Annotated in this window: 101 protein-coding genes, 1 tRNA gene, 2 rRNA genes and 1 pseudogene (2 of these 105 cut by a window edge); 49 read left to right on the plus strand and 56 right to left on the minus strand. The window is 63.0% G+C overall.

The genetic code is table 11. The features are described 5' to 3' along the window. The 3 genes from SPHPH_RS0117750 to SPHPH_RS0117760 form a co-directional block, all read left to right on the plus strand. Positions 1-1,348, plus strand: a 23S ribosomal RNA gene (locus tag SPHPH_RS0117750); it begins 1,431 nt to the left of the window's first position. A gap of 128 nt (positions 1,349-1,476) precedes the next feature. After that, positions 1,477-1,591, plus strand: a 5S ribosomal RNA gene (rrf, locus tag SPHPH_RS0117755). A gap of 49 nt (positions 1,592-1,640) precedes the next feature. Then, a tRNA-Met gene (locus tag SPHPH_RS0117760) sits at positions 1,641-1,717 on the plus strand. Here the strand turns inward: SPHPH_RS0117760 and SPHPH_RS21805 are convergent. The 3 genes and pseudogenes from SPHPH_RS21805 to SPHPH_RS0117780 all read right to left on the minus strand — a co-directional run bounded on the left by SPHPH_RS21805 (position 1,674) and on the right by SPHPH_RS0117780 (position 4,728). Continuing rightward, positions 1,674-3,407, minus strand: coding sequence for a recombinase family protein (locus SPHPH_RS21805; RefSeq protein WP_420329302.1), 1,734 nt, complete (start codon positions 3,405-3,407; stop codon positions 1,674-1,676). The two genes, SPHPH_RS0117760 and SPHPH_RS21805, sit on opposite strands and share 44 nt — an antisense overlap. Positions 3,408-3,859: 452 nt before the next feature. After that, positions 3,860-4,204: pseudogene (locus SPHPH_RS20210) on the minus strand (transposase family protein); the annotation flags it as partial. Between the two features lie 308 nt (positions 4,205-4,512). Then, positions 4,513-4,728 carry a hypothetical protein gene (locus SPHPH_RS0117780; protein WP_156026087.1) on the minus strand — a complete coding sequence of 72 codons (216 nt, stop codon included), beginning with the start codon at positions 4,726-4,728 and terminating at the stop codon, positions 4,513-4,515. A gap of 159 nt (positions 4,729-4,887) precedes the next feature. On the opposite strand from SPHPH_RS0117780, the gene SPHPH_RS0117785 reads away from it, so the two are divergent. The 7 genes from SPHPH_RS0117785 to SPHPH_RS0117805 all read left to right on the plus strand — a co-directional run bounded on the left by SPHPH_RS0117785 (position 4,888) and on the right by SPHPH_RS0117805 (position 12,543). Beyond that, on the plus strand, positions 4,888-7,101 hold the full coding sequence (locus tag SPHPH_RS0117785) for an McrB family protein (protein ID WP_028967900.1): 2,214 nt from the start codon (positions 4,888-4,890) through the stop codon (positions 7,099-7,101). 3 nt (positions 7,102-7,104) lie between these two features. Then, complete coding sequence (gene mcrC, locus SPHPH_RS0117790) at positions 7,105-8,223, plus strand: 5-methylcytosine-specific restriction endonuclease system specificity protein McrC (RefSeq protein ID WP_202900678.1); 1,119 nt, start codon at positions 7,105-7,107, stop codon at positions 8,221-8,223. 46 nt (positions 8,224-8,269) lie between these two features. Continuing rightward, positions 8,270-8,401 carry a hypothetical protein gene (locus SPHPH_RS21720; protein ID WP_272944254.1) on the plus strand — a complete coding sequence of 44 codons (132 nt, stop codon included), beginning with the start codon at positions 8,270-8,272 and terminating at the stop codon, positions 8,399-8,401. A 418-nt stretch (positions 8,402-8,819) separates the two neighbouring features. Beyond that, positions 8,820-9,206, plus strand: coding sequence for a hypothetical protein (locus SPHPH_RS21270; protein WP_238303204.1), 387 nt, complete (start codon positions 8,820-8,822; stop codon positions 9,204-9,206). Beyond that, positions 9,203-9,757 (plus strand): hypothetical protein, encoded by a 555-nt coding sequence (locus SPHPH_RS21275; RefSeq protein WP_156026091.1) that lies wholly within the window; start codon positions 9,203-9,205, stop codon positions 9,755-9,757. The genes SPHPH_RS21270 and SPHPH_RS21275 overlap by 4 nt, the downstream gene beginning before the upstream one ends. 292 nt (positions 9,758-10,049) lie before the next feature. Continuing rightward, positions 10,050-11,093, plus strand: a complete 1,044-nt coding sequence (locus SPHPH_RS0117800) for a nucleoid-associated protein (protein ID WP_028967902.1) — start codon at positions 10,050-10,052, stop codon at positions 11,091-11,093. Continuing rightward, on the plus strand, positions 11,053-12,543 hold the full coding sequence (locus SPHPH_RS0117805) for a hypothetical protein (RefSeq protein ID WP_028967903.1): 1,491 nt from the start codon (positions 11,053-11,055) through the stop codon (positions 12,541-12,543). The genes SPHPH_RS0117800 and SPHPH_RS0117805 overlap by 41 nt, the downstream gene beginning before the upstream one ends. A 515-nt stretch (positions 12,544-13,058) precedes the next feature. Here the strand turns inward: SPHPH_RS0117805 and SPHPH_RS0117810 are convergent. From SPHPH_RS0117810 to SPHPH_RS0117830, 5 genes are all read right to left on the minus strand, one after another. Beyond that, positions 13,059-19,223, minus strand: coding sequence for an ATP-binding protein (locus tag SPHPH_RS0117810; protein ID WP_028967904.1), 6,165 nt, complete (start codon positions 19,221-19,223; stop codon positions 13,059-13,061). A gap of 616 nt (positions 19,224-19,839) precedes the next feature. Continuing rightward, positions 19,840-20,391 carry a hypothetical protein gene (locus SPHPH_RS0117815; protein WP_028967905.1) on the minus strand — a complete coding sequence of 184 codons (552 nt, stop codon included), beginning with the start codon at positions 20,389-20,391 and terminating at the stop codon, positions 19,840-19,842. A 223-nt stretch (positions 20,392-20,614) separates the two neighbouring features. Beyond that, entirely contained in the window at positions 20,615-21,103 is a 489-nt protein-coding gene (locus tag SPHPH_RS20215) for a hypothetical protein (protein WP_156026093.1), read from the minus strand. 58 nt (positions 21,104-21,161) lie between these two features. Continuing rightward, on the minus strand, positions 21,162-21,680 hold the full coding sequence (locus tag SPHPH_RS0117825) for a hypothetical protein (RefSeq protein ID WP_028967906.1): 519 nt from the start codon (positions 21,678-21,680) through the stop codon (positions 21,162-21,164). Positions 21,681-21,769: 89 nt separating this feature from the next. Beyond that, positions 21,770-22,051: a hypothetical protein gene (locus SPHPH_RS0117830; RefSeq protein WP_028967907.1), complete on the minus strand. Its 282-nt coding sequence runs from the start codon at positions 22,049-22,051 to the stop codon at positions 21,770-21,772. Positions 22,052-22,505: 454 nt separating this feature from the next. Here SPHPH_RS0117830 and SPHPH_RS20220 point away from each other — a divergent pair, with 454 nt between their 5' ends. Both SPHPH_RS20220 and SPHPH_RS0117840 read left to right on the plus strand, forming a co-directional pair. Continuing rightward, the gene (locus SPHPH_RS20220) at positions 22,506-24,698 is read left to right on the plus strand and encodes a S8 family serine peptidase (RefSeq protein ID WP_081668778.1); all 2,193 of its coding nucleotides are present in this window, start codon (positions 22,506-22,508) and stop codon (positions 24,696-24,698) included. 140 nt (positions 24,699-24,838) lie between these two features. Beyond that, positions 24,839-25,504, plus strand: a complete 666-nt coding sequence (locus SPHPH_RS0117840) for a hypothetical protein (RefSeq protein ID WP_028967908.1) — start codon at positions 24,839-24,841, stop codon at positions 25,502-25,504. A 188-nt stretch (positions 25,505-25,692) separates the two neighbouring features. Here SPHPH_RS0117840 and SPHPH_RS0117845 read toward each other — a convergent pair whose 3' ends face one another. The 4 genes from SPHPH_RS0117845 to SPHPH_RS0117860 form a co-directional block, all read right to left on the minus strand. Beyond that, complete coding sequence (locus SPHPH_RS0117845; RefSeq protein WP_028967909.1) at positions 25,693-26,211, minus strand: hypothetical protein; 519 nt, start codon at positions 26,209-26,211, stop codon at positions 25,693-25,695. A 105-nt stretch (positions 26,212-26,316) separates the two neighbouring features. After that, on the minus strand, positions 26,317-26,982 hold the full coding sequence (locus SPHPH_RS0117850; protein ID WP_028967910.1) for a hypothetical protein: 666 nt from the start codon (positions 26,980-26,982) through the stop codon (positions 26,317-26,319). 3 nt (positions 26,983-26,985) lie between these two features. Continuing rightward, positions 26,986-27,501, minus strand: a complete 516-nt coding sequence (locus SPHPH_RS0117855) for a hypothetical protein (RefSeq protein ID WP_028967911.1) — start codon at positions 27,499-27,501, stop codon at positions 26,986-26,988. Between the two features lie 105 nt (positions 27,502-27,606). Next, positions 27,607-29,787, minus strand: coding sequence for a hypothetical protein (locus SPHPH_RS0117860; RefSeq protein ID WP_028967912.1), 2,181 nt, complete (start codon positions 29,785-29,787; stop codon positions 27,607-27,609). 203 nt (positions 29,788-29,990) lie between these two features. Here SPHPH_RS0117860 and SPHPH_RS0117865 point away from each other — a divergent pair, with 203 nt between their 5' ends. The 3 genes from SPHPH_RS0117865 to SPHPH_RS0117880 all read left to right on the plus strand — a co-directional run bounded on the left by SPHPH_RS0117865 (position 29,991) and on the right by SPHPH_RS0117880 (position 32,355). Next, positions 29,991-30,632: a hypothetical protein gene (locus SPHPH_RS0117865; protein ID WP_028967913.1), complete on the plus strand. Its 642-nt coding sequence runs from the start codon at positions 29,991-29,993 to the stop codon at positions 30,630-30,632. Continuing rightward, positions 30,632-30,841 (plus strand): hypothetical protein, encoded by a 210-nt coding sequence (locus SPHPH_RS0117870; protein ID WP_156026095.1) that lies wholly within the window; start codon positions 30,632-30,634, stop codon positions 30,839-30,841. Before SPHPH_RS0117865 ends, SPHPH_RS0117870 begins: the two co-directional genes overlap by 1 nt. A gap of 77 nt (positions 30,842-30,918) precedes the next feature. After that, a complete protein-coding gene (locus SPHPH_RS0117880; protein ID WP_156026097.1) occupies positions 30,919-32,355 on the plus strand; it encodes a hypothetical protein in 1,437 nt (478 codons plus the stop codon). Positions 32,356-32,885: 530 nt separating this feature from the next. Here SPHPH_RS0117880 and SPHPH_RS0117885 read toward each other — a convergent pair. Both SPHPH_RS0117885 and SPHPH_RS0117890 read right to left on the minus strand, forming a co-directional pair. Further along, a complete protein-coding gene (locus tag SPHPH_RS0117885; RefSeq protein ID WP_156026099.1) occupies positions 32,886-34,037 on the minus strand; it encodes a DUF3800 domain-containing protein in 1,152 nt (383 codons plus the stop codon). Between the two features lie 79 nt (positions 34,038-34,116). Beyond that, positions 34,117-34,800 (minus strand): hypothetical protein, encoded by a 684-nt coding sequence (locus SPHPH_RS0117890; RefSeq protein WP_028967918.1) that lies wholly within the window; start codon positions 34,798-34,800, stop codon positions 34,117-34,119. A gap of 159 nt (positions 34,801-34,959) precedes the next feature. On the opposite strand from SPHPH_RS0117890, the gene SPHPH_RS0117895 reads away from it, so the two are divergent. Beyond that, complete coding sequence (locus tag SPHPH_RS0117895; protein WP_202900679.1) at positions 34,960-35,610, plus strand: DUF433 domain-containing protein; 651 nt, start codon at positions 34,960-34,962, stop codon at positions 35,608-35,610. Continuing rightward, positions 35,607-36,035 (plus strand): DUF5615 family PIN-like protein, encoded by a 429-nt coding sequence (locus tag SPHPH_RS0117900; protein ID WP_028967920.1) that lies wholly within the window; start codon positions 35,607-35,609, stop codon positions 36,033-36,035. The genes SPHPH_RS0117895 and SPHPH_RS0117900 overlap by 4 nt, the downstream gene beginning before the upstream one ends. Positions 36,036-36,069: 34 nt before the next feature. Here the strand turns inward: SPHPH_RS0117900 and SPHPH_RS20225 are convergent, their stop codons facing one another. Next, on the minus strand, positions 36,070-37,512 hold the full coding sequence (locus tag SPHPH_RS20225) for a hypothetical protein (RefSeq protein WP_156026101.1): 1,443 nt from the start codon (positions 37,510-37,512) through the stop codon (positions 36,070-36,072). Positions 37,513-37,706: 194 nt separating this feature from the next. Between SPHPH_RS20225 and SPHPH_RS0117915 the strand changes: the two genes are divergently transcribed. Continuing rightward, entirely contained in the window at positions 37,707-38,036 is a 330-nt protein-coding gene (locus SPHPH_RS0117915; RefSeq protein ID WP_028967921.1) for a hypothetical protein, read from the plus strand. A gap of 97 nt (positions 38,037-38,133) precedes the next feature. Here SPHPH_RS0117915 and SPHPH_RS0117920 read toward each other — a convergent pair whose 3' ends face one another. From SPHPH_RS0117920 to SPHPH_RS0117930, 3 genes are read right to left on the minus strand one after another with little or no spacing between them, the layout of a single operon-like run. Next, complete coding sequence (locus SPHPH_RS0117920; RefSeq protein ID WP_028967922.1) at positions 38,134-40,059, minus strand: AAA family ATPase; 1,926 nt, start codon at positions 40,057-40,059, stop codon at positions 38,134-38,136. Continuing rightward, complete coding sequence (locus tag SPHPH_RS0117925; protein ID WP_037488824.1) at positions 40,056-40,571, minus strand: ABC-three component system middle component 5; 516 nt, start codon at positions 40,569-40,571, stop codon at positions 40,056-40,058. The genes SPHPH_RS0117920 and SPHPH_RS0117925 overlap by 4 nt, the downstream gene beginning before the upstream one ends. Beyond that, entirely contained in the window at positions 40,568-41,890 is a 1,323-nt protein-coding gene (locus SPHPH_RS0117930; RefSeq protein ID WP_037488826.1) for an ABC-three component system protein, read from the minus strand. The genes SPHPH_RS0117925 and SPHPH_RS0117930 overlap by 4 nt, the downstream gene beginning before the upstream one ends. A 423-nt stretch (positions 41,891-42,313) precedes the next feature. On the opposite strand from SPHPH_RS0117930, the gene SPHPH_RS0117935 reads away from it, so the two are divergent. From SPHPH_RS0117935 to SPHPH_RS0117960, 6 genes are all read left to right on the plus strand, one after another. Next, entirely contained in the window at positions 42,314-43,303 is a 990-nt protein-coding gene (locus SPHPH_RS0117935; protein ID WP_028967925.1) for an aldo/keto reductase, read from the plus strand. An 11-nt stretch (positions 43,304-43,314) separates the two neighbouring features. Further along, entirely contained in the window at positions 43,315-44,187 is an 873-nt protein-coding gene (locus SPHPH_RS0117940) for an FAD:protein FMN transferase (RefSeq protein ID WP_028967926.1), read from the plus strand. An 11-nt stretch (positions 44,188-44,198) separates the two neighbouring features. After that, positions 44,199-44,612, plus strand: coding sequence for a hypothetical protein (locus tag SPHPH_RS21480; protein ID WP_037488829.1), 414 nt, complete (start codon positions 44,199-44,201; stop codon positions 44,610-44,612). Between the two features lie 90 nt (positions 44,613-44,702). Further along, on the plus strand, positions 44,703-46,235 hold the full coding sequence (locus tag SPHPH_RS0117950) for a cation:proton antiporter (RefSeq protein ID WP_028967928.1): 1,533 nt from the start codon (positions 44,703-44,705) through the stop codon (positions 46,233-46,235). 144 nt (positions 46,236-46,379) lie between these two features. Further along, the gene (locus tag SPHPH_RS0117955) at positions 46,380-47,651 is read left to right on the plus strand and encodes a multidrug effflux MFS transporter (protein WP_051273141.1); all 1,272 of its coding nucleotides are present in this window, start codon (positions 46,380-46,382) and stop codon (positions 47,649-47,651) included. A 46-nt stretch (positions 47,652-47,697) separates the two neighbouring features. After that, on the plus strand, positions 47,698-48,474 hold the full coding sequence (locus tag SPHPH_RS0117960) for an SDR family oxidoreductase (protein ID WP_028967930.1): 777 nt from the start codon (positions 47,698-47,700) through the stop codon (positions 48,472-48,474). 50 nt (positions 48,475-48,524) lie between these two features. On the opposite strand, the gene SPHPH_RS20230 is transcribed toward SPHPH_RS0117960, so the two are convergent. Then, positions 48,525-48,887, minus strand: coding sequence for a nuclear transport factor 2 family protein (locus SPHPH_RS20230; protein ID WP_037488832.1), 363 nt, complete (start codon positions 48,885-48,887; stop codon positions 48,525-48,527). A 295-nt stretch (positions 48,888-49,182) separates the two neighbouring features. Between SPHPH_RS20230 and SPHPH_RS0117970 the strand changes: the two genes are divergently transcribed. The 3 genes from SPHPH_RS0117970 (at position 49,183) to SPHPH_RS0117980 (ending at position 51,407) form a co-directional block, all read left to right on the plus strand. Continuing rightward, positions 49,183-49,944, plus strand: a complete 762-nt coding sequence (locus SPHPH_RS0117970; protein ID WP_028967931.1) for an SDR family NAD(P)-dependent oxidoreductase — start codon at positions 49,183-49,185, stop codon at positions 49,942-49,944. A gap of 20 nt (positions 49,945-49,964) precedes the next feature. Then, entirely contained in the window at positions 49,965-50,792 is an 828-nt protein-coding gene (locus SPHPH_RS0117975) for an SDR family oxidoreductase (RefSeq protein WP_028967932.1), read from the plus strand. A 99-nt stretch (positions 50,793-50,891) separates the two neighbouring features. After that, complete coding sequence (locus SPHPH_RS0117980; protein ID WP_028967933.1) at positions 50,892-51,407, plus strand: GNAT family N-acetyltransferase; 516 nt, start codon at positions 50,892-50,894, stop codon at positions 51,405-51,407. Positions 51,408-51,624: 217 nt separating this feature from the next. Here the strand turns inward: SPHPH_RS0117980 and SPHPH_RS0117985 are convergent, their stop codons facing one another. The 3 genes from SPHPH_RS0117985 to SPHPH_RS0117995 form a co-directional block, all read right to left on the minus strand. Beyond that, the gene (locus SPHPH_RS0117985) at positions 51,625-52,356 is read right to left on the minus strand and encodes an SDR family NAD(P)-dependent oxidoreductase (protein WP_028967934.1); all 732 of its coding nucleotides are present in this window, start codon (positions 52,354-52,356) and stop codon (positions 51,625-51,627) included. A gap of 78 nt (positions 52,357-52,434) precedes the next feature. After that, positions 52,435-53,250 carry an SMP-30/gluconolactonase/LRE family protein gene (locus SPHPH_RS20235; RefSeq protein WP_051273143.1) on the minus strand — a complete coding sequence of 272 codons (816 nt, stop codon included), beginning with the start codon at positions 53,248-53,250 and terminating at the stop codon, positions 52,435-52,437. A gap of 246 nt (positions 53,251-53,496) precedes the next feature. Next, positions 53,497-54,558, minus strand: a complete 1,062-nt coding sequence (locus tag SPHPH_RS0117995) for an NAD(P)-dependent alcohol dehydrogenase (RefSeq protein WP_028967935.1) — start codon at positions 54,556-54,558, stop codon at positions 53,497-53,499. A 125-nt stretch (positions 54,559-54,683) separates the two neighbouring features. On the opposite strand from SPHPH_RS0117995, the gene SPHPH_RS0118000 reads away from it, so the two are divergent. The 3 genes from SPHPH_RS0118000 to SPHPH_RS20240 all read left to right on the plus strand — a co-directional run bounded on the left by SPHPH_RS0118000 (position 54,684) and on the right by SPHPH_RS20240 (position 57,118). Beyond that, complete coding sequence (locus SPHPH_RS0118000) at positions 54,684-55,592, plus strand: LysR family transcriptional regulator (RefSeq protein ID WP_028967936.1); 909 nt, start codon at positions 54,684-54,686, stop codon at positions 55,590-55,592. 128 nt (positions 55,593-55,720) lie between these two features. Continuing rightward, the gene (locus tag SPHPH_RS0118005) at positions 55,721-56,488 is read left to right on the plus strand and encodes an SDR family NAD(P)-dependent oxidoreductase (protein WP_028967937.1); all 768 of its coding nucleotides are present in this window, start codon (positions 55,721-55,723) and stop codon (positions 56,486-56,488) included. A gap of 57 nt (positions 56,489-56,545) precedes the next feature. After that, on the plus strand, positions 56,546-57,118 hold the full coding sequence (locus SPHPH_RS20240) for a TetR/AcrR family transcriptional regulator (protein WP_051273145.1): 573 nt from the start codon (positions 56,546-56,548) through the stop codon (positions 57,116-57,118). 76 nt (positions 57,119-57,194) lie between these two features. Here SPHPH_RS20240 and SPHPH_RS0118015 read toward each other — a convergent pair whose 3' ends face one another. After that, on the minus strand, positions 57,195-58,094 hold the full coding sequence (locus tag SPHPH_RS0118015) for a LysR family transcriptional regulator (protein ID WP_028967938.1): 900 nt from the start codon (positions 58,092-58,094) through the stop codon (positions 57,195-57,197). 114 nt (positions 58,095-58,208) lie between these two features. Between SPHPH_RS0118015 and SPHPH_RS0118020 the strand changes: the two genes are divergently transcribed. The 7 genes from SPHPH_RS0118020 to SPHPH_RS20245 all read left to right on the plus strand — a co-directional run bounded on the left by SPHPH_RS0118020 (position 58,209) and on the right by SPHPH_RS20245 (position 63,834). Further along, positions 58,209-59,042, plus strand: a complete 834-nt coding sequence (locus SPHPH_RS0118020) for an SDR family oxidoreductase (protein ID WP_028967939.1) — start codon at positions 58,209-58,211, stop codon at positions 59,040-59,042. Positions 59,043-59,078: 36 nt separating this feature from the next. Next, positions 59,079-60,065 (plus strand): aldo/keto reductase, encoded by a 987-nt coding sequence (locus SPHPH_RS0118025; protein WP_028967940.1) that lies wholly within the window; start codon positions 59,079-59,081, stop codon positions 60,063-60,065. 23 nt (positions 60,066-60,088) lie between these two features. Then, on the plus strand, positions 60,089-61,075 hold the full coding sequence (locus tag SPHPH_RS0118030; protein WP_028967941.1) for an aldo/keto reductase: 987 nt from the start codon (positions 60,089-60,091) through the stop codon (positions 61,073-61,075). Between the two features lie 54 nt (positions 61,076-61,129). Further along, complete coding sequence (locus SPHPH_RS0118035) at positions 61,130-61,717, plus strand: NAD(P)H-binding protein (protein ID WP_037488836.1); 588 nt, start codon at positions 61,130-61,132, stop codon at positions 61,715-61,717. A 21-nt stretch (positions 61,718-61,738) separates the two neighbouring features. Continuing rightward, positions 61,739-62,317, plus strand: coding sequence for a TetR/AcrR family transcriptional regulator (locus tag SPHPH_RS0118040; RefSeq protein ID WP_028967943.1), 579 nt, complete (start codon positions 61,739-61,741; stop codon positions 62,315-62,317). Between the two features lie 89 nt (positions 62,318-62,406). Continuing rightward, positions 62,407-62,754, plus strand: a complete 348-nt coding sequence (locus tag SPHPH_RS0118045) for a YciI family protein (RefSeq protein ID WP_051273147.1) — start codon at positions 62,407-62,409, stop codon at positions 62,752-62,754. Positions 62,755-62,769: 15 nt separating this feature from the next. After that, entirely contained in the window at positions 62,770-63,834 is a 1,065-nt protein-coding gene (locus SPHPH_RS20245) for an aldo/keto reductase (protein ID WP_051273149.1), read from the plus strand. Positions 63,835-63,973: 139 nt separating this feature from the next. On the opposite strand, the gene SPHPH_RS0118055 is transcribed toward SPHPH_RS20245, so the two are convergent. From SPHPH_RS0118055 to SPHPH_RS0118120, 14 genes are all read right to left on the minus strand, one after another. Next, entirely contained in the window at positions 63,974-66,226 is a 2,253-nt protein-coding gene (locus tag SPHPH_RS0118055) for a xanthine dehydrogenase family protein molybdopterin-binding subunit (protein ID WP_028967945.1), read from the minus strand. Between the two features lie 22 nt (positions 66,227-66,248). Next, a complete protein-coding gene (paoC, locus tag SPHPH_RS0118060; protein ID WP_028967946.1) occupies positions 66,249-68,471 on the minus strand; it encodes an aldehyde oxidoreductase molybdenum-binding subunit PaoC in 2,223 nt (740 codons plus the stop codon). Beyond that, positions 68,468-69,421 carry an FAD binding domain-containing protein gene (locus tag SPHPH_RS0118065; protein ID WP_028967947.1) on the minus strand — a complete coding sequence of 318 codons (954 nt, stop codon included), beginning with the start codon at positions 69,419-69,421 and terminating at the stop codon, positions 68,468-68,470. Before SPHPH_RS0118065 ends, paoC (SPHPH_RS0118060) begins: the two co-directional genes overlap by 4 nt. Continuing rightward, the gene (gene paoA, locus SPHPH_RS0118070; RefSeq protein WP_028967948.1) at positions 69,418-70,053 is read right to left on the minus strand and encodes an aldehyde dehydrogenase iron-sulfur subunit PaoA; all 636 of its coding nucleotides are present in this window, start codon (positions 70,051-70,053) and stop codon (positions 69,418-69,420) included. Before paoA (SPHPH_RS0118070) ends, SPHPH_RS0118065 begins: the two co-directional genes overlap by 4 nt. 163 nt (positions 70,054-70,216) lie before the next feature. Further along, positions 70,217-70,999, minus strand: a complete 783-nt coding sequence (locus SPHPH_RS20910; RefSeq protein ID WP_081668693.1) for a YkgJ family cysteine cluster protein — start codon at positions 70,997-70,999, stop codon at positions 70,217-70,219. Further along, positions 70,996-71,997 (minus strand): XdhC family protein, encoded by a 1,002-nt coding sequence (locus SPHPH_RS20250; protein WP_051273151.1) that lies wholly within the window; start codon positions 71,995-71,997, stop codon positions 70,996-70,998. The genes SPHPH_RS20910 and SPHPH_RS20250 overlap by 4 nt, the downstream gene beginning before the upstream one ends. Further along, positions 71,994-73,370, minus strand: coding sequence for an efflux transporter outer membrane subunit (locus SPHPH_RS0118085; RefSeq protein WP_238303207.1), 1,377 nt, complete (start codon positions 73,368-73,370; stop codon positions 71,994-71,996). The genes SPHPH_RS20250 and SPHPH_RS0118085 overlap by 4 nt, the downstream gene beginning before the upstream one ends. A 10-nt stretch (positions 73,371-73,380) precedes the next feature. Further along, entirely contained in the window at positions 73,381-74,541 is a 1,161-nt protein-coding gene (locus SPHPH_RS0118090; RefSeq protein ID WP_028967951.1) for an efflux RND transporter periplasmic adaptor subunit, read from the minus strand. Beyond that, positions 74,534-77,731, minus strand: coding sequence for an efflux RND transporter permease subunit (locus tag SPHPH_RS0118095; protein ID WP_028967952.1), 3,198 nt, complete (start codon positions 77,729-77,731; stop codon positions 74,534-74,536). Before SPHPH_RS0118095 ends, SPHPH_RS0118090 begins: the two co-directional genes overlap by 8 nt. A gap of 99 nt (positions 77,732-77,830) precedes the next feature. Beyond that, positions 77,831-79,027, minus strand: a complete 1,197-nt coding sequence (locus SPHPH_RS20255) for a (R)-mandelonitrile lyase (protein ID WP_238303217.1) — start codon at positions 79,025-79,027, stop codon at positions 77,831-77,833. A gap of 23 nt (positions 79,028-79,050) precedes the next feature. Continuing rightward, positions 79,051-80,151: an NAD(P)-dependent alcohol dehydrogenase gene (locus SPHPH_RS0118105; protein WP_028967954.1), complete on the minus strand. Its 1,101-nt coding sequence runs from the start codon at positions 80,149-80,151 to the stop codon at positions 79,051-79,053. Between the two features lie 226 nt (positions 80,152-80,377). Next, positions 80,378-81,436, minus strand: a complete 1,059-nt coding sequence (locus tag SPHPH_RS0118110) for an NAD(P)-dependent alcohol dehydrogenase (protein WP_028967955.1) — start codon at positions 81,434-81,436, stop codon at positions 80,378-80,380. A 28-nt stretch (positions 81,437-81,464) separates the two neighbouring features. Beyond that, a complete protein-coding gene (locus tag SPHPH_RS0118115; RefSeq protein ID WP_028967956.1) occupies positions 81,465-81,791 on the minus strand; it encodes a carboxymuconolactone decarboxylase family protein in 327 nt (108 codons plus the stop codon). After that, on the minus strand, positions 81,791-82,189 hold the full coding sequence (locus SPHPH_RS0118120) for a (R)-mandelonitrile lyase (RefSeq protein ID WP_028967957.1): 399 nt from the start codon (positions 82,187-82,189) through the stop codon (positions 81,791-81,793). Before SPHPH_RS0118120 ends, SPHPH_RS0118115 begins: the two co-directional genes overlap by 1 nt. Before the next feature lie 91 nt (positions 82,190-82,280). Between SPHPH_RS0118120 and SPHPH_RS0118125 the strand changes: the two genes are divergently transcribed. Then, positions 82,281-83,174 (plus strand): LysR family transcriptional regulator, encoded by an 894-nt coding sequence (locus SPHPH_RS0118125; RefSeq protein WP_028967958.1) that lies wholly within the window; start codon positions 82,281-82,283, stop codon positions 83,172-83,174. 542 nt (positions 83,175-83,716) lie between these two features. Here the strand turns inward: SPHPH_RS0118125 and SPHPH_RS0118130 are convergent. Continuing rightward, on the minus strand, positions 83,717-84,805 hold the full coding sequence (locus tag SPHPH_RS0118130) for an aldo/keto reductase (protein ID WP_028967959.1): 1,089 nt from the start codon (positions 84,803-84,805) through the stop codon (positions 83,717-83,719). Positions 84,806-84,923: 118 nt separating this feature from the next. Next, complete coding sequence (locus tag SPHPH_RS0118135; RefSeq protein ID WP_202900680.1) at positions 84,924-85,919, minus strand: alpha/beta hydrolase; 996 nt, start codon at positions 85,917-85,919, stop codon at positions 84,924-84,926. Between the two features lie 99 nt (positions 85,920-86,018). Here SPHPH_RS0118135 and SPHPH_RS20260 point away from each other — a divergent pair, with 99 nt between their 5' ends. Next, positions 86,019-86,930 carry a LysR family transcriptional regulator gene (locus SPHPH_RS20260; RefSeq protein WP_037488846.1) on the plus strand — a complete coding sequence of 304 codons (912 nt, stop codon included), beginning with the start codon at positions 86,019-86,021 and terminating at the stop codon, positions 86,928-86,930. 38 nt (positions 86,931-86,968) lie between these two features. On the opposite strand, the gene SPHPH_RS0118145 is transcribed toward SPHPH_RS20260, so the two are convergent. Beyond that, on the minus strand, positions 86,969-87,367 hold the full coding sequence (locus tag SPHPH_RS0118145) for a VOC family protein (protein WP_028967961.1): 399 nt from the start codon (positions 87,365-87,367) through the stop codon (positions 86,969-86,971). Positions 87,368-87,453: 86 nt separating this feature from the next. Here SPHPH_RS0118145 and SPHPH_RS0118150 point away from each other — a divergent pair, with 86 nt between their 5' ends. Beyond that, positions 87,454-88,182: a helix-turn-helix transcriptional regulator gene (locus SPHPH_RS0118150; RefSeq protein ID WP_028967962.1), complete on the plus strand. Its 729-nt coding sequence runs from the start codon at positions 87,454-87,456 to the stop codon at positions 88,180-88,182. Between the two features lie 493 nt (positions 88,183-88,675). Here SPHPH_RS0118150 and SPHPH_RS0118155 read toward each other — a convergent pair whose 3' ends face one another. The 6 genes from SPHPH_RS0118155 to SPHPH_RS0118180 all read right to left on the minus strand — a co-directional run bounded on the left by SPHPH_RS0118155 (position 88,676) and on the right by SPHPH_RS0118180 (position 97,094). Then, entirely contained in the window at positions 88,676-89,683 is a 1,008-nt protein-coding gene (locus SPHPH_RS0118155; RefSeq protein ID WP_028967963.1) for an alpha/beta fold hydrolase, read from the minus strand. Positions 89,684-89,917: 234 nt separating this feature from the next. Continuing rightward, positions 89,918-91,117, minus strand: coding sequence for an MFS transporter (locus SPHPH_RS0118160; RefSeq protein ID WP_051273153.1), 1,200 nt, complete (start codon positions 91,115-91,117; stop codon positions 89,918-89,920). 158 nt (positions 91,118-91,275) lie between these two features. Continuing rightward, positions 91,276-92,256 carry an aldo/keto reductase gene (locus SPHPH_RS0118165; protein WP_028967965.1) on the minus strand — a complete coding sequence of 327 codons (981 nt, stop codon included), beginning with the start codon at positions 92,254-92,256 and terminating at the stop codon, positions 91,276-91,278. A gap of 56 nt (positions 92,257-92,312) precedes the next feature. After that, entirely contained in the window at positions 92,313-93,068 is a 756-nt protein-coding gene (locus SPHPH_RS0118170) for a glucose 1-dehydrogenase (protein WP_238303233.1), read from the minus strand. A gap of 124 nt (positions 93,069-93,192) precedes the next feature. Then, positions 93,193-94,101 carry a LysR family transcriptional regulator gene (locus SPHPH_RS0118175; RefSeq protein ID WP_028967967.1) on the minus strand — a complete coding sequence of 303 codons (909 nt, stop codon included), beginning with the start codon at positions 94,099-94,101 and terminating at the stop codon, positions 93,193-93,195. A 509-nt stretch (positions 94,102-94,610) separates the two neighbouring features. Beyond that, positions 94,611-97,094 (minus strand): helicase C-terminal domain-containing protein, encoded by a 2,484-nt coding sequence (locus tag SPHPH_RS0118180; RefSeq protein ID WP_028967968.1) that lies wholly within the window; start codon positions 97,092-97,094, stop codon positions 94,611-94,613. 108 nt (positions 97,095-97,202) lie between these two features. Here SPHPH_RS0118180 and SPHPH_RS0118185 point away from each other — a divergent pair, with 108 nt between their 5' ends. From SPHPH_RS0118185 to SPHPH_RS0118200, 4 genes are all read left to right on the plus strand, one after another. After that, positions 97,203-97,574: a hypothetical protein gene (locus SPHPH_RS0118185; RefSeq protein ID WP_028967969.1), complete on the plus strand. Its 372-nt coding sequence runs from the start codon at positions 97,203-97,205 to the stop codon at positions 97,572-97,574. A gap of 66 nt (positions 97,575-97,640) precedes the next feature. Then, entirely contained in the window at positions 97,641-97,994 is a 354-nt protein-coding gene (locus SPHPH_RS0118190; RefSeq protein ID WP_156026111.1) for a hypothetical protein, read from the plus strand. Continuing rightward, complete coding sequence (locus SPHPH_RS0118195; protein WP_028967971.1) at positions 97,991-98,611, plus strand: Shedu anti-phage system protein SduA domain-containing protein; 621 nt, start codon at positions 97,991-97,993, stop codon at positions 98,609-98,611. Before SPHPH_RS0118190 ends, SPHPH_RS0118195 begins: the two co-directional genes overlap by 4 nt. Before the next feature lie 104 nt (positions 98,612-98,715). Further along, the gene (locus SPHPH_RS0118200) at positions 98,716-99,765 is read left to right on the plus strand and encodes a phospholipase D family protein (protein WP_028967972.1); all 1,050 of its coding nucleotides are present in this window, start codon (positions 98,716-98,718) and stop codon (positions 99,763-99,765) included. A gap of 19 nt (positions 99,766-99,784) precedes the next feature. Here the strand turns inward: SPHPH_RS0118200 and SPHPH_RS0118205 are convergent, their stop codons facing one another. The 7 genes from SPHPH_RS0118205 to SPHPH_RS0118230 form a co-directional block, all read right to left on the minus strand. Beyond that, positions 99,785-100,954 (minus strand): hypothetical protein, encoded by a 1,170-nt coding sequence (locus SPHPH_RS0118205; RefSeq protein ID WP_156026113.1) that lies wholly within the window; start codon positions 100,952-100,954, stop codon positions 99,785-99,787. A 609-nt stretch (positions 100,955-101,563) separates the two neighbouring features. After that, positions 101,564-101,869, minus strand: coding sequence for a putative quinol monooxygenase (locus SPHPH_RS0118210; RefSeq protein WP_028967974.1), 306 nt, complete (start codon positions 101,867-101,869; stop codon positions 101,564-101,566). 148 nt (positions 101,870-102,017) lie between these two features. Further along, entirely contained in the window at positions 102,018-104,228 is a 2,211-nt protein-coding gene (paoC, locus tag SPHPH_RS0118215) for an aldehyde oxidoreductase molybdenum-binding subunit PaoC (protein WP_028967975.1), read from the minus strand. Further along, positions 104,225-105,178, minus strand: coding sequence for an FAD binding domain-containing protein (locus SPHPH_RS0118220; protein WP_028967976.1), 954 nt, complete (start codon positions 105,176-105,178; stop codon positions 104,225-104,227). The genes paoC (SPHPH_RS0118215) and SPHPH_RS0118220 overlap by 4 nt, the downstream gene beginning before the upstream one ends. Continuing rightward, positions 105,175-105,813: an aldehyde dehydrogenase iron-sulfur subunit PaoA gene (gene paoA, locus SPHPH_RS0118225; protein WP_028967977.1), complete on the minus strand. Its 639-nt coding sequence runs from the start codon at positions 105,811-105,813 to the stop codon at positions 105,175-105,177. The genes SPHPH_RS0118220 and paoA (SPHPH_RS0118225) overlap by 4 nt, the downstream gene beginning before the upstream one ends. Before the next feature lie 186 nt (positions 105,814-105,999). Beyond that, a complete protein-coding gene (locus SPHPH_RS20915; protein ID WP_081668695.1) occupies positions 106,000-106,644 on the minus strand; it encodes an NAD(P)-dependent oxidoreductase in 645 nt (214 codons plus the stop codon). Beyond that, positions 106,641-107,294: a DsbA family oxidoreductase gene (locus SPHPH_RS0118230; RefSeq protein ID WP_028967978.1), complete on the minus strand. Its 654-nt coding sequence runs from the start codon at positions 107,292-107,294 to the stop codon at positions 106,641-106,643. The genes SPHPH_RS20915 and SPHPH_RS0118230 overlap by 4 nt, the downstream gene beginning before the upstream one ends. A gap of 76 nt (positions 107,295-107,370) precedes the next feature. On the opposite strand from SPHPH_RS0118230, the gene SPHPH_RS0118235 reads away from it, so the two are divergent. After that, positions 107,371-107,781, plus strand: coding sequence for a winged helix-turn-helix transcriptional regulator (locus SPHPH_RS0118235; protein WP_028967979.1), 411 nt, complete (start codon positions 107,371-107,373; stop codon positions 107,779-107,781). Positions 107,782-107,838: 57 nt separating this feature from the next. On the opposite strand, the gene SPHPH_RS0118240 is transcribed toward SPHPH_RS0118235, so the two are convergent. Continuing rightward, positions 107,839-108,609, minus strand: coding sequence for an SDR family NAD(P)-dependent oxidoreductase (locus tag SPHPH_RS0118240; protein WP_028967980.1), 771 nt, complete (start codon positions 108,607-108,609; stop codon positions 107,839-107,841). 59 nt (positions 108,610-108,668) lie between these two features. Beyond that, a complete protein-coding gene (locus SPHPH_RS0118245) occupies positions 108,669-109,460 on the minus strand; it encodes an SDR family NAD(P)-dependent oxidoreductase (protein ID WP_037488850.1) in 792 nt (263 codons plus the stop codon). A gap of 398 nt (positions 109,461-109,858) precedes the next feature. On the opposite strand from SPHPH_RS0118245, the gene SPHPH_RS0118250 reads away from it, so the two are divergent. The 4 genes from SPHPH_RS0118250 (at position 109,859) to SPHPH_RS0118265 (ending at position 114,039) form a co-directional block, all read left to right on the plus strand. Further along, positions 109,859-110,830: an NAD-dependent epimerase/dehydratase family protein gene (locus tag SPHPH_RS0118250; RefSeq protein WP_028967982.1), complete on the plus strand. Its 972-nt coding sequence runs from the start codon at positions 109,859-109,861 to the stop codon at positions 110,828-110,830. A gap of 155 nt (positions 110,831-110,985) precedes the next feature. After that, the gene (locus SPHPH_RS20265) at positions 110,986-112,215 is read left to right on the plus strand and encodes an MFS transporter (RefSeq protein ID WP_081668696.1); all 1,230 of its coding nucleotides are present in this window, start codon (positions 110,986-110,988) and stop codon (positions 112,213-112,215) included. Between the two features lie 168 nt (positions 112,216-112,383). Further along, positions 112,384-113,292 carry a LysR family transcriptional regulator gene (locus SPHPH_RS0118260; protein WP_028967983.1) on the plus strand — a complete coding sequence of 303 codons (909 nt, stop codon included), beginning with the start codon at positions 112,384-112,386 and terminating at the stop codon, positions 113,290-113,292. Positions 113,293-113,502: 210 nt separating this feature from the next. After that, positions 113,503-114,039, plus strand: coding sequence for an STN domain-containing protein (locus SPHPH_RS0118265; protein WP_028967984.1), 537 nt, complete (start codon positions 113,503-113,505; stop codon positions 114,037-114,039). A gap of 44 nt (positions 114,040-114,083) precedes the next feature. Here the strand turns inward: SPHPH_RS0118265 and SPHPH_RS0118270 are convergent. After that, positions 114,084-114,570, minus strand: a protein-coding gene (locus tag SPHPH_RS0118270; protein WP_156026115.1) for an IS3 family transposase; it runs 685 nt beyond the window's last position. Within the gene, positions 114,084-114,570 belong to an annotated coding region that runs on past the window's edge; the region does not span the whole gene.

Genomic DNA, 114,570 nt, shown 5'->3' on the forward strand with positions numbered 1-114,570 from the left:
GTGTGACGGATGGTGTGTGTTGTCAGCTCTTAACGGATTGAGCTGGCTTCGAAACTGTCCCGGGAAATAGCCCCACCGTATAGACCGTACCCGAAACCGACACAGGTGGTCTGGTAGAGTATACCAAGGCGCTTGAGAGAAGTGTCCTGAAGGAACTCGGCAAATTGCCTCCGTACCTTCGGAAGAAGGAGGCCCCATGTAAGCGCAAGCTCTCATGGGGGGCACAGGCCAGGGGGTAGCGACTGTTTAGCAAAAACACAGGGCTCTGCTAAGTCGGCTTCAAGACGACGTATAGGGCCTGACGCCTGCCCGGTGCCTGAAGGTTAAGTGGAGGGGTGCAAGCTCTGAAATGAAGCCCAGGTAAACGGCGGCCGTAACTATAACGGTCCTAAGGTAGCGAAATTCCTTGTCGGGTAAGTTCCGACCTGCACGAATGGCGTAACGACTTCCCCACTGTCTCCAGGACATGCTCAGCGAAATTGAATTCTCCGTGAAGATGCGGAGTACCCGCGGTTAGACGGAAAGACCCCGTGCACCTTTACTGCAGCTTCAGAGTGGCAGTGGACAAGAACTGTGTAGCATAGGTGGGAGGCTTTGAAGCATTGGCGCCAGCCGGTGTGGAGCCACAGGTGAAATACCACCCTGTTGTTGTCTATTGTCTAACCTCGTACCGTGAAACCGGTACAGGGACCCTCTGTGGCGGGTAGTTTGACTGGGGCGGTCGCCTCCTAAAGAGTAACGGAGGCGCGCGAAGGTGGGCTCAGGCCGGTTGGAAACCGGCTGTTAGAGTGCAATGGCATAAGCCCGCCTGACTGCGAGACTGACAAGTCGAGCAGAGACGAAAGTCGGTCATAGTGATCCGGTGGTCCCTCGTGGAAGGGCCATCGCTCAACGGATAAAAGGTACGCCGGGGATAACAGGCTGATAACCCCCAAGAGCTCATATCGACGGGGTTGTTTGGCACCTCGATGTCGGCTCATCACATCCTGGGGCTGGAGCAGGTCCCAAGGGTTTGGCTGTTCGCCAATTAAAGTGGTACGTGAGCTGGGTTCAGAACGTCGCGAGACAGTTTGGTCCCTATCTGCCGTGGGCGTCGAAATTTGAGAGGAGTTGACCCTAGTACGAGAGGACCGGGTTGAACGTACCTCTGGTGTACCTGTCGTCGTGCCAACGGCGCAGCAGGGTAGCTATGTACGGACGGGATAACCGCTGAAAGCATCTAAGCGGGAAGCCTCCCTCGAGATAAGATTTCACAGGACGGTCGGAGACCACGACCTTGATAGATCGGATGTGGAAGCGCGGTAACGCGTGAAGCTAACCGATACTAATCGTCCTATTCGCGCTTGAGAGCACACACCCCCAACAACAGCGTTGGATGCAGGGTGATCACTCACAGCCAGTAAAACAGTGCATCGATTTGAACCCGTCTCCCCAGCCTTCACAGGCCGGGGATGACACTTTGTGCAGGCTCCATTGCCTGGTGGCCATAGCGTCGGTGAACCACCCGATCCCATCCCGAACTCGGACGTGAAACCCCTCTGCGCCAATGGTACTATCGCTCAAGCGATGGAAGAGTAGGTCGCCGCCAGGCATTGCAGCTCGCACAAACACAAGAACCCATCCACAAACACTCACCTCGGCGCGGGGTGGAGCAGCCCGGTAGCTCGTCAGGCTCATAACCTGAAGGTCACAGGTTCAAATCCTGTCCCCGCAACCATCTTGATTTGCAACGCCTCGGAAGCCACCGCTTCCGGGGCGTTTTGCATGTGTTCGCTTCCGGTCAGCTCCAGCATCGACGCCAGCTCGCCGCGCAGTTCGATCGTCAGGTTCCCGCCCTCGGGCGTTAGCACCACCGCTTCGATAAGCGCGCGGATGCGCTCGAATACTTGTGCCCGCAGCGCCTCGTCCTCGTAGGCGTCAGTGAGTTTTGTGACCTTCTCCCGATAGATGCGGCCGAGATCCGGATGGAGCAGCGACTCGGCTTCTTCCGGACGCTCGGCGGCAGCGAGCGCGTCGATCAGCACGGTACGTCGCGTGCCCAGCCTTTGCAACTCGTCGACGAACAACGCCGGATCCACGCCCTTAAGGATTGCGGTCTTGGCGTGCATGATCTGCTGGTCGACCTCGGTGAGTTCTGCCTCATGCTCGGGGCGCGTGGTGATGCTGGCCTCCTCAAGCCGGCGGGTCTCTACTGCATATTCCTCAAGGAATGCCGCGGCCACGTCGTCGCGCAGCATGGCGGTGATGAGGCCTTTCAGCACCCGAGCGTCGAGCGCATCCTGCCGGATCGTCAGACGGTTGTCGCACCAGGTCGGGCCCTTCTTTGCCGCGCCCTGGCAGCCGAAGCGATGCTGTCCGGATTTGGCGTAGCTCGCACCACAGACGCCGCACGTCATCTTCCCTGTCAGCAGGTACTTCGGTCGCTGCTGGGCGAAAAAGGGCCGGGCAGGGGCGGCCGGTGCCGTACGAGGGCCACGCGCAAGGGCTGCCTGCCGCACCTTCACGGCTTGCCACAACGCGTCTGGTACGATGCGAAGGTCTGGGGCGGGGGCAAGGCTCTTGGCGGCGTCAGCGCCGTTGATGAAGGCGTGGCGCTTCCCGCTGTCGGGGTTCTTGCGGTAGGTCTGCTTCCCGTACGGGCGCTGCCCGATGTACAGCTGGTTGTTGAGGATGCCGGTGCCGCGTGCGGCGTTGCCGGTCAGCGTGTTGGGCGTCCATGCGGCCAGCTTGATCCTGCCTTTGCCCGGCTGTCCGCCGCGCGGGGAGGGGACTCCCTCGGCATTGAGGCGCCGCGTGATGGCGATCGGCGACAGCCCGGCGGCGTAATCCTCGTAAATCCGCACCACTACGGCCGCCTCTGCGGGGACGATCTGCTGCAGGCCGCGGATCCGCTCGCCGTTGCCGTCATAGGCCACCCGGGTTTCATAGCCATAGGCCGAGCCGCCCGGGTTGCGGCCCATCGCATGACGCCGCACCAGCGCGTCGCGGGTCTTATCGCTGGTCGCGCTCAACTGCTCGGCGTTGATCGTCCCCATCATGCCGATGTGCAGCGGAGTGACCACGCCTTCCTTGCGCGTCGCCAGGATGATGCCGCGGAAGCGCAGCCGTTCGAATAGCGAGGCGATATCCGCCTGGCTGCGCGACAGCCGGTCCATCGCGTCGGCGAAGACGATGTCGATGTCGCCCGCCTGGATCGCGGTCAGCAGCGCCTGCATGCCGGGACGATGCAGCGTCGCAGCCGACTCCGCGGCATCCGTGAAGCACGCCACCTCGCGCCATCCCTGCCGCTCGATCTCGCGCCGGCACATCATCAGCTGCGTCTCGATCGACAGCATGTCCTGCTTGTCCGTCGAAAAGCGCGTATAAACCGCGCAGCGCATCGTCTTTCCTCCTGCAATCTCCATCATGCTTCCGAAAGAGGGCTAGGTTCTTTCGTTTTTCCGCCTGCGGCGCTGCGCTGGGCGTGGTGTGACCGCGCGATGTCGCGCGCCAGCAGGCGCGCGAGCGCGATGGCGTGTTCGTGCAGCAGGGGAGATGGCTTGCCCGGCATGCAGGACACGTGGAAAGCGCTAAGCCACAGCGTCTCCAACCTGCCCACATGGTTGCAGCTTCTCTCAACTCGGTATTGGTTGCCGATTGCTAATAAGCTGCGGACGAATTGCCATAGAAAGACGCCCGGACAAGGTTCCCACCCTGCCGCCGGTTACCTCTGTCGGCCGCAGTGACCCACTTCCCGCCCTTCGGCGGGCGTTTTGGCCTCTCCAGGTTCGGACATTGGTTCATCTACCAAAACGCCGCTTTGAAGTCGGTTTGGGGAAGATCAATCACGAATGTCGGCGCATCAAAAGGCCGAGCGCCGGATTGAACCGTCGCCGCAGCCGATCAGGCGGCCGAAATTCCTTTTTTCCAGGCTCGATGCCGTGCGGTGCGCCTTCAGGTAAATCGCATCAATCATCGCCGTCTCTGGCGCGGTCTCTGCTGCTGCGAGACCTTTCATGGTGCGGAGGAAGACCCGCCGTTCACCCCAGCGCCTCCGCGGACCATACGCGATCGGTGCGTCACACCAGCGCAGTCCGTTGCGATCGACGAAAATGATGCCACTGAGCATCCGTCAGTCATTGACCCGCAGCTTGCCATGGCTTTTGGAGAGATACAGTTTCAGGCGCGCCATCTGCTCATCAGTCAACCAGTACAGGTCGCTCATCCATGGTTTCGCTGCGGAGCCTGAATCGCACCGCCACGCCCTCATCGACGGGTCCTGACTCTGGAAGCAACGCGGGAGGATCAGCAGACGCGCCAGCCTTTGCCCCGCCGCAGGGCCCGGTCCAAAGAAATCCATCGAGCCGTCGTAAAAAGACGGTCGCGTCACGCTGCCAGCGCCCGCGGCCGCACCCCAAAGTTGGCGGAAGCGCGCGAGATGATCAGTCACCGCCTTCCGACGTTCCCATCAAAGGTATAAAACGGGGTGACAACGTGCTCGGCATTAGTCTTGCAGCCTCGACCAGCGTCCAATTAGACGTTGGAACTTCGCTCGCTTTCGAGCGAGGTGAGGATGTCGTCACGAAGAGCTTCGGCCGCTGCGATCCAACGCGCCGCCTCGGACATCAGCCTTTCGTGACCACCACGATCGGCCGTGTCGCGGATGCCGCGCAACCCGAGCGTCAGGTCGTATATATCTCGTGCGGACGTCTCGAGGTCGCTGACCCGCAGGTCCTTCAGGTAAACCAATTCATCCTCCATTCCTCGGCTGAGCATAGCCCGCTACCGGTCCATTGCCGACACGGTCGTTATTTACACTTCAAGTTCTCGTCTGGAACGACCCGCTTCCCCGTACCGCAGCAGGCTCGTAGGCTGTGAACAGACGGCAGAATAGACCTGGAGCAACCTGTGACCGAAACTTCCGCATCGGAACTCACCAAGCTCTTCGACGGGCGGTTCCGGACCATGCTGGACACGGACTGGTCGTCCTGGCGGGACGCCTACGTCCAGCAGGTACGCACCGTGCAGGAGGCGGACGAGAAGACGTGGTCGCACCCGAAGTTCCAACAGATCCTCTGGGACGATCCCTCCGTGTCCAGCATCGGCCCAGGCCAGTCGGTCACCCTCGTCAGCGCCTACAACGACAGGAGCCTTGCCGCCGTCCTATTCCAGGCGCGCGGCTCGATCGAAGGTCTGCCGCTCGACCAGCGCGGCGCAGCGCTGGACGATCTCTACCAGAGCGTTCTAACGCAGGTGCACCCACGCTACACGCCACGTCGACCCAAGGCGCGGCTTGCGCGGATGCTGGCCGCGATGTTCCCCGGCGACGTGACGTGTCTAATGGACGCACCCCGGGTGTGGGCCGCGCAGCGCCTCCTTGGCGCGCAGCGTCTGTCCGGCGACTTCATGGCCCAGCATCCGTCGATCAAGGCGAAGCTGCGTGACGCGCTGGGTCGGGCGTCCGATGTCGTTGGCGAAGTCGAGCAGTCCATGTTCGCCTGGTTCCTGTGGGAGGAGTTCGCGAACACGCCCGACAAAGGCGCCGTCGCCACCCAGACCACCGACAGGCGGGCGAACGCCGTGCCTGCCTTCTCGCTCCTGCCCGCAAATGCCCAGCGGCGCAGCCTCGCCTGCGTCAAGGACAACGTCCCCCTGCTCATGGCCATGGTCCGCGAGGCCGAACAGGGCATCAACCGCGAGGATCTCGTAGGCATCATCCTCGGCGAGGCGACCCAGCTGAACGCCAGCTCCGCCGGCAACATGATCTCGCAGGCGATGGGCGGTTTAGGGCTTCTACGGCTGGAGGGCAGCACCTACCGACCGACCGAACGCGGACAGGAGATGCTGACGGCCTCAGAACCGACAAATGTGCTCAGAGGACCGCTGATCGGGCGCGTCTTCGGGATGGGACATCTCCTCCGGATGGTCCAGCGGGAGCCGGCCAAGCTCCGCCCCATCGACATCTCGACGAGGCTGAAGGACCTCGTCCCGACGTGGACGTCCACGCAGCCCGGATCTTACATCTTCGCCTGGGCGAAGATCGCCGGCCTCGTCCAGGTCGAGGAAGGGCCGGGCGGCGGCCGCGTCAGCCTGACGGAGGACGGGGAAGACTATGCCGCCGCGCTGCCCGACGACTTTGAGGAGCGCTGGATCATCGAGCCGCAGGAAGATGCGGCCGTCGAGCAACCTGCCGCCACCCCGGAACTGCAACCGCAATCACGCGGCCAGACGCCATCCTATGGACCGGACGACATCATCGCCGATGGTTGTTTCATGGAGCGTGATGCCGTCGTGGCCGCGGTCGAACTCCTGCGCCGCAAGAAGAACCTAATCCTCCAGGGGCCTCCCGGCACGGGCAAGACCTGGCTCGCCAAGAGGCTCGGCTTCGCGCTGCTCGGCGCCCGCGATCCCGAACGGCTAACCGCTGTTCAGTTCCAGCCCTCGCTCTCCTACGAGGACTTCGTGCGCGGCTGGCGACCCGACGGCGCTGGCGGGCTGCAGCTCGCCGACGGCGTATTACTCGACGCGGTCTCCGCCGCCCGCGCGGAACCTACACGGCCATTCGTGATCGTCATCGAGGAGATCAACCGGGGCAATCCGGCCCAAATCCTCGGCGAAATGCTGACGCTGATCGAGGACAGCAAGCGCAGCCCGGCCGAGGCGCTCCGTCTGACCTACCCCCGCACTGTCGGGGAACGCGTGCACGTTCCGGAGAACCTCTACATCATTGGCACCATGAACCTCGCGGACAGGTCGCTCGCGCTGGTCGACCTTGCACTGCGCCGGCGGTTTGCCTTTATCTCTCTGAAGCCTTCGCTGAACAAGGCGTGGCGCTCCTGGACGACTGGCATGGGATGTTCCCCGGAAATCGTCGACGGAATCGCGGCGCGGCTGGGGGCCCTCAACGACGCGATCACCGACGACCGCACCCTTGGCGAGCAGTTCCAGGTGGGGCACAGCTTCGTGACGCCACTCGCGGCACCGGGGCCCGCCGACGAGGACTGGCGGGACTGGTTTATCGAGACCGTCGACGCCGAGGTCGGGCCGCTGCTGCGTGAGTATTGGTACGACCGGCCCGATGAGGCGGAGAACCACATCAGCAAGCTGCTGGCCGGTCTCTAAACGGTGGACGCGCACGCGGTAGGAACCGGTGCGGCATGGCGCAGCCATGTCGGCATTCCCGTCCGCAATCTCTGGATGCTGCTCGTCTACGCGTCCGACCTCGCCGGCTTCGGGGAGGCACTCGAGGCGGGGGTGGATGGAGACGCGGAGCTCAACGATCTGCTGGCCCGCCTGCTCACCGTCGTCGTGGAGCGAAGGCTCAGACGCAGCCTGTCGCGCGGATACGTCGACCGGCGGGAGGCGCTCCCGCGGGTGCGTGGCCGCATCGACTGGCTGCAGACGGAACGCGGCATGCTGCTTCGCCGCGGTATGGTGATGTGCCGCTACCAGGACCTGACGCAGAACACTCCGCGCAATAGGCTCGTAAGGGTGGCGCTGGAGCAGATGTCGCGGCGCGTACACAACTCGGATCTGGCGGCGGACTGCCGACAGCTGGCCGGCGTGCTTGCGGCAGCCGGGGTGGTCACGGCGTTGCCGACGCGGGCAGAGATGTCCCGAGACCGCATCGCGCGGCACGACTCCGACGACAGGCTGATGGTGGCTGCCTCGCGGCTGGCGCTGGACCTGGTACTGCCCAGCGAGGCTGGCGACGATGGTTACGCAACGAGGCTTCAGCGAGACGAGACACTGCTCAGGATCATCTTCGAAAAGGCCGTCGCTGGCCTGTACCGACACGAGCTTCACGGGCGGGATGGCTGGCGCGTGAATGCACAAAAGTCCCTCTACTGGCAGGCCAAGCAACCGACATCAGGGATGACCGGCCGCCTCCCGTCTATGACCGCCGACATCGTCCTCGAGCGGGGATCGCGGCGCATCGTCGTCGACACCAAGTTCACGAACGCGCTCAAGCCACGGCAGTACGGGGGTTCCGGTTTCGACAGCGGCCACATCTACCAGATCTACGCGTACCTGCGATCACAGGCCGGGAACGGCGACGACGTCGCCGACGCGGCAGAAGGCATCCTGCTCTATCCTGCCGTCGACGAGGTGATGGACGAGGCCGTCACCATCCAGGACCACCGCCTGCGGTTCGTGGCGGTGGACCTCTCCCTGCGGTCGGCAGAGCTGCGCAAGTCTCTGCTGGATGCGGTGCGCGGGCCGGCAGCAACCAATCCAGACTGAACCGCTCGCACGAGCGGTATGAGAGCACAAAGGGTGGTGAAAGGCCGTGGTACTGTTCGCTGAGAACGACGACGGCGTGGACGCCGACGCAGATGACCTGAATGGTAGCGAGCTTGCCAGTGCCGGCTACGAGGAACTGACGTTCGACCCTGAGACTGTGGTCATCACACAAGGCTGATTTCCGCTCTCCGCACGCTAGTTTCAAGCGATTGACTGTGCCATCTTCTAATCGGCTTCTCTCTTGCCACCCATGAGAGTGGCTCTCGCCCCAGCCTCCAGCGCATTCGACCCAAAAACAATCGTTCGGCGGCTTCCTTACCGTTCCCATCTTCAGACGCCCATTCATCTGCACCGACCTCGTTCGACCCAGTTCATCATTGTGCAGACCTGCTTGAGCGCGAAATTTCCGCAAAGTTGGTTTCGTAACCTCCGACCCGCTCTTGCCTGGACCATCGAGAGGAGAAAGGCCTTTTCCACGATCGCGACGCGGCTGGTCAGCCGCCTTCTCCTCATGCCTTCCGCTTGCGGGCGCGTTCGGCGCGCTGTACGCCGAGAGCGGCAGGAACTATTGATCTGGAGGAAATGAGTTGCACCGGGTGCTAGTGGGCATATTTCCGCTGCTGCTTGTCTTTTTCGAGATGGGCGTCCGCTTTCTTTTGCAGAAAGATGTCTTTGAGTTTGTTGGCCCGACCCTCTGCGTGGCTGCACTTTCATTCTTAGTGCCATTGACGCGTGTAAAACGCCGCAAGGTCGTGGCATCAGGCCAAGGAAATAAAGTAGCCTACTACGAAGATCATGATTTTGTACAGCTTGTCTTGATTATTCTGTTTATCTTTCTTCTATTATGGGGTGTATCTTTCTTCCTGTCCGTACAGCCGCCTAATAAAGTTTTAACTATAATCCATGTACCGGTCCACGCTGCCATTGGTGCCGCGCTATACGTTAGCAGCGTTTATCTCACTTACCTGAAGGATAGACGATGAGCGTCTCTGGATTCCTAGCGACGGTTGCGCCCCCCCTGCTTGCTTCGGTCGCGTCGCTACTCGCGAAGAGAGCACTAGACTATCTGCCAAACGGATTTTTCTTGTTTGGAACTCGCAATCTGAAGGTCACCTTGCCAGGCGGTAAATCCGAATATCTGCTAAGACGTCAGAGCAGTCCGGAAGCCTTATCAAACGCTCTTGCGGAGTATCTAGCTTACGAAGCGGTCGTACAAGCCGCGCTTCGACAAGCAGGTCCTGTCAACACTGACGTTCGAGATATTCCTGACAAGGCCGATTTCAAAGTGAGCGTTGCTGGAAAGACGTTCCTCGTCGAGGCCAAGACGCATCCTGAGGCTGTGACCGGACGTGAGCTGCGCGCTCTACTTGTAGCCGAACCCGCCGATGGACTCGTTCTTGTAACACCTGAGGCTCTCGCGACATCTCGTCGTGAAAGGATTTTGGCGGAGAGCGGTGGTATTGTCAGGTTTGTCAGTGGAAAAGACATCGCTACACTGGAAGGGCAACTCGCGGCATCTTTTCAATATCTATGAGGATGGCGTTCTGGCTGCTAAAGTCGCTTCACAGGGTCAATTGAAGCCGATCTCAGCCCGCTAGCCGGCTCGACCCATATTCAGTCACTCAGGGCACCTAGGGCACTCCCCGAAAGCGGACGCTCATTAATCCTGTTGGGTTGGGCTTTTCAGCAGTCGCGGACTGCCGCGCTGAACGGGCGAATGTTGGACGAAGCCGCCATTCCCATCTGCAAGCGGCAATGGCATGTTTGCTAGCGTCGGTCGTTGCGGCTTCTCGGCCTATGTTCTACATATGTCCTGGGGAGGACCAATGGCATTCTTGTCAAACGATGAGCTCGAGTCCCTGACGATCGAACAGAGCGTGTTTCATATCGTCGGGCCGGGACCGGAGCATTTTCAGCTCCTGGCGGCGTTCGACGCGACGCCCCATGCTTCGTTCTTTCTCAGCCGTATTAGGTCCATCAACAGCGGCAACCGTTACACGTTCCTAAGCGACGCCGCCGTGCGGACCAAACTCGCGCGCATCGATAGCGACGCGAGTGCCTTTCAGGAAGAAAGCGAGCAGCTCGCCGAGGCTTTCGACCAGGGCCATCGCGGTAGCTCGGCCGTTGGCGCCTTCCTACTCTTCGTTCTCCGTTGCCAGTCGGGACCGCTGTTCGCCCTCCTGAAGTTCGAGGACGAAAAGGTGCTGAGCTACGCCATCGCTGATGGCCAGTCAGGCAAGCCAAAACCGACATTTGGCGAGATTGAACGCACCTTCGTCCAGAACCGCAACGCTTTGCAGAAGGCCGCGCTCGTCCGGCTCGGAAGTGAGCAGGACGAGGTGTGCGTCGTCGACCGGCAAAACCCGCAGCGGCCGGCCGCCTATTTCGAGCAGTTCCTCGGTGTCCGCCGGATGCGAACCGAGGACGAGCTGACCAAGAAGCTGATCGACGTCACGCGCACGATCGCGCGCAAGCATAAGGACAAGCTGCCGCCCGACACCGTCGCCACGCTGTCGAAACGTCTCTACGATGCAAGCCAGTCCGGCGGCTCCGTCAATGGCGAGAAGATCGAGGACTGGTTCAAGAGCATCGTCGGGCCGCTACCCGACGATAGCCCGGTTCTTGCGGACCTCAAAAACCATCTCAAACGCGAGGGTATGTCGGGCGAGTCATTCGTGCTCAAGCAGGGTGCCGTGCCTGCGCCCCGCAACCGGCGCGTTGAAACGGTGAGTGGCATCCGGCTGACCTTCCCGGTCGACTTGCAGGCTTCGATCGTGAAGGTGGACCGCGCGAAGGGCGAGATCACCATCAAAGACCAGATCACCATCGATGACTACGACCTTGAAACCTCTAATAGACCTCGCGCGTGAGTTCGCCGCGCGGGCCGGCGCCGTCGACGAGCGCGTCGACAGCTTGGTCCTGCGCGGCACCTTCGGGTCAGTCGATGAGCAGGCGCAGTGGATCGCGTTTCACGAGGCGGTTCCCGCGCCGTTTCGCTCGGTGCAGATCTATGACGCCGAGATCGGCGGCGATATCGACGCCAGTGAGGCGTTCGATCCAGCACGCACGGTCCAACTGACGATCGTCAAGCCCGCCGTCGATGGCGCTATTGCCTTTCTGTTCGCGGCGACAGCGGCTGAATACCTTGAGTCGCAGGCTGTCTCGGGGCGTGTCCTGTCCGCGGAGATGGACTCGCGGGCGATATTCCAGGCGCGCGGACTGGACGTTGCCGTATGGGATCTCGGCACGGCAATCACGCCGCCGCCGCAGACCGTGCCGATCAGCCCGCGCAAGCTGGTCAAGGACTATGTGCCCGATCGTGAGGTGGTCGACGATCTCTCGCCCTGGCTGATCACAACGCGGCCCGCCGTCGAGTCGCCGGAGTTCATCGGCTGGCGAATTCAGGCAGCTCGCAGGCTCCTTGGTGCGCTCATGAACAGCGCATCGACGGAGCAGGGTGTTGTTTGGCTCCAGGCGTCGGGACCGCCAATATTGCGCATCCGCGCCGACGACCCGGCGCTGACGGACGCCTGGGAACAGCTTACGGCCTGTGCGGAATGGGTGTTCCTGACCGGCTCGGATATCGAGGTGCGCCACCTTATTTTCGCCCTCGAGCTGGCGCGGGCGAACCGCCCCGACTTGGCCCTGCCGGCCATATCCGCGCAGGCATTGGAGGCTGCGCGTGCGACCTATGAGGCGCATGTCCAGTCCGCCAGCCGCGAGACCCTCAAGGCGCTCGCGGACCTCCGAAAGACCGTGATCGACGAAACTCAGAAGGTCACTCAGCGAGCCCAAGACCTGACCAGCGGTCTTTGGCGGGATGTTGCGGTTTCCGCGGCACCGTTCGTGATCAAGGTGTTAGGCGATGCGAGTAAGACCACCAAGCCGGGGATCGCCGCAGGATTCTATTTTGCCGCGGCGATCTTCATCGCAGTTTCGTTCGGCCTTCAGGTTCGGATCAACAAAACCTTTCTCGACAACCAGAGGAATGCACGCGCTAAGTGGTTTCAGACGCTCTACGGATATATTTCGGCGAACGAGCGTCGGGACATCGCGGAAGAACCGATCGAAAAGGCGGTGGCGAGCTATAACGAGACACGGTTCCTAGTGGGCTTGATCTACCTTTCGCTCATTATTGTGCTGGTGTGGTTCGGCGTGACAACATTGCTCGACCGTACTGCAAACCCAACGCCCCCGGCTAGAATCCCGGTCAAAGCTTTGCCTGCCAGAACGTCTCCGCACCAACCTCTCCGTGTCGGCGGAGGCAATAGACCGGCCGCCGTGACAATAAATTCGTCCGGAACGCCAGCGACAAAGTGATTCCAGATGGCTTGCTCCTAGCTGACCTGCCGGCGACAAATAACTGTCGGCCGTCCCTGGTTCGCCGCGTTGAGCACACTAACGAATGACCAGTTCTACGATCTGCGATCGTCTCGTGCGGCTGAAACGTCGGTGGTAGAGGTGACGCGCTAGAAATGGCCAATTTTGGCGCGAGCGGACATTACCGATGTGGTCGCAGACGGCGATACTTGGCAGCTTCCGGTCGCGGAAAGCCATACCCGGTCACTCACGACACCACCGGCGTTCGTCGAAACCGGCCGCCCATTCATCTGTCAATGCCGCCCCGCAAGGCGGCGCCGCGTGTTTAACAGCGGTGATTGCAGAAACCCGGTTCGACCTTGATCGATCGAGTGGGACTGCAAACGTGGTTGTGGAAGCCCGCTTTGGCCTTCGCAGGAAGCGCGTGCCCCTGCCGCCGCCGGCTTGAGGCCTCCGCAGCCTGAACGCGCGGACACGGACCGTCGCGACATGCAGCCGATCGTCGCGCCGATCTCTCACGAGCCGGGCACCACCGCGAACGCCGTGGTCGCCTCCTCCTCGAAGGCGGGCTCGATCCGCCGCCACTCCGCCGAGGCCAACGGCGCCACGCCGTGGACCGACGCGAACGCCGTCATGGCCAGCTCGCTCAGCTCCACGCGCTGCCCCTCGGCCCGAAACTCGTCCTCGTCGACGGCCTGCGGCAACCCGTCCCGCCACCAGGTCGTCCAAGCCATCGGCCGCCCCCCGCCGTCGATCCAGCGGTCGACGCTACCCGGCACGCGCTGCCATCCCATGGCGAGGGCGGCGTAGGGGCACAGGACGAGCAACCGGTCGGGAAGGCGGCCGAGATCTCGCGACCGAAAGTCCGCGACCAGCGACGGGTGCGCCTCCATCTCGTCGTAGGAGAACGAGGGGCCGCCCGACCAGAAGATCAAGGGCAGATTTGACAATGCGTCATCCAGGCCGCCGTCTCCGAGATTTGCGAGAGAGCCAGCGGACAGCGTCTCCACCACGGCAACGGACCGACTTTCCCGGCACGCCGTCGTACGCCATTCGGCCAGCACGCCCGCAGGCGACGCGGCCGGAGCGGAGCCGGCGGCGTCAAGCCAAGCTCGTCGCTCCTCCGGGCGCCACATGGTCGGCGGACGAGCCAGGATGACGTCCGCCGGACGCCGCGAGGGTCGGGGCAGGTCCGGGCGCATCGGGTCCGCATGCAAATCGAACAGGAGGTCGCGCGAACGCAGGAGCTCCCAGCGGCCGGCGTGGAGCAGCTCGGCAGCGACGTGCCGCAACGCCCGCAGCGTCGCGAGCTTGTGCGGGAGCAGGTACGACAGGCCTATGCCAAGCCGCTTCAGCCTTCCCTCAAGCTCCTTGCCTCCGGCGGATCCGTACGCGGCCGCGCCACCCCATCCCTGCACCAGCCGCCCCGCCCGGCGGCGAACGTGCTCCGTGGACACGCCGGCCACCTCGGCGATGTGCCCTACCTCGCGCTGCCACCCGTCGGTCCACCCCAAGGGATCGTCGAAGACTGGCGCGTCGGCGCGCGCCCCGATCGCTCCCGATCCGCCGGGTTCCCGCCTTGACGGAAGCGCGAGATCGTAGAACGCCGGCAGCTCGTGGACCTCCACCGGAAGTGGAAGTCCCCAACGAGCGGCCAGCAGGCGCGCCGCGGCGACGACGGCCAAGTCGTCGCTAGCCGCAAGCGTCGCGACGCACGGCGCGAAGGTCGCGCGGACGCCGGCTACGCCAGCGGCGTCGACGAGGAGGCGCGACGCGGCGGACGCGCCGTCCGGATGGTCGAGGAGCCGCTCAACAGCGCAGGCGAACGTGGTAACCTCCCGTACGCCAAGCAGGGTTGCTGACGCGCGCGCGGCGCCGTCCTCAAGCTCTGGTACGCCCAGCACAGTAGCCCGCACCAGAAGCTCGGCCAGGAGCCGATCGTCAGTCACCGGGCCGGCGTTGCCTCCGGCGACAGGAACGACCGCCACGCCGCGCGCGAAGTCCCGCGTGGCTCGCAGCTGCGCCTCAAGAAGCTCCCACAGCGCGGCCCAGGGCACGTTCTCGAACAGCAGCGGTAAGATGCGATCGGCCGACCACAGCATGCCGGCGATCCCGTGACGGCGAGAAGAGAGGTCGCAGAGGAACTCCCGCAGCGCCTCGCCGTGAGCGTCCGGCAGCCCAAGCAGGTGCCGGACCTCATGCCGCCGCAGCGCGCCCCCATCACTCGGCCACGACCAGCCCTCCCCATCCAGGTCGTCGCACCGGGCGAGCAACGCTTCCGCCTCGGGCCGCCGCCCGGTCGCCAACGCCACCTCGGCCGCGGCGATCGCAACGCGCGGGTCGGCCATGACGGCGGGGTGAAGGCGCGAGAACGCCTCCACGTCCTCCCAGCGCGCAGTCCGAATCACGCGTTCAGCGGCCCGCCTGACGTTCCAGCTGGGCGATCGCTCGACCGACTCGGCGAATTCAGCCTGCTCGCCGGCCTCGGGCGGACCGCCCGACCCGACGGTCAACGCTAGCTCGGTCGACGTGGCCGGTACCGCCGGCTCCACCGCTGCGCGGGAATTTGGCAGCTCAGCTGCCTCAGCCGGTTCGGCCGTGTCGTCGCCGCCACCGGATCGCCTGCGCGCGTACTCGCGCTCCTCCTCGACCGCGCGGGCAACCTCATCAAGCCGGGTTATTCCCTCGTAGAGCCGGTTGGCCGGGTCTCCCGCACCCTCGTTCGCGACCTCCGCCGCCGGCGTCGACGCGCTGGCGGCACCCGCCGCCGCGCCGCCGCCGCGAGCGGCGGCCGCCGTCTCGAGCGCGCGCAGCAGGTCGCGCCGGGTGTCGTGGACGCCGACCGCGACGATCGCGGCAGCCGCCGCCGCCTCCAGCCCGGCGACCTCCGCCACGGGAGCAGCCGCGAGAAGGTCCTCGAGGAACGAGCCGGTCTCGACCGTACTACCGTGGGGCTCCGCGTACCAAGGCAAGCAAAGCGCCGACCAAGCGGCGAGCGCCGCGCCGCACCGGGCCGGATCGCGCGCGACAATACCGCGCAGAAGGGCGTCAACCGCGCCGTCCCACGAGACCGTCCCGACCTCCATCGCCCAGTCGAAGCCGGCGAGCGCGGTGCCCGGGTCCGCCGCCGCGCACTCGCGGAGCACCTGGCGGACGATGCGCCGCGCCATGTCGTAGCCTTCTGTCCGCTCGAGACCATCGACGAGGCGCAGCGCGAAGAGGGCACGGCGGCCCCGGCCCGCAGGATCGGCACCGTTCGCCCGCTCCAGCAGGTCCACCCACAGCTGGTACTGCGGATCCTTCTTCGCGGCCAAAAACACGCCGAACGCCTCGCCGCGAAGTCCAGCCAGCAGCTCGCGCGCTCGATTGGGCATGCCGGTCCGCGCGAAGTCCCGGGCGATGCGGCTGCGCTCCTCGACGTCAGATCGTGGATCCGAGCCGTCGAGATCCGCGAGGGCGCGCTCCAGGATCGCTGCGGCCGCGGCCGGGTCCCGGTCGATGGAAAAGGCGCCAAGCGCGTTGCTTCGACGGAAATCGGGCCAGTGGCGGAACGCAGCGCCCTCGGCGATCCGCTCCTCGACGATGGACGCGACCGCCGATCCGGGCAGCCGGGCCTCGCGGCACAGCGCGTAGAGCAATCCGAGCACGACGCGTCCGAGGCCGGGCAGCCGGAAGGCGAGCATGTTGTCCTCGCCAGGCCCGTATCGGGCGCCCGCCAGGAATGTGAGCGCCGAGGACGCGATTCCCCGCGCCTGCGCACCTGACAGGGCGCCCCCAGCGCGCACGCTGCCGATGGCTGCCGAGATTGTTACGACGTGGTGCTGGACGCCCCGAAGCAGGCGATCCGCAGGGGCGGCCGGAGTGTCAAGGGCGAAGCCCAGCGACGCGCGTACGAGGACGCCGTCCGCGATGGCTTCGCAGGCGGGCTCCAGCTCATCGGCGCGGATCGAGCCCAACTCGCCCAGTCCGCGCAAGGGTGCGTGCGCCAGGAACGCCTCCGCCGAGGGACGGTCGCCGACCCGAGCAGCGACGTTCGCGGCGAACAGCACCCACGACCGGTGCAGCGCCGGCATTCCAAGATCGGCGGCAGCCGACCGGAGCAGCGACGCTGCCCGCGCCACGTTGCCCGCGGCCCTGCTCGCGTCCGCGGCCTCGATTGCAACCGTCGGCAGGTCGGCTGTCGCGACCCGCCACTTCGTGCAGACCGCTTCCAGATCGGCGTTCGGGTCGGCGTCCATATGCGCCTTGGCGAGCGCGAGGCCGATCACCGCGTCGAGCTCCTCCCCGGCCTCCGAGGGCATGACGGCCACCGCCTTCGACAGCTTCCTCTCGATCTGCTCGGCATCCAGGAGCCGAACCGCCCGGCGGGACCAGTCCTCCAGCCTCTCTTCGAATCCATGGATCAGAGAGGGCTGCACCCCGCCTCGCAGTTCACCAAACGGGCCGTTCGCGTCGAAGACGCGCCGCGCCTCGTCGACACGTCCATCGTCCAGCAGCGCGTCTACCACAAGCCACTCGGCGCCCTCCTCGTGGGTTTCGTCGAGCAGCTCTTTCGCGCTGTCGACGTCGCCCAGCTCCAGCAACGCCTCGACCAACGCTGTCGCGCTCTCCATGACGGAGTCGCGCCGATCGATCTCGTCGTGGGCGAGCATCAGCTCGAAGAGCTTAGCCGGGTCGGGCCTGTCCGCGATCAAGCTATAGGCGTCCGACAGATCGCCAACGACTGCGCCGCGCCCACGGCCCGCAACATACTGGCTCACAAAGTAGTCGCGGGTGGCAATAGCGCGGGCGGCCTCCCGGTCGCCCGCCAGAAAGGCGTATCGAAACGCGAGCCACCGCTGCGGGCTCTCGGGCGCCGCCTCGGGCACGAGGCCGCCCAGGCGGCGGTACAGGGCCGCGGAAGCATAATCGGGGTCGGCCTTGCCGAAGCGAAGGACCGGCTGATTTCGCACGAAGAGCCTGAAGCTGTTGTGGAATACCGACCAGCCGCGCGCGGTAACGAGCAGGAGGTGACCCACCGCACTGAGCGCCGCCTCGACCGCGGCGTCGCCTGTCACGCGCGTGAGCAGTTCGGGTTCGATCTCGCCCTGCGCGTGGACGACGAGAGCCAGTACCTTCCTGACCGACGCTGGGTCAGGCGCCTTATCGATCCAACGCCACGCCGCACGGTAGACCGCATCCAGGTCGCCGCCCTCGCCCAACTCGCCATCCAGCAACGCGCCGCGTTCCGCCGGCGTCGCGACGAGCAGCCGCTCGATCAGATAGCGGGTGACCAACGGGTGACCGCCGCCGACGCGGTGCAGCTCGCCGCGATCGACCTCAGGGTCGAGCCGCGCCACATCGGCCATGTCACCGATGGTCGCGCGCGAGAGCGGTGCGATGTCGATGCGTCGGTCGTCGGACCCCGACTGCTCGCGGACGGAGGGCGGCATGCCCGGGAGATCCAGCCGCTGCGTCCCAATAACGAACAGGACCCCGTCTGGCACCGCCTGCGGCAGGGGCAGCGCCGCCAGCAATGAATGCGCCGGAAACTCCTCGCGCGGAACGTGGTCGAGGCCGTCGACTACGACGACGGTGCGCACGCCGTCCGCGGCGAAGCGATCGCCAGCCTGAGCCACGAGGCGCTCGAAGTGTTCGCGACGCGCGTCGAGATCCTCGTCCCTTAACCGTACCGTCTCGAGGCCGGATGCGATCAGCTGGGTCGAGAGGTCGTGATAGAATGCGTCCGCCTCGCCACGGCCCTGGCCCTGCGCGGCTCCCGGCAAGAAGGCGAGGTAGCGGACGACGCGCAGGGTGGCATCGTCGCGCAGCTCGCGAGACAGCAACGTCGACTTGCCCGAGCCCGGCGCGCCGACGAGGCCAATGTAACCCGAGCTCGTAGCGGCGAGGACCGCCGACAGCCGCGCCTCGGTGGCGGAGTTCCTCTGCACCCAGGCTCCGACCGGGAAGTCGTGCGCGAAGCGCAGGGCGAAGCGGTCTGGCCAGCCAACCTCCTCTAGCAGCTCGCGCCGCGCCCAGCGGTCCTTTCGCGGGTTGTCCGCGACGAGCGTGCCGATGGCGCGGGCGAGCTCCTCCACCTGCCGCTCGCGCCGCGCGTCCCCGCCCGGCTCGAAGGGAACAGCCGCGGCCGCGCCCGAGACGAGCTCGAGCCGCGGCCAGAACGCGTCGAACTCGGGGTCCGCCAGCCCGCTCGCGGCGACCAGCGCGTCCACCACCGGCGCCCACCGGGTCGCTCGCCAAGCGGCTAGCGAGCGGTCGGGTTCAGCTCGCCACTCGGCTACGAAAGCCGCCGTAGATGACGTTGCGTCACCGGGCACCAGCCTGTCGGACGAGGAGGGGTAGTCGTTGGTGAAGTAACGCAGGCGGACCGGCATGCCCGGGTGGTCCTGGACCAGTGACGAGTAGGCGTCGGCGAGGTTCGCGATCTCGCCGCCGGAGCCCATGAAGAGGCCCACCAGTCCGAAGCCGGAGGGAACGAGCGATTTCTTGAACTGGTGCGCGACGATACCGTCCGCCAGTCCAAGCACCAAGTCGTCGACGTCGCCCGCGCCGCGATCGGCGAGGCCCACCCAGTGCAGCTGGCGGCTTGCGAGCGCGTCGTAGACGAGCCTGGCGGAGGCACGGTCTTGGTGGCGGTAGCCGCGCCGGGCGGCGCGCTCGCCCTCGCCCGGCGGCCTCATTCCCCTCGCAGCTGTGCCAGTCGTGCCCATACCCATGATCTGGCGGCGGCACCCGGCGGAGGCAAGTGCGGTCAAGCCGCTCGCGGGCAGGCCTCGTCCGCGAGCGGGTCGGCACCGCCCGCGGGCGAACCGCGCCTCATGGGGATGATCTGGACTCCCGAGCCAACCTCGTCATGACGGAGATCAGCTAACCGCATACCGTCGACAACGAAGACGCGCCGCGGACCGGGCGGCTGCCGGTCACGATCGTTCCCGCCACTTGAACGTAGGTCCGATTGTCGTAATCGGCGCCGGATAGCGGCCGTTCTGCTTCCCACCACTCTCAGACACCCAGCCGTGATGACAAAGCCCGCTGCTGACGCAACAAATCCGGGGTGCAAAAGCTCAAATGACTGGCATCAGCGGAGGCAGCGCTGCGCTCCTTGGGGGGCGCTACGCCACCCCGCTACGAGGAGGCGTCTCGCACTTAGTCTTAGAACCGTTGGGAGCTTATTCATTGCGGCTTTGACCTTCGCCGTACTTAGCTCCCGCTTCAAGACCGTCTCCGCCTCAGCACTGCCAATTTTGTGGGAGCTTGAAGTCCCACGTTTGCCACGCCGTGGGACCCCGACCAGCCTTAGACGGCCTGAAGCGTCGTCATCATCATCGTCTCGACATCCATGATAATCATCAGATTTCCGATCGTCGAAATGATCGGCGCATGGGCGGGCTTGCGCTCGGCGGCGGCGCGGACCGCGTCCATGGCGATCGCGAAGCCCTCCTCGTGGTACGATCCCGTCATCTCGCGAACGATCAGCCGGCCCTTGGTACTCATGCGCACCACTGCGTTCAGTTCCGCGAAGACGATTATCGCAGGGCTTCGCCGATCCTTTTTCCAGAGGCGCCCGTCGGGGAGGACCGCCGCCTTCGCCTCACCATCTGTGATGACAGCGAGCATCGTGACGGGGCCATCCCCGATCACCTCCGGATCAAAGGCTGAGAAAAGCATGTTGTAGTTTTTGGCTAGCGCAAAGTCTGCCAGTGACTTCTGATCGGCTTCGGTCGGCGTTGTACCGCCCATGAAGATCGTGTCGGCATCGGCGGGTTTTTTGCCGGTGTCCTTGGCCATCTCGCGCGCGATGGATACCAGCATGTGGTTGACACCGTGGTGGTCAAGCGTGTCCTTCATGTCTTTATCCTCCTTGGCGACGTTCGGCGCACTATTTTCATCGGTTCGCTCGAAGCACCGAGCGTTAGAGGCAATTTATTTCCAGTTTCTTGCCTCGAACCGAACCCGAAGCCGACACTGCGATGTCGGTACCTTGCGTAGCGCACAGACCTGCGGAAGCGTCATCGTCTTCGATCAACTCGCGACTAGGTCGAGGCTGCGTGTGCTTACGGAAGTGACATCATCAGGCGGCCTGCGACCAGATGTGGTATTGCGCAGCGTCATAGACGGCATCAGGGCGCATGACCTGGCGCGCCAGCCAGGCGCTGGCCCGCTCCAAGCCGTCGTTCAGATCGTCGGCGGGCTTGCCGTCGATGTGGAGGATCTCGCTGGGCGCCAGCCGGAAGTGCCCGCGGACCTGCGGCTGCGGCATCACGCGTCCGCGGTTGCCCGCCTTGGACAGCCACAAGCGGCAGCCGGTCTGGATGTGGCAGAGGCCGTCGCGCGGCAGGAACACGACGACGTCGGTCAGTGCCGGGGCAGGGCCGGTGCGAAAAGCGAGGTGCAGCACGTCGGCGTTGGTCTCCACCGCGTGGCGACCCATCTTGATCTGGTCTTCGATACCGAGCGCGTCCCCAGCGGTGATGGCGACGCCGGGCTTCAGCTTGCGGGTGCCAAGCAGCAGCTTGACGACGGCGCTGGTGACGGCGGCTTCGAAGGTCGTGGTGGTCATCATCGTATCTCCTTGTTTCATCCCCCGTGTCGGGGGCGCATTCTCGTGTTCGCTGTTCTCAACCCTGCTCGGGCCGGCGGCAGGCGCTGACGATCTCGGCGGCGGCGCGCTCGAGCCCGGCCATTCGCTCACCGACGCTGTTCCAAGGCGCGGGGATCGACACTTCGAGACCGCGGGTACGGACCTGGACGAAGAGGTCGGCGTGTGCGGGCACCAAGTGCAGGCCAGAGGCCGCGTCACGGTAGAAGGCGAGGTCGGGCACGAGGATCGGCCCGGTCACCGAGTGCAGCGCGACGTCGGCGCGCACCGGCTCGAGCACCTCGGGGTGGAAGCCGTGCCTGACCAGGACGATGTCGCGCTTGCGCGCTTTGGCACAGCGCATCAGCGTGTGATCGAAGAGCCGCTCGGAGATCGGCGTCGCGATGACGATGAGGTTGTGCTCGAGGCATTCGACGCCGGCCGGCAAGCCGGTGTTGCCGGCGAAGGTGTACGGATCGTCGGGGCCGAGTTCGGCCAGGACATAGTTCAGGAGCGCGACTGACGCGGTCGGCAGCGTGTCGTGGAGGGTATGGTGCATGGGGGAGGGCGCCTGCGATTAGCGTGATCCCCGGACCGACCGGTCCGGTTCAGGCCCCTTCGATTTTCATCTATCCTAGGGGCTTCGCTTCAGCCCCGCCTGCTGTTCTCACCTGCCTGACAGCGGTCACGGTCGTCACGAAACACGAGGCTGCCGATCACCGCATAGCCCCAGCGATCGAGCGTGCGGGCGCTGTCCGCGATGGTGCCGGCACCCCGGACGGCTGCCGGGCAATGTACCTCGGCCATGGCCGGCACCCAGCCAGCGATCGTGCCGGCAGGCTGGCGCTGCCACCATTGTCCGGCGATAGCCGTGGTGAGCAGCAAAGCCGCCGCCATGCGGAATACCTGCGGCAGTTTGCGTCGCTTCATTTTCTTTCCTCCAGCGGATTGTCGATGCTGGAGCAGCTAAGCGTCTCAAAAACCGAGTGATTATACCGGTGCGGTCTGCTCGAGTTGCCGCATGTTGCGGCAGATCGAGCGCGGTTACGGCACGGCAGGACTTGGTTCGTTAACCGGTCCGGCCTACACAAGCTCGGTTCGCCAGCAGGCGGACCGGGGCGTGAGAACCCCGCGATTAGTAGCCGAATGCCCGGCCCGAACCAGTTTCGGCCGGGAGGCGGACGCGTATGTCCAGGGCTTTCGGGCCTAAAGGCGTTCGCGCTCGTCTAATCGCGAGTTCTCAACTTCCGGCTTTTGGGCCGGCATCGCCTTGTTTGTACAGGGCGATGCCGCCGGCTGGGGAAGCCAGGCATCGCCGGACACGGGGGTGCACATGGTTGCGGGACTGAACCGCCGGTGGCGGAACGCTCTTCAAACGACGTCGATGATCTCGGGCGCGTTGCTACTTGCAGGGTGTGGCGGTGGCGGCAGCGTCAACTCGTCGGGTTCGACCCCGGTGGGCACACCCGCACCGACGCCTGCGCCCACGCCCCCCCCGATACCGGCTCCACCGCCCAGCGCGGCCGACAGCGCCGAGTACAAGGCGTCGCGCGCGGTTGTCGGCGCAAAGGCCGCCTATGCCTATGATCGCGGCATCACCGGAAAGGGCGTGACGATAGCGGTCATCGACACTGGCATCGCGACGGGGAACGCCGAGTTTGCTGGCCGCATCTCACCCGACAGCAAGGCGTTCGAGAACAAAATCGCGCGCTGTGCCACCTGCGCGCCGGAGACGGTGACCTTCGCACTCGACGATGTGAAAGGCCATGGCACCCAGGTCGCCTCGGTCGCGCTTGGTGCCAGGAACGGCAGCGGCGTGCACGGTATGGCTTATGATGCGACGCTGCTCGCGCTCAAGATCGCGGCGCCTGATCTCGAGAATGTCGCCGCAACCTCGGTGATCAAGGAAGGTGACGGTGCGAACGCGATGAGCATCGCGCCTGCCATCACCTATGCCGTCGACAAGGGCGCCTTCGTCGTCTCGATGAGCCTGAACGGCGTAGCCGGCGGTACTATCGTCGCCGACCAGCGCGCGGCGATGGATCATGTCGTCAGGAACGACCGCATCCTCGTGCAGTCGGTCTCCAATTTCGTTGATGATCAGAGCGCCGGCCCGGGCACCATCACGCGCAATCTCGTCGGCGATCAGTTCGAGAACAAGGCAAACTTCCTCTTCGGGATCCGTGTCGATGCCAGTCTGCGGGCGCCAAGCGGCAACGGCCTGCCCGGCGAACTCGCCGACCGTACGCTGGCGGTTGTTGCCACCGACGTGCAGGTCACCGGCATCGACGGACAGTTGGTCACGGTGACCGGCAACAGCTTTGCGGCACCTGCGATCGCCGGGGCGGCGGCACTGCTCAAGCAATATTGGCCGCAGCTCGGCGGCAAGGCGATCTCGCGCATCCTGCTCGATACTGCCACCGATCTCGGCGACAAGGGTGCCGATCAGCTCGTTGGCGTAGGGCTGCTCAACGTCGAAGCGGCGATGAAGGCGCAGGCACCGTCCAGTGCGTTCGCGGCGGCCGAAACGGTGCTGGCGCGCTATTCGTCGCTGACGCTGTCGGGACCGTTTGGCAGCGGTGGGCAGCTGTCGGACAAGGCTGGGCGCATGATCGTGTTCGACCGATATGGTCGTGATTTCACGATGACCGGCAGCAATGGTCCGCGCCGTCACGGCGCGGGATTGCTGGCAGGCGCGATGCTCGGGACCGCCGATCCGGCATGGCTGGCTGCCAGGTCCGGTGATGCACGGCTGGGCTATACGTCGACGACGATCGGGCGATGGAGCGGCGTCCGGTCGAACAGGCCGGCGACGATCGCCTTCTCGCCGGCCGCCGGACAGATGGTGACACTCAGCGCGAATGTCGCGGTCGGGCAGGGCAGTGGCATTGCCGGCTCGGCGCTGCGCGGTGTCATTGCCACGCCGGTTGGCACGTCCTCGTCATGGACGGCAAATGGCTGGTCGGCAGGTTTCGCCTCCGGCGCTTCTAGGAGCGACCGAGCAGCGTTGCGCAGCGTCTCGCTCGTGACGCCGCTTGGGTTGGGCGTCGAGCTCACCGACCTTGCCGAGCGCGATCAAGTGCTCGGGCTTCGCGGAGCCGCTGGCTTCGCTCTGACCGCCGGCCGCACCACACTGGCGACGCTCACCGCTCGCCGCAGCATTGCCGGCGTCCTGCTGTCGGCACGCGCTACCGCGTCGACGACCCGGGTCTCGGGCGGATCGGACCTGCTGCGCTTCACCGGCCCGATGACCGGGAGCGCCTTCGCGATCGACGCTGCGCATCGTCTCGGGCGAGGCACTGTGACGCTGGGGCTATCGTCGCCGCTGCGGCTGGAGCGTGCCCGCGCGGTCGTTGAGGTACCGGTGACGTACGATTTGGTGACGGGCGCGCTCGCTACGCGGATGGCAACCGTCGACCTGACGCCGACAGCACGCGAGATGGATGTCGAGTTCGGCTGGTCGAGCGCATTATCACCGGCCTCCTCGCTGCGGCTCGGGCTCGCGCATGCCTTCGATGCCGGGCACGTTGCGGGCGTACAGGACACCGCCGGATTCGTTGCGCTGGTGTTGCGGTGATCGGGATCGTGCGCGCGCGCTCGCCGCCTGTGGCAGCGTCAACCCAACCATAGAACGACCACCACCATCGGACCCGCACCGCCGGAGTGCATCTCGGCGAACGACGATGTGCGCCCGGACAATCTCAAGGATAGATCATGATGACGAGGATCACCGCCACCGCCGCTTTGGCTCTTCTCGCCGCCTGTGGCTCGGCGTCCGTCGCGGAACAGGACGCAGCGGCGCAGACCAGAGCCGCGGCTAAGCCGCTCGATGTGGCGGGTGTGCGGATCGGCATGACCGCCGCCGATGTGCAAACGGCGCTCGCCCGCGACGGGTGGAAGGTCGAGACCTTCCCGGGGCGCGACTGGGCAGTGATTGTGGAGGAGGAGAAGCGGCGTCAGCGCGGCGACTCGTCGTTCGATCTGCCGCGAAACGGCATCGCCACGATCCAGTCGAAGAAGGGCGATGAGCAGCTGATCGTCGAGTTCAAGCCGGTGCCCTCGGGCGCGGTGGTGAAGCTCGTCAAATACGAAGCGCCGATGGCCGGCCGCACCGGGGCGCAACTCCGTACGCAGCTGACCCAGCGTTATGGTACGCCAACCCGTGCTTCTTCCCCGTCAGCGCCGCTCGAAATGACCTGGTGCAGCGGTGGCGAACCGTGCCGTTCGGCATATGGCACTGCGAAGTCGGCACTCCATGCCGAAGAAGATGTGTACCACAAGGCGAAACTCGCTCTGCTGGAGGGCGGCGATGCCGAGCGGAGCTGGCAAGCCGGCGTCCAGCGCGCTGCGGGAGGCGGAACGGCGGCGAAATCCTCGTTCTAATCCAATGAGCCGCCGCCCGCGCGGTGACCTCTCTGGCCGTCTGGCAGCTCGGGCGAAGCACGCATGCCAGCATGCCTTCGCCCGAGCATTTTCGGAAATTGCTGCAGCCGACCGGGAAGCAAAGCCGACGACGCTGTCGTGCTATCGGGCGGAAAACTGCGGATGCCATCGGCTTGCAGACGTTCCATCTATTGCTCGTCCCACAGGGTGCGGCGCAACTCGGCACTGGCCATGGCGAGCCCCTGCAATCGTTCGACTGGGTTAGCATAGGGTAGCGCATCGCTCGGGATGAGCCCGCTGCGTCCCATCACGATCGATTGACCATGGCGGGCGACCGGCACCAGCGCCGCCGCCCGGTTCTTGCAACGCCACAGTAGCAAGTCGCTGGCATGTTCGGTACGGTCATCGAGGTGGAGGATGGCATCGAAGCGGATCGCATGCGGGTGGCCAGGCTCACGTAGCGAGACGAGGATCAGGTCGCACCGCGCTTCCCGCGCGATGGCGTCGGCGTTCAGCAAGGCATGACCGATCGGACCGGCAGCGCCGGCGATGATGAGGTTTGCGGTGGGAACCTGCACGCAGCCGGCAGGCACCTTCGAGGAGCGCGCCGGCTTGAAGATGACCGGGGCCGGCAGGTGCGGCAGTAGCCCGAGCATGACGCGCACGACAGGCGAGCCGATGTGAAGGAGTTCGATCAGGGCGATCATGATGATATCCGGGAGTGTGCTCGGCGAGGGAGGTGCCTCGCCAGAGGGGTGAGGGGCATGATGGTGCGGTGACGTTCGGTGCGCTGCCGGCCGGAGCGCTGGAGCTCAGCCGTGTTCGGCGACCCAGTCGTTCCACAGCGCGGCCGCGGTCGCCTTGGCGTCGGGGCCAAGCAGGTCGTCGACGAAGTCGGCGCAGTTAGAACCGAGGATACGCCGGCTCGACGCGACGAGATGGACGTGCGGCTTGTGCTTGCGTGCCGCGATCTGCGGCACGTGGAGTGCTGCGACCACCGGCACGTCGCGGTCGCGCGCCAGTCGCTGGAGCGCGAAGCCGCGGGCAAGCTCCCATCCGCGGTGCAGCAACGCATGATGCGCGAACCGCAGCGTAATGAGGATCGCGAGATCCTGCTGCTCGGGCAGCCGCTGGGCATCGATCAGGCGTGCCAGCGTATGCGGGTCGTGGCAGGCGTCGGGCGCATGCGTAGGCAAAAGCACGTCCCAGCGCGAACAGGTCGGCTGCCACGGCTCGGTCATCGGCCGTCCGAACTGCACCAGCCGGCGATGGACGACGTCGACCATCGTGTTGGGGCGCTCCTTGAAGATGCACGGGATGATCCCGAAGCTGCCGTCGGCATCACCTGCGAAGGGACCTTGGCCGGCATAGTCGCGCGGGGAAGGGGGCGTGCTCTCGCTTTCGTTCGCGGCCATCGGTGCGGACGTGGCGACCGGCAGCGAGGTCGCGGTACTGGTGGTGACGGGTTTCCTCGCCATGGCTCAGGCAGCCCAGGCAAGGCGGCGGATCATGCGGTCGGCACGCGCGAAGCCCGCGCGCCGCTGACCCTCGTCGAGGTGCGCACTGCGGTGGCGCACCAGCCGGTTGCCCTCGATCCGCCATGCCGGACGCCCGGGCTGGTCGGCCAGCAGCGCGCTGTCACCATCCTGACCCATCCACAGCCGGTAACCGGCGCGGCGCTTCACGGCATCGCCGTTACGCGTGACGATCTCGAAGACTGGACGCGGCAGCCATTCACCGGGCATGCTGGAGGCGACCAGTGCATGGCCGTGGCCCGAGCGCAGCACCCGACGCACCGCCTTATCGTCGACGCTGATGAAGTCGGTCGAGATCGCGAACTGGACGCGACCGAGCTGCTTCACGACGGTGTAGAGGTTGATCGTCGTCTTGCCGGCCTGCTGCTGGTGGAGCAGGCTGGCGTGCGCGTCGCGTGTCTCGCGCAGCAGTTCGGGCGCGAGCCAGCGAATGGTCGCGGCGGTCAGGTTCTTGTCGGGCATTGGAGCATTACCTTGCTGAAGGGGCGTCTCGCCCCGAGCCTTTTTCATCCGGCTCTTCGGAGACGCTCTTCCCTCCCGCTCCCTCCCGCGCAGGGTCCTCCTGCGCTACGTGCGGCTGGTGCCGCGCCCGTCAGACTTCGTCTGGAATCGAACCAGGTCGCTCAGGCCTTCGTCGATGTCGGCCGGCATGCTCGACGTTGCCGTCGACGGTTCGGCTTCAACCTTCGCGCCTGCGCGTGCCTGCTGCGCTTCGTAGAGCCGCTCTATGTGCATGGTCGTCTCATCGATGTACGCAGGATCACGGAGCGCCGCTTTCTGTTCATCGGTCAGCGCGCGTGCCGACAGCCGGTATTCTCCTGCTGCGCTCAGCGTGATCGTGACATTTTCAGCTTCGAGCCGAGCAAGGGCGCTTGCCCGCACTGCTGCGCGCCGCCCGGCGTCTCGCGCTTTCTCGTCCTTCATGCGCTGGTTCTCAAGCGCGGCGGCGTGACGCGCCGTATAGTCGGGCGCGGCCGGGATGATCGGCGTCACAGCGGCGGTCTGGGTCTCCGCGTCGATTGCTGTCGCAGCGGGGTGCCGTTCCCGCTCGACGATGTCTGCCTTCGCCGTCATATGGGGCATGACCATCCGCATCCTGTCGCCGGTCGTCGTCATACCGTCAGCAATGACGGTCATGCTCGCCGCCAGTCGCTCCCGTACGAGGTCCCGCAGACCGGCTGTCTGCGGCGCAGTTGCGCGCCCTTGATCAAGCGTATCCCGCAGCAACTCCAGTCGTTGCCGCTCCATCATCCTTTCGCCAGCCGTAGCTAGGCGGGCCGCTAAGCCGGTATTGATCGACGGCTTCGCTGCAGGCAGGTCGGCTGCCAAACGGTCGCGCACGCTCTTCCATCGCTCAATGACCGACGTTGTCGAGGTGTGCGTGTACGACCGGTTCTCGGCGAGGCGCAGCGCAAGTTTCGACCTGACGGCGCCGTAATCGGGCGGCGGCCGGAATAGATGCGCCCGCGCGGCAACCAGCGTTTCTTGCCGGCGGCGACGCTCATCAGCCACCGCGCCGAGCACATCGAGATTATTGGGGACCGGCGATGACGAGGCGAGGGTAGCGCGCAACTTCGTGCCGACGCCGGTGCGCGCCGCAGACCGCTGCTGCGCAAGCTGCTGGCCGCTGTAGACCATGATCGTCTTCGCCGCCGCGAGCCGCGCTGCCACCGACTTGCCGAGCACCTCTACCCGGCGGGATAGCGCCAGGCCTTCCCGCAGCGGTGTCACCATCGCCCGCAATCGGGTGAGCTGCCCGGCACGCTGCTCGGCCGCCGCCAGGCGGCGGAGCACCCACGTGCCTTTCTGTCCCTGCTTGGCCGATGGTGCACCAGTCCCACGCGCACGATTGGAGAGGTGCGTGTAGCGCAGCGCGCTGCCCGCAGCGCACAAGGCAGCGTTGATCACATCGACTGCCAGCTTACGTCTCGCCAGAATGGCATCAGGCGTGTTGACGTTGGTAAGCTTCGAGACCGCAAAGCTCCAGTCATACGGCGCGAGGCGCTCAGCCGGCCGGGTCGAATAGACGATGTGACAGTGAAAGTTACGCTGGTCGCCGCCCGGGTCGGGCAGGTGCGGTGCGGCCACGTACGGCAGGCCGCGCTCATCGAAATAGCGGCAATACTCCTCCACGGCCTCGCGACGCCCTTGTGCGGTCAGCGGAGCGGGCAGGGATAGCACCTCGCTGATATAGACGTTGGCGTTGACCCGGTCGTGCCTCTCCATCGCCTCGCTCGCCCGGAAAAACGCCACAAGCTCAATGCGGTCAGCGGCGATGTTCGACCACCAGCCATGCTCGCCGCCCTCGAGCGCCTCTTCGCGGGTGATGTACTGCGCGGCGCGCTCGCCCTCGCCGGTGCGCCAGCGGCGCCCCTTGGTCGACGCAAAGCCGCGGGCCGTCACCGCGAAGTGGATGGAGCGCACACCTGCGCGACTGCTGCCGCCGTCCGTGACCCGGGTGCCGATCGCCTGGCCAGCCACGCGGTAGAACAGCTTGCGTGGGCTTGCCCCGCGCGATCGGGGCCGCTCATGCTCGGGCACGCGGACGCGGAAACGACGGTTCATTGCGCGCTCGCGCTCGCGGTCTTCGCGCGCCCGTGCCTGCTTGTAGCGCTGCGCCGAACGACGGCTGTCGGCCACCTCGGCGCGCGCCGCCCGGGTTGCCTGGTTGCGAGCGCTACGCGCCGCCGCCATCGCCGCCGCGATCGCGCTTACGCCGTCCCTGACCTGCCCCAGCGTCGCTTTCATGACCTTGCCCTGCTGCGGTGAGAGGGGGTGGCACTATGGGTTTGCCGGGTCGCCTGGGGCCCCGGAAAACACTTTATCGCGCACCACCCCCTCTCACTCTTTGCCTTGTTCTACTTCTCCGCGGTGGCTGGCGCATCCCCTCCGGCTTCAAGGGTGTGGGTAGGTTGGAGGAGTGACGGCGCTGCCCACGCCAACTTGGCGGTATGGACGCCGAGCCCTCACAACCTGTCGACGCGCTGCTGGCGCGGTTCGCTGACCTGGATGTCAGGCTCACGTCCGCGCAGCATGTCGCGGCCGCTAAGGTCAACGAGCTCCGCCGACAGGCAAAGTCCCGTCCCCGTCGGCGTGGCGGACCGGGTTCCGCCGACAGTCGCAAATACGCGATCGGCGGCGCGGTCGTGCTGCTCGCCGGCGAGATCGATGCCACTACCTTGCTCGGGCTGTTCGCGCAGACCGACATGATGCTCAGGTGGATGGCCGAGGAGCGACTGGCGAATGGCCATCAACCGTTCGGGAGCTTGCTCCGGGCGGTGCTTGCCGACCAGCGCAAGGCCGACTGGTGCAGGCGTTGGGGTGCGATCATCGAATGGTCGCACCGCAAGGCGCTCTATGATGCCAGCGTCACGAGCTTCGAGACGTCCGGTCGCGCCGGCCCGCACGAACGCTGGCGGCAGCGCGACGTGACCGACGATCAGGCGGAACTGATCGAGACGCTATACACCCTGCTCGGTAAACCTATCCCGACGCTCGTCGACCGCGGTGCCGCGTACGAGTGGATCAAGGAACATGGCGGCAATCCGACCTACTGGGCGCCGCCGCCCCATCCCGACAGCTGGAGCGCATGATGATCCCGGACGATCTCGACGAACTGCTCGCGCTGGTCGAGGCCAGGCGCAGCATTCTGGAAAGAGCGGTTGTGCAGGTCGAGCAGGAGCTGGCCGCGGGGCGAACGGGCTATGGCGCCTATAGCAAGGCGCGCATGATCGAGAACGAGTGCCGCAAGCTTGCCGAGGTCGCGCAAGCCAGGATCGAGGCGGCGCTCGCCGAACTGTGATAGCACCTTCGACGCTCTAGTTGGCGAATTGGTAATCAGGACACGGGTAGGTCTGACCGGCATGAAGCGAGGGCGCCGTGAAAGCTGACAAGAACCTCGCGCGTTATCTCTCCGTCAACGTGGTGCGGCTCGCCAAAGAGGTACTTGCCGACTTCCCGCGTTCGGCGGCCGATCTCGACCGGTTGATCAGCCGGTTGCATGCCGAGGCGCGTGGAGACCACCTGACGCAAGCCGAAAAGCGGGCATTGCTGTTTGGTCAGGCCAGTCTTGATGATCTGCCGCTCGCGGTACTCGACGCACGCTATCTGCCGTTGACTGACGAACGCGTGCCACAAAGCGCAGACGAACTGGCAGCTTTGTGCCGCTGGCTGATATCACGCAGCGGCGGCGACACCGCGTTGTGCGATACGCTTGTTCGAGGCTGGGCAGGGGGCGCAACGCCCCATGACGCCTTTGGAGAATTCGTCGACCGGATGTGGGCGACGCGCCAGCATCACCGGGACTTCTTCGAGGCTGTGGTGACCGGGCGGCACCACAAGGCGTTGACTGCCATCACCAACGGCGAAGTCGTCAGCCTGGGTGATGAGAGAGCGATCTGGCTGCTCACCCGCATGGCGCTGATCTGGGCAGGCTTCGATTGTCAGGCGACGACAGCGCGGGTGCGGCGGTCGATGACACGGCCGCTCGGGTGGCTGATCCGCGGCGAAGGACAGCGCATCAAGGCCGCGACGCTGCTTGCGGTGCTCCGCCCTATCGGCACGCTGACGGGGAAATTACTAGCCGCCTACAAGACGACTTGGGATGAACGGAGCACACCCGAGTTCAGGTCGCGACAGACCGATGTCATCGATATCCGCAAGCGCGCGGGCGCGATCGCAGGCGATCTGGAACGGCGTGAGGGCAAGTTTGCCCTCGACGACATCGTATGTGCTGTCCGGGAGCGCTGGGGGAGCACGGCTGACGCCCTCGCACGTCAGGCGCAACAGAGCCAAACCGACGCTACGCTCGGGCGTCAGCAAGCCTGCCAGCTTTGGTACGCAGGGTTGTCACCATTGGAGGCCGTCGGGCTTGTTGCGATGCGACTTGCCCAGATGGAGCAGCATTTGGAAGATCAGATCCGCGGCGCAATCGAGGATGGGCGCCGCCGCCAGTGCGCGCCCTTCCTCTCCATGCCGGACTTTTACGCCGACGACTTACATGACGGCTGGAAAGGTCGGACTCGCGCCATCGTCGATGCTCTGCGATCAGCTATTCTGAAAGATCCGGACCTGCACACTAGGCGGCGTTCTCGGGTACAACGAACAGGCATAAGTGAAATGCTCGAGGGAGCCGCAAACGACGACCCGTTCATCGTCGCGGTAACAGAGTTCCTGGCCCATACTAAACGCTATGGGCGAGTTTGGGAGAACGACAGCTGGCGCGAACGGCGCGCGGTCTTCGACACACTCGATCTGGCCATCAACAAGCGTGTTAGTAGCGCGCAGGTGTTCCATTTGCATCAGATGAAGTCTTGAGTTCCAGCGTCAGGTGGCCGCGCAAACAGTTCCACTCCGGACAAGTGAGGCGAGACAGCCGTTCAACCTGCCCGACCAGTAGCGCGTCACCAGGCTCATGGTTGGTGAGCAAGCGAAAAAGCTCAGAGATGCACCTTGGCTTGAATTTCATCTTCAGCGTTGCACGGCGTGATCCGGATAGCGCGCCCGACTCCGAAAGGATAGAAGGATTCACGTGTGCGTGACCCATCCTATCAGAAATCAACGCGCAGGTACGCCGGGATGATTATGCCCCTGTCTTTGATAAGTGGTGCTTTTTTGTTCAGTCCTTTTTACGTCATCGGACGGCCTTTGAAGCACCAGCCGCGTGTCGGTCCTCGTAAGGTATACCCTAAGTGCACCAGGGCGTCGGAGGGGCGACCCTGCCAGAACAAGGCCTCGTGAGAGGCATGCAAGACGTTATGACGGTTCGACCGCATCATTCTCGTGCGAAAACAGGTAGGGGACAGCCCTGAGGAATGGACACCAGGTCGGCTGCTAAGTCCCTTCTATCATTCCAAGAAAGCCTCCAGACGTTGCATGTCATCAAGGCTGAGAACCTTTTCGACAAATGCATCGGTAACGGAAATTGACCGATTGAGGAGAGCGCTAAACAGAAGCCGGTTTGTGTCTTGGGCTTCAGTGAGGTCGGCCTTGATGTACGTGATCCTTTCTAGAGGAACGTCGCGGAGCCAAGCTAAGCAAGCGCCAAGCAGACCCACCACCACATCGGAAAGCTGCACCCCTGGCTCGGCCTTGGAGTCAACAAACCGATATAGTTCAATTGGCATGCCCCCTTCGATGAACCGATAATCCTCAAGAATTACGCTGATTTTATCTTCTCTATCGAGGATGTGTTGGCTCGCCTTGAAGAGGCAGATGCGGTGAATGAACATCTGCCGGAAGTCGTCCATGATGACGCGCGGGACGTCGTCCAAAAGCAGTAGGCCATCCAAGGAGCGGCCCGACATAAGGACGTCTTTGAGCATCCTGCGGTGGTGCTCATCATCGAACTCGTCGGTATCATCAACGAGCGCCATCACTTCATGAAGGAAGCCCCTGACATCTCCCTGGGCAACGGCAGGGTAGGAGTAGCGACGCAAAATGTCCTGTGTCATTGGGAGATTTCGGCGGAGCACGCGGTATAGATCGTTCTTAAGGATCCATCGACCACCCGGATCAAACAGATCGACCAAGGGCATTGAGTCGATAATGTCAACAAAGGAGAAATACACCGGATCGAGAGCTAAGAAGTGCACGAGGTATTCCTCAGCGGTAAGCCATTCCAAGAAGTGCTGGAGCCTTTTGGAGCCGAGTTTCGTTAGAAAATCGCCTTTAGCCACGTGCTCAAACTTGATCTCGGGGGTGTTCGGTTGAATTCCCATTGCCTTGCGCAGAGGTGCTAGGTCGATGGGCTTCACAGGGCCTGGATGCGCCACACCGCCTAGGACGAACGGCCGGGGGTCGGGCACGTTGAAGCCGTCGTCTGTGACCTTGATCAGACGATGATTATTTGTCTCGTCGTAGTAGAAAGTGCGGGCCTCGTCCGTGGCTCGCAGTCCCCAGAGTTCGATCGCAGGATTGCGGTGCTCATCAACGTTAATGTCGATGCGCTCGGCGGGCAGCTCATCCTCACCAGCGTGGAAGTCGTTACGGTCGTTCATCAGCTTCGCCTTGCGTTTTCCGGCCATGTAAGGGGTACGCCAAACCGCACGGGTGTGTTTGACGCTTTGATATCAACGCTCAGGCTAGTCCGAGCTCGCTTAGGATCTGGGCCTCGGTGAGGCCATAAATGCCGGTCCAGTGGAAGAGGAAGGGAGACAGGTCGGCGTTACCCCGCGCTTTGCCAACTCGCGCGACAAGTAGGAGGCACCACATCAGTGCCTCGCGGCAGAAGAGCGCGTCCTCGAAGGCAGCCTGAAAGTTGCGGACTAGACCTTCAATTTTAATTGGGACATTGCCGCCGAGCGTCATCGATGCCGGCTCCCATTGCGGATGAACAAGGTCGTTTCGTAGCTGAGACAAACCGTGGATACGTCCGATGATCCTGGTTTGGTCTTCGATCGATCCTTCGGGCGTCATCGCCATCAGCTGCTCGATCTTGCGAGTCAACGAGCCATGGCGCTGACTGACCCGTTCCTCCAGCCTTGTATCGCCAAGCTCCTGACCTCGAAGCTTGAAGTATGTGTTGGTGAAGGCCTCGACTCCGGTCAGACTCATGATGAAGGCCTGCACGCCGTGAGCGCGGCGGAGCGGCTTGCTGTCTGCGCGCTCGAGCAACTGCAGGTTCGATCCCGCCAGCTTGAAATAAAGGGTCACGATCGAGAACAGTTGCTCCAAGGAGACGCTCTCGGGTTGCGGTTCGCCGTCGCGTAGGATCCCTCGGATGCTGCCATTCTCGTGAGTATCGATGTGGTAGTGCGGCATCTTGGCTCACTTCTCCAGCTCGTATCTGCAAGGATGCCGGGTAGCCCTTCGTCCGCGTCAGGGAGCGGTCGGGCAGGGGCTTTCACGGGTCCGTCCTTGCTGGCGGAGCACAGAGTATATATATTCCCGTTCGTGGGAAGACATATCGAGGTGGAGTGCGTGGCTGAGAGTTTCGATTTTCTCAAGCCGACCGAGGCGGCGGTCGTCTCCGGCGTTGATCTGAAGATCGTCAATCATGCGATCGACCGCGCCTTGCCTCCACGCGTTGTACGTCGCGGGAAGGGAAAGAGTGTCTGGGCCGAGGCCTGCTTCTACATCGCATTCTATCACCGCAGTGCCGGCAAGCTGACCGCAGACGAGCGCCGGTTCGCGATACTGGATATCGACAAGCGGGTTGAAGCGGCAGGCGAGGAGACCTCGCGATGGCATTCGTTGCGGCGCCATTGCGTGGTTCAGCACGACTTCCTGGCCCTCGATCTCGACGCCTTCTGGTACGAGACGCACGAGCGGTGGGGGCGCTATTTGGCGGCGCGTGAGATTGTGACGGTGGACCCTGCCATTCTCGGCGGCACGCCTGTGATCGCGGGGACCAGGGTGCCAGTCCATGATGTCGCAGCTTCGGTAGCCGCAGGCATATCCCCTTCTCGGATTGCCAGTGCCTATCCCTTGCTGAAGGCCGAGCATATCGAATTGGCGTCGCTCTATGCGAAGGCAAATCCGCTCCAGGGCCGTCCGCCAGAGCGCCGCCCCGTCGAAGGGGCGAAGATCAACTCGAAGCGTACGATCGAACGGCGACGGCAGAGCGCGTGAAGCTCTTCATCGACGAGTGCCTTAGCAGCGAACTTGTACATCGCGCAGTTGCCCGCGGACACGAGGAGACAACGAGCGTTGTGTACCGGGGCTTGGCGGGCACGCAGGATTGGACCCTCGTGCCAATCGTCATAGCCGGCGACTACACGCTTGTGACGAAGAACTCGATCGACTTCCGAGGCGCGGCAGATCAGCCGGGCGAGAAGGGCCTCTACAAGGATGTCGAACTGCATCCTGGCTTGATCTGTCTTAATGGACCCAAGGGAATGGACCTCGACATGCAGCTGGAGCTGTTCGATGTCGCGCTCGACGAGATCGATCGGCTGAACGACGATCTCGTCAACAAATGCTTGGAAATCACGCTCATCGCCGAAGATGAGCAGGAGAGTATTGAGATCACGCTTTACGACCTGCCGACGCTCTAGCGGCTCGAGCGATGCAACGGAATGCGGGCTCTGGTCAGCGCGCCACGCGACCTCGCAACCCACCGTCTTTACCTTCGTCCTTCAGCTTGGCACGCACTTCGTCACCGAGGAAATCTATCGTCGTCGTCCGAGAGAAGAGCACGCGAGGGGAGGGGCCTCGCCAGATCGCTTCGCCGTTCTCGATCCGGAAATGCGCCATGCCCGGGAAGAGCGCTTCATCGATCGGTCGCAGGGCATTCGGATTATGGTACATCTCCAGCTCGTCCGCCCAGTCTTCCTGATAGTCGGGGCTTTCGACGTCGATATCGAAGGGGATGGGATCGAAGGCGCCGGGATGCGGATCGTTCAAACCGCCCTTGCGGAGGAGGCTGACGAAGCGGTCCCCGAAACCGGCCCTTACCCCCATCCGATTGAATTTGGAGACAGTTCCGGCATTTGAAAAAAGGACGGCGGAAACATGCTCGGTGTCGGGTTGCCAGAAGAACGGTTCGCTCACCGTCTTTGTCCCGGAAGTCCATCCAGACACGGGTTTCTCAATCCCCGCGCGGCGACCATCAGTGTCGGTCGTGACGGTAGCGCTGGTTCCATACAGATAGATGGGGATTGCAGTATGAGACCAGACCATCGATCCTGGGGCGTGGAAATCCGCAATTGCCAGCACGAAGGGGTGACCTCGAACATGCGGCGCTTCCCAATACCGCTTCTTCATCTTGCTGTAGAGCGGTGAGCCGAACTTCAGCGGCATATCTTCCTCGATGAAACGCCAGAAGTCCTCCGGCGGCCCTTCGGGTGCTCCCGATGCCATGGCACTGGTCATCGTATCGGGGCCGTTGGCCGTAACGGCCTCAACGAAAATCCGGGCTTCTCCTTTTGAAAGGTCGAAGTCTGGAACGGCATGCTCCGACCCAACAGCGAAACCGAGCGCCCGCATGCACGCGAAAAGGTACAGCTCCCATGTGCGCGCACTATAGCCCGTGGTCTGATAATCCTTGACGAAGTTTCCGTCCTGGTCCGGAAGCCAACGTGCAAGCTCCGTTAGCATCGCGCGGGCTGCGGATTGATTGGGTCCGTCACGTAGAACCAAATACGCTGGGTGTAGAGCGTGTTGCAGCGGCTGGGGGGCGAACAGATCGATACCGTCGCGCAGATTAGGAAAGTTTGTGAAGTCGGGTTGTGCCCTCGCGAGCGTCTCGCTGCGGTGATCGCTCATAATATCTTCGGCAACCCTCGCCGTAGGATAAGGGCCGGATCGCGTAAATCCTCGATATCGGCCTGCCGAGTCTCGTGCGAGCGCCGCAAGCCAAAATTGGCGAGTTTCTCGATGATGAAGGACAGCGGCGAGGATGCGCTCATCATGCGTGGACCAGCACGATCCTATTGCCAGTTGATCGTGCATCTCCGGATCCCAGCTCCACAGCGCAAAGGCGTTGAAGCGCTCGAGGCTCATGCGATGGAAGCGGGAAGGGTGATCGGTCATAGGGCCATTGAGCCCGGAACAAGTGGGTTGATCAACACCGTCGTGTGGGGAGGACCTTCTGGAACCTTACCACATTAGATCGGGTCGCGATCCCCGCTGGAGAGTTGGTGGTCGCAGAGAGCCTGCAAGGGTTCCTAGAATTAGGGCCTGAGCTTGACATTTAAGAGGGGACGCTATTTTATAGGAGCAACGTTGTGAGCTATAGCGAGGATGGCTCGTTCTGGGAGCATATTATGGCATCGCAAAACACGTTGGAGCTTCAGCGCTTCCTGCACAGTGTCTGGGAAGTTGGCGTAGGGCAGATCCGCAAAGCGGAACTACTCTTCCTGCTCGGCCGAAAGCGTCTGACGGCAAGCGTCTGGGTCGAAGTTCAGAACATCTGGTCCGAGGTATCCGAGGGCGAACCGTTGCTACTTGGAGATGCCGAGGGAATGTGGGCCTTCGCCTATGGAAGAGGGTTGCGGACGAGCAAAGAATCTTGGTTTCAAGATGTCCGCAAGTATGCCGAATTAACGATTAACTAGTGGTGATTGGCGCAAGATAGACGAACCTTGTGGTGTCAGGTTAGAGCTGTCGGATCGACGCGGCAGGTTGAGTCATTATGATTTACCCAGGTCATCGCTAGGGCAACGGTGACCCAAGCTGTCCAACAATCGCTAGGGATGGAGCCGCTTTTGTATATTTGCGTCCAACCACGAGGTTGCTTGATTCTAGCTCTGGCGCGATCTTGGAAGTAGTAAAGATTATTTGGTGTAAATTTTCGGCCTGTTTCGACCGCGAGACTAGCAGTCGCTGAAAATTCCACGACCGTTCTTCAACCATACCTTTGTCTTCAACGTTGTCGAAAAGCATCCAGCGGGGAAGGCAAAAGCGTTTGTCGGCGATTGAGGCAAGCAAGGTGGCGGCGGCAAAGCTATTTTTAAGCACAACCATCCCACTAGCGCTTCCGGCGCGATTCTTGTCTTTATTGATTGCGATCCAGTCCTCGGCAAAGCTGAAGTCGATATAGTCGATCTGACCGAAGTCGGAGTGTTCCTCTAGATCGTCGTCTAGGAGTGCTTTGGCTTCGTTTGAGATCAACGTATAAGCTGAACGCTTTCGCTGATCCTGCGAGCGACCAATCGCTTCTACCTCGCTGCGCAGGCGGCTGACATCAGCGTTCAGACCTTCTTTTTGCAACGACAGCACCCTGATGTTACGGCCAAGTTCAAGCCGCCTTTGAAGCACCTCAAGCTGGCTATCGATAAAACCAACCTTGCGACTGAGTTCGGCGACGCTGGCCTCCCGTTTAGTCGCCGGTCCGGTCCGGGATACCTCGATCGTTGTGGTGGCGCGACGGAGCTCGAGCTTGGCGACGCGAAGGTTGGCGGTCATGGTTGCAAGCTCGGCACGCCGTTCTTCTTGAAGCCCGGTAGACTCCCGTAGCTGCATCTGCAGGTCAAGCCGTACCGCCAAAGTGCGTGAGTCGTCGGCGCCGAGTACATGTGGCTGATCGCACAGCTGACAATGATCCGCCGCCTTTTCGTGGACCACGGCGAAGCAGGATGGGCAATAATCAAATTCCAAGCGGCCAAGCGCGCTAAAGGTGAGCGCGGCATCATCGAAGTCCCGCAACGACTCACGAAGGTGCTCTAAGAACGCGTCGGCGTCGGCAATTTCGTAGCCGAGCGTCTCGATCGCGTCGGTCAGGTCGACAACGCGGCGCCGGCTCGTTCGGAATGCCTTCAGGGCCTCGGCGCGTGCAGCCTTTAGAGCTTGCGACGCGTCATCATGGTCATCATCATCGCTTAGGGCGTCAATCGCGGCTAGCAGGCGGGTACGCTCGAGATCGGCATTCGCGATACCAGCCTCGATGTGCTCGACGAGGATTTGCTCGCCATAGCCTGATGCGACCGCCATCAGGTTGGTGAGCGCGGTCGAGATCTCTTTGTATTTTTTCTCAGTTTCTCGCAGCAGGATCTGCCGATCGTAGAGCTCGTACCCGCCGATGCCGGCAAGGAGTTCGCCGATCGCCTGGCGTGTTTGCCAGGTGTCCCAGCTATCAACACGGAAGATGCGCTGGATTGGGGTGAGCTGATCGACGTAGAGCATCCGTAGGATTTGATGCATCGTAAGATTGCTGGCGCCATCACTGATCGCCTCAGGCAGTCCGATAGCGCGGAAGAGGATCTGGCTGAAACTGTAGCCACGATCCGGACGGCTGTAGGGATAGCATTGCCAGAGGTCTGATCCTGCACTCAGCGCCTCCTCCATTGATCCAAAGAAGATATCCATTGGACGCGATGCATCGCTCGAGACGTAGCGACGGGTAGTAAGCACGCCCTGGGGCGTGGTGATCTGGAGCATGACCGCCTCAGCGCGAGATGCGTAAGGTTTCCACTCGCGGAGGTCGCCCCCTAGTCCGAAGAAAATGAAATCGGCGAGCGTCGACTTGCCGGAACCGTTCGAGCCATGAATGATGTTGACGCCGTGATGGAAACGCTCGTCGTAGAGGACATTGCTGGCTTGAACGACCAGCATGCGATCAACGATCAGTTGGCTCCTCATGCTACTGGCCCCCGGGCTGGTACGCCGGCTCTCTTAAATATGTTGTCCGATCCCGTGGCAGGGAGGCTGGCGATGTCTTCGATTAAAAACGTCATGAAGGCAGCTTGGGCGCTGTTCTCCGCATCGACGCGATCGCTGAGAGCGACGGGCATATGGCGTTGATCCAAAGCGGCATATCGGTCGCGCAGAGCGTCACGTTTAAGAAGGCTTCGCCCCGCCAGCTGCTTGAGCGCCGTTGACTGATACAGATGCAGGTCCTGCCAGATCGAGGCGGTGCCGGGCAGGCTAACAAAGAGGTCTTTGACCGCCGGGAGGCGCAAGGCGCGCAGATGGTCCCGGACAGCGGACGGCAGCTTCATCCGCCACGCCAGCGAAGGATACATCAGCAGCATGTCGAGCACCCGCAAGTGGTCGAGAGGCATGGCATCGCCTTTCCAGGTGAGTAGGCGGATCATCCGGAACGCACAGTGGTAGGGATCACGTGCTGCGTGCCAGATGCGAAGTTCGCTCATGCGTCCCAACTCACGTGGCAATTGCCCGCGAGGTAGTAGAGCGCGTTGTCGACCAGCGCCGAGGTGATCTCGCTACCTGGGCTGGAAAACTGCTGCAGGCAAGGATCTAGGACATCCGACTGAATGGCTCGATCGACCTGCGCCAGTGTTGCTCCTTCGCTGATGGGGCGCCGAACATGTCGCGAAAAGCGGCTTTCGACGTCGCCAAGCAACTGGGTATAGCGGGTGACGGCGGATGGCTGGGCGATATGACGCCGTAACGCCATTGCGAACCGCTCCTTACGGCGGGTGGCATCCCGGATCTGGTAGCTCCGGCCCGCGTCCTGCAACTTCTGCTCCAGTGGGCGGCGATCGTCCGGTGCCACAGTGGTGAAATAGGCGAAATCTTCGAGAATGTCTGGCGTGACGCCCGAGGGTGTCGCGATGGCGGTTGTGGGTGCGCAGTCGACGACGGGTGCCGTGTGCCCCATGTCAGTGATGGTGGCTGGCAGTAGGGTAGCAGGCGAGGCGCTGGCACCAGCGTCTGTGGCCACAACCGCGTTAGACGGCGCGACCACAAGGTTGCGGCTACGAGGTGGCAGCGACCGCAACAGCTCGCAGACGGAAAGGTAAACGGGCGATTGGACCGAGATCGGCTTGCAGATGTCGACGTGGTTGGCTTGAACAGCGATCGGCTCGGCGCCATGAACGTTTGGATTAGCTGTGACTCGATCCACAATATGTACGCCGAAGGTTTTTTCGGTCTCGTAGAACGGCCGAACAACTAGCTTTTCGCGTATTGCGTAATTTGAAAAGAAATTGTTGAGGTCGAGAAGGTCGGGCCCACTATAGGCAAGCTGGCGTGTTGCGTTGCTCTTGAACGGTCGCAGCACGACGTCGAACGCCGTCGCCAGTTGAGCGCCTTGGTGTGGGGTGCCAAGGAACACCACCGCACGAACCTTTTGGGCCAGACGCTGAAAACGAATGTCGCCGGAGTCAGCGCATCGGCGCAGCATCTGCTTGACGATCAGACCCCCTAAGCTGTGCGTTATGAGGATGATATCATCCGCCTGACGTGGACGAGTGATAAGTCCGTCTGCAAGTGTTGTGGCGAGGTCTTGTATCGAGGCGCCACTGCCAAGCAGAATGCCGGCGAAGGCGCTGGAGTCATATCCGGCAAGATAAACGTTGATGTGGTCAAACTCGTCAGCCAGCCACTGAGGCCAAAAAGCGTCATGGGGGGCAGTCCAAGTGGTATGACGATCGCCAGACAAGCCATGGACGAACACGACGTCGACCGCGGGCGCGGAAACCGGTTGCTCTGATCCGGTTGCCCACACCGGCGTAGGTCCTTCAGACGCCAAAATTATCCCTCCAAGCCGATCGCGGTTTTGCCGTTGTTCGACAGTGGGTCAAGCGATCGTTACCGCCGCACCGGCCTGGGAAGAGTGGGTAGGTAAGGCCGGTCCGACGGAAAATACTTTGGCTGACGTCAGCGCTGTAGGCCGATCCGGCAGTCCATCGGCTATGTCTCATTGCGCCACCCCGATGGAACAGCGGGCTTCAGCGAAGTACCCGAAAAAATTATCTCGTCGACGTGCTTTCTCAAAGCGTCGAGATAAATTCGTGCGCGACAGAATCGCGCTCCACTCATGAACCCAGACGATAAGCTCATGTCGATTTTTGCGTCTAATAGCTGTTCGGCTCCGAGCTTATTTCCATCCTGACGGTCAGGCTTGATGCCTGACGTGAAGGAGGCGACCATGAAGACGCGCGAATTGGGCAAGAGCGGCCTGGAGGTTTCGGCCATTGGCTTCGGCTGCATGGGGCTGAACTTCAGCTATGGCCATGCGCTCGACAGGAACGAGGCCATTAAGCTGATCCGCCAGACGGTTGAGCGCGGCGAGCATTTCTTCGATACCGCCGAGATGTACGGACCCTACACCAACGAAGAGATCGTCGGTGAGGCGTTGGCGCCGTTTCGCGACGAGGTCGTGATCGCCACCAAGTTCGGCTTCAACATCGTCGACGGCAAGAGCACCGGCATGAACAGCCGCCCCGAGCAGATCAAGGCGGTAGCGGATGCATCGTTGAAGCGTCTCGGTATCGAGCAGATCGACCTGTTCTATCAGCATCGCGTCGATCCGAACGTGCCGATCGAGGACGTGGCCGGTGCGGTCAAGGAGTTGATCGCGGAAGGCAAGGTCAAGCACTTCGGCCTGTCCGAGCCCGGTGCCGCGACGGTGCGCCGTGCCCATGCGGTGCAGCCGGTGACCGCTCTCCAAAACGAATATTCCTTGTGGACGCGCGGACCGGAGACCAACGGCATCTTCGACGCGTGCGAGGAATTGGGGATTGGGCTGGTCGCCTACAGCCCGCTCGGCAAGGGCTTCCTGACCGGCGCGATGGGCAAGGACAGCAAGCTCCAGGAAAACGACTTCCGCAAGCTGCTGCCGCGCTTCACGCCCGAAGCGATGGAGAAGAACCAGGCGTTGATCGATCGCATCGCTGCGATCGCTACCGCCAAGCAGGCCACACCGGCACAGGTGGCACTAGCGTGGATCCTCGCGCAGCGCCCGTGGATCGTCCCCATTCCGGGCACCACGAAGCTCAGTCGTTTCGAGGAAAATATCGGAGCGGCCGAACTCGACCTCACAGAATCCGACCTCAGCGATATCGCGGAGGCGCTGAGCGCCATCGACGTCGAGGGCAACCGCTATCCGGAACAGCTCGAGGCCACCACGGGCCGCTGAGTACCGCCTGCATGGCTTCGATCGGGTTCGACGCGATCGGTACGCAATGGCGCATCGAGACCGACGTAGCGCTGTCCCCAGCGCTGCGTCGGCGTGTCGACGAGCGAATTGCCGGATTTGACCGGGTCTGGTCCCGGTTCCGCGCCGATACGCTGGTCGCGCAAATGGCGAACGCTCCGGTCGGGGGCACATTCCACTTCCCTGACGAGGCGGGGGAGCTGTTTGAACTCTTCGACATGCTGCACCAGATGACGGATAGCGCGGTCGATCCGCTGGTTGGCGGTGACCTCGAATTGCTGGGCTACGATGCCATCTATTCGCTGACGCCGGGCGCTTCCCCGCTGGATGGACCGCGACCGGCTTGGTCGCGAGATGTCCAGCGCGACGGCGCGGCGCTCGTCACTCATCGGCCGCTCGTCCTTGACGTTGGCGCTGCAGGTAAAGGGCTACTGGTCGACTACGTGACGCAAATTCTGGTCGACAGCGGCATGCAAGCCATTGCCGTCGACGCAGGAGGAGACATGCGGCTCGTAGGCGCGGAGCCGGTGGTGATCGGGCTGGAACACCCGTTCGACCCGACGCTCGCAATCGGCGTGGTGGAGATGGGGACGGGCGCGCTCTGCGCGTCGGCGGTGGGACGCCGGGCGTGGGGCGATGGGCTGCACCATGTGCTCGACGGACGCACGGGTCATCCTACGCGCGACGTTGTCGCAACCTGGGTACGCGCAGACACCGCAATGGTCGCCGATGGCCTCGCTACCGCGCTGTTCTTCGTGCCTCCGCGCAATCTCGCTGGGTCGTTCGCCTTTTCATACGCCCGGATGTTCGCAGACGGGCGCGCCGAAATATCGTCGTGTTTTGGCGGCGAACTCTTCATCGACTGAAGGAGCTACGCATGCGTTTATCATCCAAGCAGGCCGCTACGCTAGCCGGGGTCTCGGCATCGTTGCTACTCGGCGATGCCGCGCACGCCGATGAGCGAACCGCCGAGCCGACGGCCGCAGCTACCAAGGCGTCGCGCTATGCCGACGGCGTCTACACAGCTACCGGGCAATATGGCGGACTGCCGTCCTCACTCACCGTCCGTGTCAGGCTGGAGCGGGGCGTGATCTCACGCGTCGAGGTCGGGACGCCAGCCAAGGACCCGACATCGCTCGACTACCAAAAGCGCTTCGCTGCTGCCGTACCAGCGGTCGTTGTTGGCCGACCAATTGAACAGGTGAAGGTCGGCAAACTGGCAGGCGCGAGCGGGTGCCCCGATGGCTTCAACGCCGCGATCGAGAAGATCCGGGCGCAGGCAGCGCGCTGATCGGCGTTCCTTCCCTGTCATGCCACGTCCAGTATAGGCCAGTCCGCGAACTCGTCACCGGCAGCGGCTAACAAAGAGGGGAGCAATCGTTTGATTATCTTCGAGACGATCCTGCTTCTGCTGCTGGGTGCTGCTTTGCTGTCGATCCTCGCAGGCCGGATAGGCGTACCCTATCCCACGCTGCTGGCGCTCGGCGGGGTTGTCCTCGCGTTGGTCCCGGGAACGCCGCAGCTAGGTCTGCCGCCAGACCTGATTTTGGCCCTTTTCGTCGCGCCGGTTCTGCTCGACGCTGCGCACGACACATCACTGCGAGATCTGCGGGCAAATTGGCGCCCGGTATTGTCTCTGGTGATGGTTGCGGTCGGACTGACCACCATCGCGGTCGCGGTCGTCACGCGCGTCTTCCTGCCCGACATGCCATGGGCGGCTGCAATCGCGCTCGGCGCACTACTGGCACCGCCCGATGCCGTGGCTGCTCTCGCCGTGATGCAGTCCGTAGCGCCGCCTCACCGTATTCGTTCGATCCTCGAGGGCGAAAGCCTGCTCAACGATGCGTCATCCTTGCTCATCTACAAGCTGGCGCTGGCGGCCGTCGCGGTTGGCGCTTTCCGACCCGCAGATGCCCTGCCGGCGTTCGCGTTGGTCACGGTGGGCAGCGTCGTTGTGGGCTGGCTACTGGCTCGTTTGGTCATCCTGCTCACGTCGCGGATCGAGCACCCGGCGATCGCCACCATCCTCCAGTTCGTTATGACGTTCGGCGTGTGGATATTGGCGGAGCGGCTGGAGCTGTCCGGGGTCGTCACGATCGTCGTCTTTGGATTGACCGCTGGGCGCCGGACCTCGGCGTCATCGCACACGTCGGTCCGCGTGCTGTCGTTTGCCACCTGGGAAACAGTGACGCTGGTGCTGAATGTGCTCGCCTTCACGATGATCGGCTTGCAGCTGCGGCCGATCATGGAGCGATTGGACGGCGCAGAACGGGCAACCTATCCGCTTTACGCGCTCGCCATCCTCGCGGTCGTGATCGTCGTCCGGCTGGCATGGGTGCTTTTCTATGGGGCGGCGCATCGATTGTCGCGAGACCCGGGTGATGCGCTGCGGAGCTGGACCGGAACGCTCAAGAGCGGTGTTCTGGTGGGATGGTCGGGGATGCGCGGCATCGTCACCCTCGCGGCCGCGCTTGCCGTCCCGGAAGGCTTTCCTTACCGCGACTTCATCCTGCTCGTAGCGTTCATGGTCGTGCTGGGGACATTGGTAATCCAGGGGCTTACGCTCAAGCCGCTGTTACGCGCGCTGCGGTTCCCAGTGGATACCGTCGTATCGGGAGAGACTGCGGCAGCGCGGACGGCCGCAATGGATGCCGCGATGCAAACCTTGGAAGGCGATCACAGCCCTGCGGCGGAGCGTCTGCGTCATGAATATGGTGAGGCACTCGGGATTGCCCGTGCTGGAGACGATCCGCGTACCTCGTCTGACAATGCGCTGCGACAGCGCATGATCCCTGCCTCGCGACGTGCAATCGACGAGCTTCGCGCGGAGGGCACGATCGGCGACGAGGCCTATCGCAGCGTTGAGGAAGAACTGGACTGGCTCGAACTCAGCTCTCGCCCCTCTACAGACTGACGCCAGGGCATTAATGAACGCGGAATATCACCGCATGCCGATCTTGCTGTCTAATCACTGAGAGGGGCGCATCGTACATCATGGGTGACGCGATGACCGCGTCGGCGCCGGACAGGTGGACTCATGAATGCTCGAACTTTGACAATGCCGGATAGCGGCGCGCGAACAGCGCAGCAGTCGCCGATCGGGACGACTGATCACGGGCACAGCCTGCGCGTGATGGCGATCCTGAGCGTGCTGATGGGCTTCGGGTCGATCTCGACCGACATCTACCTTCCGGCGCTGCCGACGATGGGGCAGGCGCTAGGATCGAGCAGCGGTACGATGGAGCTGACGATCTCGGGCTATCTGGTTGGCTTCAGCCTTGGCCAGCTTCTGTGGGGTCCGATCGGCGACCGCTATGGTCGCCGCCTTCCCGTCGCGGCGGGCATCCTTCTGTTTGTCATTGGATCGGCTGGCTGTGCGCTATCGGACACGGCGTGGCACATGATTGGCTGGCGTGTCGTTCAAGCGGTCGGGGCATGTGCGGGCGTCGTGCTCGCGCGGGCAATGGTGCGGGACATGTACGACCGCGATCGTGCCGCGCAGATGCTGTCGACGCTGATCGTCATCATGGCGATCGCGCCGCTGGTCGGCCCCCTTGTCGGGGGTCAGATACTCGCGGTGGCATCTTGGCACGTCATCTTCTGGCTGTTGGTTGGCGTGGGCCTGCTCACTCTGGCCGCGCTCTTCACCCTGCCGGAAACGCTAGCTCCCGCGCAGCGTAGTCGCGAGCCGCTGATCCGGGCAGTTGGGGAATACGGTCACCTTCTGCGCCAGCGCGCAATCCTGGGCTACGCAGGGGTGGGGGCGTTTTTCTACCTTGGCGTGTACGCCTACATCGCCGGCACGCCGTTCGCCTACATCAGCTACTATCATGTCCCGGCCCAGCTGTACGGCCTACTGTTCGGCAGCGTCATCGCCGGGATCATGGCGGTGAATATGGTCAATACGCGGCTGGTCACGAAGCTCGGCAGCGATAGGCTTCTGCGCCTGGGCACAGCCGGTGCGGCGATCTTCGGTCTGGCGGTCGCAGTCGCTGCGGGTACCGGTTGGGGCGGACTGGCTGCGCTGGCAACGACGCTGTTCCTGTTCGCGGGCATGTCGGGGCTGATCGTGGCAAACTCCATCGCCGGCGCGCTGGCGCGGTTCCCGGAGCGTGCAGGAACCGCCTCTGCGTTGGTCGGCGCTATTCACTACGGCGCCGGCATCGTGGGTTCGGCGCTGGTCGGCGCATTCGCAGACGGCACGCCTTGGCCGGTTGGTTGGGTCGTCGGGATCGCGGGTACCGGATGTTTCGTCTGTGCTCGCCTGTTCCTCCCCGCGCAACGCTCTGATCAACGCGCAATCTCGGCTTCATCCGAGGCGATTTCCTGAAGCTCACTCACTTCCGAAAGGCCTAGTCATGAGTTCAAAGCATTCTTTGACCGTCCTGATCGTCGGCGCGACCGGGAGCATCGGGCGCTTGGTCGTAGCCGAAGCGGTGCGGCAGGGGCATGCGGTCCGGGCGCTGGTACGCAGCGCAGGCAAGGCCGCTCGCCTGCCGACCAACGTTGAAACTGTCATTGGCGATGTGACCCGTCCCGAGACGCTCACCGCAGCCGTCGAGGGCGTCGACGCTGTAGTGCTGACGCTCGGTTCCGAAGGTGCCGGCAAAGCCGGAGCGGAGAAGGTCGACTATGGCGGCGTGCGCAACATCCTTCTTGAGTTGGGCAGCCGCCCGGCCCGGATCGCGCTCATGACGGCGATCGGCGTCACCAATCGTACCGGGGACTACAACCGGCGGACGGAAGCGCACGACTGGAAGCGACGGGCCGAACGCCTGGTCCGTGCGAGCGGTCGTCCTTACACGATCGTCCGGCCTGGCTGGTTCGATTACAATGCCGCGGACGAGCAGCGGATTGTCATGCTGCAGGGTGACACCCGGCAAGCGGGCGATGCGAGCGACGGCGCTATTGCCCGTGCGCAGATCGCGCGGGTGCTGGTCGAGAGTCTGACGTCGCCTGCGGCCGAGAACAAGACCTTCGAACTGGTTGCCGAGCAAGGCGACGCGCAGCCTGATTTGGACCCGGTCTTCGCCGGCCTCGACCGGGACGCGCCCAACGCGCTCGACGCCGTCCGCGACGTCGATAATCAACCGCTGAACGATGAGCCCCAGCGCGTGCGAGACGACCTAGACGGTGGACTCCCAAAGCGCTGAGCAGCTAACCCCGGCAGCTGGCGAGGCTGCCTGGGCAGATGCTTGTTCGGCTACCAGGTGCTGGCAACGCAGTCCGTTACGAGCAATGCGTCTTGCCGTGCTTCGTAATGCTGGTCGAGCTGCAGACGCCACGTGCGCCGCGAGCCATAGACGGTAACGTCGGCGATCAGACGAGCGCTTGAACTGGCGCGATTCGCGTTAATAGTGACGGCAAGAGTCCGCATCTCGATCTTGTGATAGATAAACAGGTCTTCGCCCATCTGTTTGAGCCATTCGCGCTTCGGCTGGCGATAACCGGTTATGTGCGTCAGCGTGTAGCTTTCAGCCAGCATCAAAGCCAACGCTGCGGTGTCGCCACGTTGCATGGCCGCAAGCTGGCCGGCGAAGCACTCCTTTATCTCATCTTCAGTCATCTCGTCCCTTGCTTCGCTAGATACTGCGCGATCGTTGATTGCGGGTGCGCGGTTTCGAGCAGCAAGCTAGCGGCCCCAATGGTTGCCTATCACCTGTACTACCGTACCCGCCGGCCGCTTCCACCTGCCTTCACGCTCGTGTGGCGGCCCTACCATCCACCCGCGGAAAACGTCATGATATCGGACGATTGATGAACACCCTGCATGACGACATGCGGCTCCGGCTGACTAATCGGCGGCCAAAAGGACGCTTACCTTCCTTTTAGACCGACGCATCGGTTTGTGAGGAACGAAGATGCTCATCGATTTAAGTGGTAAGGTCGCCTTTGTTACGGGTGGCTCTAAGGGTATCGGCAAGTCGATCGTCGAAGCGCTTGTCGCCAGTGGCGCGTGCGTCGCGGTCATGGCGCGTGAGCAGGGTGACCTCGATGCGCTGGTTGTCCATTTGAACGAGCAGCGGCCCGGCTCGGTGCTAGGAGTCGTTGGAGACGTATCCAGTCCCGAGCAAGTCGCCGCGGCGGTGGACGCCACAGAGAAGCGGTTTGGCGCATTGCACCTCGCGGTCAACAATGCGGGGGTCGCCGGCTCCGCCGGTCTCCTGCACGATACGGGTCATGACAATTGGCGCCATGTGATGGGCATCAATCTCGACGGCGTGGCCTGGTCGATGATGGCGGAATTGCCAGCTATGCTGCGAGCAGGCCGCGGCGCTATCGTCAACATCGCGTCAGTTGAGGGACATACCGTGCTGCCCGGCTTCCCTGCCTATGTAGCATCGAAGCACGCGCTGATCGGGCTCACAAAGGCGACCGCGGCGGACTACGCCGCCCACGGCATTCGCATCAACAGCGTGTCGCCGGGAGTGATCGCCACCCCGCTGACCATGGCCCCCGGCCAGAAAGAGGTCACCGACCGGCTGGCGGCGCGCATACCGCTTGGTCGGATCGGGACGGGCGAGGACATCGCTAGCACCGTGGCGTTCCTGTTGTCCGACCTGTCCGCCTACACGACCGGTGCCGATTTCGTCGTCGACGGCGCCTATCTGCTGCGAGAATAACTTCAGAAAAGGATACGGGTATGTCCCAAGTAATTGTAGTTATCGGAGCTGGCTCGATCGGCCAGGCCATTGCCCGCCGTGTCAGCGCCGGCAAGCACGTGCTGCTCGCCGACCTCCGTCAAGAAACCGCCGATGCTGCGGCCAAGGTGATGAGTGACGCAGGGTTTGCGGTCAGCACCACCACGGTCGATGTGTCGTCTCGCGAGTCCGTCGAAGCGCTCGTCGCTAAGGCGACGTCGATCGGCGACGTCTTCGGCATGATCCACGCCGCGGGCGTATCGCCGTCGCAGGCTCCGCCCGCGGCGATCCTGCACGTCGACCTCTACGGCACCGCGCTGCTGCTCGAACAGTTCGGCAAGGTGATCGTCGAAGGCGGTTCGGGCATCGTCATCGCCTCGCAGTCCGGCCACCGCTTGCACGCGCTCACGGCCGAAGAAGATAAGGCACTTGCGACCACTCCGGTCGAGGAGCTGATGGCCCTGCCGATGCTCTCGCTCGACAAGGTCACCGATTCGCTCAACGCCTACCAGATCGCCAAGCGCGGCAACTCGCTGCGGGTCAAGGCTGAGGCGGTGAACTGGGCGAAGCGCGGCGCACGCGTGAACACGATCAGCCCCGGCATCATCATGACGCCGCTGGCCAATGACGAACTCTCGGGGCCGCGTGGCGAGGGATATCGTCGGATGATCGACCTCTCACCGGTCGGCCGTGCGGGGACACCGGATGAAGTCGGCGTGCTGGGCGCACTACTGATGGGCCGCGATGGCGCGTTCATCACCGGCAGCGATTTCCTGATGGACGGCGGTGTGACCGCGTCGTGGTTCTACGGCGAGCTTGCTCCGAAGTGATGAATGGCGGAGCGGGCCGGACTTCGCCCGCTCCGCTCGATGCTACATAACTCCGCGACATAGGGCCGAGCGTCGCCTGACACCGCATCGAGGTTGATCGTGATCGAAGGCCCTTTCTCAACAATCACCATTCGGCCGGCGGCCTCAGCGGATGCTTCCATTCTGGGGCGCCTCGGAGCCCTGCTGGTGACGCTCCATCACGACTTCGACCCTACGCGCTTCATCGCCCCGACGCAGCGAACGCCAGACCTCTACGCTGCATTCCTCGATACGCAGCGACAGCGCGAGGACGCGATCGTGCTGGTCGCTGAAAGCGAGGGCATGGTGGCCGGCTATACATATGCCACGTTGGACGGGAACGACTTCATGGCCCTGCGAGGACCGGCTGGCGTGCTTCACGACCTGATCGTCGATCCGGCTCACCGGAGGCAAGGTATCGGGCGATTGTTGGCCGAAGCGGCCCGTGCGGAACTAACGTCCAAAGGCGCGCCCCGGCTGGTGTTGTCGACTGCCGCAAAAAACGAGGCAGCACGACGGCTGTTCGAGGCTCTCGGCTTTCGGGCTACCATGATCGAGATGACCGTGGATATGGAGCCAGCTAAGATCATCACCTAATCGCGGCTCAACTCATTGCTGCTGAGTGAAACCAAGGTAGCGGCTTTGCAAGGGTGGTGCGTGAGACGGTCAATCATCTTTGATTTCGGCGCACGTTGCGTGTGGCTGGCGGGCGCTCGAACGCCAGCGATCGAGACGCAACCAGCGCTCGCCGCAATGACGCATGATCCGCTCGCCAGTCGCTCTCGGAGGCGCCAAGAAGAGCGGCCTCACCAACTCAAGCAGAGACGAGGCCTCCATTGACCTTGAGTTCCTGGCCGGTCACGTAGCTGCTCTCTTGGGATGCGAGGAACAACGCCGCTGCCGCGATCTCCTCAGGTCTGCCCATGCGCTTCAGCGGGGTACGCTCGGTGAGCGCGCGTCGATCCTCCTCGGGCAGGTTGTTCATGATGCTGGTATCTGTCGGCCCGGGGCTAAGGGTGTTCACCCGAATGCCGCGATGCGCCAGCTCCCTCGACCAGGATTGTGCGTAGCTGCTGACCACGGCCTTGGTGGCTGCATAGACAGAGAGGTTCTCCTCTCCGTTGGCACCTGACAGCGACCCGAGCAGGATCATCGAGCCGCCTTCGCGCATCAGCGGCAGCGCCTTTTGAGCGGTAAACAGCACGCCCCGGGCGTTGATGCCGAAGATCCAGTCGAAATGGTCTTCGGTGATATCGTCCAGCTTGGCCTGTTTCGCTACGCCGGCGTTCGCGACGAGGACATCGATCCTGCCCTTCGCGGTGTTCACGGCATCGAAGAAGTGAGCGAGATCGTCCACCTGACTCACATCGCAGACGATCGCCATGACATTGTCAGCGAAGAGCTTCGATGCTTCTTCCCTATCCTTCTCGCTGAGCGCGGTGATGAACACAAAGGCACCCTCGGCGACGAAGCGTTTGGTAATTGCCAAGCCGATACCCGATGTGCCTCCGGTAACGACGGCGACCTTATCGCGGAGCTGAGACATGCGCTTTCTCCTGGCGGGTGGGCGTCTCGATCGACGCCAAGTGGGATCTCGGATGTGTGTCGGTGGATCGGCTGAGGCTTAGGGCCGGCGTTCGGGCGCGCGCGGCAGCCCCCTCGTCTTCACGGCGACCCGCCACACCGTGTTCTTCAGCGACTCGGTGACGTAGAGGTAGCCGTCTTGGAACGCCATGTTGGTCGATCCGAGCCCGGCATCCCTGGGCAGCGGGATCGCGCCATAGGAGAAACCATGGTCGTCGAAGATGGCGATCTCGCCTGCGCCGTAATGCGCGACGTACACATTGCCGGTGGCATCAACGATCAGTCCATCGGGACCAATCCCGCCCTGCAACCGTGCGAAGACATAGGCGATCCCGAACGGGTCCTTGGAATCGCGTGACGGGATCATCAGCACCCGGTTCTCACCAAACTCTGAAACATAGACGTTCTGCCCGTCAGGCGAGACGGCGACCCCGTTGGGATAGGCGATCCCGCCGGCAAACACCTGCGGCGTGCTGCCTTTATCGGGCGCGACATAGTAGACGTGTCCGGTCTTAGCGAGCGCGTCCGACCCCACCGGATCGGTAAAGTAATAGCCGCCGCGCGGATCGAACACGAGGTCGTTCAGCCCTTTGAACGCGCCGATGTCGGAGCGGTAAAACAGATCGGTGACCTTACCGGTTGCCGGATCGAGGGTCTGGATTCCCTTGGTGCGATTGGCGACGAACAGTCGGCCATCGGCTGCGAACTTGGCGCCATTGGGGGTGCCCGGTCCCGAAGCGACGGTCACGCAGTGGCCGTTCTCGACCCGCATGATACGGCCCGACACGACAGCCACCATCCACATCCGCCCCTTAGCATCAAAGTTGATGCCCTCGATGAAGCCGTCGCAGGTCACGACCTTCTCCCAAGTGCAGCGCTCGCCGGCGCAGATCGCGGAGATGTCATGTCGGACCGCAGTTGGGGCGGCTTGCGCAGGGGCAGGCGGGGCGTGGAGGGCAAGCGCGAGCGCGGGAAGGCCCGTTGCGGCGACCCACTTCAGAAGGGTGTTCATGGTGCGTGACTCCGGCACCCGCCATTGGCGAGCTCGCTGATCATCGTGGAGCAAATCCGCGACCGCCGCAGGCGGCCGCGGAACGGGAGATCACTTACCGAGCGAGGCGGCGTCGATGACGAAGCGGTACTTCACGTCGCTCCGATGCATCCGCTCATAGGCAGCGTTGATATCCTGGATGTCGATCATCTCGATATCCGAGACGATCCCGTGCTGGCCGCAGAAGTCGAGCATCTCCTGCGTCTCGGCGAGGCCGCCGATCAGCGAGCCGGCGAGCGTCTTGCCTCGGAACACCATCGGCGCACTGTTGACCGCATTGTCGCCCTCAAGCGGGCCGAGATAGCCGACCAGCACTAGCGCGCCCTCGACCGCCAGCGTGGCGACATAGGGGTTCACGTCATGCGCGTAGGGCACGGTGTCGATGATGAGGTCGAAGGTGCCGGCGACCGCCTTCATCTGCTCCTCGTCCTTGGAGATCACCACCTTGTCGGCACCGAGCCGGAACGCGTCCTCCTCCTTCCCGGGAGAGCGACTGAACAGCGTCACCTCCGCCTCCATCGCATGGGCGAGCTTCAGCGCCATGTGCCCAAGACCGCCCAGGCCGACCACCGCGACCTTCTTGCCCGCACCGGCGCCGAAGCGCTTCAATGGCGAGTAGGTGGTGATGCCCGCGCACAGCAGCGGCGCGGCGCCGGCTAGGTCCAGACCCGCCGGAATCGAGAGCACGAAGCGCTCGGCGGCGACGATCTTCTCCGAATAGCCGCCGAAGGTCAGCGAGCCGTCGTGCCGGTCCTTGCCGGCATAGGTGAGCGTGCTGCCGTTCAGACAATATTGCTCCAGATCGTGATGGCACGACGAGCATTCACGGCAGGAATCGACAAGGCAGCCGACGCCGACGACCTGGCCTTCGACGAAGCGCGTGACTCCCGGGCCAACGCGGGTGACGCGGCCGACGATCTCATGGCCCGGCACGATCGGGTAGGTCTCGCCTCCCCAGTCGTTGCGGACATGGTGGATGTCGGAATGGCAGACGCCGCAGAACAGGATGTCGATCTCGACATCGTCACGGCGCAGGTCGCGCCGCTCGAACGAGAAGGGGACGAGGTCAGCGTTGGACGCATGGGCAGCATAGCCCTGAACGGTGGTAGGCATGAGACTATCTCCAGCGGCAGTCCGGGCGAGAGCGCCCCGGGGTTGGTCAGGAGATAGGCGTGACGCGTTTGTGCTACTATCCTTCTTGATTTGCATGCAGTTATCGAAAAGGCGTATGAATTACTATGCCCGTCGAGAACCAGCGCGATACCATCCGTGACCTGACCGCCTTCGTGGCGGTCGCCCGCGAGCTGAGCTTCACCCGCGCTGCCGGGAAGCTTGGCGTTTCGCAGTCGGCGCTCAGTTATACGATCAAAGAGCTGGAGGCGCGGCTGGGTGTCCGGTTGCTGACCCGCACGACGCGCAGCGTGGGGCTCACCGAAGCCGGCGAACGACTGCTGGGCTCGGCCGGCCTGCACCTGGACGGGATCGAGCAAGCGCTGGCCGGCCTGACCTCATATCGCGATCGCCCTGCTGGCATGGTGCGGCTCGCTGCTTCGGACCACGCTGCGGCGACCGTGCTGCATCCAGTGCTCGCCGACCTACTGCCCGACTATCCCGAGATCACGGTCGAGCTGGTAGTCGACAACGCGATGACCAACATCGTCACGGAGCGCTGCGACGCCGGTGTCCGTCTCGGCGAGCATCTGGCACACGACATGATCGCGACCCGTATCGGGCCGGAACAGCGCCTCGCGGTGGTGGCAACCCCTAGCTATTTCGACTTGCACGGCCGGCCTGGCTCGCCTGACGATCTCTTGACGCACAACTGCCTCGCCTATCGGCTGGAGACGCACGGCAACATTTATGCATGGGAGTTCGAGAAGGACGGCAAGGAGGTCAACGTCCGCCCGCAGGGTCAGATGGTCAGCAACGATCCGGACCAGCTCCTGCTGTTCGCCCTTAGCGGCCTCGGCATCGCCTGCATGCAGGAGAGCTACTTCAACGACGCGCTGGAAGAGGGCCGCCTGGAGCGGGTACTGGAGGATTGGTGCCCCGGCTTCGGCGGCTACCATCTCTATTATCCCAGCCGTCGTCAGCCCACCGCTGCGTTCACGCTCGTACTGGAGGCATTACGCCGTAGCGCCCATTAACAAGGCTGATTGATAACCGCATGCAGGATTGAGCGGCTAATCGAAAAGGTGGGTCGCTGCCATCTACGGCTCACGATGGGCCGCCGGCACTTCTGCCACGCGCTCCACCTGTCAGTTGGAGATCAATCATGCGCAAATTGCTGGAAGGCCGCACGGCCATCATCACGGGCGGCAGCCGCGGCATCGGCAAGGCCACCGCCATCCTGTTCGCCGAAGAAGGCGCGAACGTCGTCGTTACCGGTCGCAATCACGAGACGCTAGAGGAGACCGTCGCCGCGGTGCGCAACGCTGGCGGTACTGCCCTATCCGTCGTCGCCGACTCCATCGACCCAACCGCGCCCAAGCGGGTGTTTGAGCAAGCGATCGGCGAGTTCGGCCAGGTCGACATCCTCATCAACAATGCCGGTTGGTCCGACATGGCGGCAATTGAGGAGACGGAGGACGAACTTTTTGACGAGATGATCCAGATCAACCTGTTCGGTGTCTTCCGCTATGCCCGTGAGGCGGTTCGCCACTTCCTGCCGCGCGGCACCGGCGCGATCGTCAACGTATCGTCGGTCAATGCCTTCAAGCCGATCTGTGGCGTCTCCTATTGCGCCACCAAGGGCGCAGTCGACACGCTGACCAAGAACGTCGGCATCCGCCTCGCCGGCACCGGCATTCGCTGCAACGGCATCCGCCCCGGTGCGACCGATACCTACCTGGTCGAGGCCTGGGACAAGGGCGAGCTGCCTGGCGGCCAGGTGATGATCGAGGCGTCCAAGAAGTACGTCAACTGGGAGTTGCCGGTCGTGAAGCCTGAGCAGCAGGCCAACGTCGCGCTGTTCCTCGCCAGCGATATGAGCAGCGCCATGCAGGGCCAGCTCCTCACCGTCGACAACGGCGCGTTTGCCTGATCCCGTCGCTGGCCGGGACATTCCCGGCCGGCGCCGTTCCAACAGGAAGGTTTGAAAATGACAGACAGTAACAAGCCCCGCATCCTCGAAGCCTATCTCGCGCTGCTCGCCCGGCATCCGCTTGGTGAGATCACGATGCACGCAGTCGCCGAGGAGGCGGGGGTCAGTCTGTCGACCCTGCGCAGGGCCTACTCTTCCGAGCACGCGCTGTTCGACGCTTATGCAGAGAAGGTAGATTGTGCGGTGCTCGATCGCACCGCCGATCTAGACCTCAACCGCCCCGCCAAGGATCGCCTGTTTGACGTCCTGATGACGCGCATCGGCGTGCTCGCCGAAGGCAAGGCGGCGGTCAAATCACTCCTGAGCGCTGCAGCGCAGGATCCGGCGCTTGCGGTGCATTTCGGCGGGGTTTCCGCCCGCGAGCAGAGCTGGATGCTGGTGGCGGCACGGATCGATGTGCGCGGCGCCGCGGCTGCGAACCTCGCACAAGCGCTGGTGCTCGTGTTCGGCCGCACCGTGCAGACCTTCCTGAAGGACGACAGTGACGATCTTGCTGCTACCCGCGCGGTGCTGGCGCGCGAACTCGATGTCGGCGCCAAGTGGATGCAGGACCTTTCGCAGGCCGGCTGACATGGTCGCGAGCAACCAAGGGGACCGGTTCCGTCGATCGATCGTCGTCAACAGGGCAGGGGCGCTAAGGCAGACATCATTTCTTCGCGGCCGATCGCAGCTCAGACAATAATGCGGCGAACGCCGGCGATGGATGGCGGCGATCGGGATAGTAAAGGTGGTAACCCGGAAAGGGCGGGCACCAATCCTCCAGCACCCGGACAAGGCGGCCGTCTGCCAGCGCGGTTTGAACCTGATCCTCCATCACCATCGCTAGGCCCGCGCCGGCCAGTGCCGCGTCGACTGCTAGATGCATGTCGTTGAGGGTCAGAGGGCCGTCCACACGGACGTTCAGCGAGCGGTCTCCCTGTTCGAACTCCCAGGCGTAAAGGCCTCCTGCGCTAGGTAGTCGAATGTTGATGCAACGATGATTGGTCAGATCATGAGGATCGTTCGGAACCTCAGCTTGGCCGAGGTAACTCGGTGCGCCGACCACCGCCATGCGGAGGTCAGGGCCTATTCTGACGGCGATCATGTCGCGCGCGATCTGTTCACCGAGACGGACGCCCGCGTCGAACCCCTCGCTGACGATATCGGTGAGGTGCGGGTCGATAACGACCTCCGCCTCAATCTCCGGGTAGCGCAACGACAAACGCACCAATGCCGGCCACAGAACGGTTTCAGCAGCGTGCCGCCCTGCGGTCAACTTCAGCGCGCCGGCAGGCGTGTCCCGAAGTTCGCTCAAAGCAGCGATCCGCGAGCGCACGTCGTGAAAAGCGGGTCTTAGCGTTTCCAGCAGCTGTTCACCTGCAGGCGTCGGCACGACGCTGCGGGTCGTGCGCGTCAGCAGCCGCAAGCCCAATCGCTGTTCCAGTCGCCGCACGGTCTGGCTGATGGCCGACTGCGACGTGCCGAGCCGAGCGGCCGCTCTGGTGAAGCTGCGCTCCTCTGCGACGCTGAGGAACACGGCCAGATCACCCATCTCCTCGCGCTGCATTCATTAGCTCCTAGTATAAGGACAAGCTGAATTGAGCGTCTAATAGATCATCTCCGGCCGTCATACATAGTCACCATACAGGGAGCGCCGCTCCCGGATTGCAGGAGACGTGACGTGGCGAACGACGTGATCGTGGTAATCGGATCGGGCGGGATCGGCTTGGCAATCGCGAAGCGGCAGGGGTTCGGCCGGACCGTGCTGCTCGCCGACTTCAACGAGGAGGTACTAAACACGGCCGCGCAGGCCATGCGGGATAGCAGCTACAAGGTCGAGACCCAGGTCGTTGACGTTGCCTCGCGCGATTCCGTGCGTGCGCTGGCCGAGAAGGCGGCCTCGCTCGGCCCCGTCATGCAGGTGGTGAACACCGCCGGCCTGTCGCCCAACATGGCGCCGGTCGCCAAGGTCTTGGAAGTCGATTTGTACGGCTCAGCCGTCGTGTTCGAGGAGTTCGGGCGCGTCGTCGCACCCGGCGGTGCTGGCCTCATCATCTCCAGCATGGCCGGGCACATGATGCGCCAGCTGCCTGAAGAGGATGAGAAGCAGCTCGCCCACGCACCTGCCGACGAACTGCTGAAGCTGCCGTTCCTGCAGGACGACGCCATCCCGAACACACTGGTCGCCTACATGGTCGCCAAACGTGCGAACTTCCTTCGCGTCCAGGCTGAGGCGATGACCTGGGGCGAGCGGGGCGCGCGAGTCAACGCGATTAGCCCGGGGATCATCGTTACCCCGCTCGCAGCGCACGAGCTGAATTCTGAGATCGGCGACATCTACCGCGGCATGGTCGAGGCTTCGCCCTCCAAGCGCATGGCACCCCCCGAAGAGATCGCGGAAGCAGCGGCCTTCCTCCTCGGGCCGACGGCCGGGTTCATCACCGGCAGCGACCTGCTCATCGATGGCGGTGTGATCGCTGCAATGCGTGCGGGCAAGTTGCCGACGCCGGGCTGATCGGCACCGCGAACCACCCTATCAGGAGATACGATCATGAAGACCCGTACCTTGGGCACGCTTACGGTGTCCGAACTCGGCTTTGGCACCATGAGCTTCGCCGACATGTACGGCGCCGCGCCGGACCACGCGGAGAACATCCGCACGATCCGCGGTGCCCACGATCTCGGTGTCACCCTCTTCGACACCGCAGAGGCCTACGGCCCATGGGCTAATGAGGAATTGGTCGGCGAGGCGCTGGCGCCAGTCCGCGACGAGGTGGTGATTGCTACCAAGTTTGGCTGGAACATCGACCCTGACACCGGTGAGCGCCGTCCCGGCCTCAACAGCCGGCCCGAGCACATCGCGCGCGTCGCCGACGCGATGCTGAAGCGGCTCGGGACCGATCACATCGACCTCCTTTACCAGCATCGCGTGGATCCCGACGTTCCGATCGAGGACGTCGCTGGCGCGGTGAAGGAGCTGATCGCAGCAGGCAAGGTAGGCCACTTCGGCCTATCGGAGGCCGGAGCCGAGACAATCCGCCGCGCTCATGCGGTGCAGCCTGTCGCCGCCATCCAGAGTGAATATTCGCTCTGGACGCGCGACCCGGAGCCGGAAGTCCTGCCGCTGTGCGAGGAGCTGGGCATTGGCTTTGTGCCCTGGAGCCCGCTCGGCGCAGGTTTCCTCACTGGCAAGGTCTCCGCCGAGACGATCGGCACCGGCGACTTCCGCGCTGCGTCGCCCCGCTTCCAACCTGCCGCAATGGAGGCGAACCAGCGGGTCGTAGACCTCATCAAGGCGATAGCCGCCGAGAAGAGCGCGACCGCCGCGCAGGTGGCGCTCGCATGGCTGCTCGCACGCAAGCCGTTCATCGTGCCGATCTTCGGAACACGTCGCCTCGCGCGGGTCGAGGAGAACTTAGGCGCGGCCGACGTGACCCTGGCAGCTGATGATCTGGCTCGCATCGAAACTGCTCTCCAGACAATCACCATCGAAGGTGCCCGGCTGCCGGAAGCTGTCCTCCAGCTCTCCTACCGCTGAACCCAGCACGAGGGATGAAGATCATGAAGACGCGTCAACTGGGCCGCAGCGGCCTTGGGGTCTCTGCCGTCAGCCTCGGCTGCATGGGCATGAGCATGAACTATGGCGAGCCGCGCGACCGGACCGAGATGATCGTGTTGCTGCGGCAGGCAGTCGAGCTTGGCGTCACCCACTTCGACACGGCTGAGGTCTACGGCCCGTTCGTCAATGAGGAGCTGGTGGGCGAGGGACTGGCACCGGTGCGGGACAAGGTGACGATTGCCACCAAGTTCGGGTTCGACATCGACGCCGCGACGAACAAACCCACTGGCAAGTTCACCAGCCGGCCCGAGCATATCCGCGCCGTGTGCGAGGCCTCGCTGAAGCGCCTCGGCACCGATGTAATCGATCTGTTCTACCAACACCGTGTCGACGAGACCGTGCCGATCGAAGACGTGGCCGGCACCGTTCGCGACCTGATCGCGGAAGGCAAGGTGAAGCACTTCGGTCTGTCCGAGGCTGGTGCCGAGACGATCCGCCGAGCCCATGCCGTGCAGCCCGTCGCGGCACTGCAAAGCGAGTATTCGCTTTGGTCGCGTGATCCGGAGGCGGACGTTCTGCCGGTCTGCGAAGAGCTGGGCATCGGCTTCGTGCCGTGGTCACCCCTTGGCCAAGGCTTCCTGACGGGCACGGTGCGGCCGGACCAGACGTTCAACGAGAAGGATGTGCGCTCCTGGTTCCCGCGCTTCACGCCCGAGGCCATGAAGGCGAACATGGCTCTGGTCGACCACGTGAAGGCGATCGCCGAGCGCAGGAGCGCCACGCCCGCCCAGGTCGCGATTGCCTGGCTGCTGGCGCAGAAGCCCTGGATCGTTCCAATCCCCGGCACGACCAAGCTGCATCGGTTGGAAGAGAACTTGGCGTCTGCGGATCTCGAACTGAGCGCGGCCGATGTCGAGGAACTCACCGCTTCGGCCTCAAAGGTCGAGATCCAGGGTGGTCGCGGAACCGGCCACGAAGAGTACAAGTGAAGCTGTGGGCGCCGACGGATTGGTCCGTCGGCGCCGATTGCTGGAGCACCAGCCATGAACATCCTCATCATCGGCGCACACGGCCAGATCGCGCGGGTCGCCACACCGCTCTTCCTCGCGCACCCCGAGGTACGCCTCACTCTCTTCCTGCGCCGCGCCGCTCGGCTTCGGGATGCAGGGCCGGGTGACCGCGTTCGCGTCGTCGAAGGAGACGCTACGGACGAGGCGGCACTGGCCGCTGCGAGGGCGGAGCAGGACGCAGTCTACGTCAATCTCGCCGGCGACCTCCCGCGTCAGGCGCATGCAATCGTCGCTGCGATGAAGGCGACAGGCGTGCGCCGCCTTGTCTTCATCTCCAGCATGGGGGTGTATGACGAAGTGCCCGGCGAGCGGCACGGCAGCATCCTCGACCCCTACCGCGAGGCGACGCGGATCGTGGAGACCTCCGGGCTCGACTATACGATCGTCCGCCCCGCCTGGCTCAACGACCGCGACGAGGTCTCCTACGGCACGACGCGGAAGGGTGAGCCTTTCGCCAACGCGCAAGCCACCGTTTCCCGCAAGAGCGTCGCCGATCTCGTGGTCGGCGCCGTGATCGACGGCGAAGGGCTGAGCGAGAGCCTCGGCGTCCACGCAGCCTGACCACCCGACAAGGACGAGACAATGACGATTCAAGCGGGCCATCAGAACGTGATCGACGCCTACTTGCGGGTCATGGCCGAGCACCCCTATGCGGAGGTGACGATGGCTATGGTCGCAGATGCGGCCGGACTGACCCTAGGCGACCTGCGGCGCACCTTCGCCTCAGAAGAAGCGATCCTGGAGGAGTTCGCCAGCTGGGCAGACGCCGCGATGCTCGATTGGGTCGACGCTGCGCAAACGTCTAGCAGTGCCCGGGAGCGTGTAATCGGCGCGATGCTCGCCCGCTTCCATATTTTGACGCCCCATCGCGATGCGGTCAGCTCGATCCTGACTGGCGCGGCGGCTGATGCAGGGACGCTGCTGTTTTTCAACCGCGTGTCCGTCGAGGAGCACCGCTGGACGCTGATCGCCGCAGGCCTCAATCATCGCGGCGCACGTGCTCGAAATCTCGCCGAGGCGATCTCTCAGGCGTTCGTCACCGCCGCCCCGGCGTGGCTGAGCGACGCTGACCCCGATCTCGCCAGCACCCGTGCCGCGATCGAGGCCTCGCTGCCTTATGACGATCTGGCGCTCGCCGCCTTCGCGATGAGCGATCGCTGAGGGCACCCTGGCTCACCGCATACGGTGTGGGCGAAGGACAGTGGAACCATGATTGGCCGGCCCCAGGGTTACCCACCAGGAGAGCAACGATGACCACAGCCGTGACGACAAGCGACCCAAGCGCTGTGGGGCCAACGCCTCTGCTGTTCGTCGCCGTATTGACCTACCTGCGGCCGCTCGAGGACATGGATGAGGCTGGTCCTGACCATGTCGCCTGGCTCCGCCGCGGTTACGACGCGGGCAGGTTGCTGGCGAGCGGGCGACGCGTGCCGCGCACTGGCGGTGTCATCATCGCGCGTGGAACGGATGTAGCGGAGGTCGAGGCATACCTGCGCACCGATCCCTTTCAACAGCGTGGGCTCGCCGTTGCTGATATCTATCCGTTCGAGGCTGTGATGCTGACCGACCCCATGAGGGCAGCGTTGGCTACCGTCTGAGATTAGGAAACAATCATGACCGAAACTCCGACAACACCGCTCCCGCTTCGCAAACTTGGCGGCCTGGAAGCTACTGCACTTGGCATGGGCGTGATGAACATCGTTCATGCTTATGGTCCGCCGATCGATCGTAGCGAGGCCATACGGCTCGTGCGTCACGCCTTCGAGCGCGGCGTGCGATTCTTCGACACTGCCGAGGTTTACGGGCCATTTGTTGCCGAGGAGATCTTTGGCGAGGCGCTTGCCTCGAAGCGCGAAGAGTACGTGCTCTGTACTAAGTTCGGATTTCAGTTCGACGGCAGCGGCAAGCCGGCGGGACTGAACAGTAGGCCCGCTCATATTCGTCAAGCGCTCGAAGGATCGCTGCGTCGTTTGCGTACCGACCATGTCGATTTGCTCTACCAGCACCGGATTGATCCCGAGGTGCCGATCGAGGATGTCGCTGGCACGGTCGGCGATCTGATCCGCGAGGGCAAGGTCGGTCATCTCGGCTTGTCTGGCGCTGGCGCCGCTACCATTCGCCGCGCGCATGCCGTCCAGCCGGTCGCGGCGGTGGAGAACCACTACAACTTCTTCACCCGCGAGCAGGAGCCCGAGGTGTTGCCGGTGTGCGAGGAATTGGGAGTTGGCTTCGTTGCCTACAGCCCGCTCGGCATGGGATATTTGACGGGTACGGTTGCCGCCGAGACCGAGCTCCTCAAAGGCGATCTGCGTGCCCAATTTCCGCGCTTCACGACCGAGGCACGGCGTGCCAATTGGAAGGCTATCGAGCTCCTGCGTCAGTGCGGCTACCCGAGGGGCGCGACGCCGGCGCAGGTCGCGCTTGCCTGGCTGATGGCGCGCAAGCCATGGATTGTCCCGATCTTCGGCACCACCAAGGTCGCCCATGTCGACGAGAATCTGGCGGCGCTGCATATCAAGCTGTCGTCTGAGGAGATGCAGGCCTTAGAGGACGGCTTTGCCGCGATCTCGATCGAAGGGGCAAGCAGCGGTCCGTCGCAGCTTGCTGCCATCGATATCGGGGCCAAAGCAGGCACCAGCTCCTTGGGCACGCGCGGATTGTCGCCACTGCCGGCATGAAAGCGGGGCGCCTGCTATTCTGCCGGCGCAAGCTCCCGCCTCATACCGGTCATGGTCTAGCGGAACCCAGCGCCTGCGGACAGGCGCTGGGCGGCCGAGCACCGGCATGTCGTCGGCGACGCCCGGCATCCTCGCGCGATCACGTTAGGGCGGGCAGGCGAGTGAGGTGCTTATCCAGCGTGATAGGATAGTCCCGAACGCGTACTCCGGTGGCATTGTAGACCGCGTTGGCGATCGCCGGGGCGACACCAGAGATCCCCAGTTCCCCGACGCCCTTCGCTTTCAGCGGCGACATCGTGGGGTCCAGTTCGTCGAGGAAGATCACCTCCTGATGCGGAATGTCGGCATGGACCGGCACCTCGTACCCAGCGAGGTCGTGATTGACGAAGAAGCCGAACCTTTTGTCGACCGCCAGCTCTTCCATCAGCGCCGCGCCTGCACCCATCGTCATGCCGCCGATGATCTGGCTGCGCGCGGTCAACGGGTTGAGGATACGCCCAGCCGCGCAGACTGCCAACATTCGGCGGAGGCGGATCTCACCCGTATAAGCGTCGACCGCCACTTCGGCGAAGTGCGCACCGAAGGTCTGCTGCTCGAACCGCTTTGACAGATCACCAAATTCGATCCGATCCTCGACCGTGATCGGTCCTGCCTTTACTGCGTCTTTCAGAGGCACGCGGCGGTTGCCCGACCGCACTTCGCCGTCGGTGAACTCGGCATCAGCCGAGTTGACGCCCAGTCGGCTTGCCACCGCCTCGCGCAACTTCACGCAGGCAGCATAGACGCCGGCGGTGACTGTGGCCGCCCCGGCTTGACCGCCTCCGCCGAACGAGTCCGGGAATTGGCTGTCGCCCAAACGAACGACGACGCGATCGAGGGGGAGGCCCATCATTTCCGCCGCGGTCTGCCCGACAATGGTATAGCTGCCGGTGCCCATGTCGGTCATGCTCGTCTCGATCGACACCAAACCGTCAGTCCTGAGCGTTGCGCGTGCGCCTGCGGCCTGGATCGGCGCACCGCGGATGGCGGAAGCCATACCCATGCCGATCAGAAGGTTACCCTCGCGCCGTGCCGCCGGCACGCCGCTTCGTTTGCTCCAGCCGAAACGATCAGCCCCCGTGCGCAGACATTGCACGAGCTGACGCGTAGAAAAGGGCTTCGGGCCAGCCGACTTATCGGCCTGACTAGTGCCGCCCTGCGGGTCGGTCCCGCCCCTGCCGGGATCGGCAGGGACAACCTGCATGTCGTTGCGGATGCGCAACTCAACCGGATCCATACCGAGCTTCTCGGCGAGTTCGTCCATGGCGATCTCGATCGCCATCATGCCGCTCGCCTCTCCCGGTGCGCGCATGGCGCTGCCTTCCGGAAGGTCGAGGGTCGCCAACCGTGTTGCGATGAGCCGGTTGGCTCCGGCGTAGAGCATTTCGGTCTGGTCCGCCGCAGCCTCTGCCATTCCTCCGGGCACGTTGCCCGACCAACTCTCGTGCGCAATCGCGGTTAGCCGTCCATCGCGGCCCGCACCCAGCCGCACGCGCTGGATGGTGGCAGGGCGATGTGTCGTGTTGTTCGGCATCAACGGTCGGGTCAGCGCCACCTTGACGGCACGGTTCGCCTTGCGTGCACCAAGCGCAGCCAGCACCGCGTCCGAATTCACACTGCCTTTTCCGCCGAAGCCACCGCCAATGTAGCTGGCGACGATGCGAATCTTCTCCGGCGGCACGCCGATCTTGCCCGACAGGTCACGTACCGCCCAGCCGACGATCTGCTGAGCGGACCAAAGTGTGAGCTGGTCACCGTCCCACCGCGCAATCGTGGCATGGGGCTCCATCATCATGTGGCTGTGGTCGGGAGTTGTGTACGTGCTGTCCACGGTGACCGCTGCGGTCGCGAGCGCCTTGTCGACATCGCCGATGCGGATGTCAGGCTTGTCCTTGGGACGGCTCGCTCCTGCACGCGCGGCGGTCAGGTCGAAGGCGCCGTCCACGCGCGAATAGTCTACCCGGAGGAGCTGGGCCGCCGCGCGCGCCTGCTCGAACGTCTCGGCGACCACTAGCGCGATCGCCTGATGGTAATGCTGAATATCGGGTCCAGCGAGCGGCTTCGCCTTGTAGAAGCCGGACGCCTTCACCGGTGACGTGTTCGCCGCGGTGACAACCGCCAACACGCCTGGCGCCCCTTCCGCTGCGGAAGTGTCCATGCGCGCAATCCGGCCCTTAGCCACGGCCGACCCAACGACGTAGCCATAGGCCGCGTCGGGTGCGGCGTCGTGCTGCTCGTAGGAGTAGACCGCCCGGCCGGTGGTCTTGAGAGGCCCTTCGATTCGCGGGTGCGGCCGTCCGATCACCCGCTCCCGGTCGATCGGATTGATGCCGGCAGGGGTGTCGAACTTCATAGCCATTTCTCCAAGCCTTACTTCAGGCGACCTGCGGGAGCTTCTCGAGGTGTTTATCGAGCGTAATCGGATAGTCCCGCACACGCACGCCGGTGGCGTTGTAGATGGCATTGGCGATCGCCGCGCCGACGCCGCACAGCCCCAGCTCACCGACACCCTTCGCCTTCATCGGTGACGATTTGTCGTCTGGGTGGTCGAGGAAGATTACGTCCTGGTGCGGGATGTCGGCGTGGACAGGCACCTCGTAGGTAGCAAGGTCGTGGTTGATGAACAGGCCGAAGCGCTTGTCGACTGCCAGCTCCTCCATCAGCGCACCACCGACTCCCATGGTCATCGCTCCGATCACCTGGCTGCGCGCTGACTTGGGATTGAGGATGCGGCCGGCATCGCAAACCGCCAGCATCCGACGCACACGCGTTTCGCCCGTGTAGATGTTTACGCCGACCTCGACGAAATGAGCGGCAAAGGTCGACTGCTGCCAACGCTTTCCCATGTCGGTCGGATCAAACCCGTCCTCGCCCGTGATCGGACCCGCCTGAGCAGCGTCCTTCAACGTGGCACTGCGGCTGCCGGCTGTCACCTTGCCGTCCGCGAACGCGACCTCGGGGGAGGCAAAGCCAAGCCGCTGCGCGATCGCCTCTCGCAGCTTAAGACAGGCGGCGTAGAGGCCCGCGGTAGAGTTGTTCGCACCCCACTGGCCGCCCGAACCAGCTGAAACCGGAAAGTCGCTGTCGCCGAGGCGAACGTTGACGTCCTGCACGCGCACGCCCATCATCTCCGCCGCGGTCTGGGCAAGAATGGTATAGGTGCCGGTGCCGATATCGGTCATGTCGGTTTCGACCGTCAGACGACCATCCCGCTCCAACCGAATGCGGGCCGCCGACTTCGTCAGCTGGTTGTTCCGGAAGCCGCCCGCGACGCCCATGCCGACCAGCCACTTACCGTCGCGGACTTGCGCCGGCTTTGGGTTGCGTTGTGACCAACCGAAGCGCTCCGCGCCCGTTCGCAGGCATTCCACGTAGTGGCGCTCGGAAAACGGATGGTTCGGCTTTTCGGGATCAACCTGAGTGTCGTTGATGACGCGCAGCTCGACCGGGTCCATGCGGAGCGCCTCGGCAAGTTCGTCCATCGCCATTTCGAGTACCATCAGGCCCGGCGCCTCGCCCGGCGCGCGCATGGCGTTGCCCTCTGGGAGATCCAGCACCGCGAGCTTCAGGTAGGTCTCGCGGTTGGGCGCGGCATAGAACAGCTTGGTCTGCGATACCGCCGTCTCGGGCTTGCCGTCCGGCAAATTGCCGCTCGTGGACGAATGGGCGATCGCCGTCAGCCTCCCGTCACGGTTGGCGCCAAGCCGAACGCGTTGGATCGTTGCTGGCCGATGCGTGGTGTTGTTCGCCATCATAGGTCGCGAGAGCGCGACCTTGACCGGCCGCCTGGCCGCTTTCGCACCGAGCGCCGCGAGCACCACGTCGGCCCGGATGAACAGCTTGCCCCCGAAACCGCCACCGATGAAGGGGGAGTCAACCCGTAGCTTCTCCGGCGGGATCGACAACGCCTTGGCGAGGTCGCGCTTGCTCCACGCAATCATCTGATTGGAGGTCCAGACGGTCAACCGGTCGCCGCTCCATGCCGCGATCGAGGCGTGCGGCTCCATCATCGCGTGAGTCTCGTCCGGCGTAGTGTAGGTCTGGTCGACCTTCACTGGCGCGGCGGCAAACGCCCCCGCAAAGTCGCCCACCCGATCAATCGGCGGTGCCGATGATCCCTCGCCACTGCTTCCACCTTTCAGCGGCGCGTGGGGCTCCTCCTTGGCGAGATCATATTTTCCCGGAGTGCGCGTGTACTCGGTTCGGATCAGCGCGGCTGCGCTACGCGCCTGCTCAAACGTTTCGGCGACAACGATGGCGATCGCCTGGTGATAGTGCTGGATCGCCGCGCCTCCGAACAGCGTGGCCGTATTCTGCGGCCCGTTCGGCAGCGGCTTGGCGACGTCCAGTGTGGTCAGCACCGTCACCACACCCGGCGCGCGCTTTGCGTCCGCCGTATCCATGCGCGTGATGCTGCCCTTGGCGATCGCCGACCCAACGACGTAGCCATAGGCCTGATCGGGAGCGACGTCGTGCCGCTCATAAGCGTAGGGGGCGGTGCCAGTGGTCTTGAGGGGACCATCGATCCGATCGACTGCCTTACCGACGACCTTGAGCTGATCGATCGGATTAGTGCCCGCGGGCTGATCGAACTTCATGCTGCCTTAGCCTCTGCCATCACGGCCGCCAGGGTGCGCTCGACTAGAGGCACCTTGAACCTGTTGTCCTCGGTCGGCCGCGCGCCAGCGAGGAGCGCGGCTGCAGCAGCCTTTGCGCCCTGTGGCATCGCTGCATCGGCAGCTGCGACCCGCCACGGTTTAGGCGCGATGCCGCCTACCGCGAAGCGCCCGGAGCCATCGGGCTGGATTACCGCAGCCACAGACACCAGTGCATAGGCGTAGGACGCGCGGTCGCGCACCTTCTGGTAGAAATGCTGTCCGCCAAGCGGGCGAGGCAGGGTGACGCCGGTAATCAGCTCGCCGCGTCGCAAATTCGTCTCAATATGCGGCGTGTCGCCCCACAGGCGATGGAAATCGCCAATCGGAATCGACCGCGTCTGACCCTGCGGATCCACGGTCTCCACGGATGCGTCGAGCACCCGCATCGCCTGGGCCATGTCGCCGGGATAGGTGGCAATGCAGGCGTCCGACGTGCCAACAATCCCGAGCTGGCGCGAATAGCCGCCAAGCGCCGAGCAGCCCGAACCCGGCTTGCGCTTGTTGCACGGCATGTTGGGATCGTAGAAATAGGGGCAGCGGGTGCGCTGGAGCAGGTTGCCTGCGGTCGTCGCCTTGTTGCGCAGCTGGCCGCTGGCACCTGCGACGATCGCGCGGGTCAGCACGCCATAGTCGCGGCGCACGCGAGGATCTGAAGCGGTCGCAGTGTTGGTGGCGAAGGCACCGATCCGCAGCCCACCGCCACTCGTCGGTTCAATCCGGTCCAGTTTTAGATCCTGGATGTCGACGAGATGCGTTGGCGTCTCGATCTCTAGCTTCATCAGGTCGAGGAGGTTGGTGCCGCCCGCGATGAACTTGGCGCCCGGGGTGCGTGCCACTGCCGCGGCAGCCTCCGCCGGTGTCTTGGCGCGCTCGTACGTGAAGGGCTTCATGCGCTCGCTCCCGCGACTTCGGTCATCGCCTCGAGGATGTTGGAATAGGCACCGCAGCGGCAGATGTTGCCGCTCATCCGCTCGCGCATCTCGTCGTTCGTAGCTTGCGGTCGGGCGGTGACATCCGCCATGGCGTGGCTCGGCACGCCGGCTTTGATCTCACCGAGTACCGCGACGGCCGAGCAGATCTGGCCTGGGGTGCAATAGCCGCACTGGTAGCCATCGTGTTTGACGAACGCGGCTTGCATCGGGTGCAGCTTATCGGGTGTGCCGAGACCTTCGATCGTAGTGATCTCGTCGCCCTCGTGCATCACCGCCAGACTGAGGCAGGAGTTGATCCGCGTACCCCCTACCATGACGGTGCAGGCTCCGCACTGTCCATGGTCACAGCCCTTCTTAGACCCGGTCAGCTCAAGGTGCTCGCGCAAGGCATCGAGAAGGGTGGTACGCGTGTCGATCTCCAGTGAATGGCGCTTGCCGTTCACACTCATCGTCACCTTCATCGATGCCGGTGCAGGCTGCGCCGGGCCCGGCTGCGCGTCGGCGACGGAAATGGTGGTCAGCGCTGCGGTGGCAGCACTGCCAACCAACAGACCGCGACGGGAAATCTCTGTTTCGCCGGCCTGATCCATGACGGCTTTCCTCTTCATGCTGGCCGACGTGCGCGCCGGCGGTTTAGGGCCGAGACATCGCGGACCGAGGCAGCGCCAATCGATCCAAGCTCCCGTCGATGATACTTAAACGCACGTTACCACGCTTGGTTTGAGCGGATTACATACGACAATCAGCATGAAGCTATATCGCTGGCTCATCAATCGATCGCTGCAAGGACAGGTACTCGGCACCCTCCAGATCTTTTACGGCGCATGCCGTCCCGCCTGCAGCGCCGATCATCTCTCGAACGGGCACCGACGGCGACGCGACGCTCCAAAATGAGCTACAGCAATCAGACGGCAGCGAGACTGCGCTAACCTTCAACAGCGCTGAGACCAGCAGGCGTTGATCGATGTGCCAGATTACGAAGCCCTCGTTCGCCAACGCCGCGACGTTGATCCCGAGAAGGTCTGTCAGGTGCAGCTTCCGCGACATATCGCTGATGCCCTCGCGACGCGCCAAAGTTATGGCGTCGACGATCTCCGGGTCTGCAACGGTGCAGTCGTCTCGAACCAGTAGCGGCTTATTCGATAGCCATGCTTCAGGAGGGCAAAGCCGAGCTGACGGGTCGACATCAGCGTCCGGGCGCAGTTCGGCGGGGTAGATCCGACAGGTCGCGGGACGTCGGTCATATGCTCCACAAAGCTTGTTGGGGAGCAGATTGGGACATGGCCCGGTGAACGCCGCTACCAAGGTCACCCGCACTCTGATCGGCAATGAAAGGCTGTTCGCGGCGAAGCTCCGCTCCCGACGGAACACATTAGCGGTGTCAGCCTCGTTTACGGGGAGATCCGGCGTCGCATCACACATGACTTGGACAATGCCGCCACCCTCAAGCCATTGGATTGCTTCACGGATACTCAGCGGAAGGCGCAGTGAGTTGCAGCACCGCCCGCAGGCTGTGCAGTCGAAGTGAAGCCTCATGGCAGGCGTTTCGGCGGCTTTGTGTCAGCAGCCTCACTCTCAAGCGTCTCTACAGGGAGGCGGCGTTGATCACCGGCTTGATGATGCCGGGCCACAACTTGGCTCAGAACGGACAGCGCCAAAGTATCAGGGTCACGGCTGGCGGGGATCAAACCGATCGGCCCTGTTAAGCGGGCAATCTCCTCTTCCGCGAGCCCTCTGCGCCGTAGCATCGCAATACGTTCACGATGCGTCCCCCTGCTGCCCATCGCCCCCACGAAAAAAGCAGCCGACCGCAGGGCTTGCTCGAGCAGCACCGGCTCCCAGTCATGGTCATGGAACAGCAGAATTACGGCTGTGAATGCGTCGGTAAGCAGCGTTTCGATATGGTCCGGCGTCTTAAGGGCGGTTGCCTGCAGACCACTTGCCGTCAGAGCTTCAACGATCGCATGATCCGGGCTGAGCGCGATCACCTCGGCGCCATACGCGCTGGACAACATCGCTAGGGCAGGCACTTCTGCCCCGTGGCCTGCGATCAGGATCCGCAGATCAGGCTCGTGACGGGCAACGAAGATATCTTCGGCCCAGCGCGTCAGACGTTCAGCGCCACGGCTAACGGCGATTGTGCCATCGCGCCCAAGGAGGACTGACACCGGCGAGCGCCCGACCAATGAGCGATAGGCCTGGCGGATCGCTTCTGCGCTCATGCAGGGGGTGAACAAGAGATCAACGCCCCCTCCACAAGGCAGGCGGATATCGATAAATTGCGAGCCGGCTCCGAAGCGGATCAGCTCCGCTGTGCCGCTCTCAATTACCCGACGTGCTTCCCCGACAACCGCAGCTTCGATGCAGCCACCGGAAAACGAACCGACAAACTGTCCGGTCTCGCTGACCGCAATGTGAGCACCAGGGCTACGCGACGACCCTCCCGTCACGTCCGTCAGCGTGACCAGCGCGGTTCGTTCGCCGCGCTTTTCCGCCTCGAGCAAGAATCGAAAGATCGACAGCGCGTTTTTCATGACGTCGGAAACGTGCCCCCGAGCGCTCTGACGAGGTCCGTTGCCGCTTGAAGCTGATCGCTTCGCAGGATCAGGAGAGCGCGCTCGGCGTCCAGAGCTGCGGTTTGAGCCGTGACCACCTCGAGATAATCCGACGCGCCGTCGCGGTAGCGGGTCGTGGCAAGTTCGCGCGTCCGTTGTGCTTGCCGCACGGCTTCAGCCTGATTGCGCTCTTGCTCGCCTAGGTGACGGACCGCGGCTAGGTCGTCTTCGACCTCGCGAAAGGCGGTCAGCACCGTCTGCCGGTAATTGGCAGCCGCTTCATCGAACTGGGCTCGGGCGAAGCGCACCTGCGCTCGCCGCGCTCCCCCGTCAAAAATGGCGAGAGCCGCCGAAAGCGGGCCCAGCGCCCAAAAGCCGTTGGAAGCACTCAGCAGGCTGCCGGCGGTCGCTTCGAAACCGCCGCTTCCGCCCAAAGTCACCTGCGGGAACAAAGCCGCCCGCGCGACGCCGATACGGGCATTTGCAGCGGCTACCTGACGCTCGGCCACCGCAATATCCGGACGCCGTTCCAGAAGGGTGGAGGGCAGTCCGACCGGGACAGCCGGTGGAGCAACCTGCCGGTCAACGACAGGCAGCGAGAAGCTTGACGGCGTTTCACCGACAAGAATGGCAATCGCATGTTCGTCGCGCGCGCGCGCTGCCGCGACTGCATCGAGTTCAGCCTTTGCGCTGGCAAGCTGCGCGCCGGCGCGGCTGACATCGATACCAGAGGCGATACCTCCCTCGTGCCGAGTTGACGTCAGCTCAAACGCCCGAGTGAATGCCTCTACGGTTTCACGCAGCAGCACGAGCCGGGCATCGAGCCCCCGCATGTCGAAATAGGTCGACGCGAGCTGAGCCTGCAGTGCCAACCTCACCGCCGCAACGTCTGCGCTGCTTGCCTCGGCATCGGCTTGGGTGGCGCGCACGTTGTTCCGGATGCGACCGAACAGATCGAGCTCATAGGATAGCGAGGCACCGACGCTCAAATCGCTATAGATGACGGCCCTACCTGCCCCAAGCGGGCGCCCGGCGGAGACGCGCTGGCGTCCAGCGTCCGCACCGACCCCTACCTGCGGGAGCAGATCGGCGCGCGTGCGGCGAACCTGCGCCGAGGCCTGATCGTAACGGGCCACAGCTGCGGCTAGGCTCGGACTACCCTGCTCAATCCGGGCGGCCAGTGCATCAAGCTCAGGATCACCAAAGATCTGCCACCATTGCCCGGGTGGCGGAACATCGGTGCCCGCCCGTTGCCAGGGGCCTTGCTCCTTGAACGTGCTCGCAACACGCACTGTTGGGCGTTCATAGACGGGGGCGGTTGCGCATCCCGCAAGCGTCAGTGCGGTCAGCACCGCTACTCCGTTAGCGCGCGCCACGGGCCGTACTCCCGGAGCTCGCCAGAACACGGACCTGGTCACCCGTTTGCAGTGAGTCCGGCGGACTATCGATGACACGATCCTGCACCGATAGACCGGCGCTGATCTCGACCGATTTGCCGAGGTCGCGGGCGATCGTCACAGGGCGCAGCTGCGCACGGCCGTCCGCGCGCAATACCGCAACACGGGTTCCATTCTGGCCGACCATCAGGGCGCTTGGCGGCAAGCTGACCGCGCGGCTAACGCCGCTGACAGGGAAACTCGCTTGTGCGTAGGATCCAGGGTTCAACGCACCCTCGCCGTTAGGCGCCTGCACCTCTACGAGCATCGTGCCGGAGGACGGATCAACGGCACGAGAACGCCGCGTCAGCGTCGCTGAGAACTGTCTTCCGGGGTACTCCGGCAGTGCGAGCTGGACTGTCATGCCTTCACGCACCTGCGCTACATACGCCTGAGGCACGCGCACCATTGCTCTGATGCGGTGAATGTCGGCTACGGTGAATAACGGTTGTGAGGCCGCAGTCCCCGCCGTGACGAGCGCACCGATCTCGGTCGTGCGCGTCGTAACGACGCCATCGAAAGGTGCCCGCAGCCGCGTGAAGCCGGTGAGCGCGGTCAGGCGCGAGACATTGGCACGGGCTGCCGCACTTTGCGCGATACGCGCCGCCAATTCCCCGCGGCGTTCGTCGGTTTCCTGCTTGGACACCGCATCCTTGGCGAGCATCGTTGTCCACCGCTCAGCGCTTGTGCTGGCAAGCTGCCGGTTCGCCTCTGCCGTGCGCAAGTCTGCCCTCGCGGCGGCAAGCTGCTGCTCAACCTCGGGTGCATCGAGGATGGCGAGCACCTGGCCCCGGCGCACATTGTCACCGATGTTTACGAGCCACTGACGGACATAGCCCGAGGTGCGGGCGTAAATCGGAGCGGTGTTGAACGCCTGCAGTGCGGCAGGCAACGTCAGTGCGGCTTCTCCTTGGCCTGCCGCCGGGTGAATCACCGTCACGCTCGGGATCGCGCGCGCTGTGGCGACTTCAGTCAGGCGGTCGTCATTGTGGGTGCGCGACACGATACCAGTCGCGACAACCGCGATGGCAGCGACGCCAGCGCCAAGACCGACGAGCTTGAGCCGCCGATTGCCGGGCTCAGACATGGGCTTCCTCCAAGTGAGTAGGAACGGGCGCACTGAGCGCCGTGGCCTTGCGACGGTGGGCAAGGCTGAAAATGACAGGGACGAACATGAGGGTGGCGAAGGTCGCAACGATAAGACCGCCGATCACCGCGCGGCCGAGCGGTGCGTTCTGCTCACCGCCCTCGCCGATACCCAGCGACATGGGCAGCATGCCGATCACCATCGCCAGAGCCGTCATCAGCACCGGCCGGAAGCGCGTCATACCCGCTTCCAGTGCGGCCTTGGTCGCGTCGCCTAGCTCCGCAAGGCGTTCACGCGCAAAGCTCACCACCAGGATCGAGTTGGCGGTTGCCACACCCACGCACATGATCGCCCCGGTAAGCGCCGGCACCGACAAGGTCGTACCGGTCGTGAAGAGCATCCAGATGATGCCCGCCAAGGCGCCGGGCAGCGCGGTGATGATCACGAACGGATCAAGCCAGCTTTGGAAGTTCACGACGATGAGCAGGTAGATCAGTACGATCGCGCCCAGCAGCCCGAAACCGAGGCCCGAGAAGGCGCTGCGCATGGTCTCGTACTGACCACGCAGCACGATGGTGGTTCCGGCAGGGGCGGAGGCCTGCGCGCGCTCGATGACCTCGTTGATGTCGCTTGCGACGGCCCCAAGATCGCGGCCGCTCGGGGTGGCGTAGATGTCGACAACGGGCGCGATGTTGTAGTGCGACACAACGGCTGCGACGTTGCTCCGTTCGACACGCCCCAGCCCGCCAAGCACTTGGGTCGGACCATTTTCGGTACCCGAGATGGGGATGTTGGAAAGGTCGCCGAGCGATCCGATTCGATATTCCGGCGCCTGAGCGACGACCGGATAGGACACGCCGTTCTCCGGATTGAGAAAGAACACTGGCGCCGTTTGCTGTGTGCCCGCAAGCGAGGCACCAAGGCTGGCTGTTACGTCACGCTCTGTAAGGCCGATCTGGCCAATACGGCTGCGATCGATGTTGACGTTGAGCTGCGGATATCGCGACGATTGCTGTATCCGGGCGTCGGCAACACCAGGAACCGCAGAGATCTTGCGGAGCACATGTTCCGCGATTGCCTGATTGGAAATCGCATCGCGGCCAGACACCTGAATGTCGATCGGAGCAGGACTACCGAAGTTAAGGATCTGGCTCGTGATATCCGCCGGCAGAAACGCGAAGGACATGCCGGGAAACTCGCGCGGCAGGACGTCACGCAAGCGCTCCACATAGTCGGCGGTCGGCGCATGCTCCTTGGAGAGCTGGATCAGGATGTCACCATCCTGAGAGCCAAAGGTGCCTGAGTTGTTATAAACTGTGTTGATCGCGCTCTGCGGAAGGCCGATGTTATCGACCAGCGATACCAGCTCGCCCGCCGGAATTACCTCACGAATGCGTCCCGCCAGCCGATCGAACCGTGCAGAGGTGCTTTCAATACGGCTGCCGACCGGCGCCCGCACGTGGATTGCGATCGAGCCCGCATCGACTGCTGGGAAGAAATTCTGCCCGAGGAACGGCACCAGCAGGAAGGATGCGCCGACTACGGCGAGGAATCCAATCACGAAGGGCTTGGGGCGGGCCAGCACCCCGTTCAGCATCGATCCGTAGCTCGCGCGGAGGCGCTCGAAGCGATGCTCGAAGGCGCGTTGGAAACGAACCAGCGGGTTGCGACTAGGAGGGGAGCTCGGCTCGTGACGGTCGCCGGCCGCATGCGGCCTCAGCAGGTAGGCGGCAAGCGTCGGCACCAGCGTACGCGACAGGATAAACGAGCCGATCATCGCAAAGACGACAGCGAGCGCTAGCGGCACGAACAGGAAGCCGGCGACGCCTGGGAGGAAGAACATCGGCACGAACACGATGCAGATACAAAGCAGCGATACGAATGCCGGAGTGACGATCTGCTGTGCGCCATCGAGGATCGCCTGATGAACCGGTTTCCCCTGCTCCAGATGCCAGTTGATGTTCTCGATCGTCACGGTGGCATCGTCGACGAGGATGCCCACGGCAAGGCTGAGGCCGCCCAGCGTCATCACGTTGAGGGTGTTGCCCGTTGCAGCCAGGCCAATGATCGCGAAAAGGATGGCGAGCGGGATCGAGATCGCAATGATCACGGTTGAACGCCAAGAACCCAGGAATAACAGGATCATCGCTGACGTCAGGGCCGCGGCGATTGCGCCCTCCAGAATGACGCCCTCGACGGCCGCGCGAACGAAAACGGATTGATCGCCGAGTTCGACGATCTTTACCGCCGCGGGCAACGTCTTCTGCACGGTGGCGACCTGATCCTTGATGCCTTGGACGATCGCCAGCGTGGAGGTCGCGCCATTCTTGAGGATGGTCATCAGCACCGAGCGGCCGCCATCGACATGGACGACGTTGGTCTGGGGAGCGGCGCCATCGCGGACGTGCGCGACGTCACGCATGAAGATCGTCGCACCGTTCACGACACGCACCGGCAGGTTGTTAAGTTCCTCGACTGAAGACGGCGCGTTGTTGAGCGCTACAGCGTACTGGAACTCGCCGATTTTCGCGAAGCCGGCCGGATTGATCTGGTTTTGAGCCGCAATGGCATTGCCGACGTCCTGAGCGGAGAGTCCTTTGGACTGCAGGGCGAGCGGATCAAGGTCGATCTGGATCTGACGCTGGCTGCCGCCGGACGGTAGCGGGATCGCTGCCCCCGGCACGGTGACGAGTGGCGGGCGCACCTGGTTGGTTGCCAGATCGAACAACTGGGTCTCCGACATGCCCTTGCCCGACAAGGCGAGCTGCACGATCGGCACGGTTGACGCACTATAGTTGAGGATCAACGGGGGCGTAGTGCCCGGGGGCAGCTGGCGCAGCAGTGTTTGCGAAACTGCGGTCACCTGCGCGTTGGCGGTTCGGATGTCAGCACCGGGCTGGAAGAAGATTTTGACGATGCCGATGCCCTGCATCGACTGGCTCTCGACATGGTCGATGTCGTTGACAGTGGTGGTCAGGGCACGCTCGTAAGGCGTTATGATCCGTCCGGCCATCTGCTGGGGTGGCAGGCCTGAGTAGGTCCAGGCCGTGGCGATGACCGGCACCTTGATATCCGGGAAGATATCAACGGGCGAACGAACCGCCGCGATAACGCCGAGGATCAGGATCAAGATTGCCATGACGATGAACGTCAAAGGCCTGGCAAGGGCAGTTCGAACGATGCCGATCATCAGCGGGCCTTCCGGAGGAAATGCTACCCGGACCATTTAGGCCAGCTTAATTGACGCGATTAGGCGCTTAAAGCCGCATGGAGTTATCTGCCGCCTTCATCAATCTGATGAGGCGGGTGGTTGTTGGTACACGGCGTCACTCACCGGCTCGAGCCAGGCTACATTCTGTCCCGGCGCAGACTCGCTGACACCCACATGCGTCATCCCACGCGATGCGGACGCTCCATGCCAATGCTTCACGCCTGGCGCTGTCCAGACGGTATCGCCACGCCGGATCTTGCGAACTTGGCCTCCCTGGACCTGGACGAGCCCCTCTCCTTCGGTGACCACGAGCAGCTGACCGAGCGGATGGGTATGCCAGTTGCTACGTGCACCAGGCTGAAAGGAAACGGTCGCGCCGCCAAGCCGCGCGCCACCACTGCCGTTAAAGGCAGACGTGACCGTGACACGCCCCGTGAAATTTTTGGACGGGCCCTGCCGCGGCTCGGCCGCAGGAGGGATGACCCGCAGCGCTTCACCGCTCGCAGGCGCTTCGGGGGAATGTGCTGTCGCTTTTGCCGCGACCGCAACCGCAGCCATCGCCTTGGGCCATCCAGCATAGAAGGCCAGATGAGTGAGCGCCTCGTTGACCTGCTGAGGTGTTAGGCCGTTCTCAATCCCGCGCTGAATGTGGAAGGTGAGCTGGTCCGCGTCGCCGGCTGCACCGAGGGCTGCGATCGTAACGAGACTACGGTCCCGCGCTGCGAGATCTGGCCTGCGCCACAGGTCAGCAAATAGAACATCATTGGTCAGCGCCGCAAGCTTCGGCGCATTCGGCGCGACACTCGCGTCGACCATGCTCTTTCGTGTCGCCTCCGATGCGGGCACCGGCAGCGGCGCCGCGCTGGTTCGCACGCTGGCGGGATCGACCCCGCGTGCCCGAAAGACGCGATCGACAACCTCCAGCGAGGAAACTGCACTCGGCCATCCACTGTAGAAAGCTAGATGCGTCACCAGACCTGCGATCTCGCCCGGGCGAACGCCGTTATCGAGCGCGCGCCCTAGATGCCCTTCCAGCTGCGCAGTCTTGCCCGTTGCAATCAGCGCCGCGACCGTCACAAGGCTACGATCGCGAGGGCCCAACTCGGATCGTCGCCACACGTCGCCGAACAGTACCCGGTCGGTGAAGTCCGCGAGTGTTGGCGTCCAGCGCTGCATCAGGGGCGGTGCAACTGACCGCGGCTTTGCTTCCTGGGCGCCCGCGGATGTCGCGATTAGCACAACCGCACTGGTAGCTAGGGTGAGCCTCATGATCATGTCCTTTCGTATCCGGGTCATGATCAGGCGTCCGCCATTTCCTGCTTCAGCGAAGCCATGTCGATCACGTAGCGGAAACGAACATCGCCAGACTTCACCTTCTTGTAGGCCTCGTTGATCTCCTGGATCGGAATAATTTGAATATCGGGAGCGACGCCATGCTCGGCGCAGAAATCGAGCACCTCCTGTGTTTCGGCAATGCCCCCGATCGAGGAACCGCTCAGCGTCTTGCGGCCCATGATGAGCTGCTGGTTACTGTATCCGGGCATCTGGGCAAGCGCGCCGACCGCGACATAGCTGCCGTCGCGCTTCAGGAGCGGGATAAAGGGGTCGACCTTGTGCCCCTCAGGGATCGTCGACAGAATAAAATCGAACTGCGCTTCGAGCGCTTCCATGGCGTCCTTGTCGCTTTGGAGCACGCCCCTGGTGCCCAGCTTCTCGGCCTCCGCGATCTTCTCCTTGGTGGTGGTGAACACCGTCACCTCGGCACCCATCGCGCGGGCAAGCTTGACCGCCATGTCTCCCAGTCCGCCCAAACCGACGATGCCGACCTTGTCGCCGGATTTCACCTTCCAGTGGCGCAGTGGTGAGTAGGTCGTGACGCCGGCGCATAGGATCGGTGCAGCGGCTTCGACCGGCAGTGCTGCCGGGATCTTGAGGACAAACTTATCCTTCACCGTCAGTGAGGTGGAGTAGCCGCCGTAGGTGTTGTCGCGGCCGTACATATTGGTGCCGGTCTTCGCCATCGCAGCGGGCTTCATCGGGCCGTTGTAGGTCGCTAGGAAGGCGTTAGGACCTTCACAATACTGCTCCTCGCCCGCGTGACAGGAGGAGCATTCCTGACAGCTATCGATCATGCAACCAACGCCGACGAGGTCGCCGACAGCATGTTGCGAGACGCTGCCGCCCACGTTGGTGACACGCCCAACGATCTCATGTCCAGGAACGCACGGGTATACGGTGTTGCCCCAGTCGTTCTCCGCCTGATGGACGTCCGAGTGGCACACGCCGCAATAAAGCACGTCGATCTCGACTTCGTCCGCCCCGGCTTCGTGACGCTCGAACTCGAGCGGCTTCAGGCGGGAAAAGGAATGCTTGGCGGCATAGCCGAGAGCTTTGATCATGGCCCGAAGTCCTGTGCTGACATGGTAAGATGCCGGCTTGCGTAACCGGCTATGATCGACAAACGCGTCAGCATCTCATGCCGCTCATGCCCGAACCTGCATGTAGTTATCTGCCATGTTCATTAATTCGCCTCCACGGGGCGGATCATGACAAAATGGGCCGCGTCGCCGGGGAGGGCGACGCGGCCGTTCGACCGGTACAGGGGGAGAGTCCGGCCGAAGAGGGTTAGGCGGCCTCCGCCATGTCGAGTGACGCCATGTCGATGACGAAGCGGTAACGCACGTCGGAGCGTTCCATCCGTTCGTAGGCGTGGTTGATCTCGTCGATGCGGATCATCTCGACCTCGGGAAGGATGTTCTTCGCCGCACAGAAATCGAGCATTTCCTGCGTCTCGGCGATGCCGCCGATGGGAGACCCCGCTACCCGTCGCCGGCCAAGCAGGAGCGGAACCGTGTTCATCTCCGCCATCGGGCCGATCTGGCCGACAAGGCACAGCGTACCGTCCACATCAAGAAGCGGCAGGTATGGATCGAGCTCGTGCTTCACCGGCACCGTGTCGATGATGAGGTTGAAGGTGGAGGCAGCCTCCGCCATCGCTGCATCGTCGCTGGATACGAGGAACGCGTGAGCGCCGAGTTCCTTCGCGTCCGCTTCCTTATCCGGCGACCGGCTCATCACCGTAACGTGTGCTCCCATCGCTGCGGCAAGCTTGATCGCCATGTGCCCAAGACCGCCCATGCCGATGACGCCAACACGGCTACCTTCCGCGATGCCCCACGTGCGCAGCGGCGAATAGGTGGTGATCCCGGCGCACAGCAGCGGCGCCGCCTTGGCAATGTCGAGGCTGTCGGGCATTTTGAGCACGAATTCCTGGCGTGCGACAATGTGCTTCGAATAGCCGCCCTTGGTCGGTTCGCCCGTCACGCGGTCGGTACCGCCATAGGTGCCGGTGTTGCCTTCGCGGCAGAGCTGCTCTTCGCCCTTCTTGCACTGGTCGCAATGCTGGCAGCTATCGACCATGCACCCAATGCCGACGATGTCGCCGACCTTGTGCTTGGTCACGTCGGAGGCAACCTCGATCACGCGTCCAACGATCTCGTGACCGACGACCGTCGGATAGGTCGTCCAGCCCCAGTCATTGCGCGCGGTGTGCAGGTCCGAATGACACACGCCGCTGTAGAGGATTTCAATCGCGACGTCGTTGGAGCGCAGCTCACGCCGGTCGAAGTGGAACGGCGCGAGATGACCGCTTGTGTCCTGCGCAGCATATCCGATTGTCTGCATGATCGTCCTTGAAGAGAGAGGCGCGAGATCAGGCGTCCGCGTCCGCGAACGCCTTACGAAGAATGGGAATAGCCGAGTTGGCGACTGGCCAGCCGGCGTAGAAGGCGAGGTGGGTGACCGCCTCGACCAGCTCGTCACGGGTCACACCGTTGGCCAGCGCGCGCGCGAGGTGACCGGGCAGCTCGTTGTGGCGGTAGGTCGCGATCAACGCGGTGACAGTGACCAGGCTGCGGTCGCGCTTTGACAATCCTGGCCGTTCCCACACCTCGCCAAAAAGGACACGATCGCTCAAGTCGGCCAAGCCCGGCGACACGTCGCCATAGGCTTTCTGCGCGGCGCTCTGCTCCTCGACCATCAGCGTGCGCTGCCCGTATAATCGGCGTCGGAGACCTTCTCCATCCAGTCGACTGCCTTGCCGTCCTGCATCTCGGCTATCGCGATATGGCTCATGGCGTTCTCGGGTGCAGCACCATGCCAATGCTTCTCGCCCGGTGCGAAGAAGACGACGTCCCCCGGACGCACCTCCTCAACCGGGCCACCGTCGCGTTGAACGCGGCCTAGGCCAAACGTAATAATGATCGTCTGACCAAGCGGGTGAGTGTGCCATGCAGTGCGCGCACCAGGCTCGAAGGTGACCGTTGCGCCGCTAAGCGCCCCGCTACCCTTGAAGGGCGCGTCGGTGCGGACGGTGCCGGTAAAGTAGTCCTCCGGGCCTTTGCCCGAGGGCTGTGACCCACTGCGCTTGATGTCCATGCCGATCTCCAATCTGATCAAACATGTAAGCGCGACCGCGACCAGCGATTAGGCGCTAGAAACGGCATGGACTTATCCTTATGGTTCATGAATGCAGCGCGAAGATCTTGTAGACCTCAACGCCTTCATGGCCGTCGCGGAGGAGCAGAGCTTCACCAAGGCGGCTGCGAAGCTCGGCACCTCACAATCCGCGTTGAGCCATACGGTTCGACGGCTCGAAACACGTCTCGGCGTGCGCCTGCTGACACGAACAACGCGCAGCGTAGCGCCCACAGCGGCGGGCGATCGCCTCCTCGCCACGCTCGGACCAGCATTCGACAACATCGGGGCAGAACTCGCGTCGCTAACGGATCTGCGGGACAAGCCTGCTGGAACGATCCGGATCACCACGTCCGAGCACGCTGCCAACACCGTGCTCTGGCCGATTATCGAGCGTTTTCTTCCCGACTACCCGGATATCCATGTCGAGCTGAGCATCAACTCGGGCCTGGCAGACATCGTAACCGATCGGTTCGACGCCGGAGTCAGGCTGGGCGAGTCAGTTGCCAAAGACATGATCGCGACGCGCATCGGGCCTGATCTGCGCATGGCTGTGATCGCGTCTCCCGAATATTTAGCACGCAATCCCGCTCCGCTCACGCCGCAGGACCTACCACGCCACAACTGCATCAATCTTCGCCTGTCGACGGCAGGCGGGCTGTATGCCTGGGAACTCGAGAAGGACGATCGAGAGGTTCGCGTTCGGGTCGACGGCCAGCTGACCTGCAACAACATCGCGCTTATCACCCGCTCCGCCATGGCCGGGTTGGGACTGGGCTACGTGATGGAGGACACCGTCGCCGATCACCTGAAGGATGGTCGGCTCGTACAGGTGTTGCAAGAATGGTCTCAGCCGTTTCCTGGTTATCACCTCTATTATCCTAGTCGTAGGCAGCCATCGGCGGCCTTTGCGCTTCTGGTGGACCTTTTGCGCTATCGGGTGTGATATAAATCACCCCACCTACGGAGCGGCGAGATAAGGCTCCGCCGACTGCCACCGCTCACCTCATGCCCATCCGGCCGCGATCTTTGCGAAGGTGGTCACGGCATTGCCGCCCTTCGTTTCGATCCGGAGACTGAGACCTCGAAGCTCACTCGGCGGAGCAGCATTGGCCGAATTGCCGAACGCAGAACCTAATTGCCCCACGTACGGTTCGGCCGGACATACTCTAAGCGCACCGGCATAAAATCGATCAATGGCGGGATTTCATCCGTGCCGGGGTAGGGTAGGGGAGGTCGACGCCACCTCAGATGCGGACTGTCCGCTTCCGTCCAAACCGGGAGGCTCGAGCGGGTGATCCGCATCCCCGAAAGAAGCCGTCCGTTCAGCGCGCTCATTCCCGTTTCTCCATCCTCAAAGGGCGATTTCGAGAAAGAGCAATTGGGAGAGGTCCTGGGAAAGCGGACTCCGCAGGCGGCCGTCAGCGTGGTAGGCGCGGCGGTATCCCCATTACCGTTCGTGTTTGGGGAACTTCCGTTCACGCGATGTCAGTAGTGGTCGCCGCGATGCTGAGGCGAGATCGCGTGAAGTTGCGAAGCCTTCCCGTTCACCGTGGCGCCGGCCTGATGCACATCGGGGAATGCCTGATCGCACAGGGCGAGCGGAAACGGCAGCTCGGGCTCCGACAGTTCGTCCAGCTTGCCGATCTGGTCGGCCGTCAGGTCGATATCGAACGCACGGACATTGTCCTCGAGTTGCACCATGGTTCGAGCGCCCATGATGGTCGACGCGACGTGGGGCCGCGACATGACCCAAGCTAGGGCGACCCGGGCGACCGAAGCACCGTGCGCGTCGGCGAGACGCCCGAGTTCGTCGACGATGTCGAAGAGCTTTTCGGTCATGCCGGGGCCGCTCTTGGCAGCCCGACCCTCCGTCGCCTGCCCTTTGTTGGTGCGCGTGTATTTACCGCTCAGTTGCCCGCCCGCGAGTGGCGACCAGGGAACGACGCCCATGCCCAGCTCTTGGGCCATCGGGATCAACTCCCCCTCCACCGTACGCTCGGCCAGGGAGTATTCGATCTGGGTCGCGATGAACGGCGCCCAACCGCGGAATTGGGCAATCAGTTGCCCTTGCGCAGCCTTCCAGGCCGGTGTGTCGGAGACGCCGACGTAGCGAACCTTTCCTGCCTCGACGAGCGAGTGCAGCGCCGCCATCGTTTCCTCGATCGGCGTGTTCACGTCCCAATTATGCAGCCAGTAGAGATCGATGTAGTCCGTCTGGAGGCGACGCAGGCTCTGCTCGCAAGCAGCGACGATCGACTTGCGGCTCGAACCACCGCCGTTGGGATCCCCCGGGTATAGGTTGCCGCTGAATTTGGTCGCTATGACGAGACGGTCGCGCTTTTCGCGATCATGGGCGATGTGGTCGCCGATGATCTTCTCCGAATGCCCCTTGGTGTAGATGTTGGCGGTGTCGATGAAGTTGCCGCCGAGGTCGACGTAGCGGTCCAGGATGGCCGTCGAGTCCTCCACGCTGGAACCCCAGCCAAGATCCTCCCCAAAGGTCATCGTCCCGAGTGCGAGGGGACTGACCCGAAGTCCGGACCGACCGAGAGTGACGTAGTGGTCGAGCGCCATGGCATTCCTATTCATGTTTGATGCGGGAAACGCCTTCGATCAGCTAAGCGAGAGAAGCTGATCGGGCGCATAGAGCGCGGCCCTCACCGCTAGTTGCGGCGAGGGCCGGGCGGGTCGATCAAGCAAGCGCCTTACGGAAGTGCGCGGCAATCCGATCTGCGGACTGACGCACCGTCTCGGCGTTGTCGTAGAAGTCGAAATGCTTGCCCTCGGCCCAGTGCAACTCCTTAGGACCGGCCAGCGCACCGTAAGCCTTGCGCGCCTGATCCGGGAAGGCGGCGCCGTCAGAGTGTATGATGAGCGCAGGGGCTTTGACGGAAGCCGCCTGGCTGATCGGATCGAACTCCAGCCAGCTTTCCCAGCCCATCACGGCGAACTCGTTTCGCCATGGCCGGACGCCGCCACCACGCGTCTTATCCATGTAATATTCGCTCGCGCTGGCGCTCACGGCTTGCTTGTTGCCGGGATCGTAAGCCGTCACGATGTCGATGGCACCGGTTTCGTCGTACCGCTTCCGCGCAGCGCGGCTGACGGCCTTACGCTGAGCGATGACCTCCTTGCCCATCGTCTTTTCCATGAACGATGGTTCGCCGAACATGCCGGCAGTGGCCGCAATGGCACCGACGTTCGGGTCCTTTGCCGCGGCGTACATGATCGTTCCGCCCGAGGTGCAGACGCCGAGCAGGCCGGTGCCGGAAACGTCAGGGCGCTTCTTGAGAAACCGGAGAGCAGCCGACAGGTCCTCGGCCTTTGACGCCTGATCCTCATACTGCCGCTCAGCGCCAATGCTTTCGCCATAATTGCGGTAGTCAATCGACAGCGCAATGACCCCCCGGCGCGCCAACTCGCCTGCGTAAAGGCCGCCCATCATCTCCTTGACCGAGGTGAGCGACCCACCCACCGCCACCGCCGGGTAGCGACGCGAGGGATCATGGCCTTCGGGAAGGTACAGGTTACCGACCACGAAGCCGTCACCGCTTGGGAAGCTGACCCTCTGTGGCTTTGGCTCGCTGCGCTCCGTAAGCGTCTGTGACATGGCGTTTCCTATGCTGAGAATGGCTGCGCTGGCACCGGCTCCGATGCCGAAAGCCCGCCGTGTGAGCATGGTCGACAATGGCGAACTCCCCTGATGCAATACGCAGAAGAGGTGGTGAACCGCACCAAACTTGATAATACGGCTAATGTTTGAAGCCGTTTCAAGTGAGGCTTTATAATGAGAGCTGACCTATTTGACGGTGTTTTGGTTTTCACGCGTGTCGCTGAACGGCGCAGCTTCACTGCCGCGGCTAAGGAGCTGGGGATCACCCCCGCAGCTGTAAGCTGGAGCATCAAGAGCTTGGAAAAGCGCGTCGGTGCGCCGCTGCTGACCAGAACCACACGTTCGGTCGGGCTGACCGAGGCAGGTGAAATGTTCCTGGAGCAGGCGCGGGTGGGAGTGACGCATGTGCAGGCTGCCGTCGAGGCGGTGCAGCGGATCGGCGCGACTCCTCGGGGCCTGCTGCGTCTCAGCGTGCCCTATGTCGCGCACACGGCCTTGGTGCCGTTACTGAAGGGCTTCGGTGACGCCTTTCCTGAGATTGAGCTGGAGTTGACCTTCGAGGACAGATTCGTGGACGTGGTGGCGGAGGGTTACGACGCCGGCATCCGGATCGGCGAAATGATCGCTCAGGAGATGATTGCCGTTCGTCTCACGCCTCCAAGTTTAAAGGTGGTCGTCGGCTCGCCGGCCTATTTTGCCGAACGCGGCAGGCCGGAGCGACCCGAAGCGCTTCAGCACCATTCCTGTATTCGCGCTCGCCTAATGGACGGATCGTTGCATCGCTGGGGATTTGTCGAGGATGACGCAGAGGAGCAGCGGACGTTCTCGATCGCGGTCGATGGACCGTTGATCGTCAACGGACCGGCGATGTGCGTGTCCGCCGCCCTATCCGGTGTTGGCCTCACCTACATCACGGGCGACGCCGTCCGCCCCCTGATCGGGGAAGGGCGGTTGGCGACCTGCCTTGAACCGTTCCTGCCCGAGAGCCCCGGATTGTTCATCTTCTTCCCGAACCGCGAGCATGTGTTGCCGAAGCTTCGAGCCTTCATCAACTTTTGCACATCATCATCTGGTCTGACCAGGTGACGGCCGCCAGACCCGGCATTGCATTGACGGATTACCGCCTATCGTGACCTGAAGCGAGCTTTTGCAGCCTCGGTGAACGGCATGAAGATGCTCACGGCCGAGCCTTCCGGATCACGGACCTGAAAGGTGCGATTGCCCCAAGGCAGTAGCTTGGGTTCATGCACCAGTTCGGCTTTACCGTTCAGGCGATCAAAGACTGCATCTACGTCCTCGACCATGAACTCCAGAATGGCCGTGCGATTTGATCCGGGCTCCGCGCTGCCCTCTGCGAAGGCCGCCACAGTTTCCGCGCCGCCAATTGCGAGTGTGGCAGCCGGCGTGACGATCTCTGCAAACTGAGGCGCGAGCCATTCGGCGGTTTGATCGGTGACCAACTCGTAGAACGTAACCATCGCCTTGATGTCGGCGGCAATCAGGCGGACGGAAGAGAATTTCATTATGACATCCTTGTTGGCGGCTTGTGCGTGAAAGGCCTTTACCGCACCACTGCTGACAGCGTTGTGTCAGTAGGAGTCACCAGGAGGTGCGCCGCACCGATCGCCTGTTTCAAATTATCCAGCTCCTTCGGCGGTCGACGCGGCCCGTGACCGGCGCCGCCTTGGCGGCTGAGCTAGAGGTATCCACGCGGACGCTGTATCGCGACATGGCCGAACTCATGGCGCAGCGGGTGCCGATCACGGGCGAAGCAGGCCTTGGGTATCTGTTGGCGGCTGATTACGACATGCCGCCACTGATGCTCACTCAGGTGGAGTTGGAAGCGATCGTCCTTGGTGCGCAGTGGGTCGCCGGGCGCGATGATCCACTTCTTTCCCCTGCCGCGAGCGATGTCTTGGCAAAGATCACGACGGCTGTTCCGGCGCATCTCCGACCGTTTGTCATGGCGCCGAGTACCGGCGTGCGACCGGGCCTTGTTCCGGTAGAGGAGGTTGTGGACATGGCAACGCTCCGTAATGCGATCCGCTCATGGTCGAAGCTACGCCTTCTCTACCGCGCCCAGGATGGCGAGAAGAGCCAGCGAACGGTCTGGCCCATCGTGTTGGGTTATTCGGATGACAGTCGCATCCTGATCGCATGGTGCGAGGAGCGCCAGGGATTTCGTCACTTCCGCACCGATCGGATGTTGGCTGCGGAACCCCTGGGTCGGCCCATCCCAAAGTCGAAAGGCAATTTGCTTCGCAAGTGGGAGGAGTGGCGAGCCGCCGAGCTTGCCAGAAACGAAGGGGAGGCTGCCCCGATGAACCGTCGGTTGTAGAACGGAGACCAGCAGTGGACTGGAACGGGCCGATCGTCGTGCCGGCTGCTCATACGACGGAGACAAGAAGCAGATCTTCAACCTCGATGAAGCTTCTGAGGTGCCGTTTGGTAGGGTGCGGTATGGTCCTCCAGGACTTTAGGCGGACCAACGAGCCAATCCGCGTCGAATCTCAGACGTTCCTTTTAGACGCAAACCGGACCGGGCAAAGTATGCACAGGGAGGGTATACCCAAAACGTACCGGCACAAAATTGATCAGCGGCGCGGTTCAAGCCGAGCAAGGGTAGGGCAGGGGGCCGACCGCACTCCAGAAGCAGACCTTCCTTCAGATACCGACCTTGATCGCCGGCTGCCGCGATAAGCTCGATGGGCTGCCTACAGTGCCCGCCATGCCGAGACGATCACGCATGAAGCGCGATGATGAAATTGACGCCTAGCTGATTTATCAAAATCTCATGTTATATCCAAATCTCAGAGAGAAATGTCGGCGGTTTAAACGAGCGACTGGCTTACCTCCTCCTCAATCCAGTCCGCCAAAACTGCGGCGATGTCGTCGCTGTTGCTCTCGAAGAACATTAGGTGGCCGTTGCCATTGATGCCGACGTCGGGGAGCCAGATCGTCGTGGCTGTGCCACCATGCTCCGTCACTTGGTCAGTAAGCGTGGTGCCAAGCTTGCCCGCGTGTCCGGTGTTAGAATGATGCCCTGCCGCGCTGTTGATGTTGAGGACCGGGATGCCTGCGTCTGCCAATGTAGCGGCAAGGTCATGGTGTGCGCTGATCGGCCCGTTGTCGAACCAAGTGTCTGGTTCAGGGAAACGCGGTTCTCCGCTGTACCCATCGAGCAGGACGAGGGCGCGGAAGAGCTCCGGGCGTTGTAGCGCGAGGCGTTGCCCCATGCCGCCACCCATTGACCAACCAACGAAGACTGCCGGGCCTTCCATCCGGTTCACCGCTTCCAGCACGCCAATGAAAGTAGCGTCGAGTACGTCCCGGGGCATGGGTAGATTCGGTGTCAGCGTTGAGAGCAGTAGACGTCGCGCGTCCTTATGCGTCGGCATCTGGTTGCCCTGGCGCACACCGTCGCCAGCGACGCCCCATTCCGGTCCCATGTTCCATGCCGACCAGGCGCTGGAGTCCTGCCCCGGCCAAAAACCCTCGTCGACCGGGAACGCACCCTCGATGACGGTTGCGTCCCGATCGATGTCATCCGGGTTGAAACCTGCGCGACCCGTGCCGGGCGGGTCGACGATGAACACCGGGAAGCCGCGCCGGACGAGATACTGCGCCCAGCCTTCGTTGCCCTCGGCGTTGCCAAGCCAGGCATTGGCTCCGAAATAGTTGTGCGTCAGGATCACGGGGGGCTTGTTCAGCGCACGGTCCTCGGGAATGAAATACTCCACATAGGCGTGATTGCGCAGGACATGCGCGTTCGCGCTGCCGCCCTTGCGGGTCGTGATCTCGCCTCCGGCGATGAACGATCCGAACGTCTTCAACTTCATGGTTTTTCCAATCATCTTCGACTGGCAGCGATCGCCTCAAGCCAGGGCGCCTTCCAGTCTCAATCTCGAGACCCGTATTGGCTTGGATTGGCGGTGGGCCTAGCTGGCCACGTCGTTTACCTGTTAGTCATCGGTCTGCGGGCTGCACGGAAGCAATAGCGACAGCCTTAATGGGAGCGGTGCTGACAGTCCTATGCTGTCCCGCTCATCATCCTTTTCGGGGCAATGCTGTAGTTAGCCGATCGCCCTGTCACTGGGACGGAGGAGCGCAAGCATCGCGGCCGCAGCAAGGACCGCCGCACAGGTTAGAAACTCGGCTGCGGGGCCGAACGCGTCGTAGATCAAACCTCCTCCTGCGCCGCCTGCCATGATAGCGAACTGCACGATAGCCACGAGAAAGCCCCCGCCCGTTTCCGGGCTTTCAGGCATCGCGCGAGTGACCCATGTCCACCATGGGACGTTGGCAGACGTCGCGAATAACCCCCAAAGACCAAGCAACACCGCGACAATCGGCGTTGATGTGCCGAACAAAGTCAGGCCCACGGCAAAGATGGCCATTGCTGCTGGGAAGCTAGCAAGGAGAAGGCGAAGCCGAGTGCCGATGACTCTGCCGATCAAAGACGTTCCGACAAAGCCAGCCACGCCGATCAGCAGCAAAAGTAACGAGATCGTGTTGGTGCCGAGGTGCGTGATCTCTTCGAGATAGGGACGCAAGTAGGTATAGAGCGAGAAATTCCCCATATAGAGCATCGCGCAAGCGATGTAACCAATGAGTATTGGCTTGTTGCGTAGGATCGTCGCCATGCGATCACCAGTTGACCGCTTCTCCTGTGGAAGCCGTGGCATGGCGATCGCCAGCCATATCGTCGCTGCCACAGCCAGCGGCACAACGCAGTAGAATGCCCCTCTCCAGCCAATAAGGCCACCGATGAAACTGCCGGCAGGTGCTCCCACCACGGTGGCCAACGCAGGTCCGCCGTTAATGACAGCAAGAGCCTTGGGCACGGCATTCTCAGGGACAAGGTGCATCGCCACGGCGGCCGACATCGACCAGAATCCGCCGATCGCAACACCCAGAACGATCCGGCCGACCATCAGCATCAGGTAGGTCGGGGCGAAGGCTACAAGCGCTCCGGAGACGATGAGCATCAAGGTCATCAGCAGGAGAACCTTACGACGGTCGGCACTGCCGGCAACCCGCCCGATAAAGAGGGCCGCAGCCATGGCAGACAGGCCCGAAACGGATATCGCCTGTCCAGTCTGACCTTGGGTGAGATGAAGATCAGCGGCAATCGGGGTAAGCAGGCTCATGGGCATGAACTCAGACGCCACCAGCACAAAGCTACACAGCGCCATGGCGAAGATTGCACCCCAGGCGGGGACCTGATCTACGCGGGGGTGTGTGCTCCACGGAGTGGCCGTGATGCTGGCCATATCGATGTTCCTTCAAGATCCGGTCGGCCACCGAGGGGAACCCCGGCAGACGCGACGGCGGCATGGCCAGCACCACCGCTGGGCCCAGCGCAGCAGTGGTGCCGGGAGGGCGGCAAAGGGCAGGTCTAGAGCGGTGCCGGATCAACGGCTCACGCAGCTTAGCGGTCGAGCAGTTTCATCATCTGTTCGGTGTAGCGCTCACCCTGTACCGGGATGCTGGCAAGCACATCTCCGATCTCGCCGCGCTCGGCCGAGGTAAGCTCGACGTGAGCAGCGCCGGCATTTTCCTGAAGACGATGGAGCTTGGTCGTGCCCGGGATCGGGACGATCCAAGGCTTCTGGTCGAGAAGCCAGCCAAGGGCGACCTGTGCGGGGGTGATGCTTTTCCGATCGGCAAGGCTTTGGATAGCGGCGACCAGTCGCTGGTTGGCCTCGCGAGCTTCCCCCTGAAAGCGCGGCAGGGTCTTGCGGATGTCGCCTTCGCCGAAGTCGGTATTGGCGTCGATCTTGCCGCCCAAAAACCCCTTACCGAGCGGACTGAATGGCACGAAGCCGATACCGAGCTCTTCCAGCGTCGGCAGGATTTCGGCTTCCACGTCTCGGGTGAAGAGCGAATATTCGCTCTGGAGCGCCGCAACCGGCTGCACCGCATTGGCGCGGCGGAGCGTCTTAGCGCTTGCCTCCGATAGGCCAAAATGACCGACCTTACCCTCCGCTATTAGGTCGCGGACGGTGCCCGCCACGTCCTCGATGGGAACCGCCGGGTCGACGCGGTGCTGGTAGAATAGGTCGATCCGGTCGGTCTTGAGCCGGCGAAGCGACTGCTCGGCGACAAAGCGGATCCGATCGGGGCTGCTGTCGAGTTCTCCGGTCTTGGCGCTACCGTCCTTCCAGCCAAACTTGGTGGCGATCACCACCTGGTCACGAATGGGGCCCAATGCCTCGCCGACCAGCTGCTCGTTGCCGACATATGCTTCCGCCGTATCGAAGAAGGTAATCCCCTCTTCGTGCGCCGAACGCATCAGGCTGATCGCCTCGGGTGCCGCAAGGCCGGGTCCATATCCGAAGGACAGCCCCATGCACCCGAACCCTAGTTCAGAAACCTGGAGCCCGCCTTTTCCTAGGAAACGCGTCTTCATCTCATGTTCCTTTGTTTGGCGAAGGCACCGCGTGTCCGCTGGTGCGCTTGCGCCGATCAGATCGCGGTGTAGCCACCGTCAGGTGTGATGATCCCGCCGATCATCATGCCGGCGCCCGGACTGCACAGCCACAACACGGCCGACGCGATCTCCTCGACCCGGCCGAGCCGACCGAGGGGGATGCCGTCGACCGTGGCCTGCATCTCCTTGGGATGATCCCGCATCGCTGTCGCGACCATCGGAGTGTCGAAAGCGCCGGGGCAGACGGCGTTGATGCGGATATTTTTGCGCGCATATTCCAGCGCCGCAGCGCGCGTCATGCCGATGACCGCGTGCTTGGACGTGACATAGGCGCCGAGCCCTGGATTGCCGGTAAGGCCATTCTGCGAGGAGCAATTCACGATCGCAGCTGGACCGTCCTGCTCACGCATCTGGCGTAGCTCATGCTTCATGCAGAGCCATGTGCCGCGTAGATTAACAGACATGAGCCGGTCAAAGTCGTCGGTGCTAGCGTCAGCTGTGTCCGCGACCGGCACGTGGATACCTGCATTGTTGAAGGCGAAATCCAGACGCCCGAAGGTATCGACCACCTTGGCGATCATCGCCTCCACCTCCGCTTCCTTCGACACGTCACAGGCGATGCCGATCGCCCTGTCCCCAATGCCTAGGTCAGCAGCCGCATCACGAGCAGCCTCTGCGTCGAGATCAATGATTGCGACAGCGGCGCCAGCTTGGGCGAAGGCTCTTGCTGTTCCAAGCCCGATCCCGGACGCACCGCCCGTCACCAAGGCCACTTTGCCGTCGAACGCCATGTCCATTCGCCTACCTCTATCGCTGTTCGAGTCAGCAGATAGGCGACACGCGGCCCGGCAATTACCCGCTCATTCCGGGTTGAACATATGAGGAGATCTCACCAATCTCTACAAAGCCGCGTGCTTAAAGCCCTAGCGGCTGAAGCTCGCGAATGAGGTCGACCAGCGCCCTCAGTCCTGCCGGGAGCTGGCGCCTGCTCGAATAATAGATGTGAAAGCCTGGACCGGGAGACGCCCAATCCTCCAGAACCAAACGCAGCGAGCCGCGGGCAAGGGCAGCCCGAAAGGCGGGCTCGGGACCATACAAAAGGCCCTGATCCGCCTCGGCCAACCCGATCGCGTAGTTTGTCTCGTCGATGATGAGCCGGCCTGGAACCGCAACCGTCTGCGTTTCCCCCTGCCGCTCCAGCTCCCATTCGTACATGTGCCCCGTCCCGCTGCGAATGCGCAGGCATTGGTGCCGCATCAGATCGCTCGGCACTTCCGGAATCCCGTGGCGTTCAAGATAGGACGGACTGGCGACAACGACCCATCGGATGTCAGCGGATAAACGCTGTGCAATCATATCCTCAGGAACGGTGCCACCATATCGGATGCCGGCATCGAAGCCGCTGTCGATCACATCCAACATGTGATTCGACACAGCGACCTCCAACTCAACGTCGGGATAGCGTTCCGCGAAGGCTGGGATCACAGGGGTGAGAAGATGTGCGGCCGCATCGAGTGGCACGTTCAGCCGGATCAGACCAGTGGGCCGATCCCGGAATCGGTTCAGGTCATCCAGCGCCTGTTCCAGTGCTGAGATCGGCTCAGCGATTCCAGCGAACAGCTGCTCGCCCGCGGCCGTCAGCGTTACGCTACGCGTTGTTCGGTGAAGGAGCCGTATGCCCAAGCGTTCCTCAAACCCTTTCAGGGAATGGCTGAGCGCAGACCCGCTCACCCCGAGGTCGAGCGCCGCACGCCGGAAGCTGCGCCTTCTGGCGACGGCAAGGAAGTAGGTGAGGTCCGCCGTGTTCGAACGAGATAGCTGCATTGATCGTCTCTCCGGGACGTGTCCAAATCAGAGTGTGCCGGATCACCGCGTCATTAGGCCTAGCAGCATTCCCACGCCATGGCCCCAAGTCGTTCTACGCAGACGAGCATTATCGCAAAAGCGCGTGTCGGAGCACGATCTGTCGTTTCGGACCATCGCCATAACATCATCGTTTGTGAGACGGTCGTGGGCCGTGAACTGGAGATGCGCTGACACCGCCTGGAGGCGGCTCAAGAGGCAGAGACAAAACAAGCCTCAAAGGAGCTTCTGCGGTGCCGTTTGGTAGGGTGTCGTTTGGTCTTCCTTGGTCAGAACCCTAGGCGGACCAACGGGCCAATTTGACGCAAAATCTTGACGTTCCTTTTCGGCAAAATCGGACCGGCCAGAGTAGGAACGCTGAGGGTATACCCTAAACGCACCATTATGCGGTGGATATGATCGACCTTGGACTTGAAGCTTCGTTGATGCCGGTCAGTCGCAACGAAGCGGGTGACCGACACAACCTAAGGCTACTTAGAGAAAGACTTTGTATATTGCTCAATGAACTTTTTGGCCGTGAAGTTATGTCCGTCGAGTAGCGCAGCTACACCCGCTACGTCCTTAAACGTGCCGAGTGAAGCTACAGCCCTTCCGAACGAGCGAATTGCGTATCGTAGCGCTTTCAGCTTCTCATCGTCTATTATCCGCATATCAGCAGAGGGCGAGGCCTCCTGCTGAAACCTGCTAACGGGCTCGATCAAGATTGGTGTGTAGGTGCAGGTTGTATCATAATTTCGAAGGAACCAGGAAACGGATCCTAGAAGCTGATTGCAGTGATCCTTTGAGATAAGGCGGCCGTCATTCTTAACACCAGACTTGCACTCGATTACATAAAAATGAAGGCCGCCTACTGCCCAGAGGTTATCGGGGCCGCCATCTCTGTACTCATTGTCAGGCCTCTGAGATCCAAATCCAATCAGCCATCCTAATTCACGGATAGAGGCTTCGAACCGCTCGGTTCGATACTCGTCCCATATTAAATCATCTGCAAGGGCGTTGGCATGGATGACCAACTGGTTCAGATTAATCGAACGCGACGAAATAAATGAAAGGCTTGCCTCGGCTTGAATAGCGGGTGCCATGATGCGGGTGTGAGTTATACCAGCGATTGGCTTGATTACGCGACGATTGTCAGAAACGGCGGATAGTAGGACTGCTTGGGCGGAGGCGGGATCCGTGACCGTCATAGCTTCCGCCAGCTGCTGTTTCAGGTAGCCCTTGATAGAAGGATCACCCTCAAAGTTCACAGCCTGCTGTAGCTTAGCTTCCGCTTGCTTGCTTTGGGACATTGAAAGAAGATCGAACGCCTGTCTTTGTAAAACTATCGACCGACTAACAATGCTGTCTTGGCCTTCGGGGGCATGCGCGAGACGAGACCGTCCGGCTTGCCACCATTGGATGTTGCCATTGATGCAATAGTCTAGAAGTGGGCGAAGTGCGGTGGCTGGCTGGCCCTTGACCTGCTGCGTTACCTCTCGGCCTAAATCTAGCTGCGCGAGCGTCGCGGGGGTGAACATCGTTCGTGCCGAAGGTTGATTGACCCTTTGCGCCAGCCGATTACCCAACAGAAGGACAGCGCAACGATCCTCAGATGACCGCACACCACGTCCCATGCCTTGTTCGACCTTTTGTACTTGGCGGAGCAACTGCAGGTCTGTGCCTTCAAGAACCGAGGACTCAACTCTATCTAGCAGGCCAAGGAACTCCGGAAGACCGTCTATAATCAGGAGGCGACAGGCGTCATCAGGAAGATCAACTCCATCATACCTGTTCACTAAAACAGTGATTCCTACATGCTCGCCTCTCTTTAGACGGTCAACGCCAGCAGCGATCGTGTCGGTTTTTAGGGTCTGACCAGCAACGTCAGACCAGAACACCGCCCGCCTATCCGAAGGCACAATAACCGTGACGTTCTTCGTTCGAGCAACATCGAGTGCCAATGCCTTGATGTCTGTTTCGACAATCTCGGTGTTTATCTCTTGTGGGATCACAATCATGCGATCACCTATCTCGCCGGCCCCTTTTGGCTTGATAGGTGAGGAAACCATCGCTGGATCGGCATCAAGTTTTGTAACGAGCACACCATCGTCGGCGAGTGTTGCCGTCATATAAATCCGGCGCTTTGCGTGCTGGAATGACGCTATCTTTTCGATGGGTACACAGCGGGGAGCTATCTCCAATCCTGTCCCACCAATCGCACACTGGCAGATGGCGATCACGTCCTTGAGGAGGGGCCATTTGAAGAGAAGGCCGTCTTCCTCCCGCTGTGAGTGGAGCAGCGCAATGACCTGTTCACGCTTCTGATGCCAAGCCCAGAACGGGATCAGCATCAAGGCTTGAGGATCGCCATTCTTTAACTCGACTAAGCCCACCTCGGATTGGGCTCTCAGATCATCCTCGAAAATGCGGATGAGCTCGATGAAGACAGGGTGGCCGGCCGGCAGCGTTATGGAGAATTGATCGTCGATTGTCGACAGGCAAGCATGGGCGTCATCTATAACGATGGACCCGATCTGCTTTTTTATGCTGCCGACGCCAAACACGGTCTTCCCGTTGACAAGCTTGTGAATGTTTATGACGAGGATCGCCCGGCCAGTCAGGAACGCTGGATCATCAGCGTCGATAGTGGCACTAATCCCCAGATCCCTTGCCTCTGTCACCACTTGATGAAGGAGGTAATTGTCGGGAACCACATAGACTGCGGGTCCGACGCCCTCATTAAGACAGCTCTGCAACGCCAGTAGTCCAACAAGCATCTTGCCAGAACCAGTGTTCATCTTGATTGTGTTATCGCGCCGTGCTCTCAGCTCAAACCATTTGTCGAGAACCTCTCCTTGGTTCGCAGACGGGAACCGAAAACGTTGATCTCGAACAAGCGTGGTAAAGATTTTACGTGGCTCTAGGACTGGTGCGCCGTTGCCTCCACCCCCGCCGAGTGCATTAAAATCCAGCATTCGTGATCCCCACCTGTTTGATATCCGTCTTGGCTCACCCCAGCCTATCCAGAACCTCCCAAAAGGCCACTCCCCCATGAGCGGATCGAGCCGACCCTCGTATCGGCCATGATGCCGTTCGATGCTGGCTTCGGCGCGATCTATGAGAGCATCCAAGCCGCGGCGGTGGCGGTCGGCCTGCGCTGCCGGAGAGCCGACGACATTTGGGAGCACCCGGAGATCATCCAAGATATCGTGTCGCTGATCGACCACTCGCGAGTGGTGATCTGCGACTGCTCCGGTCGGAATCCCAATGTCTTCTACAAAGCCGGGATCGCGCACACGCTGGGACGCCAGGTCATCCTCATCACGCAGAATGGCGACGACATCCCCTTCGACCTGCGGCACCTCCGCTACATCCACTACCTCAACAACGCGGAGGGGCGAGCAGCTCTTACCGCCATGCTGACCGACCGGCTGCAGACGCTCATTGGCCATTGATCCCCGTTCGAGATCGACACGGGAGCTTGGCTGGTCGCCACGGCTTGCGATCGGGAGCTGCCCGCTATGGCAGCCAGAGTCGTTCACGGGCGTTGTCACCCGGCGCGGTTTCGCTTATTTTACGACGGTGAGGATCATCCGATGAGCGCTGGAAAATTGTCTCCCTCCCTGTCGCTGACCGCCGTGGCGCAGCTGGCGATGATGACGAAGGCCGAGAAGGGGACCTTCAACGCCTTCTTTGCTAACGAGGTCGGGCTGTCGGGCCCGAATACCAAGCCGCTCGAGACCGGCGGCTTCGTCTCGCGGGTGGGGGGCAAGCGCGTCCTGTGGCGCCGAAGGGCCGACAACAATCCCGAGATCCAGACGATCGTTGACGAATCCTATGCCCGCAAAGGGACGAAGGTGCACGCGACGGGATGAGCGACTTCGTCCCGATCGCCTATGACCTCACTGCCGCCGAAACGGAACTCTCCAGCTTCAAGGGCTGGTTCGCCGGACATGGCTTCGTCGGCGAGACTGCGATTGTAGCCGAGATCAAGGCCCGTCCGCAGATGGCGTGCCTGCTCGGCTCGGTGCTTAACATCCCAGCTCCGGACCTCATCAAGTTCGAACTGACGATGAAGGGCATCTTCCGCACCGACCTAGTGCTCGGCAACGACAGCGCTCGCGCGTTCGGGCTGATCGAGTTCGAGCCCGCGGAGGCGAACACCCTCTTCAAGCGCGGCACGGCGCAGTACCGTTATTGGGGGTCGCCGCTCGAGCATGGCTTCGGGCAAGTGATCGACTGGGCGTGGGTAAAGGCCGACCGGCCTGACGATACGCTGCTTGAGAACACGTTCGGCGGTCCGATCGCGAAGAGTGCCTATGCGGTGATCGCCGGCCGCGACGCCGGCATCGTCGGCCCGATGGAGCGTAAGCGTTTCGAGCATCGTCGCCATCTGGTCGCCATCGGCGGGCACCACGCGCAGATCATGACCTATGACGACATGGTCCGTCTGATGGACGAGAGCCTCACGACGATGAAGACCTACATCTAAGCGTCAGGCTCGCGGGCGCATGGCGCCGGGTTCCTCAACTGCCCTATGACCTACAGGGTTATCGTTGGGCGAGTACCGGCGAGGAACGGGTCACAGGAGGCGACGTGCCGGCGATTTTCCTTGATGACAAGAACCTCGGAGCGGCGATCGCGGAGATCGCTCGTGGTGCCGAACTGCGTTGCGCCGTGGCGTTCTGGGGCGCGGGTGCGGTCGAGCACCTCTTCCCGGCGGGCGAGGTGCCCGGCGACGCCCGGGTCATCTGCGACCTGTCGATGGGATCGAGCAACCCGGACGAGCTCCGCGCGATGGGCGCTCCGACCAACCGGCGTCTGAAGCATCTCGTCGGTCTGCACGCCAAAGTCTACATCTCGGGACGCGGCGCAATCATCTGCTCGGCCAATGCGTCGAACAATGGGATTGGCTTCCGGGATGTCGCCGGGCTGGTGGAGGCGGGTGTCCTCCTCGTGCCGGAGACGAGCGGCTACGCGAAGGCGGTCGCGTGGTTCAAGCGAATCTGGCGGCGCTCCGCGCCTGTCGATCCGGCAACGCTCGCGAAGGCAACCGAGGCATGGGACCGGCGGCCGCGGTGGAGCATAAGCAGAGCCTTTCCGATCGCCGAGGGCGCGCCGTCTCTCCTGCGGACGGTCGCCGCCGATCCGTCACGCTATCGCGGGATCGGCTTCGTCTTCACGAACGGACGCGCCGACGAGGAAGAGCGGGACGAAGCCGCGACCGCGCTACAGCGGCAAGACGATTTGCGTGCCGAGAAGCTGCTCGGTCGAGCCGAGCGCCGAAAGCTGAGCAACTGGAACGTCGGTGACCTGTTCACGGGCTGGAGCGAGCAGGACCTCGATGCGTGGCCGCGCCGGTTCATCTGCATTCATCGGCCTCGCGCACGCGCAAGCTACTGGTTCTACCAGCGCGCGCACGAGATCGTGCTCGGCGAGGATCGTGGGGTCGTCTTCGCGGAGCGACCACGCGGTCTGCGGGCGAAGCTCGGCTTCGAGCATGGCCGCGAGGCGATGCTGGCGACCGATGCGCCGCTGCTGGAGCGTCTGTTCGCGCATTGCGAGGAGCAGGGCCACTGGCTCTGCGAGGACGGCGAGCGCCTCGTGCGCTTGATCGAGCAGGTCGGGGCTGACGAGCGCGCCTGACGCAGCAGGCGCCGCCGCGTCACGCCGTGCCTTGCGCTGCGACCTCGGCCATCGGCCGGCACCCAGGAAAGCTCAGATAATCGGACCGGTGCAGCCAGCTCTGATACTGCCCCGTGAAGCCGATCGCGTCGAGCACGATGCGCGTCACGATCTCGCGCGCCCAGACGATATGATCGAGCAGGCGCGCGTCGGGAGCGGGCAGGTCGGGCGCGACCCCGGTATGGACGATGACGTTGCGCGCGTTGGTGACGGCGCGTAGCCAACCGTCCGGCAGATCGCTCGTGACGATCGCGCGGGTGGCTATCAGGTCCTCGACCTTGTCGCGGAACGAGCGGCGGTTCAGCTCGTCGGCCTTGCCGCCCATGCGTGATGGCGCGCCCTCCGCGCGGAGAAAACGACGCACCCGTCCGCGAAGGTCAAGGAACGCATCCCGGTCCATGAAGAGGTCGGGAAGGTCGGAGCGGGCGAGGATGCTCTCAAGCGCGCTCATCGCGTTGATGAGCCGAGACTCCTCGTAGGCGACGGCGGCCGTCATCCAGCGGATAGCGGGCTCGAGCTGCTCAATCGCCGCGGGGCAGTCGTCGAAAGTGTCGACCGCGCGGGCGAAGATCTGGTTCATGAAGAGCATGTCGAACGGCGGCATGTAGGGGGCAGGGGAGGGGCCTCGCCGCACGACTCGCAGGGTCTTCACGCCGTGACGGACCGACAGCTCGTAGATCGGCAGCACGTAGACGCCGCACGCGAACGAGAGGACGCGCGAGATATGAGTCAGGAAGCGCTCGCTCTCGTCCCACCAGCCCGGTACTTCCTGCGCGCCGGCATGGATGGCGATCACCGCCGATGGGGCCTGTGACGGGCGCTCGGCATGGCCGGTGAAGACCAGCCGTCCGAGCCGCGTCTGCCGCTCGATGCCGTGAATGGTCTCGAGCTTGCGGACGTACCAGGCCCGAACATCTTGGTGATCGGGTGGTGCGTCACGGCTGAACGCGGCGAGGCTTGCGTCGGCTCCGAGCTCGACCCGATCGTCGGGCGGGCGGCGCCAGCTGGTGACGTACAGCGCCTCGGTGGCGAACCGCCAGCCATCCGCTGACCGACCTTCGAGCGAGCAGGTCGCTTGTGGCTGGAGCGGCTCGCCTTGTGGGTGGAAGGGAGCACCGGCGCGGCCCGGCCGGATGTCGTCGAGGCTCAAGGTCAGCCCGCCCTCGTCGTCGATGCCGGCGTCGAAGCTGATCGGGACGGCATGATCGCGGAGCGAGATCGTGCCTTCGAAGTGAATGGGATCGAGGATGGGCATAATGCGAGCGGGATACCACGTTTGCCGCCTGGCGCTTCGCACGCGAATGAGAAAAGGCCGGAGAGCCGAAGCTCCCGGGCCGGTCGCCCCGGTCAGAATGGGATGTCGTCGTCCTCGATGTCCTGGGTGGAGCCCTACTGCTGCTGCTGGCGGGACTTGCCGTAGGAGAGGACGTCACTTCATCGGCGATGATCTCGACGCCCAAGGGCGCGGCAGGGGACTGCCAATCGGAGGTGCTCCTACGAGGTTCCCCACGCAATCCTGACTTTCCCGAAACTCCATCTCCATGAGGAGATTTCGATAAAACCGATTTGGGGACAGATTTCGGGAAACCCCATACCCCGGCGGCGGAAAGCTGACAGAGTGGCGAGGGCCATCCAGTCGTCCTTCGTTTGTGGGACACTCGCCAGCGGAAACCTGCAATGCCCCGACACCGCCCCGCGTGCGCACCTAGATCGCGGCCTGCCGTCCCGAAGTTCATTCGAGCGGCTCCTGCGGCTAAAATCAGTTCAAGGTTGCGATCGGGTGAAAGAAACCTGAATCTATCCAGTCCTTTGCGTGTTCTGCGAAGTCTCGAACATGTGGCGCGACACAGTGCGCGTCGAAGCTGGTACGGTTGCTCCATTCTTCCAGGATCACAAAACGCCGCGGCTCGTCGAGGTCCTGGTGCAGCTCGTATCGTATGAAGCCTGCCTCTTTCTCTGTTTTCGGGATCAGCTCCTGGATGGCCTGGCGAAGAGCCTCTTCGCAGCCAGGTTTTGCCACGTTGATGGCCACGCAGCGAACGTGATTATCAACCGAATTCGTCATTGGCTGTATTCCTCTTTAGTTCGAACATCGGCCTGCCTTCGTCCACCGACGGCGATTGCGGCCGAGAGCATCGACGATGAAGGCCGGCCACCGCGCCCGAATGGGTGTAGCCGGCGTATCTTCGTCCCACTTCGGCAGAGCGCTGTAGTCACGCGATCGTCGGCAGCTGGTCGAGATGCTTATCGAGCGTCATCGGGTATTCGCGGACGCGAACCCCGGTGGCATTGTAGATCGCGTTAGCGATCGCAGGGGCGACGCCAGACAGGCCGAGCTCGCCGACGCCCTTGGCCTTCACTGGCGACATGGTCGCGTCGATCTCGTCCACGAAATAGGCATCGAGATGCGGTACGTCGGCATGAACCGGCACCTCGTAGCCGGCGAGATCGTGGTTGACGAAGAAGCCAAAGCGGGTGTCCACCGCCATCTCTTCCATCAGTGCCGCGCCTATCCCCATCGTCATGCCACCAATCACCTGACTGCGCGCGGTCAGCGGGTTGAGGATGCGGCCGCCCGCGCAAACCGCCAGCATCCGGCGCACCCGGGTGACACCGGTGAAGCGATCGACTGCCACCTCGGCGAAGTGCGCACCGAAGGTCTGCTGCTCAAAGCGTTTGGCAAGATCGCCATATTCCATGCTGTCCTCAGCCACGACGTCGCCCTGGCGCGCTGCGTCCGTCAGCGGCACCGAACGTTCACCCGACCGCACCTGGCCGTCCGAGAAGTCGACATCCCCGCTGTTGAAGCCGAGACGTTGCGCGATCGTCTCGCGCAGCTTCATGCAGGCCGCGTAAACGCCAGCGGTCGACGATGCTGCACCAAGCTGACCACCCGACCCGGGCGTCATCGGGAAGGTGGAGTCGCCAAGCTTCGCGTTCACCCGTTCGATGGGCACACCCATCATCTCGGCCGCAGTCTGCGCGATGATGGTGTAGCTGCCGGTCCCAAGGTCGGTCATGTCGGTCTCGACGGTGACGATGCCGGCGCGATCAAGCCTAACGCGGGCACCAGCCTTGGCGATTGGCGCACCACGGATGGCCGCAGCCATGCCCATGCCGATCAGCCAGCGACCGTCACGACGGCTGGCCGGCGCGGTAGGGCGATCCTGCCACCCGAAACGTCGCGCGCCTTCCTCCAGGCATTGCACGAACGGCCGGGAAGAGAAGCGGCGCTCCGGCTTCTCCGGATCGTGCTGGATGTCATTGAGGACGCGGAGCCGCACCGGGTCCATGCCGAGTTTCTCCGCCAACTCGTCCATCGCGATTTCGAGCGCCATCATCCCCGGCGCCTCGCCCGGCGCGCGCAGGGCATTGCCCTCCGCTAGGTCGAGCCTGGCGAGGTAGCGCTGGAACAGCCTGTTCTCGCCACCATAAAGGAAGCGAGTGCCGAGAGCGGTCGGCTCGGTACGACCGCCGGGCTGATTGCCCGACCAGCTATCATGGCTGACGGCGGTGAGTTTCCCGTCACGTCCGGCCGCTAGCCTGATCCGCTGGATCGTCTTGGGACGATGCGTGGTGTTGTTGAACATGAGCGGTCGCTGGAGCGCCAGCTTGACCGGCCGCCCTGCTTGGCGTGCGGCCACCGCTGCCAGCGCCAGATCACTCTGGGTCGTCCCCTTGCCGCCAAAGCCTCCGCCGATGAACGGGGTGATGAGGCGGATGTTGTCCTTGGGCACGCCGATGATCATGCCGAGATCGCGCTTGCCCATGTCGAGCTGCTGAATCGGGCTCCAGCAGGTCAGCTTGTCGCCGTCCCAGCGCGCGATCGTGGCGTGCGGCTCCATCATCGCATGGGCCTGATCCGGCGTGGTGTAGGTCTCGTCGACCTTCACCGGCGCTGCCGCAAAAGCGCGCTCGAAGTTGCCGACCCGGATAACGGGCGGACCGCCAAACTCCTCCGTGGGGCTAGGTGGGGCGGTGTCCTTGGAGGCGGCCAAATCGTAGCTGCCCTTCTCACGAGCGTAATCGACCCGGATCAGGGCAGACGCTGCACGCGCCTGCTCGAACGTTTCTGCTACAACCACAGCGACGGCCTGATGGTAATTGTCGACCTGAGGCCCCGCGAGCATCCGCTGCACGAAGAAGCCACCCGTCTTGAGGGGTTTCACGGTCTTGTACGTCACGATGGTGATGACGCCTGGGGCCGCGCGGGCGGCAGATGTATCGATGCTGTTGATGCGCCCTTTGGCCACAGCCGCGCCGAGGATGTAGCCGTAAGCCAGGTCCGGTCCGGCATCCTGGAACTCGGCCGCGTACTTGGCGCGACCCGTCGTCTTCAGGGGGCCCTCGACGTGGGTATGCGCTTTGCCAAGAACAGCCATACGATCGGTCGGATTGGCGCCCGCTGGGGTGTCGAACTTCATGCGGCCCTCGCTTCGCTGATAACAGCCGCCAGGGTTCGCTCGACCAGCGGCACCTTGAAGGCGTTCTCGTGTGTGGGTCGGGCGCCTGCGAGCAATCGGCTCGCGATCGCCTGAGGGCCCTGCGGCATTGCCGCATCGGCAGCCTCGATGCGCCACGGCTTGTGAGCGACACCGCCTACCGCCACGCGGCCAGTGCCGTCCCGCTGGATCACGGCCGCGACCGATACGAGAGCAAACGCATAGGACGCCCGATCGCGAACCTTCTCGTAGACGTGCTCGCCCCCGAGCGGCCGCGGTAGGGTCACGGCGGTGATAAACTCGCCCGCCTTCAGGTTCGTATCGATGTGCGGCGTGTCGCCGGGCAAGCGGTGGAAGTCAGCGATGGGAATGGTCCGGGTCTGGCCGGCGCCGTCGACCGTCTCAACGGTCGCATCGAGGACACGCATTGCTACCGCCATGTCGGAGGGATGCGTGGCGATGCACTTGTCGCTCGACCCGATCACCGCGAGCTGGCGCGAATAGCCGCCGATGGCCGCGCAGCCGGAGCCCGGCTTGCGTTTATTGCAGGCCTGGTTGGTGTCGTAAAAGTAGGGGCACCGGGTGCGCTGAAGCAGATTGCCCGCCGTCGTCGCCTTGTTGCGGAGCTGGCCGCTCGCGCCGGCCAGCAAAGCACGAGACAGAACGCCGTAATCCCGGCGGATCCGCATGTCGGCCGCGAGCGCCGTGTTGCTCACGAGCGCGCCGATCCGCACGCCTCCCTCTCGGGTCTTCTCGATCTTGTCGAAGCCAAGCCCGTTGACGTCGATCAGATGGGTAGGGGTCTCCACCTCGATCTTCATCAGGTCGAGAAGGTTGGTGCCGCCAGCGATGAACCTGGCTCCTTGCACCGAGCCCGCCTTGGCTGCGGCATCCTGGACAGACGTCGCGCGCTCGAAGGTGAACGCCTTCATGCGCGCGCTCCCGCCACTTCGGCCATCGCTTCAGCGATGTTTGAATAGGCGCCGCAGCGGCAGATATTGCCGCTCATGCGCTCGCGCATCTCCGCGCCGGTTGCGCGCGGACGGTCGGTGAGGTTGGCGGAGACGTGGCTGGGAACGCCGCGCTTGATCTCGTCCAGAACCGCTACAGCCGAGCAAATCTGACCCGGCGTGCAGTAGCCGCATTGATAGCCGTCGTGCTTCACGAAGGCAGCCTGCATCGGGTGAAGCTTCTCGGGCGACCCCAGCCCCTCGATCGTCGTGATCGTGTCGCCCTCGTGCATCGCGGCAAGCGTCAGGCACGAGTTGATCCGCACGCCGCCCACCAACACCGTGCAGGCACCACACTGACCGTGATCACAGCCCTTCTTTGTACCTGTCAGGTGTAGATGCTCGCGAAGCGCATCCAACAGGGTGGTGCGCGGGTCGAGTGATAGGTGCTCGGCCTTACCATTGACCTCAAAAGACACCGGTATTGTCGGCGTGCTCGCGCCTGTTGTCGCGTTCTCGCTCGCAGCCAGGACCGGCGCGGAAACACCAATTGCGGTGACGGCGCCAACCGTTAGAACACCGCGCCTGGAAAGCTCCAGCTCGGAGGGGTTGGACATGGTACAGCTTCCTTCCCGCAAGCACGATCGCGCCCACGTTGATGAGTTGCTCGAGAGTTAAGTGGCGGCCTCGCAAGACCTTCTAGCGTGAGTAACTCATTCGAGAGCTATTTGCGTCGCGCATGTCGTTCAATGCAGCGGTGAAAATATCGCACCATGCCAGGCGGAAGCTGGTCGACAGCAGATCTAGCTGCGTGGATTCGAGACCAAGGGAGATTGCCGTAGCCAACTTCGGTCTGCAAGCTGACCTTCTAGAAAGATCGTAAGAGCGGTTCGCGAGAGGGAGAAGAGGCGCAATCCTCGCATTCCAACGTAACCGGCCGCGGGCCTTTGATCGACGACTGCGTCTGAAAGCATTGGCAGGCGGACAAGCGTCCAGTCCAGATCGCTTGCCTGGATCACCGCAGCAGCGCCGATGATATCATCATAGGCCGACCGTTGCAGTGTTCGGATCAACGCAACAGCAAGGGTGAAGGGTAATGAGAAGCGGTCCTGAGGATCGGCAACGCTGGGGGTCGATGTTGCGACCAACCGGCGAACGCCGTGACGCTGCATCGCATCGACAATCAGCCGCATACCCGCCGTTATGGGTCTGCCTGATGAGCCAGCGACAGGTCCCAACACGCTGATAACCGCGTCACAGCCGATGATCGCCTGCTCGATCCGCTCTGGCTCATCAAGTCGCCCTTGCACCATCTCGAGGCGGTGATCGTGGAGCGGCATCTTGTCGGGATTTCGCGCATAGACGGTCACCGTGTGTCCGGCGTCAATCAGGCGACGCACGAGCAGTACGCCTGTTTTACCCGTTGCTCCAAAGACGGATACCTTCATGCCCGCGCCTCCGCGCCACGGTGGAAGACGTTGTCGAGGGCCGCCGCTATTGCGTCCTCGCTCTGGCCGCCAACCAGCTCCAGTCCGCTAGCGAAAACGAAGTGCGGCACCGATCGCACACCCGACGTGCTGGAGCGACGCGCATCTGCTTCTGTCTCCAGCAGTTCGCGCTCGTTCTCGCATAGCGCGCGCACCTCACCGGAGCCGAAGCCATATCGCCCCGCCACGTCGGCGAGCACATCCACGGCCGAAATGTCCCGAGCGTCGAGGAAGTACGCTTTGATCAGGGCGACAGACAGACCGTGCTGGGTCCCCCGCGACCGTGCATGGCGGATGAGGGTTTGTGCAGCTTGCGTGCGGTAAACGCGCGGTTGGCGCCGTAAATCAAGATCAAGGCCTGATAGGCGTGCTTCTGCTTCCGGCCGCGCCCATGCCTGGGCCGGATCGGTGATGCCGTAGCGCGAGCGTAGCATGTCGACGATCGCCATGCCTTCTGGTGGACAGTCAGGCAGCAGCAAAACAGGATGGTGTACGATGTCGGCTTCAACCTGAGGGAAGCGCTCCGCCAGCACCTTCTCGAGGCGATGCTGCCCAATGAGGCACCAAGGGCAACTGATATCCGTGTAGAGATCGATCGTAGTGATAGTCATGGTATATCCGCCGGGCTACTTCTGTTCGTTACACTAGATTGATACCTGGACGGAGAGCTCGCAAGGAGGCACATCGATGACCGCAGCGAACATCGCTGTTCCCGACACCACGCAGGAATTGCCGCGATGCCGGGAGCTTGCCCCGATCTTGGCCAGGATCGGAGACAAATGGACGGTGCTGGTGGTCGGCGCGCTGGCGGGAGGACCTCTGCGCTACAATGCTCTGCGGCGCACGGTTGAAGGCATCTCGCAGAGGATGCTCACGCTGACGCTGAAGGGGCTTGTCGAGGACGGGCTGGTATTGCGAACACTTTACCCAACGATCCCGCCACGGGTCGACTACGAGCTGACGCCGCTCGGCCGTACCCTGATCGATCCGCTGGTTGCCCTGTTTGAGTGGGCACGCGATCATCGCGCCGAAATTGAAACCGCTCGTGCCGCCGCTAGGACGGATGAGGGAGCAGCGGAGCGCGCAGCGCTTCCTTGAGGGCAACCTGCCCGAGGCACGCCCTAACGCGCGGCAGCCTCGGGCGATCACGGCCGCTCAGGCGGCCATGAAGGTGCCGTTGTCGACTACGAGGACGCGGCCAGTGACTGCCTTGCTCATGTCGCTCGCGAAGAAGAGGATGGCGTTCGCCTGCTCGTCTGCGGTGGTGTCCTTGATATCGGTGTTGCCGTAGATCTCGTTGAACGGGAACATCGATCCCTCGTCCATCTCTCCGCCACGAGCCTTCTTCGTCATGGGCGTGTCGACGAAGCCGGGCGCGACGGCGTTGCACCGGATACCCGTGCCGGTGAAACGGACCGCGATGCTTTTGGTCATCGTGTTCACCGCGCCCTTGGTCGAGGTGTAGGCAAGGCCACAGAGCGGCAGCGAGCCGTTGATCGATGTGACGTTAACGATCGCACCTTCGCCGCGGGGCATGAAGTGCTGAACGGCTTCGCGGCAATGGCGAAACACGCTGCCGAAATTGGCCTGCACCACCTTGTCGAAGTGTTCGTCGGTGGTTTCCTCGATCGCCATCATCTCGCCCATGCCGGCGTTGTTGACGAGGATGTCCACTCGCCCGAACGCCTCGACGGCCTTGATGAAGGTGAGTTTGGGCGCCAGCGGATCGGATGAGTCAGCGTTGACGCCAATGATCCGGCCACCCGAACGCCCAAGGTCGGTGACAAGCTGATCCAGTTTCTCCTGACGGCGTCCGGTCGCGACGACGTTGGCACCATGCCGCAGGAACAGTTCGGCCGTGGCCCGACCGATGCCCTCGGTCGCACCGGTGATAATGGCGGTCTTGCCCTCGAGTAGCTTGGTCATCTGGAATTCCTCATGATGCTGGGTGGCGACAGCCTGCGCTCGGGCTGTCGCAAAGGGAGTCAGTTCGCGGAAAAGCCGCCGTCGATGGCGAGATACGCGCCGTGGACGAAGCGTGCGGCCGGACTGGAAAGCCACAATACCGCGGCTGCCACCTCTTCGGGCTTGCCGACGCGTCCGATGACCTGGAAGCGCTTGATTTCCTCCATGGCCTCAGGCTGCGTTTCCAGCATGGAGGCGACCATGGGAGTCTCGATCATGCCGGGGCAGACGGCGTTGATCTGAATGCCCCGCGAGGCGTAGGTCAGGGCGGTGCTGCGGGTGATGCCGATTACGCCATGCTTGGTTGCGGTGTAGGCGTCGAGATCGGCGGTGCCTACGAGACCTCCGACTGAGGCGCAGTTGACGATCGCCCCGCTTCCCTGCGCCCGCATGTGCTTCAGCTCGTGCTTCATGCTCGCCCAAAGGCCCCGCAGGTTGATCGCGACGACGCGATCGAATTCTTCCGCGGGCTGATCGGCAATGTCCTGCTTGGGAGCCTGCACACCAGCGTTGTTGTAGGCGAAGTCGAGCCGCCCGAATGCTGAGACGGTCTTGTCGATTGCCGCGGCGACCTGAGCCTCGTCCGAGACGTCGCAAACGACGCCCATTGCCCGGTAGCCTGCTTCGTTGATCTTCTCGGCTGCCGCGTGGACTTTGTCCTCGTCGATGTCAGCCAGCATGACGGCCGCCCCTGATTGGGCATAACCGCATGCCGCAGCGAAGCCGATGCCTTGCTGTGCACCAGTAACGAAGGCGACCTTGCTGGTGAAGTCGTAGGTCACCCCGGTTCCGAAGTCGAAGAGGCTTGTCATAAAATGCTCCTGATACTCTGTTGATTTCTGGGCGGTGCCGAACCCACAGATCGCCAGATTTTACGCAATGCGCTTATCGCACGAAGACGATATCGCTTCGTGTTGTGACATTTGCTAAAGGCGTTCTGATCTGCTGTTATCGAGCTACGCAGTTCGATATGAGTAACTCAGCGCGACGCAAAAGCGCTCAACGCGAGTGCTCATTGCGACGGTGAAAATCCTGCACTAATCGGGTTTGAGCGCCCGTTTGCAAAGGTGAGCGTCATTCAACCATTAAGGTGAAGAATTTTCACTGCTGCGTTGACCAAGCGTGGGAGGGCAAAGCATGCGTCCAGTCGTTACCTCTTCAGAACGCACCGTGTGACAGCACGGCACCACTATCAAAGCGGAGAAGAGTTATGTCGCGGATCATCGTCATTGGTGGCACCGGCCATGTCGGCACCTACCTGGTTCCTGCGCTGGTCGAACAAGGGCACGACGTGGTGAGCGTCAGCCGGGGGCAAGCGAAGAGCTATTCTCACCATGCAGCCTGGGACCGCGTCGAGCAGGTTACCGCCGATCGTCAGGCTGAAGAGGAGGCTGGCACTTTCGCCAACCGGATCGTCGGGCTGAAGCCGGACGTCGTCATCGACCTCATCTCCTTCAAGCTGGCAAGCACGAAGCCACTGGTGGAGGCGCTACGCGGCAAGATCGAGCACTTCCTCCATTGCAGCACTCTGTGGGTCTACGGGCACACGGCCGCAGTGCCGGCGGACGAGAACGAGCCAATGAACCCGTTCGGCGAGTATGGCATCGACAAGGCCGAGATTGAGAAGTGGCTGATGCACGAGGCACGTACCTCAGGTTTTCCGGCAACGATCTTCCGCCCTGGTCAGATCGTCGGGGAAGGATGGACGCCCATCACCCCGCACGGCACCAACAAAGAGGCGATCTTCTCTCAAATGGCGCGGGGCGAGGAAATCACGCTGCCGAACCTTGGGCTGGAGACGGTCAACCATGTCCATGCCGCTGACATTGCACAGCTCGTGCAGCGCGCCATCACCAACCGCAGTGTAGCGGTCGGCGAGACCTTCAACGCCGTGTCGGACACGGCGCTGAACCTGCGCGGCTATGCCGAGGAAATCTTCAAATGGTTCGGTCTCGAGCCGAAGATCGCCTACCTCCCGTACGAGGAGTGGATGAAGCAGCAGCCGGCCGAAGAGGCGCACCACTCCTGGGAGCATTTCGCACGCAGCTCGTGCCTTTCGATCGCGAAGGCGCGCCGCTTGCTCGGTTACGAGCCTGCCTACAGCAGCATCGCGTGCGTGAAGGAGTCGATCGCTTGGCTGATCGATAACGGCAAGGTTGAGAAGCCAGCGGCCTGGAACTGATCGCCCGGTCGTCTCAGACTTACCCGTCACGCTGACGGGTGGCGGCGCCGCCACAGCCCCCCTCTCGAACGGCGCCGCGTGCGCCTGGGTTGCGCGTCTTCCCCCGCGCGCAGCCCGGGCGCCCTCCAAAATATGATTGAAAAGGAGAAGCCCGTATGAGCGGCTTCACGTCCGCGACAGCGGGCAACCATTCCCCGTCGGGCGAGGATGGCACCCCGGTGCGCTGGAGCGCCGTCTATGCGCTGGCGCTGTGCAGCTTCGTGCTGGTCGCGTCCGAGTTCATGCCGATCAGCTTGTTGAGCCCGATCGCCGCCACGCTCGATCTGTCCCCCGGGCAGGTCGGACAGGCAATTGCCGCATCTGGCCTGTTCGCGCTGGGCACGAGCCTGCTCGTCACCAACATCTTTGGTGCGATCGACCGGCGCATCGTTTTGCTCGGCCTCACCGTCCTCCTGATGGTGTCCGGCGCGATCGTGGCAACCGCGCCGAGCTTCCCGATCCTGATGGCCGGGCGTGCGCTGCTCGGCGTTGCAATCGGCGGGTTCTGGTCGATGTCGGCGGCCATCGCCATGCGGCTAGTCCCGCAGGATGCCGTTCCCAAGGCACTCGCAATCGTCAACGGCGGCAACGCGCTTGCCTCGACGCTCGCCGCACCGCTCGGCAGCTTCCTCGGTAGCCTGATCGGGTGGCGGGGCACGTTCCTCGTCGCCGTTCCGCTCGGCCTATTGGCGCTGGTCTGGCAGTTCGTCACGGTGCCGTCGCTCCCCGCCGCGTGCAACGCTGGCGGCACGAAGGTCTTTGCGCTGCTGCGAAGGCCCGCGCTGGTGACAGGCCTGCTGGGCGTGCTGCTCTTCTTCGCCGGCCATTTCGCGCTGTTCACCTTCCTCCGCCCCTTCTTGGAGCATGTGACCGGGCTCGGCGTGTCGATGATCTCGCTGATGCTGCTGGTGATCGGCGTATCCGGCTTCATCGGCACGGTCGTCATTGGCCGTTTCCTCGATGACGACCGGCTCTATCTGATGCTCGCCATCTTGCCGGCGATCATGGCGGCCGTTGCAGTCGCGCTAACGATCTTCGGTGGCTCCACGCCGGCCGCGTTCGGTCTGCTCGCGATGTGGGGGCTGACGGGCACTGCGGCACCCGTGGCATGGTGGACCTGGCTCTCGCGCGCTGTGCCTGACGAGGCGGAAGCGGGCGGCGGGCTAATGGTCGCTGCCGCGCAGCTGGCTATCACGCTAGGGTCCGGCATCGGGGGCATCGTCTTCGACACACTGGGGATGAGGACTGAATTCCTCACCAGTGCGGCGTTGCTGTTCAGCACTGCTTGCATCGCCTGGTTCGCAATGCGTCCGCAAGGCCGACCGGCTCTCTGCGCCAGCTGCTGAACGAGCCGCCATCCGATCAGTGATCCTACGTGTGGATCCCCGCTGCGAATAGTCGTCGCTTGCGCGGCACGTTGGTGGCAGGCTTCGCAGAAGCTGAAGCGACACGGCAGCGCCACGCCGGAGATGCGGCGAACGGCAGTGACGAAAAGAATCTTTGGGACCCGAAAGATGCCAGTAGCTCGTTCACAGCTGACCGATTTCTCCTACTTTCTGGCGATCGCCAAGCACCGAAGCTTTCGGTTGGCGGGCCTCGAGTTGGAGTTGAGCCCCTCAGCGATGAGTCATGCGCTGAAGGGACTGGAAGCCCGGCTCGGTGTTCGGCTGATAAATCGGACGAACCGCAGTGTGACGTTGACAGCAGCCGGGGAGGAACTTCGCGATGCTATCGAGCTGCCGCTCAGTGCGATTGATCAAGCCGTCGAACGGTTGAACAAGCACCGGGACTCGCCGATGGGGCGTATCCGGATCAACGCCCAGGTGGACGCGGCACACACTATCCTGCCGCCGGTACTAGCGCTCTTCGCGGAGCGTTATCCTGAGATCGAGGTCGAGATCGAGGCAACCGATCGGCTCGTGGACATCACCGCGGAGGGCTTTGATGCCGGCATTCGGATCAGCGGGACCGTTGGCGAGGACATGGTGGCTCAACGCATCTCAAGCGACATGCGCTGGGTGGTTGCGGGAGCGCCAGCCTATTTCGATCGCCACGGCGTCCCTGAGACGCCTCACGACCTGAAGCATCATCGTTGCGTCAGTGGTCGGCTCGGCGATGGGCGCATTTATCAATGGGAGTTCAAGGGCCCAGATGGTGAGTTCTCGATCCCAGTGCCGACACAGTTTGTCACGAGTGATCGCGCGACCATGCTGGCGATGGCTACCGCAGGCACCAGCCTAATGTATTGCATTGAGCCAGTGTTCATACCTTTCGTCGAGAAGGGGCAGCTTCGCATTGTATTGAACGACTGGGCGGTTGGCGACGAACACTACCAGATCTACTATTCAAGTCGACGGCAAGTGCCACTCGGGCTTCGCCTTCTCATCGAACTGATACGGGAGGTCCGGCCGCTAGGCCTGTAAGGAGTTACCGATCACCGAACGTGCGTGCCGCATCAGCAGCTACGTGGGGCGCTCAGGCTCAAATACTCCAGATACCACAGCAAAGAACCGCTCGCCTGACGGCGTACCAAGCGGTGTCTTCTCCGAGTAAGATATCATCCGTTCGGGAGCGGTACACCCGTCAACCGTTACGCATCAATCGCGGACTAATCCGCAAAGCAGGAAAGTGAAATGCAGATCAAAATCGTAATTGCGAGCGTCTTGGCAGCTACTTCTGGCTCTGTCATCGCCAACTCGGCTACGGCCGAGTGCCGCCCCGGACCGACGCGTTTGCAGTTGCCGGGTCAAACGCTGGCCGAGCGCATCAAGATGCTGTCACGTGCCACTGGCTGCACGATTGAAGCCAATCCGCGGCAGGTTGCAGGAAAGCGTGCCTCCGTTCTCAGGGGTAACGTCACGACCGACGAAGCGATCTTCCGGTCGGTCAAGGGCACCGGGCTCGAGGCGAGTCCGGTCCAAGGGCGCTGGCAGATCAACCGCGACCAGCAACATTTCTTTGCTGGTCGGATCGCAAAGAGCCAGGCGCGTATCGCAGCGGGCCAGAAGGCTGGGCGGCTGACGAACGCGCAGGCGACGAGCTTCCGCCGCCAGTTGGCCGCGGTGCGGGAGGGTGTCGCGATTAACGTACGTGATCAGGGCTTTTTGAGCGCTGCCGAACTCTCCAACTATCGCTCCACGGTGGATAGGGTAGATCAGCGGCTGCGCTGAGCAGCGCGGATGAGCAGCCCCCACCGGGTGGTCCGGGTAGATAGTTAGTGCATTGTCGTCTCCGCCGCCATTGCCGGGCGCAGGTGGAGCGAAGCGGAACCGGAGGCCGGCAATGGCGGCGTCGCCGCTTCTGGTGCGGGTGGGCGATAGCCCAGGCTGCTATGTGGCTGGATGGTGTTGTAGTGGCGCCGCCACGCCTCGATCAGCATTCTGGCCTCGGCGAGGCTGTAGAAGATCTCTCCGTTAAGCAGCTCGTCACGCAGCGAGCCATTGAAGCTCTCGTTGTAGCCGTTCTCCCATGGCGAGCCTGGCGTGATGTAGAGCGTGTTCACGCCGATCTGCCCAAGCCATTTCTGGACTGCGGTGGCGATGAACTCGCTGCCGTTGTCCGATCTGATATGGGCAGGCGGGCCCCGGTCAATGAACAGCTCGGCCAGGGCCGCCAGCACATCTTCGTGGCGAAGCTGACGGGCGACCACCAGCGCCAGGCACTCGCGGCTGGCCTCGTCGATGATCGTGAGGATGTGGAAC

Origin of the sequence: Sphingomonas phyllosphaerae FA2, assembly GCF_000427645.1 — a bacterium.
Lineage (GTDB): Bacteria > Pseudomonadota > Alphaproteobacteria > Sphingomonadales > Sphingomonadaceae > Sphingomonas > Sphingomonas phyllosphaerae.

Excerpts from the sequence above, each read along its gene's own strand:
- SPHPH_RS0118190 (WP_156026111.1), top strand. The coding sequence starts at position 97,641 with ATGGCAGCCAGAGTCGTTCACGGGCGTTGTCACCCGGCGCGGTTTCGC.
- SPHPH_RS0118230 (WP_028967978.1), bottom strand. The coding sequence starts at position 107,294 with ATGACTATCACTACGATCGATCTCTACACGGATATCAGTTGCCCTTGG.
- SPHPH_RS0118130 (WP_028967959.1), bottom strand. The coding sequence starts at position 84,805 with ATGGCGCTCGACCACTACGTCACTCTCGGTCGGTCCGGACTTCGGGTC.
- SPHPH_RS0118040 (WP_028967943.1), top strand. The coding sequence starts at position 61,739 with ATGACGATTCAAGCGGGCCATCAGAACGTGATCGACGCCTACTTGCGG.
- SPHPH_RS0117815 (WP_028967905.1), bottom strand. The coding sequence starts at position 20,391 with ATGAAGGACACGCTTGACCACCACGGTGTCAACCACATGCTGGTATCC.
- SPHPH_RS20240 (WP_051273145.1), top strand. The coding sequence starts at position 56,546 with ATGACAGACAGTAACAAGCCCCGCATCCTCGAAGCCTATCTCGCGCTG.
- SPHPH_RS0118250 (WP_028967982.1), top strand. The coding sequence starts at position 109,859 with ATGTCGCGGATCATCGTCATTGGTGGCACCGGCCATGTCGGCACCTAC.
- SPHPH_RS0118220 (WP_028967976.1), bottom strand. The coding sequence starts at position 105,178 with ATGAAGGCGTTCACCTTCGAGCGCGCGACGTCTGTCCAGGATGCCGCA.
- SPHPH_RS0117810 (WP_028967904.1), bottom strand. The coding sequence starts at position 19,223 with ATGAGGCCGCCGGGCGAGGGCGAGCGCGCCGCCCGGCGCGGCTACCGC.
- SPHPH_RS0118090 (WP_028967951.1), bottom strand. The coding sequence starts at position 74,541 with ATGTCTGAGCCCGGCAATCGGCGGCTCAAGCTCGTCGGTCTTGGCGCT.
- SPHPH_RS0118005 (WP_028967937.1), top strand. The coding sequence starts at position 55,721 with ATGCGCAAATTGCTGGAAGGCCGCACGGCCATCATCACGGGCGGCAGC.
- SPHPH_RS0118170 (WP_238303233.1), bottom strand. The coding sequence starts at position 93,068 with ATGGCGTTCGACGGCAAAGTGGCCTTGGTGACGGGCGGTGCGTCCGGG.
- SPHPH_RS20915 (WP_081668695.1), bottom strand. The coding sequence starts at position 106,644 with ATGAAGGTATCCGTCTTTGGAGCAACGGGTAAAACAGGCGTACTGCTC.
- SPHPH_RS20910 (WP_081668693.1), bottom strand. The coding sequence starts at position 70,999 with ATGAGGCTTCACTTCGACTGCACAGCCTGCGGGCGGTGCTGCAACTCA.
- SPHPH_RS0117955 (WP_051273141.1), top strand. The coding sequence starts at position 46,380 with ATGCCGGATAGCGGCGCGCGAACAGCGCAGCAGTCGCCGATCGGGACG.
- SPHPH_RS0118185 (WP_028967969.1), top strand. The coding sequence starts at position 97,203 with ATGATGCCGTTCGATGCTGGCTTCGGCGCGATCTATGAGAGCATCCAA.
- SPHPH_RS20230 (WP_037488832.1), bottom strand. The coding sequence starts at position 48,887 with ATGACTGAAGATGAGATAAAGGAGTGCTTCGCCGGCCAGCTTGCGGCC.
- SPHPH_RS0118035 (WP_037488836.1), top strand. The coding sequence starts at position 61,130 with ATGAACATCCTCATCATCGGCGCACACGGCCAGATCGCGCGGGTCGCC.
- paoA (WP_028967977.1), bottom strand. The coding sequence starts at position 105,813 with ATGTCCAACCCCTCCGAGCTGGAGCTTTCCAGGCGCGGTGTTCTAACG.
- paoC (WP_028967975.1), bottom strand. The coding sequence starts at position 104,228 with ATGAAGTTCGACACCCCAGCGGGCGCCAATCCGACCGATCGTATGGCT.
- SPHPH_RS0117865 (WP_028967913.1), top strand. The coding sequence starts at position 29,991 with ATGGACGCCGAGCCCTCACAACCTGTCGACGCGCTGCTGGCGCGGTTC.
- SPHPH_RS0117935 (WP_028967925.1), top strand. The coding sequence starts at position 42,314 with ATGAAGACGCGCGAATTGGGCAAGAGCGGCCTGGAGGTTTCGGCCATT.
- SPHPH_RS20255 (WP_238303217.1), bottom strand. The coding sequence starts at position 79,027 with ATGATCATGAGGCTCACCCTAGCTACCAGTGCGGTTGTGCTAATCGCG.
- SPHPH_RS0118030 (WP_028967941.1), top strand. The coding sequence starts at position 60,089 with ATGAAGACGCGTCAACTGGGCCGCAGCGGCCTTGGGGTCTCTGCCGTC.
- SPHPH_RS20260 (WP_037488846.1), top strand. The coding sequence starts at position 86,019 with ATGAGAGCTGACCTATTTGACGGTGTTTTGGTTTTCACGCGTGTCGCT.
- SPHPH_RS20225 (WP_156026101.1), bottom strand. The coding sequence starts at position 37,512 with ATGACCGATCACCCTTCCCGCTTCCATCGCATGAGCCTCGAGCGCTTC.
- SPHPH_RS0117855 (WP_028967911.1), bottom strand. The coding sequence starts at position 27,501 with ATGCCCGACAAGAACCTGACCGCCGCGACCATTCGCTGGCTCGCGCCC.
- SPHPH_RS0118260 (WP_028967983.1), top strand. The coding sequence starts at position 112,384 with ATGCCAGTAGCTCGTTCACAGCTGACCGATTTCTCCTACTTTCTGGCG.
- SPHPH_RS20220 (WP_081668778.1), top strand. The coding sequence starts at position 22,506 with ATGATCTCGGGCGCGTTGCTACTTGCAGGGTGTGGCGGTGGCGGCAGC.
- SPHPH_RS0118025 (WP_028967940.1), top strand. The coding sequence starts at position 59,079 with ATGAAGACCCGTACCTTGGGCACGCTTACGGTGTCCGAACTCGGCTTT.
- SPHPH_RS0117985 (WP_028967934.1), bottom strand. The coding sequence starts at position 52,356 with ATGTCTCAGCTCCGCGATAAGGTCGCCGTCGTTACCGGAGGCACATCG.
- SPHPH_RS0118195 (WP_028967971.1), top strand. The coding sequence starts at position 97,991 with ATGAGCGACTTCGTCCCGATCGCCTATGACCTCACTGCCGCCGAAACG.
- SPHPH_RS0117920 (WP_028967922.1), bottom strand. The coding sequence starts at position 40,059 with ATGAGGAGCCAACTGATCGTTGATCGCATGCTGGTCGTTCAAGCCAGC.
- SPHPH_RS0117975 (WP_028967932.1), top strand. The coding sequence starts at position 49,965 with ATGTCCCAAGTAATTGTAGTTATCGGAGCTGGCTCGATCGGCCAGGCC.
- SPHPH_RS0117925 (WP_037488824.1), bottom strand. The coding sequence starts at position 40,571 with ATGAGCGAACTTCGCATCTGGCACGCAGCACGTGATCCCTACCACTGT.
- SPHPH_RS0118105 (WP_028967954.1), bottom strand. The coding sequence starts at position 80,151 with ATGATCAAAGCTCTCGGCTATGCCGCCAAGCATTCCTTTTCCCGCCTG.
- SPHPH_RS20245 (WP_051273149.1), top strand. The coding sequence starts at position 62,770 with ATGACCGAAACTCCGACAACACCGCTCCCGCTTCGCAAACTTGGCGGC.
- SPHPH_RS21805 (WP_420329302.1), bottom strand. The coding sequence starts at position 3,407 with ATGATGGAGATTGCAGGAGGAAAGACGATGCGCTGCGCGGTTTATACG.
- SPHPH_RS0117830 (WP_028967907.1), bottom strand. The coding sequence starts at position 22,051 with ATGAAGCGACGCAAACTGCCGCAGGTATTCCGCATGGCGGCGGCTTTG.
- SPHPH_RS0117800 (WP_028967902.1), top strand. The coding sequence starts at position 10,050 with ATGGCATTCTTGTCAAACGATGAGCTCGAGTCCCTGACGATCGAACAG.
- paoA (WP_028967948.1), bottom strand. The coding sequence starts at position 70,053 with ATGGATCAGGCCGGCGAAACAGAGATTTCCCGTCGCGGTCTGTTGGTT.
- SPHPH_RS20215 (WP_156026093.1), bottom strand. The coding sequence starts at position 21,103 with ATGACCACCACGACCTTCGAAGCCGCCGTCACCAGCGCCGTCGTCAAG.
- SPHPH_RS0117970 (WP_028967931.1), top strand. The coding sequence starts at position 49,183 with ATGCTCATCGATTTAAGTGGTAAGGTCGCCTTTGTTACGGGTGGCTCT.
- SPHPH_RS0118160 (WP_051273153.1), bottom strand. The coding sequence starts at position 91,117 with ATGGCCAGCATCACGGCCACTCCGTGGAGCACACACCCCCGCGTAGAT.
- SPHPH_RS0118065 (WP_028967947.1), bottom strand. The coding sequence starts at position 69,421 with ATGAAGCCCTTCACGTACGAGCGCGCCAAGACACCGGCGGAGGCTGCC.
- SPHPH_RS21275 (WP_156026091.1), top strand. The coding sequence starts at position 9,203 with ATGAGCGTCTCTGGATTCCTAGCGACGGTTGCGCCCCCCCTGCTTGCT.
- SPHPH_RS0117860 (WP_028967912.1), bottom strand. The coding sequence starts at position 29,787 with ATGAAAGCGACGCTGGGGCAGGTCAGGGACGGCGTAAGCGCGATCGCG.
- SPHPH_RS0118235 (WP_028967979.1), top strand. The coding sequence starts at position 107,371 with ATGACCGCAGCGAACATCGCTGTTCCCGACACCACGCAGGAATTGCCG.
- SPHPH_RS0118000 (WP_028967936.1), top strand. The coding sequence starts at position 54,684 with ATGCCCGTCGAGAACCAGCGCGATACCATCCGTGACCTGACCGCCTTC.
- SPHPH_RS0117825 (WP_028967906.1), bottom strand. The coding sequence starts at position 21,680 with ATGCACCATACCCTCCACGACACGCTGCCGACCGCGTCAGTCGCGCTC.
- SPHPH_RS0118210 (WP_028967974.1), bottom strand. The coding sequence starts at position 101,869 with ATGACGAATTCGGTTGATAATCACGTTCGCTGCGTGGCCATCAACGTG.
- SPHPH_RS0118265 (WP_028967984.1), top strand. The coding sequence starts at position 113,503 with ATGCAGATCAAAATCGTAATTGCGAGCGTCTTGGCAGCTACTTCTGGC.
- SPHPH_RS0118125 (WP_028967958.1), top strand. The coding sequence starts at position 82,281 with ATGCAGCGCGAAGATCTTGTAGACCTCAACGCCTTCATGGCCGTCGCG.
- SPHPH_RS0118245 (WP_037488850.1), bottom strand. The coding sequence starts at position 109,460 with ATGACAAGCCTCTTCGACTTCGGAACCGGGGTGACCTACGACTTCACC.
- SPHPH_RS0118045 (WP_051273147.1), top strand. The coding sequence starts at position 62,407 with ATGACCACAGCCGTGACGACAAGCGACCCAAGCGCTGTGGGGCCAACG.
- SPHPH_RS0117940 (WP_028967926.1), top strand. The coding sequence starts at position 43,315 with ATGGCTTCGATCGGGTTCGACGCGATCGGTACGCAATGGCGCATCGAG.
- SPHPH_RS0118055 (WP_028967945.1), bottom strand. The coding sequence starts at position 66,226 with ATGAAGTTCGACACCCCTGCCGGCATCAATCCGATCGACCGGGAGCGG.
- SPHPH_RS0118095 (WP_028967952.1), bottom strand. The coding sequence starts at position 77,731 with ATGATCGGCATCGTTCGAACTGCCCTTGCCAGGCCTTTGACGTTCATC.
- SPHPH_RS0117805 (WP_028967903.1), top strand. The coding sequence starts at position 11,053 with ATGACTACGACCTTGAAACCTCTAATAGACCTCGCGCGTGAGTTCGCC.
- SPHPH_RS0118110 (WP_028967955.1), bottom strand. The coding sequence starts at position 81,436 with ATGCAGACAATCGGATATGCTGCGCAGGACACAAGCGGTCATCTCGCG.
- SPHPH_RS0118180 (WP_028967968.1), bottom strand. The coding sequence starts at position 97,094 with ATGCTGGATTTTAATGCACTCGGCGGGGGTGGAGGCAACGGCGCACCA.
- SPHPH_RS0117840 (WP_028967908.1), top strand. The coding sequence starts at position 24,839 with ATGACGAGGATCACCGCCACCGCCGCTTTGGCTCTTCTCGCCGCCTGT.
- SPHPH_RS0118115 (WP_028967956.1), bottom strand. The coding sequence starts at position 81,791 with ATGGTCGAGGAGCAGAGCGCCGCGCAGAAAGCCTATGGCGACGTGTCG.
- SPHPH_RS0117890 (WP_028967918.1), bottom strand. The coding sequence starts at position 34,800 with ATGCCGCACTACCACATCGATACTCACGAGAATGGCAGCATCCGAGGG.
- SPHPH_RS0118145 (WP_028967961.1), bottom strand. The coding sequence starts at position 87,367 with ATGAAATTCTCTTCCGTCCGCCTGATTGCCGCCGACATCAAGGCGATG.
- SPHPH_RS21480 (WP_037488829.1), top strand. The coding sequence starts at position 44,199 with ATGCGTTTATCATCCAAGCAGGCCGCTACGCTAGCCGGGGTCTCGGCA.
- SPHPH_RS0118155 (WP_028967963.1), bottom strand. The coding sequence starts at position 89,683 with ATGAAGTTGAAGACGTTCGGATCGTTCATCGCCGGAGGCGAGATCACG.
- SPHPH_RS0117850 (WP_028967910.1), bottom strand. The coding sequence starts at position 26,982 with ATGGCGAGGAAACCCGTCACCACCAGTACCGCGACCTCGCTGCCGGTC.
- SPHPH_RS0117885 (WP_156026099.1), bottom strand. The coding sequence starts at position 34,037 with ATGAACGACCGTAACGACTTCCACGCTGGTGAGGATGAGCTGCCCGCC.
- SPHPH_RS0117995 (WP_028967935.1), bottom strand. The coding sequence starts at position 54,558 with ATGCCTACCACCGTTCAGGGCTATGCTGCCCATGCGTCCAACGCTGAC.
- SPHPH_RS0117845 (WP_028967909.1), bottom strand. The coding sequence starts at position 26,211 with ATGATCGCCCTGATCGAACTCCTTCACATCGGCTCGCCTGTCGTGCGC.
- SPHPH_RS20265 (WP_081668696.1), top strand. The coding sequence starts at position 110,986 with ATGAGCGGCTTCACGTCCGCGACAGCGGGCAACCATTCCCCGTCGGGC.
- SPHPH_RS20250 (WP_051273151.1), bottom strand. The coding sequence starts at position 71,997 with ATGAAAAACGCGCTGTCGATCTTTCGATTCTTGCTCGAGGCGGAAAAG.
- SPHPH_RS0118165 (WP_028967965.1), bottom strand. The coding sequence starts at position 92,256 with ATGAAGACGCGTTTCCTAGGAAAAGGCGGGCTCCAGGTTTCTGAACTA.
- SPHPH_RS0118015 (WP_028967938.1), bottom strand. The coding sequence starts at position 58,094 with ATGCAGCGCGAGGAGATGGGTGATCTGGCCGTGTTCCTCAGCGTCGCA.
- SPHPH_RS0117870 (WP_156026095.1), top strand. The coding sequence starts at position 30,632 with ATGATCCCGGACGATCTCGACGAACTGCTCGCGCTGGTCGAGGCCAGG.
- SPHPH_RS0118120 (WP_028967957.1), bottom strand. The coding sequence starts at position 82,189 with ATGGACATCAAGCGCAGTGGGTCACAGCCCTCGGGCAAAGGCCCGGAG.
- SPHPH_RS0118240 (WP_028967980.1), bottom strand. The coding sequence starts at position 108,609 with ATGACCAAGCTACTCGAGGGCAAGACCGCCATTATCACCGGTGCGACC.
- SPHPH_RS0118175 (WP_028967967.1), bottom strand. The coding sequence starts at position 94,101 with ATGCAGCTATCTCGTTCGAACACGGCGGACCTCACCTACTTCCTTGCC.
- paoC (WP_028967946.1), bottom strand. The coding sequence starts at position 68,471 with ATGAAGTTCGATCAGCCCGCGGGCACTAATCCGATCGATCAGCTCAAG.